This is a genomic window from Sorangium sp. So ce693 (assembly GCF_051521375.1).
Taxonomy (GTDB): Bacteria; Myxococcota_A; Polyangia; order Polyangiales; family Polyangiaceae; genus Sorangium; species Sorangium atrum.
In genome coordinates this window covers 230,220-345,562 of sequence record NZ_CP150347.1, presented here as the reverse complement: position 1 = coordinate 345,562, position 115,343 = coordinate 230,220, and the positions used below count along the sequence as shown (strand labels likewise).

Genomic DNA, 115,343 nt, shown 5'->3' with positions numbered 1-115,343 from the left:
ACGTCGGGGACACCGTGCTCGTGGCCGTCGACCTGGGACGCGGCAAGAATCGCCTGGGCCTCTCGGCGTTCGCCACCGTCAGCGAGCAAGTGGGCGACAGCGTGCCGGACGTCGACTCGCCGGCCGATCTGCGCGCCTTCTTCGAGACCGTACAGAGCCTGCGGCAGCGGGGGCTGGTGCTCGCCTACCACGATCGCTCGGACGGCGGCCTGTTCGTCACCTGGGCCGAGATGAGCTTCGCCGGCCGCGTCGGCGCGGAGCTGTCGCTCGATGCGCTGGCGGCGAACAGCTCGCTTCCGGCCGCTCAGGCTGCAGCCTTGTTCTCGGAAGAGCTGGGCGCGCTCCTGCAGGTGCGTGCCCAGGACGCGCCCGAGGTCATCTCGGCCTTCGCCCGCGCCGGTCTCGAGGGAGCGGCGCACGTCGTCGGCAAGCTCCGCAGCGACGATCGACTGGTGGTGACCGCGGGCGGCCAGGCCGTGCTCGACGAGCCGCGCGTGGACTTGCGCCGCGCCTGGTCCGAGACCAGCTACCGCATGCGAGCGCTGCGCGACAATCCCGAGAAGGCCCGCGAGGAGTTCGACGCGCTGCTCGACGCCGGGGATCCGGGCATCTCGCCGCACCTGCCCTTCGACGTCGAACGCTCGCTGGCTCGCCCGCTGATCGAAGCCGCCAGCGAACGGCCCAAGGTGGCCATTTTGCGCGAGCAGGGCGTCAACGGTCAGATCGAGATGGCCGCCGCCTTCCACCGCGCCGGCTTCGCCGCCCACGACGTGCACATGAGCGATCTGATGAGCGGCGCCGTGTCGCTCGAGAGCTTCCGCGGCCTGGCCGCCTGCGGCGGTTTTTCCTACGGCGACGTGCTCGGCGCCGGCATGGGTTGGGCCCGCTCGGCGCTCTTTCACAGCAAGACGCGCGAGGCGCTGTCGGCCTTCTTCACGCGACCGAACACCTTCGCCCTCGGCATCTGCAACGGCTGCCAGATGATGGCCGGCCTCAAGGACATCATCCCCGGTGCCCAGCGCTGGCCGCGCTTCGTCAAGAACCGTTCCGAACAGTTCGAGGCCCGCCTCGCCCAGGTCGAAATCCTGGAGAGCCCCTCGGTGCTGCTGCGCGGCCTGGTGGGCGCGCGCCTGCCCGTGGCCGTGGCCCACGGCGAGGGCTATGCCCACTTCGCCAGCGACGCCGATCGCCGCGCGGCGCGTGTGGCGGCCCGCTGGGTGGACGGCCGCGGTCAGGTCGCCACGCGCTACCCCGCCAACCCCAACGGCTCGCCCGACGGCATCACCGGCCTCACCACCGACGACGGCCGTGTGACGATCCTCATGCCGCACCCCGAGCGCATCTTCCGCGCCGTGCAGCACAGCTGGGCTCCCCCCGAGTGGTCGGAACGCGGCCCCTGGCTGCGCCTCTTCGAGAGCGCGCGGGCGTTCGTGGGCTGAGGGTCTCTCCTGGAGTTTCGCCCCGACCGACCAGGAGGGCAGGAAATCGTCACGCCGCCCGAGGGCGGCGCGCGCCTCGAAAGCTTCTCCCACAACGCCGCGCGAAAATCGTTGTAGTCGTTCCGGCACCTGCGATGGCAGAGCTCCGGCCGAGAGACCCGAAAGGTCAGCGCGAGGGGTTCACGACGGGCGCGTGCGCGGCCGCCGCGGCCAAGGCGGCGGCGCGCGTGCTCGCGCGCGGCGCGGCGGTCGACGCCATCGAGACCACCCTGCCGAACGGACAGAAGGTCACCTTCCCGCTGAAGCGCTGCGATCGCGACGGGCCGCGCGCCACGTGCAGCGTCATCAAGGACGCCGGCGACGATCCCGACTGCACCCACGGCGCCGAGCTCGTCGCCGAGGTCGAGCTCCGCCGCGAGCCGGGCGTCGAGATCCGCGGCGGCGCCGGGGTCGCCGTCGTCACCAAGCCGGGGCTCGGGCTGCCCGTCGGCGCGCCGGCCGTGAACCCCGTGCCGCGCCGGAACATCACCGAGATGGTCCTCGAGGAGCTCGAGGGCTCGGGCTTCGCCGGGGCCACGGTCACCCTCAGCGTCCCCCAGGGCGAGGAGATGGCGAAGCAGACCATCAACGCGCGGCTCGGGCTCATCGGCGGCATCTCCATCCTCGGGACGAGCGGGATCGTGAAGCCGTACTCGACCGCCGCCTTCCGCGCGAGCGTCGTGCAGGCGATCGACGTCGCCGCCGAGCGCGGCATCGCGACGCTGGCGCTGACGACCGGCGGCAAATCCGAGGCGTACGCGATGAAGCTCTACCCGGAGCTCCCGGAGGAGGCGTTCATCCAGGTGGGCGACTTCATCGGCACGGGCGTCCGCCACGCCGCGCGGCGGCGGATCACCCGCGCGATCATCGTCGGCATGATCGGCAAGCTCTCGAAGATGGCCGACGGCAAGATGATGACGCACGCCGCCGGCTCGGAGGTGAGCATGGAGCTGCTCGCGCAGATCGCCGAGGAGCTCGGCGCGCGGCCCGAGATCGCCGCCGAGATCCGGCAGGCGAACACCGCGCGGCACGTGCTCGAGCTGTGCCAGCGCGAGGGGCTCACCGGCGTGGCCGGGGGGATCTGCCGGCGCGTCGTCGAGCACACCTCGCGTCACGCGGGCGGCGCCCTCGAGGTGCACGCCTGCCTCGTCGATTTCAACGGGGCGCTGCTCGGCCGATATCCGGCCGGCGACGCCGGTGCCAGCGGTGCGGAGAGAGCGGAGGAGCCATGAGTGGTGATGAGGTGCGCGCGGTGAACGACATGCGGCAGATGACCGCGCTCGGGCGGCGCATCGAGGACAAGAGCTTCGCGATCATCGACGAGGAGGTCGGCGCGCACGGCTTCCCGGAGGCCGAGTGGCAGGTCGTCCGCCGCGTGATCCACGCGACGGCGGACTTCGAGTTCTCGTCGCTCATGCGGCTCCACCCCGAGGCGATCGTGCGGGGCATCGCGGCGCTCCGGGGCGGCGCGCCGGTCCTCGTCGACGTGAAGATGATCGGCGTCGGTCTGAACGAGCAGCGGCTCGCGTCGTACGGGTGCGCGATCCACTGCTTCATCTCGGACGACGACGTGATCCAGGCGGCCTCCGCGGCCGGCTCGACCCGCGCGATCGAGTCGATGCGCAAGGCGCACCGGCTCGGGCTCCTCGACGGCGCGATCGTCGCCATCGGCAACGCGCCGACGGCGCTGCTCGAGGTCGTGCGCCTCGCCCGCGAAGAGGGAGCGCGGCCGGCGCTCGTGATCGGCGTGCCGGTCGGCTTCGTGTCAGCGGCGGAGTCCAAGGAGGCCCTGATCGAGTCCGGGCTTCCCTCCATCGTGGCGCGCGGCCGCAAGGGCGGCAGCCCCATCGCCGTCGCGATCGTCCACGCGCTGCTGCTCCTGTCGGCGGACTCGCCGGAACCGACAGGCTCGGCCGGCTCGGCCGAGCCGGCCAAGGTGGCGCGATGAGCGCGCGCCGCGCCGTCACCGTCGTCGGCATCGGCGATGACGGGTGCGCCAGCCTGTCGAGCCGCGCCGCGTCCGCGGTCGCCCGCGCCGAGGTGCTCGTGGGGGGCGAGCGGCACCTCGAGTTCTTCCCGCAGTTCCGCGGCGAGAAAATCGCCCTCAAGGGCGGCCTGTCCGCGGCGCTCGACCGCGTGGACGCCCTGTCCGCCGAGCAGAACGTGTGCATCCTCGCCTCGGGCGACCCGCTGTTCTTCGGCGTCGGCGCGCTCGTCGTCCGGAAGCTCGGCGGCGAGCACGTCGAGATCATCCCGAGCCTGAGCTCGGTCCAGTGGGCGTTCGCGCGCACCGGGATCGCCTGGGACGACGCCGCGTTCGTCTCGGTCCACGGGCGCTCCCCCGAGGGGTTCGCGACGCGCCTCCGCCGGCTCTCGAAGGTGGCGGTGCTGACCGACGGGGAGAACAGCCCGGCCCGCCTCGCGGCGCGGCTCCTCGAGCACGGCGACGCCGGCTGGAACGCGTGGGTCTGCGAGAGCCTCGCGGGCGCCGGCGAGCGCGTGCGCGCGTTCGACCTCGCCGCGCTCGCCGCCTGCGAGGACATCGGCCCGCTGAACGTGCTCCTGCTCCTGCGGAGCGACCCCGCGTGGCGCCCGCCGCCGGCCGTCCCCTACCTGCACGAGGACGCGTTCGCGAAGCGCATGCCGAAGAACGGCCTCATCACGAAGCGCGAGGTGCGCATGCTTTCGATCGCGTCGATGGCGATCCGCCCCGACGCGGTCGTCTGGGACGTCGGCGCCGGCTCGGGGTCGGTCTCGATCGAGGCGGCGATGCTCTGCCCCCTCGGCCGGGTCTATGCGATCGAGGTCGACCCGGAGGGCGTGGAGATCTGCCGCGACAACGTCCGCACGCACGGGGTCGACAACGTGCGCGTCGTCGCGGGCCGCGCGCCCGAGGCGCTGGCGGCGCTCGAGGACCCGGACGCTGTGTTCGTCGGAGGGAGCAAGGGGAGCATGGAGGAGATCGTCACGGTGGCGCTCGATCGGCTGCGGCCGGGTGGCCGGCTCGTTGTCAACGCCATCACGATGGAGAACGTCGCCGAGACGTACCGCGCGCTGCGGGCGCGGGGGCTCGACCCCGAGGTCACGCTGCTCTCGGTCTCGCGCGGCGTCCCGCTCGCGCGCTACGTGCGGTACGAGGCGCTGAACCCGATCCACATCTTCGCCGCGACGAAGCCGGCGAAGGCGCAGGAAGCTGCGGAGGGCGCGGAGCCGGCCCGGCCCGCGGCCGCCGGCGCGCAGCGGTCCACCTCGGAGGCGTCATGAGCGGGCTCGGCAAGCTCTACGGCGTGGGCGTCGGCCCCGGCGCGCCGGACCTGCTCACGCTGCGCGCCGTGCGCGTGCTGCAGGAGGCCGACGTGCTCGCGCTCCCCCGCAGCTCGGATTTCGGCGCCTCGATGGCCTACCGGATCCTCGAGCCCGTCGTCGGCAAGCAGCGGGACAAGGAGCGGCTGCTCCTCACCTTCCCCATGAGCAAGGACCCGGATCGCGTCCGCCCCTACGTCGACGCGGCCGTCGAGACGATCGGCGACCGGCTCTCGCGCGGCCTCACCGTGGCGTTCGCGACCGAGGGGGATCCGTCGCTCTTCAGCACCTTCGTCTATGTGCGCCGCGAGGCGCTCCGCCGCTTCCCTGGGCTCGAGGTCGAGGTCGTCCCCGGCGTCACCTCGGTCACGGCGGTCCCTGCCGTGAGCGGGCTCGCGCTCGCCGACGGGCAGGAGCGCATCGCCATCCTGCCCGCCACGTACGGCGTGGACGACCTGACCGACGTCCTCCAGCGCTTCGACACCGTGGTCCTGATGAAGATCGGCTCGGAGATGCCGAAGGTGACCGAGGCGCTCACGCGCGCTGGCCTCCTCGATCGGGCCGTGTTCGTGTCCAAGGCGACGATGCCCGAGCAGCGGATCGTCCGCGATCTCCGGGCCGCGCAGGGCGAGCGGGGCGACTGCTTCGCCATGGTCGTGGTCACGCGCGGGGAGCGGAGCGGGCTGCTCGTCGGGGAGGCCCCGGCCTCGCCGCCGGGCGGCTTCGACAAGGCTGTTACCGAACCGGAGGCCCCATGACCGCCGAGCGCAAGCCCTACGCCATCTACGCCATCACGCGGCACGGGATCTCCATCGCGCGCAAGCTCATCGAGGGGCTGCCGGGCGCGGATCTCTACGTGTCGCAGAAGCTGTTCGATGGGGCGCCGGCGGGGGCGAAGCCGCTGCCGCTGCCGATGGGGCCGCTCCTGACGGAGGCGTTCACGGCCTACGACTGCCACGTCTTCGTCATCAGCGTCGGCGCGGTCGTGCGCATGATCGCGCCGCTGCTCAAGAACAAGAAGGTCGATCCTGCGGTCGTGTGCGTCGACGACACGGCGCGCTTCTCGATCTGCGTGCTCTCCGGCCACGTCGGGCGGGGCAACGCGTTCACCGAGAAGGTGGCCGCGCTGCTCGGCGCGCAGCCGGTGGTGACCACGGCCTCCGACGCGCTCGGGACGCTGACGGTCGACATCCTCGGCCGTGACCTCGGGTGGACCCTTGACGATCCCGACCGCAACGTGACGCGCGGCTGCGCCGCCGTCGTGAACGCCGCGCCGGTGCTGTTCGTCCAGGAGACCGGCGAGCCCTCGTTCTGGCCCGAGGCGACGCCGCTGCCGCCGGGCGTGCGCTACGCGACGTCGCTCGACGGCGTGGACCCCGGCGCGTGGGAGATCCTGCTCGTCGCGAGCGACCGCGATCTCGCCCGCTCGCACCCCGCGATCGTCGAGCGCGCCGTCGTCTACCGGCCGAAGAGCCTCGTCCTGGGCATCGGCTGCGATCGCGGCGCGCCGCTCGACATGGTGGAGCGCGGGGTCGACCGGCTGCTCGAGGAGCACGGGCTGTCGGCGAGATCGGTGAAGGCGCTGGCGACGATCGACAAGAAGGCCGACGAGGAGGCGCTGCTCGCGCTGTCGGCGCGGCGGGGGTGGCCGCTCGTCACGTTCACGCCCGAGGAGCTCGACGCGACCGAGGGCATCGAGAACCCGTCGGAGACGGTGAAGAAGCACGTCGGCGCCCGGGGCGTCGCCGAGCCGGCCGCGCTGCGGGCGGCGGGGGCCGCGAAGCTGCTCGTGCCGAAGCGGGCGTACACCGAGGAGGGCGTGGGGCGGTCCATGACGCTCGCGGTGGCGCGCGTCCCGTTCGCGAAGCGCAACGTGGAGGAGAGCCATGGGTGACAGCAAAGGAGTCCTGTCGATCGTCGGGATCGGCCCTGGCGCCGAGGAGCATGCGTCCCGCGCGGCCCTCGAGGCGATCGCGGCCTCGGACCTCATCGTCGGGTACACGACGTACATCCGGCTGGTGAAGCACCTGATCGAGGGCAAGGAGGTCATCAAGACCGGCATGACCGAGGAGATCGGCCGGGCCCGCGCCGCGGTGGAGCGGGCGCGGGACGGGGCGCGCGTGGCGATCATCTCGTCGGGCGACGCGGGCGTTTACGGCATGGCCGGGCTCGTCTTCCAGGTGCTGGAGGAGATCGGCTGGAAGCGCGGCGAGTCGCCGGAGCTCCGCCTCGTGCCCGGGATGACGGCGCTCAACGCGTGCGCGTCGCTCGTCGGCGCGCCGCTCGGCCACGACTTCTGCGCCATCTCGCTCTCCGACCTCCTGACCCCGTGGCCCGTGATCGAGCGGCGGCTCGAGGCCGCCGCGGCGGCCGACTTCGTCATCGGCCTTTACAATCCGGCGAGCGGTCGGCGCACGCGCCAGATCGTGCGGGCCCAGGAGATCATCCGCCAGCACCGCGCGGGCACGACGCCGGTCGCGCTGGTGAAGAGCGCTTACCGCAAGCTGGAGAGCGCCGTGCTCACCGATCTCGACCATTTCCTCGAGTACGAGATCGGGATGCTGACGACGGTGCTCGTCGGGTCGACCAACACCTTCATGTTCGAGGGGTACATGGTCACTCCGCGCGGGTATACCAACAAGTACACATGGGATGGAGCCGCGCTCCCCGGCCAGACGCCGGGGCGTTCGCTCGTGCTCTCGGACGAGAGCGGCACTGCGGAGGAGGTCTAGATGGCACGCGTAGGGAGGCTGGGCGGCGCGATCCTCGCCGAGACCCAGGGGGCGTATTACCTCATCGGCAACACCAAGGCGCCGTGCGACTTCCGCGCGGCGGGGTTCGAGCCGCCGGACGAGGCCAGTCTCGTGAAGGGGTCCTATGTCCGGCTCGAGCCGCTGCGCGACGCGAGCGAGATCGAGGTGGCTCCGCCGGTGCTGCTGCTCGACGTCGAGGGCGAGGAGCTCGCGAAGAAGCTCGTCCACCGCTTCGTGATCGACCGGAATGGCTCGGTGAGCGAGCGGCTGTGGCGGCTCGTCTACAGCCATGACGACCCGCTCGACGACGCCGAGGGGCCCGTCGAGCGCGACGCGCGCTGGCTGGGCGGGATCCCGGAGCCGATCTGGCAGCTCGTGCGCGACAACGTGCTGCGCTGCCTTTAGTCCGATCTGGCACGGCGAGCGCGCTCAGGCAGCTCGCGCGGACGTCCGGGTGCCGGGTGTTCGAGGGGACCCGCACGTTGGCCGCGCAACGACACCCGGGAAGGGGTGCCACGCCCGGGCTCCTGCGGCATCAAGGACGCTGCTGCTCCTTGTTGCACCATGGCCACAACGGCGGGATGCCGCTGCTCCTTGGTGCAACAAGGCGATGACGGCGCTACGCTTCGCGACGTGCAAGCGCTGAAAGCCCGCGTCCAGAACGGTCGCATCGTCGTCGACGAGCCCACGGATCTGCCGGAGGGCATGGTGCTCGATCTCGTCATCGCTGATCCGGGCGACGAGCTCGACGAGAAAGAGCGCGCAGAGTTGCACGCGGCCCTCGAGGAGGGGCTCGCTGAGATGCGAACAGGGGCAGGCATCGAGGCCGACGTGCTGCTCGCCGAACTGCGGGCACGCGGGTGAAAGTCCGATTCCTGGGGAGATCGGCCGAGCAGGCGCGCGCGGTGGATGCCTGGTGGCGCGAGAACCGTCACGCGGCGCCGTCGCTGTTCGCCGACGAGCTCGCCGCAGCGCTCCGCATGCTCCGGCGTACGCCGGAGATGGGAGCCCCCTACGGCCCCAAGGCGAAGGATGGAGTGCGTCGTGTCTTGCTGTCGCGAACGCAGTACTATGTATATTACGCGGTTGAACCGGAGGCGCGCCTCATCGGAGTGCTCGCTGTCTGGAAGCTGCCTGCGCGGCAAGCCGCCCAGCTTGGGTCACGTGAAGGATGTGAAGAAGAACCGCTGAGGCGGAGAGCTCTCCCTCCAGCGAGCTCGGCTCGTGATCAACATCATTGCGACGCTGCTCGCCCTGAGCGAGGCGCGACGCGCCGAGCCTCCTTCCTTGGCAAACGCTGGGCGATTCCGAGACAGACGGTGCCGTCATGGCTCTCTGTCGAGCCGCACAGGCTATCCCGGAGGATCGTTCGCGGCGCTTCATCGCCGGGCGCGACGCGCTGGGCCATCATGTCATCTCGCCTGCGCAACTCCTCGGCAGCTAGACGAACAGAGGGACCGGGTTGAGCTCGCCCTCGGCGAGCGGGCCGGCGAGCCACCCGAGCGCGCACGGCACCTCATAGAGCCTCCCCGGGCCGAATCGAGGCCAGAAATGGCGTAGCCCCGGGACGATTACCTGGACCACGGCCAAGCCGATGTCGGGGCGGGTCTTGTCGACCGCGACGAGCTCCAGTCCCGCCTCGTCGAGGCGACCCAGGCATTGCTCGATGTCGGCGCGCAGATCGGCGCCGCCGATCCGGGGAAGGTGCTCGGCCGCGACCCGCGGGAGATCGGGGCCGGGGAAGAGATACGCGCGGTCAGGCAGCCGCTCGAGGTCCCACGGCGCCGGGCGCGCCGCGCCGGGATCGAAGAGCTGGTTCAGCTCGGTGAGCGATCGCTGCACGGCCAGGCGCGGGTCGAGGTGGCAGCCGAACCCGATGGTGAATCGATCCTCCCGGGCCTCGTGGGCGAGCGCAACGCAGGTTGGGATACCGAGATCGTGCGTCAGATCGAGCACCCAGACGGCCCAGCCGAGGCGGGCGTAGTCTGCCTCGAGGGCTTCGAAGTACGGGTCCCCGAAGCTGTCGAGCGCGATGGCCGGGCGAGCGACCCGGTTGTACCACCAGACCGCGGCGGCATCGCGCTCCACGAGCTCGAGCAGGCCCTGCAGCACGGCCTCTTCGACGCAAGTGCCGGCCGCCACGCCGTTGCTGCAGGGGCCGCAGAACGCGGTACCGCTCTCGGCCGGGGCCTCGGAGTAGCAGTGGGCCAGCGGGACGTAGCGCCGCTCGCGCTTGCTCAGCGACCAGGCCGGGGTCCAGTCGATCGGGGTGCTCGCATCGAGCGGCTCGGGTACCCACTGGCGGCGATCCGCTGCCCGCGCGTTGAGGTGAGCGCGCTCGCGGTACTGCGCCTCGCTGAAGTTCAGCAGATCGCCGAGCGAGAGCGCGGCCGGGCCGAGCTCGTCCTTGCTGCCGCGGATGCGCGCCTCGTCCCCCTGGTAGACGCCGCTGTATCGCTCGAGCGCCTCGCAGAGCGCGCTCACCCTGGCCTGGTCCGCGCTGCGCCCCTTGCCGGCGCAGCCCTTGTCGAAGACGTTGGTGCGCGGGACGCCCTCCCGAGGGCAGGCCAGGTAGCCGGACGCATACACGGCGCGGAGCTCGGTGTCCCGCCCCGGCATCGGCACGAGGTACGTCACGGCTCCGGTGATCGGGCTGACGAGGTGCTGATAGCGCTCATAGGTCCGCCGCGGGGTCTGCCGGCGATATCCACCGTCCTCGTAATGGGCCTTCTCCACCGGCTGCAGTTCGATCGGGCGCTCGCCGACGGCCGCCATCCGCGCCGGATCGCCGCACACCGGGCACTGCGGCCTCCGGACGACCGCGTGCGCGGTGATCTCGAACGTGGCCAGGTCGAGGGCGAGCACCCGGGAACCGAGCGCCTGGGGAGAGCTTGTCTCCTCCCTGGCGAGCGCGCGGGCGATGGCCGAGGCGCCGAGCCCGCAAGCGGTCCGTACGCTCGCCTCGGTGGCTGCCCTGGGGGGAGGGACGTGGCCCTCGTGCCCCCGGCGCCGGCGAACGAGCTCCTCGACCGGGCGGTTCTGGCGGATCCAGAACGCCAGGCAGCCCCAGCAGGGGCCGGCGCCGGGCTCGAAGACGGGCCCGATGAGCGGCTGGACGCCGGCAGGCTTGATCAGGAACCAGCGCGTTCCTTCACGCAGCGCGCGGCGGTTGATCGAGGCAATTTCGGGCTGCACATAGTCGTCGGCCACGACCACCTGCACCGCCGCCTCGCCGTCGACCCGCACGCCTGCCTGTTCGAGCGCCTCGGTCATCCACACGGCGGGAGCGGCTTTGCCGACGGCCAGGACCGACACCGGGGTCCGGCTCAGGGCCTCGGCGGCCGCCTTGCCGTCGAGACCCACCCCGCGCCAGAACGCCGCGTGCTCGGAGGGGAGCTCCGGCGTTGCGGGGACCAGGTAGCCACGCGCCGCGAGCCGGCTCAGGGCATACAGGGTCTCGGGCTCGGAGAACCGATCGCGCGCGGCGCGCAGGATCTCGTCGACCGTGCGCCGGCCGTCGACGAGCGCGGCCACCTCGGCGGCGCAGGCGCCGGAGACGACGAAGCGCTCGCGCTCGCCGATCAGGAAGACCACGCCCGCATCCATGCGCTCGACGCGCAGGGTGGGCTTGAACGCCAGCACCTGGCTCAGCTCCAGAGGATCCATCATCGTTCCTGGTTTCACCCGCCGATGAGCAAGTGCAAGTGGCGCGCTCGAGGAGAGCGACCGCTGGATGGCCGGGGATCGCCTCGCCCGCGAGACCCGTCAGAATCCGAGCGGAGCGGCGTCGCACGCCAGCGTTCCACTACATCCCCATGAGGCCGCAAGGGCTCTCCCAGAGGATCGCCCGCAGCGCTTCATCGCCGAGCGCACCCCGCAGCGCCATCACCTCGTCGACCATCCCGGGCCCGTGGTCGAGGTGGGGGAAATCGGTCCCGAACGTCATCCGCGTCGCGCCGATCTCCCTCACCACCCGGTCGAGCATCGCCTCGCCGGGCTCGAGCGCGATCCAGCACTGCCGCTGGAAGTACTCCGAGGGAGGCCGGCGCACCCGGCCGCGCACCTCGCCGCGCATCTGCGCGTATTCGACGTGGTCGAGCCGCCAGAGCCAGTAAGGCAGAAAGCCGCACCCCGCCTCGAGCAGGCCCACCCGCAGCGTCGGGTGGGCCTCGAGCACGCCGCCCTCGATCAGCGAGAGCAGCGCCATCATCGCCTCCATCGGGTGAGAGCACGCGTGCTGGCCGAACCGCGTCTCGAAGCGATCGGCCCCCGCCGTGGCGACGCGCGCGTGCGTGCCCTCGTGGAGGAGCACGGTGACACCGTGGTGCGCGCACGCCGCCCAGAACCGCGCGTGGGCCGGAGCGCTCAGCGTGCGGCCCTGCACCGGGTTCGGCCGGAGCACCACGGCGCGCGCGCCGTCGCGCGCCGCCTGCTCCAGATCGCCCGCCATGGCCTCCGGATCGTGGCGCGAGAGCAGCGCGGGGCCGAGGAGCCTGTCCGGCGCGCTCGCGCAGAAGTCGCCCAGCCATCGATTGTAGGCGCTGGCGTAGGCGCGCGAGCGCTCGGCGTCGATGCCGTCGTCGTGGACGAGATAGGACGCGTACGTCGGAAGCAGGACGGCGACGTCGACCCCGGTAGCGTCCATCTCGGCGAGGTGCCCGTCAGGCCTCTCCGAGGCGGCGAGGAGCTCGCGGCGGCGCTCGGCGGCGAGCCCGAGCTCGATGTAGGCCGCCTCGGAGATACGCAGGATCGGCTCGCCGTTCACGCAGAGGATGGGGGGCGTGGGCAGGAGCGCGTGCTCGCCCAGGCGGCTCATCCGCCTGGCCAGCGACTCGGGCGGCCTGAAGGGCGCGAGCCGAGGAGCATACGCCCGCATCGCTGCCGGCAGGTACTCCGCCCATAACGCGACGGGCTCGGAGACGTGACGATCCACATCCAGGATCCGGAAGCCATCTCTCATGCGCAGCTCCTCGGGCGGCTCTCAGCACCTGGCCCGGCTCCAGAGGATCCATCCTCGGTCCTGGTCTCGTCCCCCGATCAGCAGCAGCAAGTGAACGGGTACGCTGCTCCCGTCGCGTTGTATGCGGCGAGCGCGATGGGCTCGGAGTCCACGTTGCTCGGCTTCGTGGGCAAGTAGAGCTTGAGCGTATGAGGCTGGAGCGAATCCCAGTACGACTGATGGTCCTTGTCGAGTGGAGATCCCGGCGGATGCCACCGGGCTGCGCCGTCCTCCTCGACGCGCAGGCTCATCGTCCAAGGTAGCCTGTAACCTCGGATGGTTCGCAGCGCCGATGCGAGGTCGTTCTTGAGCGCCCGTCTAAATTCCTCGTCGCTCCAGGCTTTGGCCACCGCCGCGAGCAGCACGACGTTGAGCTCGGCGAACGAGCTGTCGTCGGGAACGAAGCCCCCCGCAGGAGGGCCGCTGTGGAGGCCGACGCGCTCTTGGCCCGCCTGTTCGCCCTCATGACAGCACCCCCCGGGCTCCCGCCCTCGTTCGGGGCGACCGACGTGCTGCACCCCGTGGTCCGCCCGGATGTTGAGCCCGCCCCCTTTGTCCTGAGGGCGTGCATGAACCCCGTGCTGATCGTGCTCCCGGATCCATTGATCGCTGAACAGCGACGGGCGCTGCTTGTAATAATCCCCGAGCGCCCTCGAGTAGTCCTCCGGACGGAGGTCTTCCAGCAGACCATCGTACCCTGGACGAGCTGCCGAACGCTTGGGCGCGAGCGGCAGGCGCAGCGTCAAGCAGTCGAGCAGGTCGCTGGGCCAGACCCACTCATCGTGGATCCACCTGAAGTCCTCGTCGGCTCGTGCAATCTGAAGCTCGCACGTCCTTGGCCATGGCCAGATATAGCCAAATCGATCCTTGAGCACGGAAGTGGGGTTGTCCCCGGTCAACTCCTTGCCAAAACCGTTCGGATCGGCCCATGCCTCTGCGATCGCGCGCAGGTACGTCGAGCGAAACTCCATCAATTGGTTCGTGCTCATGGGCTCCTCTTTGCTTGACCGTTGTTCGCAATGAAGTGTGCGCGGGTCGGCCTCGCGCCCATTCCCGCACCGCGCGGGCGCGCTGCTTCCGACAGCCCCATGAGCCGCGCAGGGTTGTCCCACAAGGCTGCCCGGAGCACGTCGTCGGCGAGCGACCCGACCCCGTCGAACAGCCTGGCGACGATCGTGGGATCGTGGTCGACGTGGGGGAAATCCGTGCCGAAGACGACGCGATCCTCGCCGATGACGTCGACGCAGTGCGCGAGCATCGCCTCGCCCGGCTCGAACGCGATCCAGCACTGGCGGCGGAAGTAGCTTGAGGGGCGCCGGTTCACGCGACCGCTGACTTCGTTGCTCAGCTGCGTATACTCGATCTCGTCGAGGCGCCAGAGCCAGTAGGGCAGCCACCCGCAGCCCGACTCGAGGAAGCCGACGCGAAGGCCCGGATGGCGCTCGAGGACGCCTCCTTCGAGCAGGGCGAGGAACGCCATCATCGCCTCGAGCGGGTGGGAGCAGGCATGCTGAGCGAAGTGCGTTCGGAAGCGCGAAGCGCCGGCCGTCTGCACGCGCGTGTGCGTCCCCTCGTGCAGCAGCAGCGGGATGTCGTTCGCCTCGCAGGCCGCGAAGAAGGGTTCCAGCTCCGGCGCGCCGAGGGTCCTCCCGCGGACCGGGTTCGGCCGGACCACGGCGGCGCTGAGGCCGTCCGCGAGGCCGGCGTCGAGATCCGCGACCATCTGCGCGGGATCGTGGCGCGAGATGATCGCGGCCCCCTTGAGCCGGGTCGGGTCTCGCCGGCACTGGTCCGCGAGCCAGCGATTGTAGGCTCCCGCGTAGGCGCGGGAGCGGTCCGCGTCGATCTCCTCGTCGTACACCAGGAACCCCGCGTAGGTCGGGTGCAGCACGGCGACGTCGACCCCCGCCTCGTCCATCGTTGCGAGCTGGCCGGCCGCCGTCTCCGCGGCGATCAGCTCGCGGCGGTGCTCCTCCGCATGGAGCCCGACCTCGATGTAGCCCACCTCGGTCATTCCGCGACAGATGGGCTTTCCTGCGACCGTGACCACCGGCGGGGTCGGCAAGAGGGCATGATCTCCCAGCCGGTCCAGACGAGCCCGGAGGGGCTCGTCATGCTGCGAGAGAGGGCGGACGTCCGGCGCGACGTCGCGGTACTTCGCCGGCAGGTACTCCGGCCAGAGCCCCATGGGCTCCATGACGTGGCGGTCGATGTCGATGATGGCAATCCCGTTGCGCACGCTACCCTCTTCCTACGAGCAGAGCTCCGGAGTTCCATGCGGTGCGGAGGACGCGCTGCAATTCGTCCGGCGGCATGGGATCACGCGAGCGCCTCCTTCGCTCCCGGTCCAGCTAGCGATTGCAGCGTCAAGCGCAGGTGAAGGGGTACTGGGGACCCGTGTCGTTGTACGCGGCGAGAGCGATCGGCCAGATGGCATCGTCCGGAGGAGCCTGAGGGATGTTGACGGTGATCGTCACCCGAGCGGGGATCCGGCTCGCAGATTGGCCGTGAGCTTTGCCCTGATAAGGAATGTTGTGCCAGAACTTTTCCCAATCGAGGGAGGAGAACTTCAGCTTGAAGTTCCAGTGAACAATCATGCCCATCGATGCTTGCACGAGGCGCCGAGCATCCTTCGAGGCGAAGAGCTGCTCTTTGAATTTCTCATCGTACCACGTCATCGCGAGGAGGCGGGACGTGATCACTCCGAACTCGCCGAAATCATCGGGCGGCTGACTTGTCCCGTCCGTCGGCGGACCAAGCATCGACGGGAACCATTGGCAATAGAGAGCAATGGCGTCCGCGGGCGGCGTGCCCTCCGTCGGAGGGCCTGGCAACGTGATATCGATCTCGTCACCGTCGGCGAGCCAGCCGAGCATCTCATTCGGCCGCCACTGCGGCCTGGGCTCGTCGGAGATGGCGAATTTCACGCTGAAAGGGAACTTGAAGCCATATTCCTTCTCGAGGAGGGGAAGGACGCCATAATGCTCCTTCTTGGACGCACTGACCAGCTGCTTCAGGAAGTCCCGATCGCGCCAGGCACGCGCGATGGCTCGCAGGTAGGCGGTGCGCAGGCGGGGAAAGGGGGCGGCGCTGCCTGTTCCGCCGGTTTCCCATGCTTCAGAGGGCTCGGTTGTCATGGATCACTCCTCGGTGAAAGTAACTTCAGATCAGGAAACGAGTCATGGAGCTGCATCAATCGGTCCACGAGCGCGGTGTCGTCCCCGAAGACACGCCGGTGCTCCTCGATCGCCGCTGCCTCGAAGCGGTACATGCCTCGCTCGCCGGCCAGCAGCCGAGCCCGGGCGAGCAACTCCCGGATGGCGCCCCGATCGGGCTTCGGCAGGTGCATTTCGTAGCGCGCGCGGCGCCGCAAGAGCTCCACCTCGAAAAAGTGCTCGCCGAGCTCGGTGCACATCGAAAGGCAGGTCTCCACGTGGGCGATCGCCTGGTGCAGACGGCCGTCGTCTGCTTCGATGTCTGCCAGAAAAGATCGGTAGTAGGTGAGCGCCAAGTTGCAGTGGAGGGACTCGAGGGTCCGGATGATCACCTCGACCCCCTGCAGATCCCCCGCGGCCCACGACGCGAGGGCCGCACCGTAGCCCTCGAAGGCAGGCAGCCCGTATGCCTTGGAGGTCGCGAGCAGCTCGCCCGTCGTCTTCTGCACCGCAGGCTTGTCCTCGTTCATGTGCTGGATCTGGCCGAGGTAGAGCAACGCGATCCCGAGGGACGGGACGTGCTTGATCTCCCGCGCCCAGGCGATTGCGTCGTTCGCGAGCTGGAACGCCCGCATCGTCCGCCCCATACCCCATTGCACCCATGCGAGCTGTCCCGTGGCCCAGACGCGGCAGTCCATGCCGAACGCCGAGCCCTGCTGCCCGTCGCGCGCCGGGTCGTACAGATGGATCGCCTGATCGAACCATGTCTCAGCGTCCAAGAACCGCCCCTCGGCGTGGAAGCCAACGCCTTTGGCTGTCGCGGCCACGCACTGGAGCGACGGGTCTTCGATCCGGTCGGCGAACGCCACGAGCTCGTCGGCCACCCGCCGGCACGCCGCGCGCTCGCTCGCCACGTGGTAGTGCATGTACAGGCCGAAGAGGGTGGAGACGGTGTGCTCGGTCGTCTTGCTCGCGGGGAGCAGCGCGCGGGACTTCTCGGCCAGCGCACGCACGTCGGGGGAAGCCCAGCCCTGCATCGACATCAGGGCCTGCAACCGGATGCTGTTGGCGGCGAGCTCGGCTTCCACCCGTTCGCCGGTCGGCAGCGCCCCGATCCAATCGATGACATGGGTGGCGTGCGCGCCCGCCTCGGCGTAGGCCGAGCGCCCGAGCGCCTGATGTGCCGCCGTCCGTGCGTACCCGATGGCCTCCCGCTTCTGCTCCGCCGCCGCGTGATGGTGCGCGAGCAGCTCCGGCCGCGTCCGGACCACCTCCGGAAACCCCTCCTCCAGCGTCTTCGCGACGCGCGCGTGGCTCCGCTGCCGCGCGCCGGTGGACAGCGACTCGTACGCCGCGTCCCGCACCAGCGCGTGCTTGAAGCTCCCCACCGCCTCCTTGCCCCGCCGCCTGCGCAGCACGATCCCCGCGCTCGTCAAGCGCTCCAGATCCTCTGCCACCGCCGCCGGGCCGAGCGGGCTCGCGGCCGAGAGCACCTCGACGCTGAACTCCCGGCCCATCGCCGCCGCGAGCTGGGCCGTCTGCTTGGCGCGCGAAAGCCGATCCAGCCGCGCCGTGAGCAGCGCCCGCAGCGTCCCCGGGATCGCCGCGCCCGAGAGCGGCCGGGTCAGCTCGTAACGATCCTCCCGCTCCACCAGGAGCTGCGCATCGACCATCATCCGGAGCAGCTCCTCCGCGAAGAGCGGCACCCCGTCCGCGCGGTCCGCCACCTGCTCGATCACGGCGGGAGGCAGCGCCTTGTGGCCCGAGAGCCCGGTGAGCATCTCCTCCATGTGCGGGCGCTCCAGGCGGCTCAGCGGGAGCAGCAGCATGTCGGCCGTCGAGAACGACGGTGAGAACTCCGGGCGAGCCGTCATGATGACGCACATGGGGACCGCGGGCGCCTCGCGAACGAGCTGCTCGAGGAACTCCATCGTGGTGGGGTCGGCCCAATGCAAATCTTCCGCCACCAGGAGGACGGGCCGCTCGTCGGCGATCGCGAGGAGCAGCGACGCCACGGCCTGGAGCGTCAGCGCCTTGTGCCGCTGCGCCGAGACGTCGAGCGGGGCGTACGGTTCGCCGAGAGGCAGGGAGAAGAGCGGCACGAAGAGCGGCATGGCCTCGGCCGGCGTGAAGCCGTGGCCGACGAGCTCCCGCTCGATCCGCGCGATCTTGGCGCCCGCGTCGGGCTCCTGATCGAGCCCGAGCGTGCGCTCGAGCAGGTCGACCACCGGACGGAGGGGGCTGGTTTGCGTGTCGGGCGAGCACCGCGCCTCGAGAAAGGTGTGGGCCTCGCGCGCCAGCCCGTCGCGCAGCGCGCGCGCCAGCCGGCTCTTGCCGATGCCGGGCTCGCCCGTGATGAGGATCGACTGGCCCGCCCCGTCGCGCGCGCGGCGCCACCGCTCCACGAGGAGCCCGAGCTCCGGAGCCCGGCCAGAGAGCGGCGCCCTCGAGCCGTCGGGGGTCGGCCAGCTCGCCGCGGCGCCGTGCTCCTGCCGGAGGCGGTAGGTCTCCACCGGCGCCGCGATTCCCTCGATGGCGCGGCCCCCTTCGCTCTCGAGGTCGAAGGAGGCGCGCAGCAACGCTTGCGACGCGGCGCTGACCGCCACGGATCCCGGCGGCGCCAGCGCGGCGAGCCGCGCGGCGAGCCGCGGGGTGGCGCCGGTGACGAGGCACGCGCCTTCGAGGTCCCCGAGATTCCCGTCGACGACGAGGCCGGTGTGGAGGCCGACGCTCACGTCGATTTGCGCGCCCGGCGCGGCGCTGCGCGGGTCCTCGGCGTCCTCGGCTCGCGCGGCGCCGGCCATCGCCAGCGCCGCGCGGGCAGCGCGCCTGGCGTCGTCCTCCGCCGCGCTGGGGTAGCCGAAGTAGACGAGCAGATCGTCGCCGAACGCCGCGGCCACATACCCCCCATGGCGGCGTCCGATGTCCGCGCACAGGGCGAGCGCCGCGCGCAGGGGGTCGTCCAGCCGCTCGACGTCGACGACGTCGAGCGCCTGCGCGACGGCCGCGCGTGCCCTCAGGTGACAGCAGAGCGCCGTCAGCTGCCTGCGCTCGCCATCGAGCGCAGGCGGAGCGGGCCCCCTCCGCCGGTCGAGCTGCGTGGCGACCATCGCGATCGAGGACAGAGACCGCGTGTCCCCGCCGGCCGGGCCGCCGGCGCCGAGCATCGCCTCGCGCGAGAGCCCGCGCAGGTTGCAGGCCTCGAGCGCCTCGAAGAGCCCACGGGCGGTCACCTCGCGCGCGCCTTCGTCCTTGCGGAGAGCACGGGCGAGCAGATCGCCCAGGGGGTGGCGCTCGAGCGCCGCGGGGATCGGGACGGGATCGGGGCCGAGCAGCCGGTAGAAGATCTCGGCCTCCGTGCCGCCGTACGCCGGCTTGCCCGTGAGGCACTCGAGGAACACGAGGCCCCACGAGAACAGATCCGCGCGCGGCGAAGCCTCGGCGCCGCGCCACTGCTCCGGCGCCCCGTAGCCGGGCGTGCCCAGCGCGTCGTGGCTGCCGGTCAGGCGCGTGGATCGCCCGTCGTCGAGCGCGGCGCCGATCCCGAAGTCGAGCACCAGCGCGTTGCGGCGGGCGCCCGTGGGGATGACCATGATGTTGCTGGGCTTGAGGTCGCGGTGGACGACGCTCGCTGCGTGGGCGCAGGCGAGGGCGTCGAGCACCTGGAGCATCAGGTGCCGCGCCTCGGGCGGCGCGAGCGCGCCCTCTCGCTCGAGCAGGGCGGCGAGGTCGTCGCCAGGCGCGAAGGCGAACGCGGCGTAGAGGGTCCCATCTTCTGCCTGCCCCGCGTCGACGAGCTGGACGATGTTCGGGTGGTGGAGCTGGGCGCAGAGCCGCGTCTCGCGCAGGAAGCGCGAGATCCGCCTGCCTTCCTGCGCGGCGCCTCCCTGCTCGGCGAGGCGCAGGATCTTCAGGGCGATCGGCTGCCCGGTGGTGAGCTGGCGGGCCTTGTGCACAACGCCGAAGCCGCCCTGGCCGAGCTTCGCCAGGATCTCGTAACGCCCGTCGAACGTGGCGCCTGGTGCGAGCGCGGCACCGTCTGCGACATAGCACTGCATGCTCGATCCCGTGGTCGCTGGAGGCGCTCGGAGAGCGCCTCCAGCGCTCCCTCACGGCTCCTTGTCGGCGTCGAGCACCGCGAGGAGATCCGGATCGACCTCACCTCCAAGCAGGTCCAGGATCTCGCGCACCCGCGAGAGCTCGCGCAGCAGCGTCCGATGGTGGTTGCGGTTCTTGAGCAGCATCTCCTGGCCGAGCAGCGTGAAGGCGTGGTCACGGTTGCCCGTCCGCTGCACCGCCGCGCCGAGGACCATGCCGCGAAATGCGTCGGTCAGGTCGAGCGGGAGCGGGGCGCTGCCGCCCCGGCGTCGCTCGGCCTCGTTCACGAAGCTGAGCGCCGCCCGCCAGAGCAGCTTGGTCAGCGCGCTCGGCTCGGCGTCGCTGTCGAAGGTGAGCGCGCGCTCGACGTGGCGCCGCTGGATCACCAGATCGCCGCCGAGGCCGCTCTGCCCCGCGAGCTGGAGCGCGTAAGCGCGCCGGACGATGTTGTCGAGCTGCCGCAGGTTGCCCGGCCAGGGCGCGGACACGAGGAGCTTCATGGCCTCGGGCTCGAAGCGCGCCGTCCCCTTGCCGTCGGCCTCCTGATGGCGCCGGTTCAGCATGAAGTCGGCCCAGCGCGGGAGCTCGTCGAGCCGCTCGGCGAGCGGGAGTAGCCGCACCGGCAGGACGTTGATGCGGTAGTACAGGTCCTCGCGGAAGCGGCCGGCGCGCACGGCGGCGCGCAGATCGGCGTTGGTGCCGACGAGGAGGCGCGCGTCGGCGCGGCGCTCTCCCGCCCCGTCGTCGCCCAGCATCCGGTAAGCGCGCTCCTCGATGAAGCGCAGGAGGCCAGCCTGGGCCTTGAGCGAGAGCTTGTCGATCTCGTCGAGGAAGAGCGTGCCCTTCGCGGCGCGGGCCACAGCGCCTGGGTTGTCCTTGACCGCTCCGGTGAAGGCGCCCCGCTTCCAGCCGAACAGCTCGGCCATCTGCAGGTCCTCGGGCACGCCGAGGAGGTCCAGCGATTCGAAGGGCTGGCCCCGGCGCTGCGAGTGCTCGTGGCACCAGCGCGCAAGCCTGGATTTCCCGGCGCCGGTCGGGCCGGTGATCAGGATGGTGTCGTCCCGTGGGGCGAAGGCGCGGAGCAGCTCGACGAGGTGCGCGGTGCTCTGACCGACGACAGGCAGGAACTCGTCCGGGCTCGCCGGCTCGTCGGAGCGAAGCGGCAGCGCGCGGGCGGCGATGAAGGCCCCGGCGATGCTGGCGAGGATCGCCAGCTCCTCGTGGCACTCCGCCCAGGGGAGCTCGAGCCCGACGGCCCCCCTGCAGCTCACCTCGATCGTGATCATGCCGTCGACGCTGCCGCCCGGCGCGCGCAGCGGGACGACATGGACGTGGGTCGCGTCGCGACCGAGCATCCGCTCGCGCGTCGCGTCGCCGGGCATGCCGGCCGCCTCTGGCGCGTGGCGGAGCGCCATGGCCCCGTCCGGCATCCAGGAGCGGAGCGAGGCGCGCTGGACGTCGATCGAGACCGAACAGCGGTGCTTCTCGATCCAGCTCCAGACGCTGCCGGAGGTGAGATAGCCGGTGCCTTCGATGCGCGCGCCGCTCGGGCGGTCGATGCCGAAGAGGCGCTGGTAGCTGTCCTCGGGACGAAGGTGGACGACGCCGCGCAGGATCCGAGCGCGGCTGGCGAACGGGCTGCCGGCGAGCGCCTCTTCGACGCAGGTGAACATGGCCTGGAGGACCGCCGTGGCAGCTTCGTCAAAGTACGTGGCCGACACGAGGCGGGGGACGAGCGAGATGAAGCTCTCGTCACGGGATGCGGTCACGGTGGGCAGCAGGAAAGCAGGAGAACCGGGGCGGGTCCAGGTGGAACGAACAAGCTCGCGTCTCCCGCGGACGCCGTGCGTCCGGGCGGGACGCGAGCCCCCTCTTGACTCGGAGGCCGTGGCAGCGCCGGCGTCCTGCCGGAGGGACCACGGGAGCCGCCGCGGGTCCGAAAGGCGGACGCGCCATAAGGCGGCCGAATGCCATGCGTGGATGCCGTCCAATGCGGCCGGCGCGCTGCAAATAGAAGCGTCGGCGCAGGAGCCAGATGACGCCAGCTCCTGCAGGCGTCACCTCGTCTTCATCGAGCGGGCGGGAGAAGGACGGCGGCGCCCTGCGAGACCGCCGTCGCCAGCCGGCTCGTCCACCGCGGTGCGCCGGAGGTGATCTGGTAACGTTTCGAGCATGCGGATTACGGCGTGGATCGGTTGCGCCTGGTGGACGCTCGGGTGCGTGGCGTGCGGCGGCTCGTCGAGCGACGGCGGCCCCCCGGGCGCTGGCGGCGGAGCAGCCACGGGCACCGCGACCACCGGGACCGGCGGCGCCGCCGCGACCTCCGGGGTCGGTGGCTCTGCGGGCGGCGCGGGCGGCGCGGGCGGCGCGAACGGCGCGGGCGGCGCGAACGGCGCGGGCGGCGCGGGCGGCGCGGGCGGCGCGCCGCGCGAGTTGCACGTGGACACGAGCTCACCCGAGCTCAGCGAGATCCGGTTTAAGCCCAGCGAGATCGATCCAGAGGTCTCCGACCGCGACCTGGAGCAGGTGGCCCTCCTCGACACTCGGGTCGCGCGGTTCGCGGGCAAGCTCGTCGTCACGCTGTCGGGGAGCAGCCAGCCTCCTGGCCCGCTCGACCTCACCCGCTTCGTCGCCGCGCGCGGCTTTCACGCGTTCGCGGTCGCCTACAAGAACGACTACGACATCGTTCAAAATGATCCGGACACGTTCGGCGACGCGCGGCTCGAGGCGTTCGACGGTCAGGACCACACCGCGCTCATCGAGGTGACGAGGGCCGACAGCATCGAAACGCGGCTGGCGAAGGCGCTCGCGCACCTGAAAGAGGTCCACCCGCGAGGCGACTGGGGCTACTTCCTCGAAGACGACGGGAGCCCGCGCTGGTCGGTCATCATCTTCAGCGGCCACTCGCACGGCGCGAGCTCGGCCGCCCGCATCGGCAAGGTCGTCCGGCTCGACCGGGTGGTGTCGCTGGCCGGGCCGCGCGACACGAACCCGGTGAGCGCCACCTGGCTCTCGGAGCCGTCCGCGACGCCCGTGGATCGCATGTTCGGATTGACCGGCGAGCGCGATGAGCAGCACCGGGATCACCTCAAAGCATTCGACCTCATCGGCCTCCCCGGCGAGCTCGTCGAGGTCGACGTCCCGGGCGCGGCGCCGCCGTACGGCGGGTCGCACCGGCTCGCGCTCAAGGACGGCGACCACGGAGCCGCCGGTAATTGCGGCGCGCACGTCGCCGTCTGCGAGGCGATGTTCGGCTTGCCGCTGCCGTGATGTCGGGCAGCGGCGCCGTCGAGTCGGAGTGCCCAGATCGAGCAGATGCGTGGCGAACGTGCGCCGCAGGACGTGGGGCGTGACGGACGACAGCTGCCGCGACCCACCTGGCAGCGCGTGCGCGACAACGTCCTGCGCTGCTTGTAGTCTCGACCGGATCGCTTTTCCCGCGGCGACCGCGGGCGTGACGATCGGAGGTCGAACGTGAAACGGTCTTTCCTCGCCTTCGCGGCGGCGTTGCTCGCGGTGGGTTGCTCGGCGAAGTCGAGGACGTTCTCCGGCGAAGAGCCCCAGGGCGGGGGCGGGAACGGCGGCGGCAGCAGAAACGACGGCGGCGGCGATGCGGGCACCGGCGGCAGAAACGACGGCGGCGGCGATGCGGGCACCGGCGGCGGGCCGCTGTGCGCCGGCGTGGACTGCAGCCACCTCGACGGCCGCTGCATGCGCGGCGTGTGCATCGAGGGCGAATGCTTCGCCGAGCCGCGGCGAGCGGGGACCGAGTGCGCGGCCGCGGCCGGCGAGTGCGACGCGGCCGACACGTGCGACGGCGCGGGCGAGTGCGTCGCGAACCAGGCGCCGGAGGGCGCGGCGTGCACGGGGTGCCCGAGCGGGGCGTGCGGCGGCTGCGCGATGGGGGTGTGCACCGATGGGCCTGCGGTCGTCTCCTGCGGCCTCCGCTTCACCGATGTGACCGCGGCCTCGGGCCTGCCGGCGACGACGGGCAGCTCGGTCGTCGCGTGGCTCGACGTCGAGAACGACGGCGATCCCGACGTGTTCCTGCGCGGCAGCGGCCTGTACATCAACGACGGCGCGGGCGTGTTCACGGAGGGGGCCGCCGCGCGCGGCATCAGGGATGTCGGCACCACCTCCGAGCAGTACCCGGTGATCGCCGCCGACTTCGACAACGACGGTGACATGGACATCTTCGTCGCCAACGACACCCGCTACGGCACGATCCCGAACCGGCTCTATCGCAACGACGGCACCGGCACGTTCATGAACGTCGCGCTCTCGGCCAACCTCGAGTTCGCGACGACGACGCCCGGCCCGGCGGTGTGGATCGATCACGATCGCGACAACGACCTCGATCTGTTCTTCGGCTCGGAGTTCGGCACGTCCGGCATGTTCCGGAACGACGGAGCCCTCCCGTTCGCCGATGACAGCGCGCGGTTCAGCACCTTCCTCCAGGGCGACAGCGCGGCGTGGGCCGATCCAGACGCCGACGGCGACCTCGACCTCTACGTGGCCACCGGCTCGACGGGAAACGGTAACCGCTTCTTCCGCTTCACGTCGCCGAGCTGGACCGACGTCGCGACGTCGGCCGGGCTCGAGGACACGCGGACGGCCAGCTCCCGCTGGGGCGGCGCGACCTGGATCGATATCGACGCCGACGGCGACCTCGATCTCCTCTCGGTGCGCGACGGGGACGCGGACGATCTGCTCTATTACAACGCCGGCGCGGGCGCGCCGTTCTCCGCCGCCGCGGCGGCGAGCGTCGGGCTCGGAGACGGATCGTTCCTGAGCGCGAGCGTGTGGGCCGACTGGGACCAGGACGGCGACCTCGACGCGTACGTGGGCGACACGCTCTACCGCAACGACGCGGGCACGTTCGCGGTCGCCGGCGCCTCGCTCGGGATCGCCGCGCAGCAGGTCGGCTCGTTCGCGGACATCGACGGCGACGGCGACCTCGACCTCCTCACCACGAGCTTCGGGGGAACGGCGCTCTACCGCCGCGACGTGACCGGCATGCCGTGCCGCGCGCCGGGCTACGCGGTCGTCCGCGTGCTCACCGATCGGGACGGCAATGCGACCGACGCGAACGTGAGGGAAGATCGCGACGCGATCGGCGCGCGCGTCGACGTGGATCTCGACGGAGACGGGGACTTTCGCGCGGGCGGCTATACCGGGGCGGATCGCGTGGCGACCTACCTCGTGGGCGCCGGCCAGTGGGGCAATCGGCAGCAGAGCCAGCTCCCGCTGATCATCGGGATGGGGGCCGCGGCGTCGGTCGATATCCGCGTGACGTTCCCCGACGGCTCGGTGGTGACACGCAACGACGTCCCCTCGGGCGCGCGCATCACGATCAACGATGTCTGACGAAGATGGTGAGCGAGATCGGCGCGATCTGGCGTGGCGGGTGGACCCGTGCAGGCCGGTCTGCGCGGTGCTTACGTGGTAGCGGTCTCCGGTGGGGCGGTCAGGCGGCCATGTACACGATCGATCTGGAGAAGCCGATCTGGCATCGCAACGACAAGAACCGCGTCTGGGCAGACGCGTTCCTGAGCGCGTTCGGCGAGTTCGTTGAGGAGGCCATCGATCATGAGGCGGCAGCTCAGGACGTCGCCGGCGACGAGGGCGTGAGCGTGGCCGACTACCTGGCACGCGGGATCGGAATCACGGTGGAGCGCCCAGGCTGCGCCCTCTGGATCACCGTCTCCTTCTGGAAGAACGTCGTCACGATCGCAGTCCCGAACCATCCACCGGGCGATGTCGACGCTGCAATCGACGAGCTCGAGCCGTACATCGCCTTCTTTGTCCAACGCGGGTTCAAGGCGCTCGACCCCGATACGGGTCATCCGCTCGATCAGGGAGCGATGCGAGAGAAGCTCGCTGCCGGGTACCGGCGGAGGCAGGGAATGCTCGACACCGTTGCGGCGCTCGTCGGCGGCGAGGTCCCCGGCAAGCTGGCGCCCTGACGAGCGCGAGCTCTGGACATGACCGTGGACGGCGAATTCCGCGCGTCACGAAGCCCACCAGGGATCCGCATCGCGCGCGGAGAGAGAATTCAACGCAAAGCCGCCAAGAGCGCAAAGGCGCAACGGTATACAAATCTATTCTTTTTTGCGCCTTTGCGCCTTCGCGTTAAATTCTCTTTCAGCTCCCTGGCGGGCGGAACTAACGCCGCGCCCGCAGCCCGGCGAGCCGCGCTCGCGCCTGCTCCGCGGAGATGGATCGCGGGCGCGCCTTGCCCCAGCGCTCGAGGACAGCCTCGTACGCCGCCGCGGCGCCGCGCAGATCGCCTGTCGCCTCCAGGGCCATGCCCAGATAAAGCCGCGCCTCCGTGGTCGAGAACGGGTCGGCCAGGGCCGCGCAGGAGCGCGCAACGCGCGTCAGCGGCCCGATCGCCTCCTGCCCCTTCCCCGCGAGCGCGTAGACCTTGCCGATCCGCAGATCGAGCAGGAGCCAGCGGCCGCTCTCCGACGGGAGCGGCTGGTCGAGCGGCATCGTCTCGAACGCCGCCGCCGCGTCGGCCGCGGTCTCCACGCCGGCCGCGTACGCCTCGGTCCAGAGCAGCCAGCGGTGCTCCGGCTTGATCTCCTGCGCCGCGGCGCGCCACTTCGACTGGACCCGCTCCACCCACGCCGAGCGCGCCGCGTCGTACGCCTCCTGCGTCATCGACGCTGCACGGAGGCTGTACGGCAAGAACGCGATGGTCCAGTCGGCCGTGGTCGCCGGCTCGGACCAGGCGCTCATCCGGCGGAGGAAATCGTCCGCCACCCGCCCGGCCTCCCGCGGCAACCCCATCTCACGGTAGAGCTCCGCCAGCTTGAGGGCCGGGCTCGCGTGCGCGTCCTGATCGTTCCTGCCGGCGACCTCGCGCTGCCACGCGCGGGCGTGCTCCACCGCCAGCTCGAAATCGCCGTCCAGGACCGCGAGCGAGATCCGATCGAGCAGCTCCTTCGCCCTCCGCTCGCCCTCGGGGACCGCCGCCCACCCCTGCTCCAGCGCCACGAGCACGCTCTCGCGCGGCGCGCCCCGCGCGTGGAGCGCCAGCGCCAGGTGCCGGTGCGCCGGCGCCGCCTTCGGATCGATCGAGAGCCACCGGCGCGCGTGCTCCTCCACTTGCTGGCAATCGCCCTGGCGATGGAGGAGGCGGACCCGGTTCGCGAGGCAGAGCGTCGCGCCGGGAGCCGTCTCGGCACAGGCCTGGTAAGCGGCGAGCTCCGCCGCGACATCCCCCTTCATCCCGAGCGACTCTCCCTTGAGCCCCCACGCGAGCACGTGGCCCCGGTCCAGGGCGAGCGCCCGATCGTAGGCCTCGACGGCGGCGTCGAACCGGAGCTGCGCGAACCTCGCCGCGCCCAGGTACACGAGGAGCTCCGGATCGGCCGGGAACCTCGCGACCGCGGCCTCGATCCGCCGCTCCCACGACACGGCGTCGGAGGGCTGGCGCACGTACGGCTCGGCCGCGTCGAGCAGCGCCATGTCGCGCTCGCCGAGGGCGGCCCTGTGCAGGAGCGCGAGCTGGAAGTGCTCGCGCGCCACGGCCGGCCTCTGTCGAAACGTCCAGATCGCCACGCGCAGATGGCCGGCGCCGAGGCCACGATCCAGCGCCACGGCGCGCTCCATCGTGCGCGCGGCCACGTCCGGCGCGCCGTCACGGTAGGCCTGCAGCGCCTCCTGGTAGAGCGCAGCGGCCTCCGGGTTGGTCGAGGCGGGGCGTGGCGGCTCCGGGGCGGCGATCGGCGCGCGACTCGGCTGGGGCGGCGGCTCCGGGGGGCGCCGGAGCACCGCGACCGCGGCGCCGGCCACCGCCGAGGCCGCGAGCGCGAGCGCGACGAGCCCGCGCCGACCCGGGCGCGCGCGCTCGTTGGGTGCATTCCGCACCACGACGGCCTCGCCCGACGCAGCCCCGTGGTCCGGTCGCGGCGCAGGCTCCGCCTCGGCGGCCGCGGGCGGCGCGCCACCAGGGCGCTGCGACGCCGGGTCGGTCCGGTGCGGCACGGTCGGCTCGAAGCCGATCCCCGCAGGTGTACCCGCGTGCTCGGCGCCTGGCGCAGGGCTGCGTCGTGCGTTGGCACCCTCGACCTGGGTCTCGGCCTCTCGCGCCGCGGGCGGCGAGCGCGGCGGGAGGCTGGGCAGCTCGCCCTCGAGCCCCTCGGCGGCGATCAGCGCGCGCCAGAACGCGCCGGCGTCCGGGTACCGGTCGCGCGGAGAGACGCTGAGCGCCCGCGAGAGCACGCGCTCGATCGCGTCCGGCGCCGAGACGCCGCGCGCCCGCAGCGTGGGGCGCAGCGCAGGATCGACGACCACCGAATAGAGCTCGACGATCCCCTCCCCCTCCAGCGCCCGAGCGCCCGTCACGAGCTCCACGAAGACGAGCGCGAGCGCGAAGACATCGGTCCATGGCCCGGTCGCGCCCCGCTGCTTGTCGAACTGCTCCGGCGCGCCGTAGCGGGGCGTGAACACCGACGGCCCCTCCGCGGTGCTCGCGAGGGCCGCGGTGCGCGAGCGCTGATCGCCGATGATCTTGGCGATGCCGAAATCGAGGACCTTGAGCGTCCTCGCGCCCCCCGCCTCGGCGAGGAAGAGGTTCTCCGGCTTGACGTCGCGGTGCGCGATGTTCTGCTCGTGCGCCACCGCGAGGGCGCGCGCCGCGGGGTCGAGCAGGAGAATCGCCTCGCGGCGGGACAGGGCGCCGCCGCCCCCGGCGCGCAGGCGCTCGAGGTGGCCGGCGAGCGTCTCGCCGTCCAGCCACTCGAGCACGAGATAGGGAACGCGACCGCCCTCCTGGGTCGTGAAGGCGCCGATGTCGAGCGCCTGCACGATGCCGGGCGAGAGGCGCGAGAGCTGCAGCAGGAGCCGCCCCTCGTCGCGCAGCCGTCGAACGAAATCCTGCTGCGCCTCGGGCGAGAGCTCGTCGGGCAGCTTGAGGCACTTGATGGCGACGGGCGCGTCGAACCCCTCGTGCACGCCGCGATAGACGACGCCGAACCCGCCGGCGCCGACGGCGGACAGGACACGGTATTTGCCGTCGATCGTGGTCCCGCAGAGCCGAAATACGTCGCGCTGGGCGCCGGACATCGGCGGAAGTATACGCCATCTCCGGAGGACAGACTCAGGGCGACTCGGGCTTCGCCATGGCGGCCCTTAGCCGGCCGCAGGCGTCCACGAACCCGGTCGAGAGGATCTGGTCGAGGTGCCAGAAGTTCCTCTGCCGCTCGTGCTCGTAGAACCGGGCGATCGTCACCAGAAGCAGGTCCACGCACAGCGCCGGGTCGCGCCAGGCGAGCTCCGTCCGCGGCCCGCTCCGCGACCCGCTCCGCGGCCCGCCCGCGCACGACGCGGCGAGCGTCTGCTCGAGCACCGCGGCGACCAGCGTGAGCTGCAGGACCATGCGGCGGCATGCGCTCGCGCGGATCCCTCCGCCCTTGGCAGCCACCGGCCGCAGCGTGTCGTCGAACGCCGTCGCGAACTCGCGCCATAGCAGCGCGCCCGCCTGATCCACCGCCTCCTTGAGCCCCGCAGCCGGAACGCGCGGCGAGAGCGCGTCGACGAGGCGGGCGCGCGCCCCCTCGTCCTCGGCCAGCGCGCGGTACGGCTTCGCCCAGCGGGCGACCTGGCGGCGAACGTCGCCCACCGTCAGATCGAGCTTGAGCCCCGTGATGGGGAGGAGCGACGCATCCGGCAGCTTCAGTGAGGGCCTGTGCCACGCGTACTTGCTCTCCATGAAATCGGCGAGCATCTCGGCGATGCCGTTGCTCGCAGCCACCTGGAGTCGCGCCCTGATGTCGGCTTCGGCGAACCGGAGCAGCGCCGCCTCGTCGAGCTCGGTGCGGCCCCCGCGCTCGATGAAGGCCGAGGCGATGCCGGGGCCGACAGCGCCGGGAAAGACCGTGTCGAGCGCGAGGGGCTCCTCGAGCCGCGGCAGCACCGCGTACTCCCACTCGAACTCGGCCAGCGCCTCCTGCCACGCGTGGCCCCAGGCGTCATGAACCACGTAGTCTTCGACCTCCGGCGTCCGGAGGACCATCACCATGGTCGCGAGCGTCTGCGTGACGACCTCCGTCGGGACCGAGGCCGCGTCCGCAAGGGAGCGCGCGAGCGCCGGATCGATGGCCGCGCTGTCGAAGTAGCCGAACGCAGGAAATCGCGCCGTCGCCGCGGTGTTCGTGTCGTCGCACCGGGCGATGAAGGCGGAGATGGCGCGCCGCTCCTCCTCCGGGCGCTCGTCCCAGCCGGGCACCTCGAGCCGCGGCGCCTCGGCGGAGCCCGCCGCTCCGGGCGAGCCGGTCGCCGGCGCCGACGCGCGGATGCAGAAGAAGATCGCGGTCGACGTCATGAGCAGATCCACGTCGCCCGGACGCCACGGCAACGGGCCGTAGATCGCGCTCATGAGCTCGGTGCACGCGGCGGGCGACGCGCCCCCCTTCGCGGCGAGCTGCGAGGCGATCGCCTTCGTGATCGCGTGCTTCACCGCGAGGTTGGAGGTCATATGATCCATCGCGGCCTCGACCTGCGCGAGCTCCGCCTCCTCCCACCCGAGCGCCTCTCGCAGCGCCCGCCGGACGAGCGGGATCCCCTCGCTGCCCTGCGGCAGATCGAGCGGGAAATCGAGGAGCGGGCGCGACGCGACAGTGTCGATGAGCGGCGCGGAGCTGCTGCCGGCGAACCGGAGCCAGAGCAGCACCGCCTCGGTGAACCAGGCCCGGAAGGACGCGCTCGCCGCGTGGAACTCGTCCGGGGTCGGCTCGCTCAGGGCGTCGATGCCGCGCATCAGCCGATCGTGAAGATCGCGCCCCCTCGCCTCCCGCTCCTCGCGGCTTCCCTTCGTCGCGTCCTGCAGCTCTTCGATGTCCGCGAGCAGATCGAGCGTGGGACCCCACGCGGCCGGGAGCGTCGGCTCGAAGAGGGCTGCCGCGCACAGGATGGGCGCCGAGGGCTGAGACCCGGTGTTCTTGTGGTCCATGGCCTTTCCTTGAAGAGGGGTGCGACCTCCCATCGCATCACAGGCGCATGCCCTGAGCAAGGCCCCGGACCAGCGGGTCCCAGGGAGAAGACGGAGCCTTCCGGCACACACCGCAGGGTCGTGTCCTCGGGCCTGCGATGTGTCTCTCGGGCCTCCGCGCCGAGCGCACGGGCTCCACCATGAACGCTGGCGTCCGCTTCGGGACCGCTCTAATCGCCCGCAGCTCACCGTGGCGTACCGGTCGTCGGGCTCGACCGCGACGTATCGCGCAGATCACCATCGATCGCGCGCGAACGATGGTGCCTGTCCAGAAACGGCAGCGACCTGTCCACGAACGGCAAGACAAGCGCGCGGCCGGGCTCGTCGCTGTTGCATCCTCGCCTGAACCTATGGTGGAAGCTCGCTCCGCCATCGAACTCGGCAGGGTCGCCGCGGTCGGTCACGGCGGTGCGTCGTGGTCTCCGCAGGTGAGGCACTCAGGCAGCAGCAGGCGGCGCGCGACTGGACTTCGGTGACGGGAACCGGCGGCGCGCACACACCGAATGCCATGCAGGGACCTGCGTCAACATCCCCTCCGAAAGCGCCGATTCGACACTGGCATCTAACTTGAATAGGCCGCCCGACCCTTCTCCAGCCAGCGCAAGCACAACCTTGAAAGGATGACCACCCATGCGGTCTCTTACAGGCTCACTTCTCCACTCTCTGACGATCCCGGCTCTCTCCACCCTGCTGCTCGCGGGCTGTACCAGCGCCGGCCCCTCCACGGCCGACGGCGACGAAAGCGGGGAAGCCACAGACCCCTGCGCCTCGGCCCTCTGCCAGAACGGCGGCGCCTGCGCCGCGGCCGAGAGCGGTTACACCTGCGCGTGCGCGCCCGGCTGGACGGGGACGAGCTGCGAGACCAACATCGACGAATGCGCGCCGAGCCCCTGCGTCCACGGCACGTGCAACGATCAGGTCGACGGGTACACCTGCGCGTGCGCGCCCGGCTGGACGGGGACGAGCTGCGAGACCAACATCGATGAATGCGCGCCGAGCCCCTGCGTCCACGGCACGTGCAACGATCAGGTCAACGGGTACACCTGCACGTGCGCGCCCGGCTGGACGGGGGTGAACTGCGAGACGCCCGTCTGCGTCCCCACCACCTGCGCGGCTCAGGGAGCGACCTGCGGCTCGATCGCCGATGGCTGCGGCGAGATGCTCGACTGCAGCTCGTGCGGGTCGGGCTTCACCTGCGAGAGCGGCACCTGCCAGCCCACGGCGCCGGCGTGCCCGTGTGATGGCATGCCCGGGTGGGGTCCCCCGACCCCCCCCGTCCAGTGCATCAACTACTCGGGTTCCATGGGCCCCGGCAGCATCTACTACTATCTGAAGAGTAAAGACAATGGCCACGAGGGCCCCTTCGTCGAGTTCGCTGTCAACGGCCAGTTCGGCCCGGAGCCCGACCAGTGCGGATACGTGTCGGTGGCCAACACCGTCACCTCGATGCCGCTCACCAGCCAAGATCAGGCGGACGCCTGCATACAGAGCTTCCTGAGCTTCGCCGGCGACTGCCCCTGAGCTGGGCGACGGCCCGGGGCGGCGTCTGCAGAGGCTCGCCGTTGCCCCGTGACGGCTCCGGCGAGACGGTGAATAAAGGAGAAACCAGGGGCTAGGTCTACAGCCGCAGATGGGCCGCAAGCGCGGCTGTAGTACTAGCCTTCCTTAAGGTCGCAAAGGGCCCGGACGACCGGCGGTCGAGCCTCGCCCACCAGCGCCAGGGCGTCGAGCATCGCGTCCGCCTTACCCGAGGTCGCCCCACCCCCTGGCGTCCGCTGCGCGATCGCTCTAGCGTCGCGCCGCGCGCCCGCGGTCCCTTCCGGGATCGCCGGCGCACGAAGCAAGGAAAGAACCCTCATGCGCGTCTACATCATCGGCGCCGGCCCGGGCGATCCCGGGCTCATCACGGTCCGCGGCGCCGAGCTCGTCGCCCGCTGCCCGGTCGTCATGTACACGGGCTCGCTCGTCCCCAAGGAGATCGTGGCCTCCGCGCGGCCGGACGCCCGGGTCATCGACTCCTCCGGCATGACCCTCGACCAGATCGTGGAGGTCTTCGTCGAGGCCAGGGACGCAGGGCACGACGTGGCGCGCGTCCACACGGGCGATCCCGTCCTCTTCGGGTCGACGGCGGAGCAAATGCGCCGCATGGATGCGCTCGGGATACCGTACGAGATCATCCCCGGCGTCTCGTCCTTCACCGCGGCGGCCGCGGCGCTCGGGCGCGAGCTCACGCTGCCCGAGCTCTCGCAGACCGTGATCCTGACGCGCGCCGAGGGGCGCACGCCAGTGCCGCCGGCCGAGCGGCTCGAGGAGCTCGCCCGCCACCAGGCGACGCTCTGCCTGTTCTTGAGCATCACCCTGCTCAAGGACGTGACCGCGGCGCTCATCCCGGCCTACGGCGCCGATTGCCCGGTCGCGGTGGTGCACAAGGCGAGCTGCCCCGATCAGAAGATCGTGAGAGGCACGCTCGCCGACATCCGGGAGAAGGTCCGGGCCGAGGGCATCAAGACCCAGTCGATGATCCTGGTCGGCCGGGTGCTCACCTCCACGGATTTCGCCGACTCGCGGCTCTATGATGCGGAGTTCAGCCACCGCTTCCGCAAGGCCGAGAAGAAGCTCCTCGTCCCTGGCACGACCGAGGAGGACTCGTGAGCGCGGAGGAGAGCGCCGGCACGGGCGCGGCGGGCGCCGCGGCGACCGCCGGTCGAAAGGGGCTCGTCATCGTCTATACGGGCCACGGCAAGGGCAAGACGACGGCCGCGCTCGGGATGGTGTTCCGCGCGCTCGGCCGGGGCATGCGCGTCGCGGTCGTGCAGTTCATCAAGGGGAAGTGGAAGACGGGAGAGCGGCTGTTCGCCGAGACGCTCCCCAACCTGACGTTCCTCGTCATGGGGCGCGGCTTCACGTGGGAGAGCGACGACCTCTCGCGCGACAAGGCGGCGGCGCGCGCGGCCTTCCAGGAGGCCGCGGCGCTCATCGCGGGCGGCGAGCAGGACATCGTTGTGCTCGACGAGATCACGTATGCGCTCCATTACGGCTTCATCGCCGAGGACGAGCTGCTCGCGGCGCTGCGCGCGAGGCCCACGCACGTGCACGTCGTGATCACCGGCAGGAACGCGCCCGACGCGCTCCTCGCGCTCGCCGACCTGGTGACGGAGATGAGATCGGTGAAGCACCCGTTCGAGCAGGGGCAAAAGGCCCAGATCGGAGTCGATTTCTGATGTCCCGGGCCATCCCCCGGCTCGTCGTCGCCGGCACGGCGAGCGGCGTCGGCAAGACGACCGCCACGGTGGCGATCGCGCGCGCGCTCCGCGCCCGCGGCATGCGGGTCGCGCTGTTCAAGTGCGGCCCCGACTACCTGGATCCGACGTACCACGCCCGCGCCGTGGCCGGGACATCGCACAACCTCGACGGCTGGATGATGGGCCGGGACGCGGTCCTGTCGACGTTCGCGGCGGAGGCCGCCGGCGCCGACGTCGCGCTGATCGAGGGGGTGATGGGGCTGTTCGACGGGGCGAGCCCGACCGGGGAGGAGGGCTCGACCGCCGAGATCGCGAAGTGGCTCGAGGCGCCTGTCGCGCTCGTCGTCGACGCGTCCGGGATGGCCCGCAGCGTCGCGGCGCTCGTCCAGGGCTTCGCTGGCTTCGATCCCGCGCTGCGCGTCGCCGCTGTCGTGTGCAACCAGGTCGGCAGCCGCGGCCACCTCGACATCCTCCGACAGGCGCAGGCGCAGGTGAACCGGTCGCTGCCGGTCCTCGGCGGCCTGCCGCGGGACGAGGCGCAGCGCTTCCCCGAGCGCCACCTCGGCCTGCGCACGGCCGACGAGGCCGCGCTCCCCGAGGAGCGCCTCGACCACTGGGGCGCGCAGGCCGAGGCGTGGATCGGGCTCGACGCGCTGCTCGAGATCGCGCGCGCGGCGCCGCCCTTGCCGGCGGCCGACGCGGCCGCGACGCCCGACGCCTCCGCCGCCGGCGCGCAGCGCGGCCGGGCGCGCATCGGCGTGGCGTTCGACGAGGCCTTCCACTTCTACTACGCGGACAACCTGCGCCGCCTCGAGGCCGCCGGGGCCGAGCTCGTGCGGTTCTCGCCGATCCGCGACGCGCGCTTGCCCGACGTCGACGCGCTCTACCTCGGGGGCGGCTACCCCGAGGTGCACGCGGAGCGCCTGGCCGACAACGCGGCCCTGCGCGACGAGATCCGCGCGTTCGCCGGCCGCGGGGGCCCGATCTACGCCGAGTGCGGCGGGCTCATGTACCTGACCGAGGCGATCCGCACGCTGGACGGGCGCGCGCACGCGATGGTCGGGCTCGTCCCCGCGGAGGCCGTGATGTGCGAGAAGCTGCAGGCGCTCGGGTACGTGGAGGTCGAGACGCAGGCGCGCACGATCCTTGGCGGCGCGGGGCTCCGGTTCCGCGGGCACCAGTTCCGCTACTCCGAGCTCCGCCCGTCGCCGCGCGCGACGACGGCGCCTGCCGAGCCGCCGCCCGCGCAGGCGCCGACGCCGCCCGAGCACGCGCCCTTGCCGATCGAGCACGCCTACTCCGTGCGGCGCCGGCGCGGCGGCCAGGTCACGCGCGAGGGGTACCGGGCAGGGAGCGTCCTCGCCTCGTACGTGCACGCCCACTGGGCCTCGAACCCGATCGTCCCCGAGGGCCTCGTCGCGAGCGCGGCCGCGCACAAGGAGCGCGCGCGATGAGCGGGAGCGGCCAGGGCACGCCGCGGCGCCGGGTCGCGCTCATCGGCGGCGGCGTGCGCTCCGGCAAGAGCGCGTTCGCGCTCTCCCTCGCGCGCTCGCTCGGCGAGCGCCGCGCCTTCATCGCGACGGCCGAGCCGTTCGACGACGAGATGAGGGCGCGCATCGACGCGCACGTCCGCGAGCGAGGCGGCGCGTTCCTCACCGTGGAGGAGCCGATCGCGCTCCCCGAGCGCATCGCCTCGCTCTCCGGCGTCGACGTCATCGTCGTCGACTGCCTCACGCTCTGGCTGTCGAACCTGCTGCTCCGCGACGAGACCGAGGGCCGCGCGCTCGGGCCCATCGAGGAGCGCATCGAGGCGCTCGCCGCCGCCGTCGAGTCGGCGGCGCCGCACGTCGTCCTCGTCTCGAACGAGGTCGGCATGGGCGTGGTCCCGGAGAGCCGGCTCGGCCGGGCGTTCCGCGACCTCGCGGGGCGCGCGCACCAGCGGCTCGGCCGCTCGGCCAGCGAGCTCTACGTGGCCGTGATGGGCGCGATCCTGCGCCTGCGCCCCGGCCCTGTCGCGCTCGTCGGCGGCGACGGCGAGGACGCGCGATGACGGCCGCCGCCGCGCTGCTCGCCGCGGTCGCGCTCGACCTCGCCTGCGGCGAGCCCCCCGCCGCCATCCACCCCGTCGTGTGGATGGGCTCCGCGATCCAGGCCCTGAAGCGCGCCGCGCCCACGGGCGGCCGCGCCGGCGAGCTCCTCTGGGGCGCGCTCATGGCCCTCGCCGTCCCCTGCCTCTTCGCGGCGCTGGGCGCCGGCGTCGCGGCGCTGCTCGCCCCGCACCCCGTCCTCGCGCTCGCTTTGTCAGGTCTCCTGCTGAAGCCCACCTTCGCGCTCCGCGCGCTCCGCGACGCGGCCTTCGGCGTGCGCGACGCCCTCGAAGCGGGCGATCTCCCCGCGGCCCGCGGCGCGCTGCGCAGCCTCTGCAGCCGCGACCCGTCGGAGCTCGACGAGCCCGCGCTCGTCGCCGCGTCGGTCGAGTCGGTCGCGGAGAACGCGTCGGACAGCTTCGTCGCGCCGCTCTTCTATTTCGCCCTCTTCGGGCTCCCGGGCGCGCTCTTCTACCGCGCGGTGAACACGCTCGACGCGATGGTCGGCTATCACGGCCGCTACGAGTACCTCGGCAAGGCGTCGGCGCGGCTCGACGACGCGCTGAACTTCGTGCCGGCGCGGCTCACCGCGCTCCTCCTGCTCGCCGCCGGGTGGCTCCGCGGCGCCGACGCGCGCCGCGGCCTCGCCGTGCTCCTGCGCGACGGCGGCCTCACCGAGAGCCCGAACGCCGGCCGGCCCATGGCGGCGATGGCCGGGCTGCTCCGGGTCGAGCTCGAGAAGCGCGGCCACTACCGCCTCGGCGACCCCGTGGAGCCGCTCCGGCGGGGGCTCATCGACGAGGCCTGCCGTATCGTGCTGCTCGCGGCGCTGCTCTTCGCCGGGCTCGCGGCGGCCCTGCTGGCGGCGGCATCCTTTGGACAGGAGCTCTTCCGATGACGGCGCTCACGGTGATGGTTCAGGGCACGGCGTCCTCGGTCGGCAAGAGCCTCCTCTGCACGGCGCTCTGCCGCATCTTCCAGCGGCGGGGCCTCCGGGTCGCGCCGTTCAAGTCGCAGAACATGGCGCTGAACTCGTTCGCGACCCTGGACGGCGGCGAGATCGGAAGGGCGCAGGCGGTGCAGGCCGAGGCGGCGCGCGTCGCGCCGACGGTCGACATGAACCCGGTGCTGCTCAAGCCCGAGGGCGACTCCCGCTCTCAGGTGGTCGTGCTCGGCAAGCCGATCGGCAGCCTGCACGCGCGCGACTACTTCGCGTACCGGGGAGAGCTCAAGGACATCATCGCCCGCTCGCTCGGGCGGCTGCGCGAGGCGCACGACGTCGTGGTGATCGAGGGGGCGGGCAGCCCCGCGGAGATCAACCTGAAGGACCGCGACATCGTGAACATGCACGTCGCGCGCGTCGCCGACGCGCCGGTGCTGCTCGCCGGCGACATCGACCGAGGCGGCGTGTTCGCGGCGCTGGTCGGCACGATGGCGCTGCTCGAGCCCGACGAGCGCGCGCGCGTGGCCGCGTTCGTGATCAACAAGTTCCGCGGCGACCTCAAGCTGCTGGAGCCGGGGCTCGACATGCTGACGGCGCGGACGGGCGTCCCGGTGCTCGGCGTGGTGCCTTATCTGAAGCAGCTGCGCATCGCGGACGAGGACTCGGTGTCGCTGGAGGGCCGGCGGCGGCGGGGGCCAGCGGGCCCGGGGCAGCTCGATATCGCGGTGGTCCGGCTGCCGCGGATATCGAATTACGACGACGTGGAGCCGCTGGAGCACGAGCCCGGCGTGGTGGTGCGGTTCATCGAGCGGCCGGACGAGATCGGCGATGCGGACCTCGTGCTGCTCCCCGGGACGAAGAGCACGATGGCCGATCTCGCGTGGCTGCGCGCGAGCGGCCTCGCGGAGGCGGTCGCGGCGCGCGCCCGGCAGGGCGGCTGGACGCTCGGGATCTGCGGCGGCTGCCAGATGCTCGGCGGGGCGATCGAGGATCCTGAAGGCGTCGAGTCGGCCGAGCCGGCGGCGCGTGGGCTGGGGCTGCTCGATGTGTGGACGCGGTTCGAGCGGACCAAGACGGTGGCGCAGGTGCGGGCGCGGCTCGCGGGCGGCTCGTTCCTCGGGACGGCGGGCGCGGCGAGCGTTGGAGAGGCCGAGAGCGAGGGCGCGGCAGAGCTGACCGGCTACGAGATCCACATGGGCCGCGTGGAGCGGGTGGGCAGCGCGGCCGCGGCGTTCGCGATCGGGTCGAGAGGCGGCAAGGCCGAGGCGGCGCTCGACGGGGCCGTGTCGGCGGACGGCGCCGTGGTCGGCACGATGATCCACGGGATCTTCGACAACGACCGGCTCAGGCGGTCGCTCCTCGCGGCCCTGCGCGAGCGGAGGGGGCTCCCCAGGGCCGCGGGCGAGCCGGCGATACCGAGCCGGCACGAAGAGTACGACCGGCTCGCCACGGCGGTCGAGGCGAGCCTCGACCGGGCGCTGCTCGACCGCATCGTGGGGCTCGACCGGCGCTGAGCGGCGCCCGAAGAGGCACACTCCGCTGACGTGAAGGGTTCTTCCTTCTCGCCGCCGTCGTTTCGCCCCATCGTGCTCGGCGAGCATGGAGACGACACGGGCGACCCACGGCCGCCGGGCGCGGCGTTCTTCCCTCGCGATCGCGGCGCTCCCGGCGCTGCTCGCCGCCCTCGCGGGCTGCGGGGACCGGCGGCGGGAGCCAGGCGGGCCGCCCGGCGACGGCGGACCCACCGCCGCGGCGCCGCCAGCCGACGCGGCGACGTCCTCACCCGCGCCGGCGCCGACCGCCTCGTCGTTCGCCGCCGCCTCCGCGCACCCGGCCGTCCCGACCGCCGTGCCCAGCGCGTCGAGCGATGTGGTCGCGGGCGCGTCGCAGCGGTACGAGGCCGGCCCCTCGGTGATCACGTCGGACAGCATCGACGGCGCCGCCCTCAGGAAGCGGCACGTCGAGCGCATCAAGGCCGACGACTCGGCTGTCACCGTGCTCCGCGGCCAGGGTCCCCTGGAGCTCGGCAAGCGCATCTGCGAGGCGGTGGTGCCGAGGCGCCCCGCGGCGACTCCCGTGCTCCTCAAGCCGAACATGTGCGGGTTCGACAGCGTGAAGGACCCGGCGAAGTCCAAGGGCGACGACGGCGTGACGGGCCGGATCACCCAGCCGGAGTTCGTGCGAGGCGTCGTCCAGTGCCTCAAGGCGCGCGGGCACACGAAGATCACGATCGCCGAGGGATGCGGCCACTCGCACAAGTTCTGGAAGGACCTCGCGCAGCGCACCGGCTATGAGGCGATGGCCGCGGAGGAGGGCGCCGCGCTCGTCGCGATGGACGACGACGGGGTCTACGACGTCGCAGGGGACAGGCCCGGAAAGCCCCTCGCCATCCGCGGCATCCAGGCGACCCACGTCCCGACGCTGCTCATGCCGAAGGTGCTGGCAGAGCACCTCGACCACGGGCTCTTCCTGTCGCTCCCCCGGCTCAAGATGCACAGGTACGCGGTCATCTCCGTCGGCATCAAGGGCATGCAGGGCACGGTCATGCTGTCGGACAGCGCGCCTGCCTACAAGCAGAAGTGGAGGATGCACAGGGAGCTCAAGGAGTACCTGGACACGAAGGCCGCTGGCCAGGAAGACAGGGCTCTTTACCTGTCGTCGCTCCGCGTCTTCGCCGAGCGGATGGTCGACGTGCTCGAGATATCGGCGCCAGACGCGGTGCTCGGCGACGGCGCCCCGGCGATGGGCGGAGACGGCTTCCAGGTCCTGCAGCCCACGGCGGAGATGGTGGCGATCGGCGGCACGAACCCGGTGCGGGTCGATCGCGTGGCGGCGGAGCTCCTCGGCGTGTGGAACAGCCCCGCGCTCGCGCGCGAGCTCGGCGGCCACCGGACCTCGCCGCTCATCGACGCCGCGGCGAAGCGCTTCGGGCTGGATCTCAAGGCGACCGCGATCACGGGAGACGGGGCAGACCTCCTGAAGAGCCCGAGGCCCGTCCACTACAAGGCGATGGCGCCCTTCCGGCTCGACTGGGAGCCCGGGCAGGCGCCCTTGCCCGGCGGGCCCGCGAAGGGGCTCGTTCCCGCGCCGCCGGCCTCGCAGAAGGCGCCCGGCGGTGAGCAGGGCGGCGGGTCGGACGGAGGCCCCGCGAAGCCGGAGGCGCACGCGTCGCCGCTGCCACCGGGAGAGAAGATCGTGATCGACGGGAAGGCCGACGACGCCGCATGGAGCCGCGCGAAGGCCGTGCAGTGGGACACCGACTATGCCGGCAAGCGCACCGGGTTCACGACGCGGGCGCGCTTCCTCTGGTCGAAACAGGGGCTCCACGCGCTCTTCGAGCTCTCGAACACGGGGCTCAACACGGATCGCTCGAAGCCGATCGGCGAGGAGAGGAAGGGACTTTACAAAGAGGACTGCATCGAGCTCTTCCTGACGCCGGCCCCTGGCTCGCCAAGACGGTATTTCGAGGTGGAGATAGGGCCGTTCGGCCATTTCTTCGATATCGCGATCGACCGCGACGCGCGCCAGGAAGACGCGGCGTGGTCGAGCGGCGCGACGATCGCGACGAGCCAGGACGCGCAGGCGCGCACGGCCGTCATCGAGGCGCTGCTGGCGGCGCCGGGGATCGTGGGCGCGCTCGCCCCGAACGCGCGGCTGCCCATGAACCTGTACCGGATGGAGGGCAAGGATCCGCGGCAGTACCTCGCGTGGAGCCCGCCCCGCACGAGCAAGCCGAACTTCCATGTCCCCGAGGCGTTTGGAACGCTCGTGATCGATCCCTGAGCCGGACAGGCGCTAGAGCGACAAACGGGTTGAAGCTGCACGCAGACGGCGAGAAGTTGAGCCGCCAAGACGCCAAAAGACGCCAAAATTTTATTGTTTTCTTGGCGTCTTTTGGCGTCTTGGCGGCTCATTTCTCTGGTTTCCAAGCTGCTCGGTGTTCTGGAGCAGTCGCTGTTCACGGGAGAAGCTCCGCGGATTTGACCCGGCGGAGCGTCCTCGGTTACGAGCGCGGGATGCCGATCGATCTCGCCGCCCTGCTCCGCTCGGTCGAGCTGCGCCGCGAGGACGAGACCACGGATCCCGGGCCGCTCTCGGCCACGTGGGAGGACCCCGCTGCGTTCCGGCGCGCCCTCTTCGCCTTCGCCGCGGAGCGGACTGGCACGCTCAAGAGCCGCGCTGGAACAGCCTATGACGTCTACGCCGACGCCGTGCTGCGACACGCCGCCTCGGACAGGATCGCCTTCGTCGAGGTGCCGGGTCGAGGGGCGCCGGGGCGGCTCCGCTTCTCCGAGCTCCACGCGCGGGCCTCCGCGCTCGCCGCGGCGTGGACGCCCCTCGGCGTCAAGCCAGGCGCCGCGATCGCGATCGTCCTCCCGCCCGGCGTGGCCGGCGTCGTGGCGCTCGCCGCCGCGCTGTACGCCGGTGCGTGCGTCTCCTGGATAACGCCGAAGGGCGATCTCGCGCTCGCGGCAGCCATGGATGCGCTCGCGCCGGCCCACGTCGTGCTCGATCCGAAGGCGCCCGCGAAGGTGGGCGAGAAGCTCGCGAAGAAGGCGCTCCCGATCGCGGCCCCTCCGCGCGCACCCGCCGTGGGCCCGCACGCCTATGCCCCGAAGGAGCCGTGCCTCGGCGCGCTCTCGCCGCTCCGCGCGCCCTTCGGGACAGCCACCCTCGTCCCCGCGGAGACCGTGGTTTCGAGCGCCCTCTCGGACGCGATGCTTGTCCATCGCCTCGCGCCCGGAGAGCGGCTGTCCGCGCCGGGATTCCACCACGAACAGGCCTTCTTGCCCATGGTGCTCTCGGCGTGGCTCGCGGGCGCGGCGTACGTCTCCGTCCCCCTCGCCACCTTCCGGTCGACCCCCGCCGTCCTCGACGCGGAGGGCGTCAACGTGCTCGGCCTCTCCGCGTCCGCGACGGCGGCGCTGCGCGCCTCGCCCCGCGCGTGGCCGGGCTCGCTCAAGGCGCTGTTCCGCGACGTGGGGGAGCCGCTCGACTGGATGGAGACGCGCGCCGCGGTCGCTGGAAACAACCTCGGCAAGCTGCCCCTCTCCAACCTGCTGATCGACACGGCCGCGGGAGGCACCGTGCTGTTCTCGGCGCGGCGCCCCCAGGGGATCAACGCCAAGGCGCTGCCTTCTCCCGGGGTGCCGTGGGACCTCTTCGATCCCGCCACGAAGAAGCCCACGACCGGCGACGCCGGCCTGTTCGTGCGGCGCGGCGACAAACCGGACAAGGACGGCTATTTCCTGCTCGCCCGCGTCGCGTCGGAGTACCTGTGGGGCAGCACGCTCACCCCTCGAAGGTCAGCGCGGGTATTTCCGGGAGAGGCCCTGTCGCTCGCGGTGAGCGAGCTGCCTTTCTGCGAGGGCGCGGCCGTTGTGCCCTTGCCGGGCGCGGCCGCGCGCGGTGACACGCGGTTCGCGCTGTGCGTGTTCATCGGCGCACGGCAGAGCGAGCCGAGCTTCACCGACGCGATCGACAAGCTCGTCCGCGAGCGCTTCGGGTCAGACTACACCCCGGACGCGGTGGAGCTCTTCCCGCTGTACGGACGCGGAAAAGGCAAGAAGGTCGACCCGGAGTGGTGCGCCTCCAACTACCGCGCCGGCCGCCTCCACGCGCGCGCCGCGAACCCGGGCGTCGCCGCGCTCGTGGAGCTGCGGCGGCGGCTGACCTCACCGCCCCCTCGTGGGGAGACCGGCGGATGAGCCTCGGGCCGCGGCCTTTCCTCTGCTCCCGAAAACTTCACTCCTCCGCTGGCCTCGGGCATGCTCGCGCTCCTGCGAGAGGAGCGCCTTCCATGTCCGGTCCCCAGGTCGTCGCCGGCGCGACCATGATGTGCAGCTTCGGGCTCGCCCCCTCGACGCTGGCCGTGCTCCCCGTGAAGGGCGTGCTCGCGAGCGCGCCCTCCGCCAACATCGCCGACATGGCGGCGATAGCGACCATTCCCCCGTTCGGCGCCTGCACCTCGCTCGCCAATCCCACCGTCGCCTCGGCCACCTCGGCCGCGCTGGGCGTGCTCACGCCCATGCCGTGCGTGCCGGTCCCGGCCGGGACGTGGCTGCCGGGCAACACCAAGGTGATGATCAAAGGGCCGCCGGCCACGGACGTCTCCTGCAAGCTCATGTGCTCCTGGGGCGGGGTCATCCAGGTGCTCAATCCAGGGCAATTCAAGGTGATGGACGTCTGACGCATGCTCGACCCCGCGCTCCTCGAAAAGGCGCTCTCGGGCGGCGGGAGGGACGCCGAGGACGGCCGTCTGCCCGCGCTCGAGAGCGCCATGGCGAACGACCCGATCACCGGCGCGGATGTGGCCAGGAGCGCCCTCGAAAAAGGGGTGACCGACGTGCGCGTGATCACCGCGTATGCGCTCGGCCTGTTCGCGGAGCAGGGGCCCCAGGCGCTCGCGCCGATCTTCACCTCCCTCCGGAAGGCCGTCGCCGAGCGGTGGAGCGCGCTGCGCCCCGTGGAGCGCAAGGAGCGGACGGTCGATGGGGCGTATTCGACGCTCTTCCGGACGATCGTCCAGCACATCGACGTCCATGAGAAGATGAAGGACGCGACCTTCAAGCAGTGGAGCCGCGCCGACCACGACGCCGTCGGCGGGCCCGCGCTCCTCGCCTCGGCCGCGCTGCGCGAGGCCATCACCGCGGCGCTCCCGGCGCCGCGCTCGACGGACTCGCTCTCCGAGCTGGAGGCGCGCGTGAGGACACACTTCGATCGGGTCGCCGCGCCCGCCAGGCCGGCCCCGCGGCCCGAGCCCCCGCCCGAGCCGATGGCCGACGTCGCGCCGGAGGCCCCGGAGGCTTTCGAGGACGACCCGGCGCCCACCTCGGAGACAGTGCCCGCCCGCTCCTCTTTCCCGCGGGCGCCGGACACCTCTGCTCCTTCGGGCACGCTGCGCATCTCTCCGGCGTTCGCGCACCTCCTCCGGAAGCTCGAGGCCTTCAGCATGCTGGTCGAGAGCGGGCAATATCCGAAGGCGGCCGTCATCGCGGACGACCTCCGCCGCACCCTCAAGAGCTTCGATCCCAAGGTGTTCTTCCCCGACGTCTTCGTGCCCTATTTCCAGGCGCTCTCCTCGCACATCGACGAGATCGCGCCCTGCTGGGAAGAGATGGGCAGTCCGCGGTGGGAGGCGCTGGAGCAGCTCTACCAGGTGGACCTGGACGCCTTCGTGGACGGGTGACCGGCGGTGGCCGCGCCCGGATTGCCCGCCTCCTCCGACCCGCCGGGCGCGCCCCCCGCGGGAGAGCTGGAGTCGGCGCTCGCGAAGCACGCGCGGCGATTCGAGCCCTGGGCGCTCTACCGCCTCGTCCAGCGCCTCTTTCCAGGCCGCCCCATCCACCTCCGGGGCCGCTCGTCCGCCGCGCCGCAGCCCTCGGCCGTGGACTCCATCGGATTCGGCCCCGCCGGAGTGACCATCACGCTGAACCTGGGTCTCCGGTCGGCCACGTCGGCGCTCCCGTCGTATTTCCGGGAGCTGGAGGCCGATCCGCTGCTCGGGCCGCCCCTCTTCACGCTGATCGAGCACATCGACGCGGCGCTCCTCCGCGACAGGCTCGAAGCCCTGGACCCCGGCTCGAGCGGCTGGCTCGCTCCGGCGGGGCCGTACCTCGGCGAGAGGCTGCGGCAGATCTCGCGGCTCGCGACACCCTCGGGGCTGCATTGGCTCTTTTCGCGGGCATTCCCCGAATTCCAGGTCTCCGTCCGGAGAGGGATGTTCACCGAGAGGCTCGCCGCGATGGCGGCCGAGCTCGGGCGAGCGGCGCTCGGCTCGGCCATGCTCGGCGGCACCGTGCGCTCCCCGACGTGGGGGTTCGACGTCGTGCTCCTCAAGACGTCGAACGACACGTGGACCGAAAATGACTGGCCCGTCGAGGTGATGCGCCGGCTGGAAAACACGGTATGGCGCGGGCTCGACCCCACCGAGGCGCTCCTCCGCGTCTGGCTCGTCGATCCGGACGGGCGCGCGGCGCTCCGGCTCGGCGACGGCAGGGTGGGAGTGGAGCCCCTCGTCGTCGCCTCGCGGCCCGAAGTCCGCCTGATCTTCGAGGGGCGCGCGCCGCGCTCGCGCGGCGATTGAAGCGAGGCGAACCGGGGCTGCACCGCGCTTCTTTGGCCCTGGCCGCTGGACCGTGAAATGCTGGCCATATCGCGCTGGAAGGCGGTCAGGCTCGTGATGCCTGCTCCGCGGTGTGAGAGCCCGCGCCCAGGAGAAGATCGTGAGCAATCAATTTCCCTATCCTTTCCCAGAACGGTTCCGCTCCCGGCTGATGCTCCGCTACCGGACGCGCATCAGCGGGACGGAGGCGCAGAAGAAGCTGCCCTTCCGGCTGCTCGTGCTCGGCAACTTCACCGGGGACCACGCTCACGCCGAAGGTGAGTACGCAAACCGGGTCTCCCACCTCCCCTCCCTCTATGACAGGCCCATTCGCTCGTACGTCTTCGGCGTGCTGGGCGCCAGGGTGGACAAGTTCATGGGGGAGCTGCTCCCCTATGTGAAGCTCGAGCCGTGGCTCGCCACCGACCTGCCCGGGACCATCACGAACCTCCAGCTCACCGGCGCTCTCCCCGCCAGCAAGGCGTCCGAGGGAACGCCCGAGAGCGTGCAAGTGAAGCTCTCCGGCTCGGCGAGCTTCGCGAGCACCGAGGACCAGAACGGCCTCTGCAAGGTGGCCGGCAAGCTCTCCTTCGGCGCCCAGGTCGAGCTCGTCGCCGACAGCCTGCCCACGATGATCGACGCGGGCCTCGGCGGCGGCGGCAAGGTGCGCGGCCTGTTCACGATCCCGGCGCGGGACGAGCCGGTCGGCGTCGTCGCGGGCGTGGTCGAGACGGTCGGCAAGGGCGAGAGGGCCTTTAGAACGAGACTTTACGTCCAGAAATCCGAGCAGGACGACACCAAGGTCGTGGCCACGCCGATCACGATGGATCAGTGGGCAGGCCTGGTCCCGGACGAGCAGAAGGGCTTCGCCGTGGACGCGGCGGCGGCCGTCGATCGAGCGACTCAGCAGGTCACGGACGCGGGCGCGCAGAAGACCGCCACCGACGCCCTCAGCATCGATGCGCTGCCGGACGCGGTGAAGACCGCGCTCGGCGCCACGACGCTGCAAGACGCGAAGGACGCCGCCGACGCCTCGGTGAAGGCCGCGGCCGCGGCCAAGGGCGCCGCGGACACCGCGAAGACCGCCACAGATGCCTCGGCGACCAAGGTCACCGCGCTCGACGGCAAGAGCGGCGCGGATCTGGACAAGGCCGCTGCCGACGCGGAGGCCGCGCTGCAGAAGGCCCGCGATCTTATCGATTTCGCGAAGTCGGCGGGCGGGGCCGCCAAGGACGCCGCCAGCGCCGCGAAGGCGGCCCACGACGCGCTCGCCGCCCTGATCGCCAAGGGGCAGAGCGCCACGGCCGCGGACGCCACCGACGCCAGGACCCAGGTCCGGAAGGACGTCGCCACAAGGGCCCAGGCCAGCGCCGAGGGCGTGAAGACGTCGTCGGACGCGCTGAACGCCGCCCCCCTCTCGCCGATCCCGCCGGTCGTGCCGAACGGCAAGATCCCCTTGAACGCCGAGCGCGTCCTGCCGTTCGACTCCATCGCGGCGTTCAACCCCGACACCATCGCGTCGAACATCCCGGAGCTGAACCGCCTCGGGATCATCAGCGAGCTGCTCGGATCGCTCAAGAGCGAGCTGCGCAACGTGCCCGCGCTCCGCGACACGATGCGCGCCGCCCTGGAGAACGACACATCAGGCCTCCTCGCCCTGCAGGCCGCTCTGCAGCCCGGCTACCAGCAGCTCGCCATCGTGAAGCCCGCGGCGCCCGCCGCCGCGTCGGCCGGCGGCTCGTCGGGCGCCCCGCCGGAGCTCCAGAGGGCGGTGCTCAGCGCGGTCGGCTCGTCCGTGGGAGAGACGGTCGACAAGAACGGGGCGCTGGCGCTCGTCAAGCTGCAGGGCCCGGCCCCCCAGAACGGCGCGCCCGTGCGCTATTCGAAGGTCGAGTTCCGCGATCACGACGTCACCGTGAGCGACGGCGCGAGGCTCATGAACGAGCTCGCCGCGCTCCTCCTCAACGTGGATATCGTGACGACCAAGCCGACCGGCCCTCTGGCGCCCGGCTCGAAGCTCAAGCTGTATTCCGGCAAGGGCGCCAACCTGAGCGAGCTCCTCGACGTCTGCTCGAAGCTCAGCGCCCAGGTGGATCGACAGCTCAGCGAATACCTGGACGATATCTACCACGCTCCCGGGTTCCAGGAGCTGGAGCGGAACTGGAAGGGGCTCGAAGATCTCTGCCAGTACGTCCAGCAGGAGAACATCGTGATCGATTTCCTCGACGTCACGCGCGAGGAGCTGCGCAACGACTTCCTGGATCACGACTCCGACATCTTCTCCAGCGCGCTCTTCCGCAAGGTCTACATCGAGGAGTACGACCGGTACGGCGGAGAGCCGTTCGCGACCATGCTCGGCCTCTACGAGTTCGAGGACGTGCGGGGCGACGGCGCCGACATCAGGTGGCTGCGCACCATGTCGAAGATCGCGGCGTCCGCGCACTGCCCGTTCCTCGCCTCGGCGAACAGCAAGTTCATCGGCAAGGACTCGATGCAGGACGTGGCCGATCTGGCCGATCTCGACGCCGTCCTGTCCAACCCGAAGTACGGCAAATGGGACGCCTTCCGCGACGAGGACTACGCCGCCTACATCGGCCTGATCCTGCCGCGGTACCTCGTCCGGACGCCGTGGGGCTCGACGGGAGAGCCCGAGCTCGGCAACGAGATCGCCTACGAAGAGACGGTGCACCCCGAGCGGCCGGGCGACGAGAACAACTTCCTCTGGGGCAACCCCGTGGTGCTGTTCGGCAAGAACCTCATCCGCTCGTACGCGACGAGCGAGTGGGCGCAGCACATCCGCGGCCCGAAGGGCGGCGGCAGGGTGGACGGCCTCACCGTCTTCTCGTACACGCGCAAGGACGACGAGATCGTCTACGGCAAGAAGGCCATCGGGGTCGACGGCAAGGACGAGTTCCTCCCGCCCGTCGAGATCGTGATCCCCGATTACCGAGAGTACCAGTTCGCGAGGAACGGGCTCATCGCGCTCGTGCACAAGAAGGGCGAGGCGGTCGCCACGTTCTTCAGCGCCCAGTCCGTGAAGAAGGGCAGGAACTTCCTCGAGGACGTCGCGACGAAGAACTCCTTCCTCGTCACGAACCTCGCGTACACCTACTCGATCACGATCATCGCGCACTACGTCAAGGCGATGGTGCGCGACTACATCGGGTCGACCGCGGACGGCGACTACATCCAGAAGTCGCTGGCCGAGTGGCTCTCCGGCTACGTCACCACCGTGACCAACCCGGACGATCTCACGCTCCGCTACTACCCCTTCAAGGCCACCTCGGTGACCGTCGAGCCGAAGCCCGGGCCGTTCGGCTGGTACAAGTCGGTCATCTCGGTCCTCCCGCACGTGCAGTTCGAGGGCATGGACGTCGAGCTGCGCCTCGAAGCCAGCCTGGGCGGCAAGTGATCCTGAAGCGATCCGAGGAAAGGACGAGCTGCCATGCCTGAATACAGAAGAAGCCTCGATATCTACCAGGGATACAACTACAAGAAGGACAAGCAGACCCCTGTCGGCTACCTGACCAAGATCAAGGTCGCCGGCACGGATCTCACGGTCGATCAGACCTGCAAGGACCCGACGAACCCCACCACGGATCTCAAGTGCGTGGCGGTGCTGAGCGGCGCCCTGTGGGAGACGGGCGTCACCGACGCGGTGTACCTCTCCGGCCAGGTCTCGGCGCCGAACCGGCAGACCCTCGCGAGCCTGATCATCAACAGCCTGACGAGCGTCGAGGTCGTGTACCAGTTCGCTGTGTACGACTACGACCCCGTCGCGAAGAAGTACTACCTCGCGTTCCACGCGAACCAGACCGACATGAACGGCCTGCTCGAGAAGCGCGGGGAGGACCTCAACGTCTCGGTCGCCGACGACGCCTCCACCGAGGTGCAGTCTCCGATCAACTACTCGTTCCAGATCGGGATCAAGCCGCAGCCCAGCGCGCAGACCCTCCACATCGCGACCGCCGATCAGAAGAACGTCGTCAAGTCCTGGGGCCTGGCCCTCGGCTGACGGGAGACGAGATGGAGAGCCTCGGCCGCGTCGACTGGCACCTCGGACAGATCCTCCGCCCGGAAGACTTCGAGTCTCTGGAGGAGTCCCTGTCCGAGGAATCCCGCGCGCGGGCCGAGGCTCCCGGGCTCCCGGCGTACGGCTGGATCGAGCTGGAATGGGATCCCGGCGACCTCTCGCGCGGGATCCTGCGCCTCGAGAGGGCGACGGCCGCCATGCCCGGCGGGCCGATCGTCCGCTCCTCCGACAACCTCTCTCTCCCGGAGCCCGCGAAGCTCAAGGCCGCGGGCACGCCCGAGGTCGACGTGTACTTCCACGTGCTCCCCGCGGAGCCCGCCGAGGGCCAGCGGGCGGGCGCCGTGGGGACCCCCCGCATCACCCTCCGATCCGAGCTGTCGTTCAAGGAGGCGTCCGCGCGCGGCCGATCGCTGCACGTGGGGCGCTTCGAGACCCGCGACGGAAAGGCGTTTTACGTCGCTCCGGCCGTCGTCCCACCCCTCCTCCGGCTCCGATCGACTCCCCATCTCCACGCGCGCCTCGTCGGGCTGCGAGACCGGCTCACCCGGTATTCCGACGAGCTGCGCAAGCACGTGGCCCAGGCCCGAAGGTCGGCCGGCCCCACGCAGGCCTTCCTGCGCGGGCGCGCCGAGGTGATGAAGGCCGTCGCGCTCCTCGACGACGCGCTCCTCGACGCTCCCCAGGGCGCCGAGAGCCGCTCGCACGCGCGCCTGCACCCGCATACAGTGCTCGCGGCGCTGCGGTCGCTCCTCGTGGAGCTCCACCTCGTGGAGGGCACGCTGCCCGACAGCCTCCTTCCGAGGTACGATCACGACAACCTCGGCGGCCTGTTCGGCGACCTGATCTACGCGATCGAGGCCCGGATCGACGGGCTGCCCCTCACGACGCCGACCATCCAGCTCGTCGAGTCGGAGGGCCGCTTCGTGGCGCAGGACATCCCCGAGGACGTGCTCGACGCGCCGGAGATCTACCTCGTGATCGAGCGCCCGACGCCGTACGGCGAGATGCCCCTCGAGCGGTACAACGTGCGCCTCGGCGAGCCGAGCCGGCTGCCATGGATCAACCAGCACTCCACGCGCGGTATCCGCCCCGCCCGGACGAGCGCCTCCCCCGCCGACTTCGGCGCTCGGTTCGACGTCTATGCGCTCCCGAAGCCCGACGGCAAGCAGCGGCAGCGCCTGGAGGGGCACCGCGTGGACACGCAGCGCATGGAGCCGCACCGCACGGACACGCAGCGCATGGAGCCGCACCGCGAGGGCGCCCAGCGCGTCGCCACGCCCGAAGAAGAGTGGAAGTACGTGCGTGCCAGCCGCTCCATCGGCTTCCTGCGCCCGAAGGAGCTGGAGGGCATCCGCGCCGCGCTCTACTGGACCTATCCGGCGAGCACGGCGCGCTGAGGGCGGACGATGGGCCTCCTGGGACGTCTGGCCGGTGAGCGCATGGAGCCCGCCCTGAAGTCGGTCGCGCGGAACCTCGCGACCGTGCTGAACGCGAAGAAGGGATATGCCGAGGCGGCGGAGGTCTTCGGCCTCGGCGACTACGAGGAGCACCTCGCGACGAACCCGCTCATCGAGGCCCTGGGCCGCGAGATGCTGAGGCTCATCGAGGACTACGAGCCGCGCGCCGAGAGGCCGGTGCTCACCTTCCTCGGCGCGGACAGCACCCTGTACGCGGCCTTCCAGCTCCAGTGCGAGGTCGAGGGGAGCCCCGCGGCCTTCTGGATCCGGATGCACACGATCCTGCGCTACGTGACCGTCGAGCCCATGGCCCCGGGGCCGGACGGAGGAAGGGCGCCCGCGTGAACGACCGCCTCGCCGCCACCCTGACGCTCACCTGCGGCGGCACGGCCCACACGATCCAGGGCGGCAACGTGCGCGCCTTCTCGCTCCGGCTCACGCCGTGGGGCGCCGAAGGAACGGTGGAGTTCGTCCTCCAGGACGACCAGACACGGGGCGGCCAGTACACGGATGGCGTGCTCGCCGACTTCCAGAAGCCCGATCTCGCCGAGGTGAGCCTCTCCGTCAGCGCGGTGCGCTCGGACGCGCAGAAGGACCCTACCGTTCCGGCGATCGCGACGCGCGGCCTCGTCGTCGAGCGGAGCGTGACCGAGAAGATCCACGACAAGGGCTTCACGGAGCGGCCGGTGCTCTACCGCAGGTATCGGGTCCGCTTCGTGGACGCGGCGCGCGCCCTCTGGAGGCAGCACCACCCGACGCTTCTCTACGTGGACCAGTCGTTCCAGGACGTCCTCGACGCCAACAAGGGCGAGAAGATCACGCTCTCCTACGACTGGGACACGCTGTCCGTCGCGGTGCCGATGGTGTTCTTCCACCTCCACAGGGCCGCGGGCGCGAGCTTCTACGATCTCGTGACCTGGTACGTGAGCCACAACGCGGGCGTCCTGACGTTCGATCACACGGCCGGGACCTACAAGCTCTCGAAGACCAAGGACGCCTCGGGGACGGCGGCGGTCCTGCCGCGCGAGGACGTGCTCGACCTGACCTGGGAGATCGCCGAGCCCGCGCGGTACGCCCCGCGGGTCCTGAACGTCTCGGCGGCGTCCCCGAAGCTCTCGGCGATCACGAACCAGGACGCCGCGACTGGCATCTACGAGGACGTGGTGATCTGCTCCGACGTCGCGCAGGAGGGCGACGATCGGGTGACCGCCGAGACAGCTCGCGCGCGCGCGCCCGCGACCCGGCTCACCCTCTCGTTCGCGCGGTTCCCCGCCGTGCCTGTCTCCCCGGGCAGCCTTGTCACCGTGTCGACGAGCGGCGGGTTCCCGAGCTCCATCCGCACGCCCCCGGGCGACCTGCGCGTGCTCGATCTCTCGATGTCGGCGCGCGCGCTCGATCAGGGCCCCGAGGCGGACTACGGCGACACCGCGACGGGGTTCGAGATCGAGCTCGGCCTCCTGCTCGAGGACCAGGACGACCCCTTCGTGTCCCTCCCGCCGTTCGCACCCCCGAAGTTCCCGGGCTACCTCGAAGGAAAGTGCGTGAGCGCGGTGGGCGAGGACACCGACGTCACCTACGAGATCACCGCGAACGAGACAACGTCCGTGGACGAGTACAAGGTCGAGATCCCGTCCTTCGAGAGCAAGCAGATCAAGGCGCCGTACATGTCGGCGCAGGCGACGGGCACCTTCTACCTGCCCGTTTACAAGAACGAGCGGGTGCGGCTCGCGTGCTTCTTCGATCGCGCGGAGATCGTCCGCGTCCTCGATCACCGGCCCGGCGCGCGGGTGCCGCAGGACGGCCAGGGGCAACACCTGCTCTTCGGAAAATCCGACAAGAGCAACACCTCGATGCTCCACGACTACCAGAGCGACAAACCCGTCCTCCGCGTGCTCCGCACGAACGAGAGCGACACGGTGCTCCTGCGCCTCGAAGAGGGCAAGATGACCCTCAAGGTCGAGGAGACGGAAGGGGGAGGGTCGTAGTCGTGGGCAAGCTGGTCTGCACCGTGGAGCTCGACAAGGTGGCGGGGATCACCGTCACGATCGAGAACAAGGACGATCAGATCACGCAGACCGTCGCCATGAACGGGACCTCGATCACGCTCACCGTGAAGGGCTCCGACGCGACGAGCACCATCACGCAGACCTCGGCGAAGGTCAGCGTCTCGTGCAAGGAGTTCGAGGTGACGGCCTCCGAGACGATCACCATGAAGTCGACCAAGGCGTCCACCTACCAGAGCGACGACACGATGACCGTGAAGAGCGCGAAGGACATGACCCTCTCGTCGGACAAGGACATCTCGGCGACCGGCACCAACGTGAGCGTCACCGGCAACACGAAGATCGCCCTCTCCGGAGGCGGTCAGAGCACGGTGGACCTGACGTCCTCCGCGGCCAAGGTCGCGTCGATGGAGGTCGACGCCGCCGGGCAGACCAAGGTGAGCGTGTCCGGGGCGATGGTCCAGATCAAGGCCGACGCGACGCTCAACGCGGAGTCGACGGGCACGGCCACCTTCAAGGGCAGCCTCACCAACGTGCAAGGCCAGCTCGTGAACGTGGGCTGAGGGAGCGGCGACATGGACGAAGGACCCCAGTTTCGCGCCCTGTTCCACGAGGAGCTCGCGGCGCTCGATCACACCATCGAGAGCGGCGTCCGCAGGGGCGAGCTCGCGGCCGGGACGGACGATCCCGACGTGCGGAGGCTCATCGAGGCCATGGCGTTCTTCTCGGCGCGCACGCGCGCGTCCGCGAGCGCCGCGATGCGGGCGTCGATCATCCGCCTGGCCGGCGGCCTGCTCGACGATCTGTTCGCCCCGATGCCCGCGGCGGCGCTCCTCCAGGCGGACGGGTGGGGCCTCCTGGACGCGCCGATCGAGCTGCCCGAGGGCACGCAGATGCGGGTCGAGACCTATGACGGGCGGGCGTCGATCTTCTCGACGCGAGGCCCCCTGCCCGTGCGGCCGATAAGGATCCAGAAGGCCGAGATCGCGAGGAGCGCGCGCGGCGCGGAGCTGCGCGTCCACCTCGCGGCCAGGGTGCCGCAAAAGGGCCAGATCGAGCTCCCGTTCTTCGTCCGGCGGCACGGCGACTACAACGCCGGCGCCGAGCTGCACGAGGAGCTGCGCCGCCACTTCCTGCGCGCGGTCGCGACCAAGGACGACGGGATCGACCGCGCCTGCGACATGTCGTTCGAGGCGCCCGCGCCCGCGAGGCCGTGGGACAGCGGCGAGGGCGGCTCGCCGATCGACCGTATCCGCTCCTTCTTTCACGCCCCCGAGCAGGCCTTGCTCTTCCGCGTCTCCGTGCCGGCCGAAGGGCCCGCCCCCGAGCGGATGACGCTGACCATCTCGCTCGGCGCGAGCTTCCCGGAGCAGCTCTCGGTCACGGCCGACACGTTCGCGCTCTTCGTGGTGCCGATGCAGAACGCATGGAGCGATCTGGCCGAGCCGATCTCCGTGGACGGCACGAGCGACGCCCGGCAGGTCCGGCTGCTCCACTCGGCGCTCGAGGGGGTCGAGCCGGTGACGGTGCGCGGTATCTACAGGCCTGTCCAGAAGGTGCTGACGCCTGTCCCGCCGCGCTCGCTCTCGGGCGAGGAAGGGGACTCGTACGAGGTGCTCTTCCCCGAGGACGGCAGCGTGATGGTGCGCGTCTCCTCGCCCGACGCGGTGACCGCGCCGTGGATCGCGCAGGTGGACGCCGCCTGGTCGCAGCCCTCGCTCTGGCAGAACGCGCGCGGCCCGCTGACCGTGCGGCCGCAGCGCAAGAAGGCCCTCGACGGCCTTTCGCTCCGCGTGCTCGGCAACGTGCGGCCGCCCCTGCCGAGCCCCCTCGCCCTCTCGCCCGAGAAGGGGCTCGACGTGCTCGCGCTCAAGCAGAAACCCACGCTCGAAGCGCGCGACCTCCGGGCGCTCCTCACGCTCTTCGGCGCCTCCGGCGCGAGCCCGTTCGCCCGGTTTCCCGGCCGGATCGCCGGCCTCACCGCGTCCTTCGCGCCGGATCCGATCGGCGCGCGGGGCCCGCGAAAGAGGGTGTATCGCGTGGAGATGCAGCGGCCCGCGGCAGGGGAGGAGGCGCTCGCGCCCTGGTTCCACCGGCAGGTCTCGGCGCTGCTCGACGCGTGGAGCCCCGAGCCCGCGGACGTCGAGACGACCTCCCCGCGCGCGGGAGATCAGGAGATCTCGCCGTGACGCAGATGGGCAGTCCATCCAGCCCGGCCGCGGCGCCCCGGGAGGACGGGGTGCTCCACCTCTTGCGCGAGGTGACGGTCGCGCACGCGAAGCTCGAGAGGATCATCGAGGACGCGTTCGACGCCGGCCCGGGCCTGCCCGATCTCGTCGTGCTCTCGACCGACATCTCCGACGAGCTGGACCACCTGCGAGGGCGGGTGTCCCGGAAGACGCGCGCGGCGCCCGAGAACGTGCTGCTGCCGCTCGTGTGCCTGTACGACGAGCGCGTGCTGCTCCGCGTCGCCCCGCTCGGCGGGAGCGAGGAGTGGCTGCGCGTGCAGCGGCGCGACTACGCGCCTCGCGAGGACGGAGGAGACCTGTTCTTCGAGGAGCTCGCGCCCCTCGTTCCGCGCGCCGAGCAGCTCGCGAATCAGCCCCCTTCGGACGAGCGCGATCGGGTCCTGTTGCTCCTGACCCTGTATCGATTCTGCCTCTCGGAGGGCTTCACCGGCGGCTACGCCGGCGCCCCCGATCTGCTCCGCGAGCGCGCGGAGGAGGTGCAGAGCGCGCTGCGGCTCCTCGTGCCCCCGGCGCCCCGCGCCGCGCCCCTGGCGATTCCCCAACCCCCGGAATCCTGGCTCGCGAGGCTGCGAAAGGCGCTCTCGCTCTGAGCGCGGATCGGGCGGGTGAGCGCAGAGACAGCGCAGACGCCTTTTTTTTGTGGCCGCGCGCCGCCCGTGGTCAGATCCCCCCATGGAGCGCCTTGGCCCGGGGTCCGACGATGCCGCACCGGCGCCGCGCCCGTCCGCGCCGCCGGCGAAGGGCGGAGTCTCGCCCGAGCAGGCGCTCCTCGCCAGCGTCGAGGCCCGCCTCTCCGCCTCGCTCTCGAAGACGGCCGTCGCCGCCGTGCTCGCGCCGCTCCACGAAGTCGTGGCCCCGGGGGCGAAGGTCGACCCAGCGAAGCTCGTGGCCACCTTCGAGACCATCGAGGACCTGCTGGAAGCAGTGGGCTGAGCTGGGATGGATGTCGCGGGCGGCTCCGGCGTGGACGGGTGGTTCATCCTTGGGATCCTCGCGCTCGTCGTCGGCATCCTCTGCTTCGTCCTGCTCGCCGTGGGGTGGGTCCGGAAGCGCCGCGCCGCCCAGGGGAAGAAGGCGGAGGACCTGGACCTCGCGGGCGCATGGCGCAAGGCCGTCGCCGCGATGCCCCAGCGCGAGCGCGACGGCCCCGTGCTCGTCGTGCTCGGAGAGCGGCTGTCGGGGAAGACGACCCTCATCCGCGGAGCCCTGAAGCAGGGCGATCGGTACACGCCAGACGGCCGCGATCTGGACGTGTATTCAGGCAATGGACAGCGCGTCCAGGAGATCGCCTCGGACCTCCTGTTCGACCCGCGGCCCGAGGCCGAGGACGCGCTCCGCAAGCTCTGGAAGGGCGTGGCGCTCGATGCGCTCCGCGTGATCGTGGTGGTCAATGCGAGCTCGCTCTCGTGGAACGAGGCCGGGCTGCGCGATCTCGGCCGCGTGGCGCGGCGCAAGCTCGATATCCTCACCGATCTGCGCGGCTCGCCGGTGAACGTGCGCGTCGCGGTCACGCACTGCGACGCTCGCTCCGCCGGGTTCTCACCGCTCTGCGACATCCTCGAGGAGACCAACGCCCGCGGCCCGATCGCGCCGAGGGAGTCCGACGAGCTCCCCCCCGAGTGGCGCCGCGTGACGCCGCTCGGCGCCCGGACCACGAGGTTCCCCGAGCTCGTGGGCTTCGTCTCGTCGGAGGGCCCGGAGACGGTGCGGGCCCTCGCGCCGTTCTTCGAGTCGCTCCTCGCCTCGACGAAGGACGCGCCGATCGTCAACGGCGTGTTCCTCTCGGCCGCGACCGAGCTGGAGCCCTTCCGATCCACCGGCGACGCGCTGGCCGAGGATCCCGAGCTCGCGAGCAGCGACCGTCGAGCCCGGGAGCGCCGCTTCATCACGCGCGTGGGGCTCGCGCTGGCCGCGGCGCTGGCGCTCGGGGCGATCGTGTTCACGGCGCAGCGCGGCTCGGTCGAGCGCACCGCGAGCGCCGTCACGATCATGGCGGACGCGGTGAGCCACGGCGACAGGGTGTCGAGGACCGTCGAGGAGAGGGCCGCGGCCGAGGTGCTCCGGATGGACCGCTCTGCCTGGCTGTTCGAGTCGCGGCGCGCCGAGATCGAGGAGCAGTATCGGACCGCCGTCGAGGCGGGCATGCTGAATCCCAAGCTCCAGAGCACCGACCGCGCCGCGCGGATCCGCGCGCTCTCCGTGCTCGACGCGGGCAAGGAGGGCGACCCGCTGCGCGCGATCATCCAGAAAGACGAGGCCGCGTGGGCCGCCGCGCTCGGCATGTCGCCCCGGACCCTGAAGAGCTATCTGACCGTGAGCGACGGCGCGGGTCCGACCGAGAGGGAGCTCTCGAATCTGCCCGAGATCACGGCGTTGCCGCAGGGCTCTTCGCGCGCGGACTGGGCCTCTTTCTTCCGCCGCCTGTCGGACGTGCTGCACGGGCAGCGCCTGCGGACCGAGCCTTTGAAGGAGCTCCAGGACAGCGCGGGGGATCTCGATCAGGCGGTCCGCGACGCCGCGGAGCAGACGGAGCTCGACGAGGCGGCGCGGATCCTCCAGGCGCGTCATCCGCACCAGAAGAACCTGTTCGGAAAGGGCACCACGAGCGACGCGGGCCCGTGGATGCAGGAGAACGCGGGCACGCTCCAGCACCTGCTCGCGGCCGTCCGGGGAGCCTCGCTCGACGGGCCGTCGGGCGCGGGCAAAGGCCTGCGACAGGCCGTCCTGGACCTCCAGGTGATCGCCGTGCCGCCCGAGATCGTGGAGCCGAAAACGAGCGAGGCCACGGCCGAGACGCAGGCTGACAATCTGCTCGATCGATTGAAGCAGCTCGTCGGGAGGGCCGCCCCTCCGGCGGCCGGCGTCGGCTCCGCCGCCGCTTCGGCTGCCGGGGTCGGCTCCGCCGCCCCCAGGTCGAGCGCCGCGCCGGCGGCCCCCACCGCGCCCCCTTCGGCCTCGGCGAGCGCGTCCTCGACCGCGGCGGCCAGCGCCGAGCCGGAGGCGAAGAAGCCGCCTGTCTACACCGTGGTCCTCGACGCCCAGTCGTGGAGCTTCGACATGGGCCAGTGGGCCCAGGCCATCGTCGCCGGCCGCGCGCTCGTCTACCTCGACGCCCTGTTCGCGGACTCGTCCAGGCGATCGGTGCTGTTCCCCAGGGACGCGGCGTATCCCCCCGTGCTCCCGCAGCCCGGGCGCGGCGCGTCCACGTACATCGATGGCCTGGTCTCGCACGAGGCGTTCACGGCGGAGGTCGAGCCCGGCCTCGCGGGCTTCGAGGCCGCGCTCGCGAGCACGGGCCTCGACGTCTCGGAGCGCGAGATCTACCTGCGGCCCACGCGCTCGGCGGCGTCGAGCTACGGCGCGGGGCTGCGCGACGCGACGGACGCGTATTACAAGAGCTTCCAGCTCTCGCGAGGGGGCGCCTCCGCGCTCGCGGCGGACGTGGCCGACATGGTGTCTCCGTCCTCGTTCTTCACCACCTTCCAGAAGCGCGTCGCGGATCAGGCGAGCGTCCCGGGATCGCCGGGGACGCTGCTCCGGCTCGTGGGTGACCCGGTCGCGGACTTCGGCCCGATCGCGCGGCTCCTGACCGGAGAGAACGGCAAATATCCCGCGCTGGAGCCCTATTACAAGCTCCTCATCACGCTCGTCCCCTCGCTCTCGGACAGGGCCCCTCCGGCGCCGAAGAGGGACGCGCCGCTCGACGATCGCCTGGCCCCCATCGGCGCGCTCGCGCTCTCGGCCCTGCGCACCCCGGCGAAATCCCCCGACGCCGAGGTCGAGGCGTGGCTGAACGACGCGTCCATGACCGAGTCCCTCCGCCGGCCGTTCCGCCTCGCGGTGCAGCGGGCGCTCGCGCTCGGGAAGGCCGATCTCGACCGCGCGACGGCCGACGCGTACACGGCGGAGCTCCGCCCGTCCGTGACCCCGATCCTTGGGCGCTTCCCGTTCGACACGCGCTCGACGGTGGACGCGCAGGCGGCCGACGTGGAGGCGACGTTCGGGCCCAAGGGCACCTTCTTCGCGTCGTTCGCGTCGCTGATCGGTCCGGTGTGCCGCGAGGGCCCGGCGGGCATCTACACGCCCCTGGAGGTCCCCTCGGCCGGCGCGGTCGAGGTCCCGGCGGGGGCGCTCCGGCTCGCGTCGTGGGCGCAGGGCCTCCAGAAGATGCTCTTCGGGCCCGACGGCAAGCCGCAGCCCATCGCGTTCCGCGTCAAGGCCCCTCCCCTCTCGCCGGTCGAGCCCGAGCGCACGATCACCCTGGCGCTCCTGCAGTCGGGGACAGCCACCTTCTATGCGTTCAATCAGGCCCCTTCGTGGCAGCCTTTCCCGGTCCCGTGGTCGCCCGCAGGCGGCCAGGCCAACACATCGAGCGTGGGGATCCAGACCACGCCGACGGGCGGCGGCGAGCCCCGGATCCAGACCATCGACGTCGCGGCGGCGGACTTCTCGTTCTTCCACCTGATCCAGCGCGCCGAGGTCACGGGCTCGAAGGTCACCTGGAAGGCCTCGCCCGAGTCCCCCGGGGACCCGCGGAGGTACGCTGCGTTCCTGTTCGAGCCCAATCCCGCGGGGCTGCTCCGGGCGCCGTCCCTCGATTGAGCGCGGATCGCCGGGGAACCGCGGAGGACGGCGAGGAGGGGGAGGGCGTCGCGGTCACTCGCCGGCAAAGTGGATTCCTTCGCGCCGTCACGGGATAATCGCCGCGTGCGACTGCCCTGCCTGCCCCTCCCCTTGCTCGCGGCCGCCCTCGCGGCGCCGGCGGTGCTCGGGTGCAAGTCGCAGGTGCAGTTCCACGTGCGCCCGGACGACGCGCTGAACGAGAACCGGCCCTGCTACCTCGTGGTCCGCAACGTCGACTCGAAGACGTACCTCGAAGAGACGTACCAGGCGGCCTCTCTCCAGGTGACGGCGCCGGACGACTCGGTGCTGGAGACAGCCGTGGTGTTCCCCGGCACGAAGAAGGAGATCTCGGTGTCGCCGCCCGCGAAGGGGATGGTGGCGCTCTACGTCTTCTTCTACCACCCGACGGGCGACTGGAAGGCGATCTTCCCCTCCTCCGAGGCGACGTACGACGTCGTGCTGGAGGGGAGTCGGCTGCGCGTCGAGAAGAGGTGATCCCGGGGCGGTGGCCAGCGGAGAGCGCGCTCGTGAACGGCGAGCGGGCGCCGTGGCCCTCAATCGTACGTCTTGCTGCCGCCCGTCGACGTGGAGCCCGTCTTCGTCGACCCCGTCCCGAAGGGCTCGTAGAGCGTGTCAATCTTGCTGGAGTCCGTCAGCCATTCGAGCTTCGTGTTCGGGTACTCGTTGGCGAGGACCTGTGTCATCAGCGGAGAGATGTCCGCCCGCCTCTTCAAGACCGCCTCTTTGTAGTTGTCCATTCCCCAGATGAACGAGTCGAGCACGCCGAAGTTGGGCTGTGCCTTCGGCTTCGAGGGAGCGAGCTTCAGAGACAAGCTGCTCAGCGGGGCGACCTCGGTCTTCAGCTTGGCGACCAGGACGCAGTCGAAGATCAGCGCGGAGTGGCTGCCCGCAGCGCTCGCGTAATCCTTGTGCCGGAACGTCCTCGTGGCGAGCTGACCCTTCAGCGGCTTGTAGTACGCCGCGTTGTAGGCGAAGAAAGGATACGTGCTGTGCGGCGCTTCCGGCCCGATGCGCAGGCGCGCCGGGGCCCCCACCTTGCCGCCGTCGATCGTGGCCAGCCCATCCCCGAACGTGGTGAGGCGGTTTATGTCGAAAGAGTTCTTCTCCAGGACCGCACGATCGGTGCCGGGCACCCACAGGACCTGGATCATCATCAGGTATCCGAGCTTCTTGGGATAGGAGGCGATGTACTCGATCGACATGGTTGGCTTGTCGACCCCGAGAGGCCGCCGGCCCCCCGCGTCCCACCACCACTGGTCGAGCTTCTCGGGCTCGGTCTGGTCCACTGCCAGCGCCCTCGTCGTCGGCATGTAGCCCACCACGACCCTGACATCGATGGTGTCGTTCAGCAGCTTGTAGACGAGCCGTTGCCCGGGCATGGCGTCCTGTCTCCTCGCGAGCAGGAAACGCCAGCGCGCCCCGGCGTGTCAAATTCCGTGTCGACGGCTCCGCCGGGCAGACGCGATCGTTCAGGTGAGACGAGCCAGCAGGCGCCCTGCCGCGGCCGGGAGCAGGCGGGGTGAACAGGAGCTTGCGGCCCGCGCGGGGTGCGCCATCGTCCCTCGAGCATGCCGATCATCACGGGAATCGCCCCCTCGCCTGACAAGCCCGGCCACGTCGTCATCCTGGTGGATGGGGTCCCCTTCGCCACGGTGCCCGAGCAGGCCGCCGCCGGCCTGGCCCCCGGCCAGAGCAGCCCCGGGGCCGCGGCGGAGCCGCCCCGGAAGACCGCCGCGGGCGAGCAGAAGACCTACGAGCGGGCGCTGCGGCTCCTGTCGTTCCGTGCGCGATCGGCCAAGGAGCTGGAGAAGCGCCTGATCGAGAAGGGTGAGCCCAGGGAGCACGTGACGACCGCCATCGAGCGCCTCACCGCGAGCGGGCTGCTCGACGACGCGCGCTTCGCGGAGGCCAAGGCCCGCTCCGGCATCGTGGGCAAGCCCCGTTCGCGCCGCAGGATCGAGCAGGACCTCGCCCGCAAAGGCGTCTCGCGCGACGTGGCGGATGCGGCCATACGGCAGGTGATGGCCGACGAAGGAACGGACGAGTCCGCCGTGGCCGAGCGAGCGGCGCGCAAGAAGCTCCGCTCGCTCTCGGGGCTCGCTCCGGCGGAGCAGCGGCAGAAGCTCTACGCTTTCCTCGCGCGCCAGGGCTATTCGCCCGACGTGGCGCGCCGGGCGCTGCGCGCGGTGCTCGACGCGCCGCCGTGAACGGCCCCGCCGCGCCGGCCCCTCCGCGTGCAGTGGATCACCCGGGCAGCCAAAACCCATCGTTTTTCTGCCCTTCTCCCGCCACCCACCTCACGCTACAAGGAGCCCTATGTCGCACGAGCTGGATGGCTCGCCGCCGGATCGCGCGGACGCTGGCGCGGTCCTGGCCGGGGGAGGAGAGATGGGCGCGCGCATGCGCGCGATCGACTGGTCGAAGACGCCGCTCGGCCCGGTCTCATCGTGGCCCCAGAGCCTCAAGACGTGCGTGCGCATCGTCCTGACGTCGCGCCAGCCGATGTTCGTCTGGTGGGGCGACTCGCTCATCAACCTCTACAACGACGCCTACAAGTCGATCGTCGGCGGCAAGCACCCCGAGGCGCTCGGGCAGCCCGCGTCCGTCGTGTGGCGCGAGATCTGGGGCCAGGTCGGGCCGCGCGCCGCGTCCGCGATGCGCCGCGACGAGGGCACCTACGACGAGGCGCTCCTCCTCATCATGGAGCGGAACGGCTACCAGGAGGAGACGTATTACACGTTCTCCTACAGCCCTGTGCCGAACGATCAGGGCGGCACGGGCGGGATCCTCTGCGCCAATACCGACGACACGCGGCGAATCATCGGAGAGCGGCAGCTCTCCCTCCTCCGCGACCTCGCGGCGCGGACCGCGCACGGGCGCTCGTGGGAAGACGTGTGCGCGCGCAGCGCGAGCTCGCTCGCGACCAACGCGAAGGATCTCCCGTTCGCGCTCCTCTACGTCGTCGACCCGGACCGGCGGCGCGTGCAGCTCGCGGGCAGCACGGGGTTCGAGCAGGGGCACGCCGCGGCCCCGGAGACGCTCGCTCTCACGGACGAGTCGCCGTGGCCGCTCGCCACGGCGCTGCGGGAGCACGAGGCCTGCCGCGTCGTCGAGTTGCCGCCACACCTCCGGGATCTCCCGACCGGCGCGTGGAAAAAGCCGCCGACGCGGGCGGCCGTGCTCTCGATCTCCCCTTCGGGGGAGACGGGCCGCGCCGGGGTCCTGATCGTCGGGCTGAATCCATTCCGCCTCTTCGACGACGATTACCGAGGCTTCCTCCACCTCGTCGCCGGCCAGATCTCGGCCAGCATCGCGAACGCGCAGGCGTACGAGGAGGAGAAGCGGCGAGCGGAGGCCCTCGCCGAGCTCGATCGCGCGAAGACCACGTTTTTCAGCAACGTGAGCCACGAGTTCCGCACGCCCCTCACCCTGATGCTCGGGCCGCTCGAGGACGCCCTCGCGTCGGCGGAGCGGAGCCTGTCGGGCGCGGATCTCGAGACCGCGCACCGCAACGCGGGCCGGCTCCTCAAGCTGGTCAACGCGCTGCTCGACTTCTCGCGCATCGAGGCGGGCCGGATCCAGGCGTCCTACGCGCCGACCGATCTCTCCGCGCTGACCGCGGACCTCGCGAGCGCCTTCCGCTCGGCGATGGAGCGCGCGGGGCTCGCGTTCGAGGTGGACTGCCCGCCGATGCCCGAGCCCATCTATGTCGATCACGACATGTGGGAGAAGATCGTGCTCAATCTCCTCTCGAACGCGCTCAAGTTCACGTTCGAGGGGACGGTCTCGATCTCGCTCCGCGCGCACGGCGATCGCGCCGAGCTCACCGTGCGGGACACCGGGACGGGCATCCCGGATCGGGAGCTCTCGCACCTGTTCAAGCGGTTCCATCGCGTCCAGGGCGCGCGCTCCCGCACCCACGAGGGGTCCGGGATCGGGCTCGCGCTCGTCCACGACCTCGTCCGCCTCCACGGCGGGGCCATCCACGTCACGAGCGAGGTCGCCGTGGGGACGTCGTTCACGGTCTCCCTGCCTCGCGGGACCGCGCACCTGCCGAAGGACCGCGTGAACGCCGCGCGGACGCTGCCGTCGACGACGACGGGCGCAGCGCCTTATGTGCAGGAGGCGCTCCGCTGGCTGCCCGGCGCGGAGGGCGGCTCGCCTCCCGGCGCGGAGGGCGGCTCGCCCCACGGCGCAGAGCGCGATCACGGCGTCGAGGGCCTCGCCCCGGCGGCGCGGACGCCGTCCGACGACGCCGCGCTCGCGGTCGGCCCGGCGGCGCGCGTCCTCCTCGCGGACGACAACGCCGATATGCGCGAGTACGTCGCGCGCGTGCTGCGCGAGCGCTGGACGGTCGAGGCCGTCGCCGATGGTGCCGAGGCGCTCGCGTCGGCTCGCCGCGACCCGCCGGATCTCGTGCTCACCGACGTCATGATGCCGAACCTCGACGGATTCGGCCTGCTCCGCGCGCTGCGCGACGACGAGCGCACGAGGGGTGTCCCGGTCGTCATGCTCTCCGCGCGCGCCGGGGAGGAGTCGCGCGTCGAGGGGCTCGAGGCGGGCGCGGACGACTACCTCCCCAAGCCGTTCTCCGCGCGCGAGCTCGTCGCTCGCGTCGCCACGCACCTCCAGCTCGCCCGCCTGCGGACAGCGGCCGAGCGCGAGCGCGAGCGGCTGTACGACCTCTTCATGCAGGCGCCGGTCCCCATCGCGGTGTTCGCCGGCCCCGAGCACCGCTACGAGGTCGCGAACCCGCCGTACTGCGAGATGGTCGGCCGGCAGGACCTCGTCGGGAAGAGCCTGCGCGAGGTGTTCCCGGAGCTCGGCGAGCACGAGGCGATCGCCATGCTGGACCGCGCGCTCACGGCCGGCCAGCCGCAGCGCATGGCCGAGCTGACCATCCCCGTCCGGCGCGGCGGCGCGGTGAGCGAGGCTGTCTTCAACTACGTCGCTCAGCCCATCCGCGACCCCTCCGGCGCCGTCACGGGCGTCATGGTGGTCGCCTTCGAGATCACCGATCAGGTGCTCGCGCGGCGCCGGATCGAGCAGCTGAGCCAGCACCGAGAGGAGCTCATCGCCGCGCTCGCGAAGACGAACCAGGAGCTCGACCAGTTCGCCTACGTCGCCTCGCACGACCTCAAGGCGCCCCTCCGGGGGATCGCGAACCTGTCCGAGTGGATCGAGGAGTCGCTGGCGGGGAAGCTGGACGGCGAGACGCAGGAGCACATCCACCTCCTGCGCGGGCGCGTGCGCCGCCTCGAGGCGCTCATCGACGGGATCCTTCATTACTCGCGGGCGGGGCGCCTGCGCGGCGACGTGGTCGACGTCGACACCGGCCATCTGCTCGCGGAGGTCGTCGAGCTGCTCTCGCCGCCCCAGGGCGCCCGGGTCGACATCGCGCCCGGGATGCCGACGATCGCCGCGGAGCGCGTCCCGATGCAGCAGGTGTTCCAGAACCTCATCAGCAACGCCCTGAAGCACGCGCGCCGCAGCGACGCGCGCGTCGAGGTGACGTGTGAGGACACCGGCGCTTACCTCGAGTTCGCCGTGAGCGACAACGGACCCGGCATCGCGCCCGAGTACCACGAGCGCATCTGGGATCTCTTTCATACGCTCGAGTCGCGCGACAAGGTGGAAGGCACCGGGATAGGGCTCTCCGTCGTGAAGAAGATCGTGCAGAGCCGCGGAGGGAGCGTGTCCGTCTCGTCGCGTCCCGGCGCAGGAGCCACCTTCGTCGTGCGCTGGCCCAAGCGGGTGAAGGACGAGGCCTGAGCGCCCCGGGTTGACGCAGGCCACGCGACGGTCGAAGGTGCGGGCATGCATGCGCGCCGAGAGTCGTTGGAGCCGTGGCTTCGGAGCTTCGTCGCCGACAACGGGGGTATCGCTGGCACGGTGCACCTCGTCGAGGGCGATGCGCTCGCGCTGGCCGCCGCCGTGAACATCCCCGAGAAGGTGCAGGAGATCACGCGCCGCGTCCCGCGGGGCAAGGGGATGGCCGGGCTCGCCTGGGAGCGCGACCAGCCCGTGCAGACGTGCAATCTGCAGACGGACACGTCCGGCGACGTGCGGCCCGGGGCCAGGGCGGTCGCGGCGCAGGCGGCGGTGGCGCTGCCCGTGCGCGACGCCTCGGCGAGCGTGCGCGCCGTCGTGGGGATCGCGTTCGCCGGCGAGCGCGAGCTCGGTCAGGACGAGCTCGATCGGCTCGCGCAGGGCGCCGGCGCGCTGCCGGCCTGACAAGAGCGCTCCCGCGCCGGGCCACCTCGCTGCCCGCCGCAGCGCCGCATTCTCACCCCGGCGCTGCCCGCCGCAGCGCCGCTGCATCGCCGCGCCACCGCACCACAAGGCCCTTGTTTTTCGCGGCTGCGATGCTAGCGATGCCCGCTCTCCCATGGAGACGAACGGACGCAGCGCCCCGAAAGCCGCGATCGACGCTTCGCTCGACGCGCGCGATCCGGACGCCCGCCCGCACGTCCGCGTGGAGGACCTCGTGCGCGGCGCCGCGAACGAGCGCGCCGCGGCCGGGCCAGGCGAGGGCGGCGCCACGGGCGAGCCCCTCACGGCGAAGCTCGCCCGCCGCACCGTGCCCGGCGCGCTCTACGAGCCCGGTCCCGAGGAGGGATATCTCCGGTGCACCGCGTGCGCGCACCGCTGCGTCCTCGCGCCGGGGCGCGCGGGCGCGTGCGGGATCCGCTTCGAGAAGGACGGCGAGCTCCGCGTCCCGTTCGGCTACGTCGCGCGCCATTACGTGCGTTCGGTCGAGACGAACACGATCTTCCATGTGCGCCCCGGCGCGAGGTCCCTCACCTTCGGGATGTTCGGGTGCGACCTGCGCTGTCCTTATTGCCAGAACTGGAAGGTCTCCCAGGCCCTCCGCGAGCCGGAGGGCGACGGCGAGCCCATCGACATCAGCGCCGCGGATCTCGTCGAGGTGGCCGTCGCGGCGGGCTGCGGGGTCCTCGCGAGCGCCTACAACGAGCCGATGATCACCGCCGAGTGGGCGCGCGCCGTCTTCGGCGAGGCGCAGCGGCGGGGGCTCGTCACGGCGCTCATCTCGGATGGCAACACGACGCCCGAGGCGCTCGCGTACATGCGCCCGGTCGCCGACGTGTTCCGCGTCGACCTGAAGGGGTGGAGCGCGGATCAATACCGGACGCTCGGCGGCCGCGTCGAGCCGGTGCTCGCGGCGATCGGCGAGGCCCGGCGCCTCGGCTACTGGGTCGAGGTCGTGACGCTCGTCGTCCCCGGCTTCAACGACAAGGCGGCCGGACTCCGCGCCCTCGGCGCCGAGATCGCCGGCGTCGACCCCGACATCCCCTGGCACCTCAACGCCTTCTATCCGCGTTACAAGATGCGCGATCGCATGACGACCGACCCGGCGTTCCTCGTGGACGTGGCGGGCGTCGCCTATGCGCGGGGGATGAAGTACGTTTACGTCAGCAACGTGGCCGACCGCGTCCGTGAGCTCTCGCATACACGCTGCCCCGCCTGCCACGAGGTCGTCGTGCGGCGGTTCAACTACGAGACGCAGGAGGTCCTCCTCTCCGGCGGCGCGTGCCCATCCTGCGGGACGCGCGTGCCCGGGCTGTGGGGACCGGCAGCGCCGTAGCGCCGCGCAGGCGGGCGCTCCGCTCCTGCCGAACCCGCGCGCGTCGCCGGCCGTGAGCCGACTGGGCCTGTCGCCGCGAGGTTTCTGTCTCATTTCACCAGACGCCCTGTCCGGTGCTCCTCGCATCCCGGAAGAGCCAACTTGCGTCCCGACCGAACTCCCCCGATCGCAGGAGCATCGCTGATACGCACCGCTGGGACGCACATGGGCTCACCACCCGTCGCTCGGGTGCGCGCGCCGGTGAGATGCGCGCGTCGCCATTCACTACTTGCCTCATGACGCGCCGCACCCCTGAAAAGGGTCATGATCGTGGGGCGGTGTACGATGCGCGCCGCGCGCATTTCAACATTGAAACATAAATACTCTTTCCTGGATCCCCAAAGAGCGTGTGCGTGTTAGTTGTTCAATGACCACCTGATCCCGGATCGCTGCCGAAGTCGCTTTCTCGAGGAGGTCCCATGAAGTCACCGTTCGCCCTGCGAAGGGTCGCTGGCGGTCTTTTGTCCGCCGCGGCGTCCTCTCTTGTCCTCGCGGCCAGCGCCCCCGCCCTGGCCGGGTCGTCTTATACGCTCTTCGAGAGCGGGCAGGTGCGCCCGCTCGCGCTCTCTCCCAGCGGAAACCTGCTCTTCGCGCTCAACACGCCGGATGGCCGCCTCGAGGTCTTCCGCGTCCATCACGGCGCGCTGGTCCACCGGAGCTCGATACCGGTCGGGCTGGATCCGGTCGCCGTGGCGGCGCGGAGCGACACCGAGGTGTGGGTCGTGAACCACCTGTCCGACAGCGTCAGCGTCGTCGAGCTGTCCCCTGGCGGATACGGCGGCCGCGTCGAGCGCACGCTGCTCGTCGGTGATGAGCCGAGAGACATCGTGTTTGCCGGCCCCGGGCGGCGCCGCGCCTTCATCACGGCGGCGCACCGCGGCCAGAACAACCCGAACGATCCGCAGCTCACCACGCCGGGCGTGGGCCGGGCCGACGTCTGGGTGTTCGACGCGAACCACCTGGGCCCGTCGCTCGGCGGCGAGCCGCTCGCGATCCTCACCCTCTTCGCCGACACGCCGCGCGCGCTCGCCGCCACGCCCGACGGCGCGCGCGTCTACGCCGCCGGCTTCCACTCGGGCAACCGGAGCACCGTCGTCACCGAGCTGCTCGTGCCCGACGGCGGCGCGGCGAACGGCGGCTCGCCGGGCCCGATGACCAACGCGTTCGGCGACCCGGCGCCCGAGGTCAGCCTCATCGTGAAGTTCGACGGCGCGCACTGGGTCGACGAGCTCGGCCGCACCTGGGACGAGAAGGTGCGGCTCTCGCTGCCCGACAAGGACGTGTTCGCCATCAACGCGATAACGAACCCCCCGAGGCCGATCGCCGGGCCCTCGGGCCATTTCGCCGGCGTCGGGACGATCCTCTTCAACATGGTCGTCAACCCGGTGAACGGGAAGGTCTACGTCTCCAACACCGACGCGCGGAACGAGCAGCGGTTCGAGGGCCCCGGCGCCTTTGCCGGGCAGAGCCTGCGGGGCCACCTCCACGAGAGCCGGATCACCGTGCTCCGCCCCGGCAATGCCCCCCCGCGCGTCGCGCCGCGGCACCTCAACAAGCACATCGATTACTCGGTCTGCTGCGCCCCGACGCCGAACGCCGAGAGCGAGGCGAGCCTGGCCCAGCCGGTCGACATGGCCGTCACGAGCGACGGCGCGACGCTCTACGTGGCCGCGCTCGGCTCGAGCAAGGTCGGCGTGCTCGGCACGGCCGCGCTCGAGGGCGACACGTTCGTGCCCGACGCGGCCGACCACATCGAGGTGAGCGGCGGCGGCCCGTCGGGGCTCGCGCTCGACGAGGCGCGAGGCCAGCTGTTCGTGCTGACCCGCTTCGACAACTCCATCTCGATCGTCGACACCGCGACCCGGGCCGAGACGGCGCACGTCGCGATGTACAGCCCCGAGCCGCCGGGCGTCACGCTCGGGCGGCGCTTCCTCTACGACGCGCGATCGAGCTCGGCGCACGGCGACTCCTCGTGCGCGAGCTGCCATATCTTCGGCGACTTCGACAGCCTCGGGTGGGATCTCGGCAATCCCGACGAGCCGGTCACGACCAACCCGGGCCCCTTCGTCGGACCGCTGCTCAATCTCTTCACGCAGCAGCCGATGCCCCGGCAGTTCCACCCGATGAAGGGCCCGACAACGACCCAGAGCCTGCGCGGCATGGCCAACCACGGCCCCATGCACTGGCGCGGCGATCGCACGGGCGGCAACGACGCGCCCACCGCGCAGCCGGACAGCGGTTCGTTCGACGAGCGCGCCGCGTTCATGAAGTTCCAGGCCGGCTTCACCGACCTCCTCGGCCGGAGCGGCCCGATCCCGGCCGCCTCCATGGAGGCGTTCGCGGACTTCATCCTGCAGGTGACCTATCCGCCCAACCCGATCCGCCGTCTCGACGACTCGCTCACGCCGGATCAGCAGGCCGGGCGCGACACCTTCGTGAGCAGCAACCTGGACGGCACCGCCATCTGCAATGGCTGTCACGTCCTCGACCCGGAGGGCAATCCCGGCGTCGACAAGCCAGGCTTCTTTGGAACGAACGGCAACATGACGTTCGACTTCCAGCCGCAGCTCATCAAGACGCCGCACCTGCGCAACATGTACCAGAAGGTCGGGATGTTCGGGATGGCCGCCCCGCTGTTCGGCATCCTGCCCGGCGACAACGACCCCAAGGGAGACCAGGTGCGGGGGTTCGGCTTCCTGCACGACGGGAGCTTCGACACGCTGTTCCGGTTCTTCCGCGGAATGGGCTTCTCGCCGTTCATCGGCTTCACCAACCAGTTCGGCACCTTCCCTGACAACCCGAACGGGCTGCCGGACTCGCCGGCGGGCGACGCGGTCCGCCGACAGCTCGAGTCGTTCCTGCTCGCCTTCGACTCGAACGTCGCGCCGATCGTCGGCCAGCAGGTCACGCTCACGCCCGGCAACCAGGCCGCCGCCGCTCCGCGGATCGATCTCCTGATCGCCAGGGCGGACGCCGGCGAGTGTGATCTCGTGGCGAAGAGCCACCTGACCTCGCAGGAGATCGGCTTTCTTCACACCGGAGCAGGGCAGTTCGTCGCCGATCGGATGGCGCTGCCGCCGATCCCGGACGCGGTGCTCCGCCAGATCGCCCTCGCGACGGGGCGACCCCTGACCTACACGTGTACGCCGCCGGGCTCGGGCTACCGCATCGGCGTCGATCGCGACGAGGACGGCTCCCTCGACGGCGACGAGCGCAGCGCCGGCAGCGACCCGGCGGACCCGGCCGACACGCCCTGAGCTCCGCCTCGCAGGGCGGCGCGCTGCCGGCGCCCGCTGGCCTTCACCTGTCCCGTCATCGCACCTGCACGCCGGCGCGGAGCGCGCAGTCCGGGTCGGGCGGGGACACGCAGGCGAGGGCGCACACCCCATCTGCGCCGCAGTGGAGATCGGCGCAATCGGGGTCGACGATCTCGGGGCCGACATCACACGCCGCCTCGCAGAGGCCGTCCGCGCGGCACGGGTTGTCCGCTTCGAACTCGTCGATCGTCGGCTGGATGAAGCGAGCTATCTGGTCGAGATCGGTGCGCGCCTGCACCCCGTCCAGCGTGCAGGGGTCGTCGCCGAACGAGGTCACGCCGGCGTGGCGCTCGACGCCCCCGCGCAGGAGGAACGCCGGACCTCCGGAGTCGCCGGCGCACGTGTTCATGTCGGGAACCTGGTAATAGAACTGGGTCGCGTCGATCGTCCCCGGCGTCCCGCCGACCTGGGCCGGGCCGACCGCCAGGATGGGGAACGTCACGGCGCGGCGCATGCCGAACCCCGTCCCCGCGACGCCGTCGGAAACACCGTAACCGACAAAGGTGTAGTCCGGCCCGACGTACCAGGTGGTATTTTCCATCGATTCGCGAAGGAGCGGCGCGGGCTGCACGGGCGCGTCGCTCTCCAGCTGGATGAGGGTGAGGTCGTTCTCGAGGGTTGCGGGATTGAAGGCGGGGTGCCTCCTCGACGCCTGGATCCGCGCGCTCTCCGACCGCCGGCCGAGGGTCGGGCCGAAGAAGACGCGCGTGAGCGCGCCGTGGCAGTGTCCCGCCGTGATCACGGTGCGCCGCGAGATCACGGTCCCGCTGCAGTACGCCCGGTTCCGATTGCCCACGCCCACGACATAGGCGTGCGTCGTGTCCACAGCGCCTCCAATGATGCGCTGTCGGGACGTGAGCAATGGCTGCTCGCCGTCGCCCCCGGGAGGTGCGTCCGCGCAGCCGAGCCCGCCGAGGCACAGGATCGCGATCGGGATGGCATTCTTCATACTGCAACCTTTCCGTCCAGAAATGGTGTCTAGAGCGGCGATTGCGGAGGCGCCCGCGGTTCGGCGCCGCTCGGACCCGCGGGCGCGCGGGGGGCATAACAAGCGCAGTGCCAGCGCCATGCTCCGCGAGCGCGCGAGTCGGCCGCGGGGCGTGGCGGGGAGTCCTGGAATGGCGCGCGAGCGGGGGAATCTCGTCGGGGCGATCACCGCTGGAGGGACGGCGCGGACGTTCGCTCCGTTCCGGGGAGGGCATGGCGCCGCGGTCGCGGCCCTCGCGCGCTCTCCCAGGGAGACCCGCCGGCCCGGCGGCGTCTCAGGACGCCGGCGTCACCCGGGCCGGCAGGGCGAAGCGCTCTGCGGTGCTGGCGATGTAAGCGCGGTTGAGCTCGCGGCAGGCGGGCTCGTGGCATGGCGGTCCAGCAACGGGCGGGGAGGCTGCCCGGCCGCGGCATCGCACATCATCACACGGCCAGTATAGCGGATGACCGCGGGCGTGGCAGCGGCCGTCGGGGAGCTCGCCCGCCGGTCGATCCGCGGCCGCCGCGCCGCCTTCGTCACGCGCCGGCTCGCCCAGGGGCGCCTCGCCGCCGCGCTCGCGAGCCGGCTGCCTCGCCGCCGCGCTCGCGATGCCGGCGCGTGACGAAGACGGCGCGGCGGCGAGCGCCCACGCCCACGTCAGGACGAGCTACGTTGTACCCCGATCCGCGGCGGCGCCAGCGCTGGGCGCTTTCGCTCTCTCGAAAGGAGACCATGGAGACCGCCAGAGCAGAAGCCGCCCCCGCAGCGGGCGTGAGCGATCTATCGACGCTGCCAGGGCCGCGGAGGCTGCCGCTCCTCGGCAACCTTCTCGAGATCCGGCCGACCCAGTTCCACCTCACGCTCGAGGGCTGGAACCGTAAGTACGGTGATCTCTACACCTTCCGGCTCGGCCGCACGCCGGTCGTCGTCGTCGGCAGCGCCGAGCTCGTCCAGCGCATCCTGCGCGAGCGGCCGAAGGAGTTCCGTCGCTGGAGCCCGCTGCAGGAGCTCATCGACGAGATGGGCTTCGGCGGCGTCTTCTCGGCCGAGGGCGACCAGTGGACGCGGCAACGGCGGCTCGTGATGAGCGCGTTCACCCCCGGGCAGCTGCGCGAGAGCCACGGCACGCTCTCCACGATCACCCGCCGGCTCCGGGAACGATGGCGCGCGTCGGCCGCGCGGGGCGCGCCGGTCGACGCGCGGCGAGACCTCGCCCGCTACACGGTGGATGTCACCACCGCCGTGGCGTTCGGCCTCGACATGAACCTCATCGAGCGCGGCACCGACCCCCTGTCGCACCAGCTCGAGACGGTCTTCGCGTCGCTCAACCGCCGCATCTTCGCGCCATTTCCGTACTGGCGGCACGTCAAGCTGCCCGCGGATCGGGCGCTCGATCAGGCGCTCTCGGAGGTGCGCACGCGGATGCTGGACATCCTCCGGACGGCGCGCGCGGAGCTCGACAGGGATCCGGCGCGGGCCGCGGCGCCTCGCTCGCTGCTCGAGGCGCTTCTCGTGGCGCGCGACGCCGACGACCCGAAGGCGCGGCTGTCGGAGCAGGAGGTGCTCGGCAACGTGCTCACGCTGCTGCTCGCCGGCGAGGACACGACGGCCGACACGATGGCCTGGATGCTCCACTTCATGGCCCTGCGCCCCGACGTACAGGCGCGGATGCGGGCCGAGGTCGACGCCGAGCTGGGTGACGTGGACCTGCCCGAGAGCCCGGAGCACGCGCAGCGGCTGCGCACGATCGGCGCGGTCGTGCAGGAGACCCTGCGCCTGAAGTCCGCCGCGCCGATCCTGTTCATCGAGGCCTGTGCGGACACGGTCGTCGGCCCGCTGCGGCTCGCGGCGGGAGCGCGGATGATCCTGCTGACGCGGCAGATCGGCCTGAAGGAGGAGCACTTCCACGACGCGGCCTCGTTCGTCCCGGAGCGCTGGCTGACCCCGCGGCCGGCGGGCGCCGGCAAGCACGATCCGCGCGCCGCCCTGGCCTTCGGCAGCGGCCCGCGGGTCTGCCCCGGGCGCGCGCTCTCGATGGTCGAGAGCGCGATGGTGGGCGCCATGGTCGCGCGCGACTTCGATGTATCGCTGGTCGACCCGGCGCGGCCCGTGAAGGAGCTCCTCGGGTTCACGATGAAGCCGGAAGGGCTGTTCGTCCGTTTCACCCCCCGCCGCCGCTGACGTTCCATCGAGCCTCGTTCCGGGGCAATGCTGGGGTGGATCCCACTGGCCGAGGCGCCCTGAGCCGATCCGGACAAGACGTGCATACCTCCTTCCAATCCGCAAGACTGCGCTACCTCCTGGTCCTCGGCGTCGCCGTCGTTTCCTTTGCGCTCGGATGGTTCCTTAAGCCATCCGTCCGCGTCGCTGGCTTTCCGGAGATAGGGGAGCTGCAGCCGTTCACGAAGAGAGGCTGCACCAAGGTGGGAGCGCCATTGACGGAGCTCGGGGCGTTCTCGGAGGCCTCGCTCCGCTACTCGCCCGGCGACAGCGCGCGGCTCCAGGTGGTGGCCTTCCGCCGCGCAGGCCCGGATGCGGAGCTGCTGCAGCTCGACGCAGGCGAATACGATGACGAGTTCGACGCCAGCGGGGAGGTGTTCAAGCTGCGCTGGGATGCCGCGAAGGGCTGGCAGGTCGGCGACTGTCACGTGGTCGTGAGGTACTGGCCTGGAAGGCCCTGAGCCGGGCGTCGCGCTCATCCCGCCGAGTCGAGCGGAAGTCTCACGCGACCGACAACGATTTGCACACGACTGGCTCTCCTTGCCGGTAAGCGCATGCCTCTCCTGCTGCATTACGTGCACCGCTCTACTTTCGCAGCGCAAATCGTCGCCCTCCGATTCGCCCCTTCGCGCCGAACAAAGCTGGACATGCCGCGATGATGAATTAGAGTCGCGCGCCAATGCACAACCGCTCCGACCAGTTCACCAAGAGCTTGCTGCGGGACGGGCTGAGCCTCGTCTCGGCGGCCGAGACCGAGGTCGAGGTGCTGGCGGCGACACAGAAGATCGATGTCTACAGCGTGCCTGATCCCGCGCGGGCGTCCGAGCGCGCCGCCATGGGCCTGCTCGGCGAGCTCTCGGCGGAACCGAGCCTGTTCGAGCCGTTCCACGGCACGCCGAGCCTTCGTCAGGTCCGGCAATGCCTGCGCAAGCAGCTCACGTGGCACCACGAGCTCGAGCGCCGCGCCCGCTCTGCAGCGCGCTCCGTCGCGCCGGACGAGGACACGGACACGCCGCCGCAGCCGGCGGTCGCCTTCCCTGCGCTGGTCGTCATCGGCCCCGGGCGTCCTGAGACGGTGCTCGACGCCTACCGGTGCGAGCCGGTGCAGGCTGGCGTCTACCAGGCCGTACCGGGCCTGGCGATGCGCATGGTGGTGCTCGCGGAGCTGCCCCGGACGCGCGCAACCCTGCTGCTACGGCTGCTCGGCTCGGGCCGCCGCTTTCGCGAGGCGGTGGCGGATCTGGCGGCGTTGCCCCGCGATGCCTTGGAGAAGAGCGTCGCCGTGCCGCTGCTGTTACACTTCGGGCTCGTTCAACAGGAGCCGACGACCGACGAGGAGGACGATGTGAGCGCAGCGATCCGGGCTTGGTTCGAGGAGTACACGCAGCAGCTCCGCGACGAGGGGCGGAACGAGGGGCGCGCCGAGGAGGCGGCGCGTGCCGTGCTGACCGCCCTCCGGGTTCGCGGCATCGCTGTGCCGGACATCCTGCGCAAGCGCATCCTGATCGAGAAGGATCCTGAGCTCCTGGAGCGGTGGCTTGAACGGGCGATCGTCGCTGCATCGATCGAAGATGTGCTCCCGGACCTGAGCTGAGCGATGGCAGCCAACGGCAGACTACCGAGCTCGTAAGCGTCGCGCATCACCTCCCCGCGGCCTCCGCCGCCTCTCGAGCCACCCGTGCCCCACGCCGTCATCACCTCCCCCAGCGCCGCCGCCCGCCTCGATCGGGCCGTGGGCTGGCTGCGCCGCCGGCGCCCCGCCGAGCGCGTTCTCCTCGTCGGCGCCTCGGTCGAGGCCGTGAGCGAGCTCGCCCGCGCGTCGATCCGCGGTCGCCGCGCCACCTTCGGCTGGCACCGGCTCACCCTGGGACGCCTCGCCGCCGCGCTCGCGATGCCGGCGCTCGCGGAGCGCGGCCTCGTCCCGGCCAGCGCGCTCGCCATCGAGGCCCTCTGCGCGCGCACCATCGACGGGCTCGCGCAGGACGGGTTGCTCGGCCGCTTCGCCCGCGTCGCGGATCGACCCGGGCTCCCGCGCGCCGTCGCGCGGACGCTCGAGGAGGTGCGGCTCTCCGGCGTCGCGGCGGACGCGCTCGCGCCGGCCGATCTCGACCGCATCGCCCACGCGTTCGACGCCGCCCTGGACGACGCGGGGCTCGCCGATCGCGCCATCGTCCTGCGCCTCGCGGCCGAGCGCGCCCGTGCCGCGGACGACGGCGACGCCCGCTCGCGCCACCCGCTGCTCGGGCTGCCGATGCTCCTGCTCGACCTGCCCGTGCGGTTCGCGCTGGAGCGCGAGCTCCTCGAGGCCGTCGCCGCGCGCTCGCCGGACGCGCTCGCCACCGTTCCGGCCGGCGACGCCGCGTCGCTGCGCCACCTGCAGGCGGCGCTCCGATCGCCGCCGCGGCGGGTCTCGCTGACCGCGGTCTCGGCCGCGCACGACGGCGCCGGCGCGGGCAATGGCGTGGACGACGGCGCCGACGACGGCGCGGGCGACGAGCTGCCGCCGGTGGCGCCCAGCACCTCGCTCGCGCGCCTGCAGGAGCACCTGTTCGATCCGCTGAACGACGAGGCCCCCGGGCTCGGTGACGAGGTCGAGATCCTCTCCGCGCCCGGCGAGAGCCGGGAGTGCGTGGAGCTCGCGCGCATCGCGCTGCGCGAGGCCGCCCGCGGCGTGCCGTTCGAGCGGATGGCGATCCTCCTGCGCGCGCCCGAGCAGTACCGCGCGCACCTCGTCGAGGCGCTGCGCCGGGCCGGGATCCCCGCGCACTTCGCGCAGGGCTCGGTGCAACCCGACCCGGCGGGCCGCGCATTGCTCGCGCTGCTCGCGTGCGCCGCCGAGCACCTGTCGGCGTCGCGCTTCGCCGAGTACCTCTCGCTCGGGCAGGTCCCCGACGCGACGCCCGCGGGCGAGCCGCCGCCCGCCGCGCCCGAGGCCGACCGCTGGGTGCCGCCGGACGACGACCTCTTCCCCGAGCTCCTGCGCGGCAGCCTCGACGAGGCGCCTCCGGACGACGACATGGCGGGGGAAGATCTCGGGTTCGATCCGCCAGGGAAAAGCTTCAATCCGACGACCCTCAACCCCGGTCCGGCGACCCTCAACCCCGGTCCGACGGCCCCCAACCCCGGTCCGACGACCCTCAACCCCGGTCCGACGGCCCTCAACCCCGGTCCGACGACCCTCAACCCCGGTCCGACGGCCCACAGCGCCGATCCGACAGCCCATCCCCCCGATCCGACAGCCACAACCCCCGATCCGACAGCCCACCTCCCCGATCTGACAGCCCAGGGCCCCGACGCCCCCGTGCACGACGGCACCCTGCGCGCCCCGCGGCGCTGGGAGCGCATCCTCGTCGACGCGGCGGTGATCGGCGGGCTCGATCGGTGGGAGGCGCGGCTCTCCGGCTTCGAGCGGGAGCTCCGGCTGGAGCTCGCACGCGCCCCCGAGGATCGCGACGCCGCGCGCATCGCGCGGACGCTCGCGGACCTCTCGGCCCTGCGCGCCTTCGCGCTGCCGCTGCTCGCGGCGCTGCCCAGCCCGGGCGAGCGCGCGACCTTCGGCGAGTGGCAGCGCCGCCTCTCGGCCCTCGCGACGCGCGCGCTCCGGCGGCCCGAGCGCGTGCTCGCGGTGCTCGCCGAGCTCGCGCCGATGGCCCACGTCGGCCCGGTGGACCTCGGCGAGATCCGCCTCTGCCTCTCGCGCCGCCTCACCGACCTCGTGCTGCCACCGGCCGCCCGCCGCGACGGGCGCCTCTTCGTCTCGCCCATCGAGGGCGCCCGCGGGCGCTCGTTCGATGTGGTCTTCGTCCCCGGGCTCGCCGAGCGGATCTTCCCGCAGAAGGTCGTCGAGGACCCGATCCTCCGCGACGCCCTCCGACGGGCGATCGCCGGGGGCGACTCGGGCCTCGACACGAGCGACGACCGCGTGGCGCGCGAGCGCCTCGCGCTCCGGCTCGCGGTCGGCGCGGCCCGCCAGCGGCTCGTCGTGTCGTACCCGCGCGTGGACATGGATCAGTCCCGCCCTCGAGTGCCTTCGTTCTACGGCCTCGAGCTCCTGCGCGCGGCCGAGGGCAGGCTGCCCGGCTTCGGCGAGCTCGAGCGCCGCGCCGAGCAGGGCGGCGCCGCGCGCATCGGCTGGCCCGCGCCCGCGCGGCCCGAGGACGCCATCGACGCGGCCGAGCACGATCTCGCGCTGCTCGAGACGCTCTTCAGCCTGCCGGAGGCGCAGACGGTCGGCACCGCGCGCTACCTGCTCAACGCCAACCCCCACCTCGCGCGGGCGCTCCGGTTCCGCGCGCGGCGCTGGATCCCTGGCTGGACGACCGCCGACGGGCTGTTCAAGCCGATCGCGGAGGCGCGCGAGGCGCTCGCGAAGCACGCGTTCGAGCGCAGGTCGTTCTCGCCGACCGCCCTCCAGCACTTCGCCGCGTGCCCTTACCGCTTCTTCCTCTACGCCGTGCACAAGCTCGCCCCGCGCCCGGCGCCCGAGGCGATCGAGGAGCTCGACCCGCTCCAGCGCGGCCGGCTCGTGCACGACGTGCTCTACGAGGTGCTGGTCGCCCTGCGCGACGCGGGCAAGCTGCCGCTCGGCCTGCCCTCGCTCGACGAGGCGCGGGCCGAGCTCGATCGGGCGCTCGACCGCGTCGCCGCGCGCTACGCGGACGAGCTCGCGCCGGCGATCCGACGCGTCTGGGATGACGGCATCGCGTCGGTGCGAGCCGACCTCCGGGAGTGGCTGCGGCGCGCCGCGGAGGACCGCGACTGGGAGCCGATCCATTTCGAGCTGTCGTTCGGGCTGCCGCGCCGCCTCGCCATCCGCGATCCGGGGAGCTCGGACGCGCCCGTGGAGCTCGACTGCGGCGTCCGGCTCCGTGGCTCGATCGACCTTGTCGAGCGGAGCGTGTGGGGCGCGATGCGGGCCACCGACTACAAGACAGGCAAGGCGCGGGCGCCGCGCGACGCGGTCGTGAGCGGCGGCGGCACGCTCCAGCCGGTCCTCTACGCGCTCGCGCTGGAGAAGCTCATGCCCCCGGGCACGCAGGTCGAGTCCGGGCGGCTCTATTACTGCACCTCCGCCGGCGGGTTCACGGAGGTGCCGATCTACCTGGACGCGCGGGCGCGCGACGCGGCCGCCCAGGTGGCAGGGATCATCGGGGACGCGATCGACAAGGCGGCCCTCCTGCCGATGCCGGCGGAGGGGGCATGCGCGCAGTGCGATTACCGGCCGGTGTGCGGGCCCTACGAGGAGCTCAGGACCGGGAAGATCAAGCGGCGCGACATCGAGCCGCGGCGGCGTCTGGAGCAGCTCCGCCGGCTCGCGTGAACGCGCGTGTCGCACGGAAGCGTCGCCTCCAGGCGGCGGCCCCCGATCGCCGCGGGCGTCGCCGGGGATGTATACACTCCACCATGCACAGCAAGATCGCTTTGCCCTGCGCCCTGCTCGCGCTCGCGGCGGCGGGCACCGGTTGCAATCTCATTTTCGGCATCGAGCCTGGCACGGAGGGCGCGTCCTCCGCTTCCTCGACGACGACGAGCACCGGATCCGGGGACGGTGGCTCTGCCCAGACGACGTCGGGCGCCGGCGGTGACGGAGGTGATGGCACCGGCGGTGACGGCGGCGACGGCGACGGCGCCGGCGGCAGCGCCGGGGGCACGCCCTCGTGTCCCCCGTCGAGCTGCGCCGCGGGGGAGTGCCCCGTGACGCGAATGCCAGGAGAGCTCGGCTCCAACGTGAAGGGGATGGCGGTCACGCGGGATCTCGTGCTCCTGGCCAACAACCAGGCCATCGTCGCCATCCCGAAGGACGGCGGGGCCGCGCGCACGCTCCCGGGCACCTACGGGTTCGGCGATACCGCCTGGGTCACCTACTCGGGCGGGCAGCTCTCGTGGATCAACTGGAGCAACGGAGACGTGCTGGGGATCTCCATCGAGCCGCCGAGCTCCAGCCCGATCCAGATCGCGCAGGTCCCCCTGCAGGAAGGCGAACCGGCGGCCACGGCCTTCGGCCGGATCGCCTCCTTCGGCGACAGCGTCTACTGGGCGACGCAGTCGCCCGCGGCCGTCTGGCGAGCCAAGGCCGACGGCAGCCAGGCTATCGCCGAGCTGGTCGCCTCCAGCGACCGCCCGATCGGCGTCGCCGTCGACGCGACGCACGTCTACTGGTCGGACTACTTGGCGCGCCAGATCCTGCGCAAGACGAAGGACCCGCTTGGCGCCGCCGCCGAGGTCTTCGCGGAGACGAATGGCAACCCGACCGAGCTGGTCCTCGCCAACGGCGTCGTGCACTGGGTGACCGACAACGCCGGCGCGATCCAGTCGAAGGCGACGGACGCGGCGCCGAGCGCCCCGCCCTTCACCACGACGGTCGACACGCAGGCCGTCGCCAAGTCGCTCACGGTGGATGACGAGTTCGTCTACTGGACCGTTTACATGAACAGCAAGGGGCAAGGCGAGGTGCGGAGGGCACACCTCGGCAAGGGCGACACGGTCACCCTCGCGACCGGGCAGCCGTACTTCTTCGAGATCGCCGTCGACTGCGGATCCATCTACTGGAACGTCAACGACCTAGAGGCCGAAGAGGAAGGCGTGGTGTTCCAGATGCCGAAGCCCTCGAACTGAGCACCTCGTCCCCCGCGTCTGCGAAGGATTGCACGCTTCCGAGCCGCCTGGCAGGCGCGGTGGCTACGCGGTGCCCTCCGCCTCTTCTTTTCTGGGCCACGTGAACCGGAACGTCGCGCCGCTCTTGCCGTCCGACTCCACCGACGCCCGACCGCCGCGGCTCTCCACGATCTTTCGCACGATGGCGAGGCCGATCCCCGTGCTCTCCACCTTGTCCCTCGCCTGCAGCGTCTGGAACATCCCCCACACCTTCTCCTGGAACGCAGGCGCGATACCAGGCCCGTTGTCGGTCACGGAGACCTCGACCCTGTCGCCCTGCTCCCGGGCGGACACGGAGACCGCCGCGTCCTCGCGGCCCGCGTGCTTGAGGCCGTTGGTGATCAGGTTCATGAGCACCTGTTGCAAGGGCACCCTGTAGGTCCGCAGGGTCGCCGGCGGCACGTCGAGCGTCACCCGCGCGGGCGGCCTCGGGGCGATGAGCTCGACCACCTCCCTCGCCAGCCTCTCGAGGTCGACGCTCTCCGGCTTCTCGCGGAACCTCGTGGCGCGGGAGTAGGCCAGGATCCCCTCGATCAAGGCCTCCATGCGCCGCACGCGCCCGCGCAGGAGCTCCATCTGATGGCGCGTGTCCTCGGTGAGCTTGTCGGAGAGGTCCTCCTCGATCCACTGGGCGAGGCTCGCGATGCCCCGGAGCGGCGCCTTCAGATCGTGGCTCGTCACGTACGCGAACTGGTCGAGCTCGGCGTTGGTCCGCTCCAGCGCGCGGATGAGCGATTGCGCCTCCTGGAACCGCCTCGCGTTGTCGATCAGCAGGGCGACCCGGTTGGCGAGCTCCTCGGCGAGCGCGACGTCCGCCTCGCTGAAGCGACGTCCCGACTCCGCGTGGACCAGCGTCAGCGCGCCGATGGTCCGGTCGCGCCCCCGGAGCGGGACGACGACATACGACCTCAGCCCGAGCGACCGGATCAGGCGCAGGTGCTCGGGGCTCTGCGCCGCGGACTCGATGGCGGCGTCGGGGATGTCGGCCATCCACTCGGAGCGGCCGGCGCGGATCACCGCCGGCACGCCCGCCGGGGCGTCGGGCCGGGGCGGGTCCATCGCCCGGAGGCGCTCGGCGAGCTCGATCTTCGCGGGATCGCAGTGATGGACGGCCACGCGCTCGATGGAATCGCCGTTCAGCATGTCGACCGCGCACCAGTCGGCCAGGGTGGGGACCGCCAGGTGGGTCAGCTGCGTGAGCCGCGACGCGACGTCGAGCGAGCCGGAGAGCGCGGCGCCCGCCTCGCTCAGGAGGCGGAGCGTCGCCTGCTGCCGCTCGAGCTCCGCCGCGAGCATCTCCGCGCGCGCCCGGGCCTCGCGCTCCCGCTCGAGGAGGCGCGCCCTGTCCAGCGCCGACGCGCACTGCGCCGCCACGCTGAGCAGGAACTCGCGCTCTTCGGGGCTCCACGCCCGCTCGTTCGCGAACGTGAACGCGAGCCCGCCCAGCAGCGCCGCGTGGGCGACGATCGGCAGGACGGCGAGCGCCTTCACGTCGTCGCGGACAGGCCGCAGGGCCGCGAGCTCGGGGTACGCGGCGTGCAGGCTTTGCGTCGTGTCCACCCAGATGGGGCGGCGCTCCCGGAGCGCCTCCGAGAGCGGCAGTCGGGCGTCGAGGTGCACCCGCGCGTAAGGGCTCGTGCGCTGCTCCTCGAGCCCCGCGTGGCCGACGAGCGTCGCGACGCCTGCCGCCTCGTCCGCCGTGTACACCATCGACGTCGAGGCGCCGAGCACCCGGTGGATGTCGCTCACGACGGCGGCGGACACCTGCTCGACCGTCACGACGCCGCTCAGCGCGGTGCTGACCGCGAGCAGCGCCTGGGTGAGCCGGGCGCGGCGATCGAGCTCCTCGACCCGCCTCGTGAGCTGCGCCGCGAGCTCGCCGCGCTCGGCCTCGACCTGCTTGAGGCGCGAGATGTCGGCGAATACCGAGATCCCGCCCTCGAGCTCGCCGTCAGGCCCGATGATGGGCGCGGCGCTCCCGAGGACCATGCCATACGTGCCGTCGAAGCGCTGAATCCGGGTCTCCTCGCTCTCGATGACCTGCCGTGCGGACATCGCGCGGGCCATGGCCCAGTCCTTTGCCTCGTACGGGCGGCCGTCCTCGTGGAAGGCGCGATAAAGCGTCCAGTCGTTGATCGATTCGGTCGAGGCGCTGCCGGCCCAGATGCGCTCCGCCGCCCGGTTGTGCAGGACGAGCTTCCCGGAGGCGTCGCAGAGGATGACGCCGTGCGGGCTGTGCTCGAGCACGGCGTCGAGCCACCCGCGATCCCGGGACCCCACGGCGCGGAGCCGCTCGAGCTCACGCTTGAGGGCCTCGAGGTCCGTCGTATCGACGCGGGCGGCGGGCGCGGGGGACGGGCCGGTGTGCGCGGAGGTTCTCATAAGATGATGGCCACCGGCGCCTCGCGGAAGGCCGAGGCGCCGGGCGGGCGGACGTCGCTTGGAGCTTACGCGCATCGATGGCGCGGCGGAAGGCGGCGCGACCCGGCCGAGCGGGTTCCTCAGCGCGCGGCGCGCGTGCGGCTCGGCGCACGCGTCGGCGCACGAGATGTCCGGCTTCCTGGCGGCGTATCCGGGCGCCTTGTCCGGTGCAGCACAGGCGCGGGCGGACGGCGGCCGACTGCGTCACGCCCTCGCGCGGGCGAGTGCCCGAGCGGGTCCTTGGGATCCTGGTCGATCGCCGGGCCGGCCGCTGCGCATCGGCCGGGGTCGACGCCGAGCGGGACTGCGACTCTCGCGGCGATCCCGCAAGGGGCGCAGGAGCTCTCGGGGAAATGACGATGCAGGCTTAGGGCTCCACCTCGCTCACCATCCTCGCTTCCCGAACCCAGATGTTCGGGGCCGATAACCGGCAGGTGAGCGCGACAGCGCGCCGGTGTCGGGCCAAGGAGCAAGCAATGATAGGCAATCGTTCAGGTCGCCTCATGGCGATCATGTTCGCTGGAAGCTTTGTGCTCGCGGGGGCCGGCGGCTGCATCGGCAGCAGCGATGACGCCGAGGCGGATCGCGATGGAACGGCTGGGCACGAGAGGGCCGGCACGGGCCCCGACGGCAGGAGCCACGGACAGACGGGCCGAGACGGCGCGCGAGGCGCCGGCGGGAGGGGCGGTCGAGCGCAGGCCGGCGGCAGGCAGGGAGGCCGCGAGCAGCCCGGCCATCAAGGCGGCAGGCAGGGCGGCGAACGGGCCGGCGGCCAGCGCGCCGGCGACAGGCAGATGTGCGGCGAGCAGGCCGGCTATCAAGGCGGCAGGCAAGGAGGCCGCGGACAGAGCGGCAGTCAGGGCGGCAGGGAGGGAGGCCGCGGACAGAGCGGCGCGACGCAGCAGCCGTCGGACGCGGAGCTCACGATGCTGATCTCGTTCATCCACCAGAAGGAGGTGGATCTGTCGCAGATCGCCTTGGACAAGGCCGAGTCGCCGGATGTGAAGCGCTACGCCGAGCAGCTCATCGAGGAGCAGTCCCAGTCCGAGCAGATCGGCGCGGGCTCGAGGGGTTCAAGGTTCAAGATGGAGTCGTGCCCGCGCTGCCGAGAGCTCGACAAGAGCTCGACCGAGGTGAGCGGAGCGCTGGAAGAGGAGGAAGGCGCCGAGTTCGACAGGGCCTTCATCTGGTCTCAGATCTCCTTCCATCGCCGCGCCCTCGAGCTCCTCGACACGCCGCGCGTCGCGAACGCGGAGAACGCCGAGATACGATCGCGCGTGGAGGCGATGCGAGCGGACGTCGAGCAGCGCCTGACAGAGGCCGAGCAACTGTTCTGCTTGCTGCTCAACGAACAGCGGACAGGCGACCAGCAGCAACGCACTCAGCAGGAAAGCAGCGAGCCCGGCCAGCAGCAACGCGGCCAGTTCGGCGGGGCGCAAACCGGGCAGCAGCAGGGCATCCAGCCTGGCCAGCAGCAGGGCACCCAGCGCGGCCAGCAGCAGCAACGCGGCCAGGTCAGCCAGATGCAGCCTGGCCAGCAGCAGGGCGCCCAGCTCGGCCAGCAGCAGCAACGCGGCCAGCAGCAACGCGGCCAGGTGAGCCAGGTGCAGCCCGGACAGCGGCAGGGCACCCAGCTTGGCCAGCAGCAACGCGGCCAGGTGAGCCAAGCGCAGCCCGGCCAGCAGCAAGGCAGCCAGCTGCAAGGCCCCCAGGCCTACGCGCAGCGGCAAGGGGAATCGCAGAAGTCCCAGTAACAGGGCTTCATGTCCCGCAGGGCGGCGGCGACGGCGCCTGCTCGCGGCCTCCGCGAGCGCCAAGCTCCCCGAGCGCGACCCCGCCTACCCGATCCAATAACGGCGTCCATGGTCTCGTGACCGCGATGGCGGGCGAGTAGGCCCCTGCCCGCGGTCGCTCAGGCGAGCCGCGCGCGTCAGGGGTCGATCCACGTCCACGGGAAGTCGACCTCCACAAGCGTGTCGGCGCCGTCGAGCACGTCGACGCTCTCGACGCGCACGATATCGCTCATCGGATCTCCGTCGAAATCCACGAGCCAGACGTCGACGTCATAGTACCCCTCGGAGAGGCCGTCGATGGTGAGGCCGAGATCATCGCAGTCCCCCACCGCGTCGACGACGAGGAAGCCCGCCTCGTCCTCGACGCTGACCGCGACCCCGCTCACGTCGTGATCGAAGCACTCCCACGGGTCGTGGCTGCCGTCGATGGTCAGGGCGACGGTGAGCGAGCCGCGCGTGAGGTGATCGTGGTCATCGTCATGATCGACGACGATGCACCCCGTGAGCGAGGCAGTGGCGAGGACGCAGCCAGCGAGACCGGTGAGCACCTTCGAAAGTTTCATGGGGGTCGTCTTCCTTTATCCAAGTCTGGCGCTGTCGCGCCGATGCGCGGCACGGCAGCAAGCGCTATACCAGCGAGCGGCGCGCTGCGATGCGCCGGCGGCGCTCCGCCTTCGCCGGGTGGCACCGCAGTTGCTCCTGTGAACCCCCCATGGAGATGAACGTGCCAGTCCTCGATATTTCCTCCCCCAGAGCTGCGGCGCGCGCTCAGCAGCGCAGCAGCAGGCTCGCCGTGCTGGCCGCGCTCGTTGCGCTCGCGCTCCTCGGCGCGACCGGGTGCGTGGCAGAAGTCCACACAAGGGCCGCAGCGCCGGCGCATGCGACCGTCACGTACCAGGAGTTCGCGGTGTACGAGGAGCCGGTCGTTCACATCGCAGCGGCGCCGGTCCACGTCGAGGCCTACCCGCGCGTGTACTACCGCGGGACCTACGTCTACTATGTGGACGGCCGCTGGTACTACCCGTCGCACCACGGCTGGGTCTACTACCGCGACGAGCCGCGCGCCCTGGTCCGCTACCGCGTCGACTTCGAGCGACACGGCCATCATCACCATCACCACGTGCACCGCCCAACCACGGTCAGGCCGGCAGCGACGGTCCGGGCGGCGGCCACGGTCCGAACGGGGGCCTCGGTCAGGCCGGCAACCTCGGTCAGGCCGGCAACCTCGGTCAGGGCGGGGGCGACGGTGACCGCAGGAGCCACGGTCAGGCCGGCGACTCCGGCGAAGCCAGCGAAGAAGCATCGCGTGGAGCGTCGACGGCACCACGTGGAGGAGAGGCACCCCGAGCGCTGACGGCCGTCTCATCGTTGGCACAAACGTTGCGCATGTACCAGCGACGCGGGGCGTCGCATGACCGCGCTCCCCTCGGGGGCGCCTCGGCCCGCGCGCGGGTCCTGCCTCCCCGATCCCCTAGCCCGCCCTCCCGCTACCCACCCTTCGCGGCGTCGGCAAAGGCCTTCCAGGTCGCCTCGGCCGCGCCCACGCAGGCGCGCGTCCCGTCGCGCACAATGGGCGTGCGGAGCAGGAGCGGATCGTCGACGAGGAGCTCCGCGATCCGCGCCTCGCTCGGGCCGAGGTGCTGGAGGCCCCGCTCCTTCACCCGCGCGCTCTCTGCGTCGTAAAGCGCGCGCACGCCGCCCACCGCGCGCGCCACGCTCGCGAGCTCCCCCTTGGAGAGGCCCTTCTCGCGCAGATCGACGAGCTGCACCTTGATGCCCCGGTCGGCGAAGAACCGCTGCGCCGCCCGCGTCGCCTTGCACTTGGCCGTGCCGAAGATCTGGATCATGCGCGTCGCTCCTCGGTGAAATGGCTACCTCTCCGCTCCGGAGGGCAGCGCGGGCGCGGAGCATAGCAACCGTTGCCCGGACGGCGCAGGGCCAGCGGCGCGCAGGACGCTCCGCGTCGTTCCCGAGACGCTTCATCCCGAAGCGCCCTCGAAACGCTTCGCCCCGAAGCGCAGCTCAGCAGCGCCGCCGCGCGCGCGGGTCGATTCTTCCGACCTGCGGTGCCGTCCGCTGCCGTCTTGGATCCATCCGCCCCGTCGCGGCCGCTCCACCAGGTGGCGACCTCGCTTCGCCCTACGAGGCCGCCCGCTCCGGTCTCGCCCCCCTCCCCCCGCCGGACGGTCCCGGCATGCCGCGACCTCGCCGTGTCCCCCTCCGAGGCCGCCCGTGTCGGTTCGAGGGCGACCCCCTCGCGAGGCCCTCCGCCATTTCGTCACGTCGCGCCCTCCGGCCCCCCTCCCCCGCGCGGTCGAGCGTGACGCGGCCGCTCGCCCGGCAATGTATGCTCGTCCGGCAACGCCCACGCGCGCGCCGCCATCCCAGGACAACGAGAACGCGCCGCGCCGAGCGGGGCAACAACACCGAAAAACGTCGGTAAAATGCGCCATGTCGACGGTCGATTCGTTTTCCTATTTACGTCCTCGGCGGTTAGGATATCGAGGCGCATCGATGATCGTGCCCCCTCACACCCTTCGCGGTCGGGTACGACGCAGCGGCAACACTGGAGCGCATTGAATGAGGTTCCGTCCCTCGCTCTCGACGAGCGAGTCCGAATCGAGTCATCCCGTTTCCATCGCTTCCGCGGGCGGACGCGCGGGCGAGCGCGCGCCGGCTCGGCGTGCGAAGGCCGCCAGCGCGCAAGCCACGCTCGGAGCGACCGAGCTCTACTTCCGGTCGCTCGCCGGCAGCCAGCCGCTGACGCGCGAAGGCGAGGTCGCGATAGGCCGTCGTATCGAGGCGGGCACGCTCGCCTGCTTCGAGGCGTGGGTCCGGTCGCCCGTCGCCCTGCGCGAGCTCGCCTCGACGGCGGAGGACGTCCAGGTCGGGGCGCTGAGCCTCCGCGATCTGCTGTGCGAGGCCGACGCGGGTGATCCCGAGGCGGACGCCTCCGCGAAGCGGCTCGCGGAGCTGCTCGGGCTCGCCCGCTCGCTCCTCGGCCGGCAGATCGCCGAAGACGGCGTGGAGACCGCCCTCGCGGGCCTCGCCGCAGGCCTCGCCGAGCTGCGCCTCGATCCGACCTTCGAGGAGCGCATCGAGCGGAGCCTTCGTGCAGCAGCGGCCGAGGCCGACAAGGCCGAGCGCGCCACGATCGAGGCCACGCTCGCGGCGATCGCCCGGGGGCGCCGCGCCGTCGCCCAGGCGAAGTCCGAGCTCGTCCAGGCGAACCTCCGGCTTGCGGTCGCCATCGCGCGGGAGCACCAGCGCTTCGGCGTCCCGTTGCTCGACCTCGTGCAGGAGGGGAACCTCGGCCTGATCCGCGCCGCCGACAAGTTCGAGTACCGCCGCGGCCACCGCTTCGGCACCTACGCCGCGTGGTGGATCAAGCAGGCCATCAAGCGGACGATCCTCAACCAGGGAAAGCCCGTTCGGATGCCGGTCCACCTCACCGCGATCCGGAGCCAGGTGGTGCGCGCCCGGCGAGATCTGGTGCAGGAGCGGGGGCGCGAGCCTTCCGTCGAGGAGATCGCGGAGCGCAGCGGCCTCACCGTGGAGAAGGTGCGGGTGATCAGCGAGCTCGCGCTCGAGCCGCTCAGCCTCGACGCCCCCGTCGGCGAAGAGGGGGATACCCGGTACGGCGATCTGCTGGCCAACGACGAGCCCACGCCCGCGGACATGCTGGCCCGGCGCCGCCTGATCGAGCAGACGCGCGAGCTGCTCGACTCGCTGCAGCCGCGCGAGCGCGAGCTCCTGCGGCGCCGCTTCGGCCTCGACGGCAACGAAGACGAGACGCTCGAGGAGATCGGGCAGTCGTTCTCGCTGACGCGGGAGCGCATCCGTCAGATCGAGGCGAAGCTGCTCGAGAAGCTCCGGACGCGCTCGCGGCAACGAGAGCTCGGCTCTTATCTCGAGGGGTGAGGGCGCGGGTAGCGCCGGCGCGCTTCAGCAGCTGTACCCGACCGCCCCGCCCAGCCCGTGAGACGAGCCGTTCTCGTACGCGACCTCGACGTGGTTGGGCACAAGGGCGACCTCGAAGATTATGCGCCACTGCACGGGCAGGCCGGGGCCGAGGGCCACGCGCGCGCCGAACGCGCCGCCGGCCTCGGGGAGCCCGTCGCTCAACGTCCCGGCGAAGAAGTAGACCGGCGTGACGGGGGACCGAGCGTGTAGCGCGCGACGCGCACCTCGCCGTCGAAGCCACGACGATCGTCAACGTCGGTCGAGCCGGCGCTCGCCGAGAGCCCGCGGAGAGGTACGGAACCCACGACGCGCTGTCGGGCCGGTAGACCCGCACCAGCCGAGGAGCAGCCTGCTCTCGAGGACCCGCACGCCGCTGCCCGCGCGCGCACCGAAGGCGAGATCCATCTGAAAACGCCGCATCGGATAGGCGAGGGCAGCGCCCGGGGCGAGGGCGCCGGCCATCCCTGACACGGCCGCGAGCTTCCACGCGGCGCGCGTCCCTGTCGCCCGGTCCCGATCTGACCTTGGCCGTCGCTGCCCCAGCAGAACACCCCGCCCTCCTCGTCCAGCGCGCAGGTGTGCTCCCGCCCGGCGGCGAGAGGGGACCGCGCGCATGTCGAGCGCCGCCCGCACCGGCACGGAGACCAGGTTGGTTTTCCTAGGAGCCGAGCTGGCCGCTCTGGTTGGAGCCCCAGCACACGACGCTGCCGTCGTCGAGCAGCGCGCAGCTGTGGCGCCTGCCGGCGACGACGGCCCTCGCACCGGCAACGCTCTCGACGAGGGTGACGCCGACGACCTCGACGACCTCGTCGGCGCTGTCGAAGATGGGCCCGCCGCCGCTCTGGCCGTTGAGGTCCCAACCCCAGCACGCCACCTGTCCCGTGCCGAGCGCAGCGCAGCTGTGGCGTCCGCCCGCCGCCCGCCGCCCCCGCCGCAACGTCGGTCGCGCCGCGCACACCGTCCTTGCGGGCGGCTCCGTCTCCCCGGCACCACACCGTGCCTAGGTGCATCTTACCGTGTTCCCGCGGCTTCTATCGCACGCTCTGGCTCGGCCACGCCAGCCGACGATCCGGCCCGGTGCACGACAACCGGGTAAAAACGCCCGTTCCAACAGCACCTGACACGGATTGAGCAGGCAAACGACCCTACCCAAACGACCCGGGTTGCGTCGGCCCCAAAACGCCCCAAAACGACTGACCTAGGTTGCATCGCGACCAGGTTGCCGCGGCCGGGAGTGCGGCCGCGGCTACCCGGAATGACTATCCCATGGGTTCGCCTTCCGATAGGAATCATCCCGCTCGGCCAACCATAGCGTACAGTTCGCTGCCTCTGACGCCGCTTCCTACGCGTTCGGCACCGCCTGCAGCCGTACGAAAGGGTATACCGCAGCACGCCGCTTCGGCCGTCCACACCGCCGGCCCCAGACGGACGCGCCCCACGACAAGGCGCGGATGCCCTTGCCCGTCCTGCCCGCCTCCCTGCCGCGCCGCTGCTAAGGCTCTACACCGTGAGCACGACGTCGGCCACGCTGGCGCCGTGAAACGTGCGCATCCACCACGTCCCCGCGGGGAATACAGCGCTGCGCACGCCGGCACACCATCGTTCGAGTGCCGCACGGTACGACGCGCGAAACGCACGCACAGCGGCACCTGCGATTCGCCACGCGTCCCCCTGATTGCGACCAACCGCAAACGTCGGATTGCCGTAGCGCAGCGGCTCGAAGCTCGTCACGCGCTCGTAAGGGGACACCCTGCTGGCCCTCTCGGCGCCCAAGAAGCGAAGTCCTCGTCGCTGCACCTCCGCGCGGGCCCGCGCTTCCTGTCGCTCGAGCTCGGCAGAGACATCCTGGCGAAAGCTCTCCGCGCTGTCCTGCCCGATGGCTGGCGGAAGCGCGAGCGAGACGGTCACCTCCTCGGGCCACTGGGGGTTTTCCGGGTCGAGATACACCGAAGGCCGTGCCGCGCGCAGGACGCCGCGACCGAGCTCGTCCACATTTACCTTGGCGCCCGGCCACTCGCGAGCATGCTGCACCAGGCCAGCGGCGACGGGATTCGCCATGACGTAAGCAATCTTCTCCACCACCGCCGCGCGCGTCAGCAGCCGCACCACGCTCGTGGCCTTGTGGTCCCACACGGGGCCTTCCCACCCGCGAAGCACCTTCGTGCCGAGCGCGACGATGCGATGGAAGAATTGCAAGAACCGCGGCAGGACGCCCCTCGTGTCTGTCACGACCAGGTGCAGATGCGTTGACATGGCGCAGAGCGCATGGACCTCGATGCCGTAACGGCGGGTCGACACCGCGAGGACGTAGACGAGGAGCCGGGTGATTGCCGCGTCCGGGCGGAAGAGCAGGTGCCGGCGCAGGACGCGACGGGTGATGAGGTAGGTGGCTCCGGCAGCGATCTCGCGGGGCTGGCTCATGACAGGTGCACCGTGACAAGCTTTGTGCCACGGGTTTTCGTCAATCATTTCGCTGCTCGACCACGCTTCGTGGGTGGCGGCCGCCTGGCGGTCCGCCACCTGAGCTGGAGCCGTTGCCTACTCCCCAGCCTGACCTGGGTTGCTGTTAGTCCGACCCAGGTCGGAACGCCAACCTGGTCTGCGAACCTGGCCCACCGCCAACCTGGGTCGGACCCGATGCAAACCTTCGGTCCGCTGGGTCCGCCGCGCCAACCTGGGTGGGGTCCGAACCTGGGAACCGCAACGCTCACACTGTAACTCACATTTTCTCTTGCGCATCTACGGCGCCCAGCCGTATGGCATCGACGGGCCGCGAAGACGCTTCTGAACGGGGGAGGATGAAAGCCAGCTGGAACCTCGCCGCGCAAACGCCGGGGGGGCTTCCTGCATAGCGTGAATCATGAGGTGCGCCTCTGCGCACGCCGCGAGGAAGCGCCGCCGTCGGCACGATGGTTCACCGGAATTCCCCTGTCCGGGTGGGATTGGCCATCACGGAGCCAGAGCCCGCGCACTTGTGCGGCGCAACCGAGATATGCCACCTCTGCAGGCCTGGGTGCGCCCGGCGGCGTTCGACCCCTACAGCGACGATGGGAGATTGCCGTCAGTATACAAATCGCCCACGCACTTCGAGAGGTACGGGAGCGCTTGACCTTCGCCACAAGGGAGCGACGCCGCCCAGTAGCCGCCTCCCAGCGCGCTGGCCGTTGCGTATTTCCTCGCCCGGGTCCTCCTCGGCCGGCGCGGGCGCCGCAGAGCCGCCGCCGGCCTGCACCGGCCCGGGCTGTGGACGGCCCCGTGAACCACGGTTGCGGCGCGACGACGAAGGCTCCGCGCGAAGGCTCCGCGTGAACCAGGTTGCGGCGCGGAGGCTCGTGATAGTCTCGCTTCGCGCTCACCAGCATCCGGGTAGAAGGCGCAAGGGGCGGATTGAACAGCGACGACAGAGGGCGCGGTGCCGAACGGGGTGGACCGTCCAGGGAACGACGCCGCGGGGATCCGTCGGCGCCGGACGACACGCTGGCACGCGCCGTGGCCGACGCGTCGATGGCCCTCTCGCGCGCCGGCGATGACAGTCCGCAGCAAGCGATCGTGGTGGCGGCGGCGCGCGTCCTCCACGCCGACATCGCCTGCCTCTACGATGTCGCGCAGGCGCCGCACCCGCTCGGGCTCGTCGCCTGCGCAGGCGGCAGCGCGGACTCGCTGGACCCCCTGCGGCGCCTGCCGCTCGACGCCCCGAGCCTCGCCGGCGCCGCCGCCCGCACGGGCATCGTGCAGGTCGCGCCCGAGGACGAGAGCGCCGACGCGCTCCTGGACGCCGGCCATCTGCGCCGACGCTGCGGCTGTACCCACGCGTTCGCGATCCCCATCGCCTTCGCCGGCACCCTGCGCGCGGTGCTGCTCTGCGCCACGGCGCAGCCCGCCCTCCCGGAGGCCGAGCTGCTCGAGATCGCGGGCGCCTTGTCGAGCCTCTTCGGGATGGCGCTCACCGCCGCCGAGCTGCACGCCCAGCGCGCACGGATCGAGCAGCTGGAGCGGGAGAACCACGAGCTCGAGCGCTCGCGCGAGCAGCTCCACGCGACGATCGCGGAAGCCAGGCAGACGGAGGCAGCGCTCCGGCTGAGCGAGGACAGCCTCGCCCGCGCGCAGAGGTTGGCGAAGCTGGGCAACTGGGACTGGCACATTCCAAGCAATGAGCTGCTCTGGTCCGAGGAGTGTTATCGAATGCTGGGCCTGTCCCGCGACGCCGGCACGATCACCTACGAGCGGTTCATCGACCGCATCCACCCGGAGGACCGAGAGGGTGTGATACGCTCCGTCGACCTCGCGCTCCAGGGCACCCTGCCCTATTGTGTCGATTACCGGATCGTCCGCCCGAACGGCGAAGAGCGCTTCCTCCACACCGAGGCGGACGTGCTCCGCGCCGAGGACGGCTCTCCGCTGCGGATGATCGGCACGGCCCTCGACGTCACCGAGCAGCGGCGCGCCGATCGAGCCTTGCGGCTGAGCGAGGAGCGCCTCCGGATGATCGCGGAGCACGCGAGCGACGTCATCTTCCATATACGGCTCGGCCCGGAAGGGGGCTACGAGTACATCAACCCCGCCGTCCTCGATCACACCGGCTATCCGCCCGAGGCCTGGTACGAGGACCCTGAGCTGTTCGTCACCCTGATCCATCCCGAGGACGTCGGGCGCTATCATGCGTTCGTCGAGCACATGGCCGCGGCCGGCGGCCGGCTCACCTTCCGGATCATCGACAGGAGCCGCCGGACCCGCTGGGTCTCGACCCACATCACGATCCAGCGCGACGAGCACGGAAAGCCGATCGCCGGGATCGGCATCTCGCGCGACGTCACCTCGGAGAAGCTCGCCGACGAGGAGCGCGAGCAGCTCCTCGGACAGCTCGCGGCCGAGCGGCGCTGGCTCCACGCGGTCATCGAGCGCTCGCCGGTCGGCATCCTCCTCCTCGACCGGGCCGGCGCGCAGATCGCCCGGAATCGCCGCGCCCAGGAGCTCGCCGGGACAGACTCGCCGCCCGGGCTGCCGGGCGCATGGTGGCTGTGCCTGCCCGACGGACAGCCCCTCACGGACGAGGAGCAGCCGTCGGCGGGCGCGCTGCGTGGCGAGGTCACGAGCTCGAGGGAGCTGTCGCTCCGACGCGCCGACGGCACCATGCTGGCGGTGCTCGCGAGCGCGGGCCCCATCGTCGACGGGAACGGCAAGCTGCTCGGCGCGGTCGTCGTGTTCGACGACATCACCCGGCTCAAGGAGCTCGAGCGGCTCAAGGAAGAGTGGACGTCGGTCGTCGCGCACGACCTGAAGCAGCCCGTGACGACGATCATCGGCTATGCGACCCAGCTCGAACGGAAGCCCCAGGTCGCGACCGCGGTGAAGACGAGGGCGGGACACATCCTGGCGAGCGCCAAGCGGCTCGGGCGGATGGTCTCCGATCTCACGGACATCTCCCAGATCGAGTCGCGTCGCCTCGCGATCGAGCGCGCTCCCATCGACCTGCGCGCGCTCGTGGAGGCGGTCGTCGAGCGGATGGGGAGCGAGACCGAGGGGCGCGCTGTCGACGTCGAGAGCCGCGGCGAGATCCCGATCGTGCACGCGGACGCCGGGCGCGTCGAGCAGGTGCTCAGCAACCTCATCTCCAACGCCGTGAAATACGGTGATTTAGAGACCCCGATACAGGTGGCGCTGGAGCGGCGCGACGACGCGGTGCAGATCTCCATCCGCAACAGCGGCCGTGGGATCCCGGCCGAGGATCTCCCGCTCCTGTTCGAGCGCTTCTTCCGGGGAAAGGCGAAGGAGGAGCGCGTGGTCGGCCTCGGCCTCGGCCTGTACATCGCGAAGCGGCTCGTCGAGGCCCACGACGGCAGGATCTGGGTCGAGAGCCCCGAGGGGGGTCACACGACGTTCCATTTCACGCTTCCGGTGGCGGCGGCGCCGCGCCGGGATGCGATGTGATCACGAGCCGCCCTGGCCTGCTGTGCGCGGTCAGCGCGCGCCCGCGACCGAAGCGGGGATCCACAGCGGTGGCTCGGGCACGCCCCTCCCCGCTCCGGCCGGCACAGCATGGCTTCGTCCGGTGATGCGCTCGAACTCCACGACGTCATGAGAGCACACGAGCCTTACCTCGTGGCCGCGCTCCTCGCGCAGCGCGCGCAGCCGTCGCTGGTTCTCGAGCCGCGCGCCGCGGTCCTTCTCCATCATGAACTGATAGAGACGCAGACCCGGCGTGCACGCCGGCCGAACCGGGTCCATCTCTCGGTGATAGAAGTAGGCGTCGCCGGCGAGGAGCAGCCAGCCGCCGTCGCTCCGGACAGCCACGCCAGCGTGGCCCAGCGTGTGACCGATGAGCGGGACGAAGAGCACCTCGTCCTTCAAACCACCCACCGGCCGCGCGCCCTCGAAGCCAAACCAGCGCTCGCCGCCGCCCGAGGGGTAGGCGATCCAGTTCGGCTGCGTCGACCACTGAGCCGGCCGGTAGCGCATCCGGTCGAGGAGCGTCCGCCGAGCGACCGCGGCGTCACGCTCGTCGGCGAGCAGATGGACCTGCGCTCCAGGAAAATCGTCGAGGCCGCCGGCATGGTCGAAATCGAGGTGGGTGAGCACGATATGGCGGACCTCCTCGGGTCGAAGGCCCAGACGCTCGATCTGCCGGCGCGCGGTCATCTCGGCGCGGAACTCCGGTCGCACGAGGAAGAGGAAGAACCGGCTGAGCCGCTTCCTCGCCATCGAGACGTCCAGCAGCCCAAGCCCGGTGTCCACGAGGACCAGGCCGCTCTCCGTTTCGAGGAGCAAGCAATGGCACGTCAGCCTCCCGCGGAGCCCCAGGGTCCGCCCGTCCATCAGCGCGCCGCCGACCGGGCAAGTCGAGATGCAGTTCAGATGATGGATTCGCACGGACGCATCTCCCCCCTTCGCGGCTACCCTGCTCCCGCGACGACCGCTCGACGAGCCGGCGCCGACGCGGACCCACGGCTCGGTGTGCGCTCGAACTGCTCATCGCGACCCGCTCGCCGGAGATCCCACGACCAGAGCCTGGGCTCACCGGAGCGCATGAGGCACCGTGATTGCACGGGGTATGCCGAGCGCCTCGAGGAGGTCGATCGCGCCGCGCGCCCGGGCCCACGCCACGAGATCCCTGCTCCGGGGCGCGGCGCGAGAGCACCGCGGTTCAGGCCGCCCTGAACGGGAGGCGTCCTGGATGGGCGGCCTTGACTTTCGTACCCCGCCTGGACACTTCCTGACCCCGAGCGGCCCATGTCCTTCGCCCGCGCCACCGCGCGCCACCCCGAGTTTCGCCGCGGCGCGCGCGAGATGCTGCACGTGTCGCCCGGCGTCGCCGCCTGGGGCCTTGTGACCGGCGTCGCGATGGTCAAGAGCGGGCTCACGGCGCCGCTCGCGGTGCTCATGTCGCTCGTGGTCTTCGCCGGCAGCGCGCAGCTCGCCACGATGCCGCTGCTCGCGTCCGGCGCGCCGCTCTGGGTCGTCTGGGCCACCGCCGCCTGCGTGAACCTGCGCTTCGTGATCTTCAGCGCGATGTGGCGGCCCTACTTCGCGCGGCTCCCCAGGTGGCGACGGTGCCTGTGCGGCTATTTCAGCGGCGACCTGAACTACGTGATCTTCAGGGAGCGCTTCCCCGCGATCGAGCCGGCGCCCGAGCAGGAGCCCTACTTCTGGGGCGGCGTTGCGATGAACTGGTCTGCATGGCAAGGCGCATCGCTGAGCGGCATCGCGCTGGCCAACGTGATCCCGGTCGAATGGGGCCTGGGCTTCGCCGGCGTGCTCGCGCTGCTGGGCATCACCTGCTCGCTGCTCCAGGACAGGGCCACCTGGCTGGCCGCCGGCACCGCCGCCAGCGCCGCGGTGGCCGCCTACGCGCTGCCGCTGAAGCTCAACATCCTCGTCGCGATCGCCGCCGCGGTCGCGGTGGGCCTGGGCCTCGAGGCGGCCGAGGAGGCGCAACGACGCGCGCGCAAGGTGAGCGAAGAGGCCGGACGATGAGCGCCTGGGAGACCCTCGTGGCCATCCTCGGCCTCTCGCTGATCACCGCGTTCACCCGCGCCTTCTTCCTGTACCCCGACCGGGATCTGCCGATGCCAGGTTGGCTCAGGCGCGGACTGCGCTACGCGCCGCTGGCAGCCCTGGCGGCCGTGATCGTGCCCGAGGTGGTGATGACCCAGGGACACCTCATCGCGACCTTCCAGGACGCGCGGCTGCCCGCGAGCATCGCGGCCGGCGCCTACTACTTCTCCCGCCGCGGCATCCTCGGAACCATCGTGATCGGGATGGCTGTGTTCTTGCCGCTGCGCATCGGGCTGGGCTGGTAGTGCGCGGGCGCGCAGGTTCTCCTGAGGCGCCAAGGCTGGTACGCTGGGCGACATGTCGGATGAGAGTGCCCACCGTCCGCACCAGCCCACGAAGGCATCCGCTCGCGGGAGCGACTCGACCGGGGCCAGGGGCGTTGGCCCGGGGGATGTCGTCGGCCAGCACTTTCGGATCGACGAGCTCCTGAAGAAGGGAGGCATGGGCCGGGTCTACCGGGCAACCGATCTTCGCCTCGGCGAGCCGGTCGCGCTCAAGCTGATGGATCCGGCGATCGTCGGCACGGAGAGGGCGCGCGCCCGCTTCTTCCGCGAGGCGCAGACAGCGGCGAGGCTGCGGAGCAAGAACGTCGTGCAGCTCCTCGACTTCAACGTCGATGCAGCCACGCAGGTGCCCTACATCGCCATGGAGCTCCTTCGCGGCGAGGACCTGGCCCAGCGGATCGCCCGCGGGCCGCTCTCCTATGAAGGGACGACGGCGATCCTCGGCGATGTCTGCAGCGCCATCGCCAAGGCCCACCGCATGGAGATCATCCATCGCGACATCAAGCCGGCCAACGTCTTCCTCGTCGAGGACGACGATGGCCCTCTCTGCAAGGTCCTCGACTTCGGGATCGTCAAGCTGGGTGACCTCGGGCTCGACCCCCAAGGATCCCCGCAGACGGACGCCGGCGCCACCCTGGGCACGGTGAGCTACATGAGCCCGGAGCAGATCGCCGACGCCCGTGGGGTCGACCTCCGCGCGGACCTGTGGTCGATCGGCGTGATCGCCTACGAGTGCATGACCGGGCAACGGCCCTTCCGCGGCGAGTCGCTCTTCGAGCTCGTCCACAAGATCTGCTTCGATGTCCCGGTCCCGCCGTCGCGGCTGGCGGACGTCCCGAGCGGCTTTGACGCCTGGTTCGCCCGCGCGACCCACCGCGACCTCGACCGCCGGTTCACCTCCGCCCGCGAGCTCCTCGAGGCGCTCCGGGCGCTCGCCGGGCGCCCGCCGGATCCGCCCCCGCCCCGGCCCTCCGGCGGGCCGCCCGAGCCCCCCGTCAACCAGAGCTGGGCCTCGGACGCCAACCAGATCGACATCGGCGCCCTCAAGGACCTGACCTTCAAGAACGCCGTGGTCCGCGAGTTCCTCGACAGCGCCAACAAGCACTTTGTCTCGGGGAGCAAGGGGCTCGGCAAGACCCTCCTCCTCACGTACAAGCGCTCGGTCCTCAGCGAGATCTACCTGGCGGCGACCGGCCGCGAGCGCCGCCACGCCGCCGTGCAGTTCATCCCGGAGGGGCGGCCGTACCTCGATCTGATGGGCGATCTGCCCAGCGTCGATCAGACCCGGACCGACCTCATGTCGGGTCTCCACGAGTGCAAGCGGCTCTGGAGCTTCAGCTTCCGCATGTCGATCGTCTCCTACCAGTCCGCGGCCGCCGGCGCCGCCGATCCCGTGGATCTGGCGCCGCTCCCCCGGAGCCTGCGCGGGCTCCTGGAGGGCCGGCCGGTCGAGCCGACCATCGTGCTGAAGGAGCTGCTCTCGCTGACCGTTCGCCAGATCAACCAGGTGGTCGACGCGATGGAGCGCCCGCTCGAGCGGCGGCTCCGCTCGCTCCACAGCGGCGTCTACATCTTCATCGACAAGCTCGATCAGGCGCTCCGGCGGCTCCCGCGGGCCGCGTGGATCCACATGCAAGCGGGGATGATCGAGGCCGCGTGGGATCTGATGAACGCCAACAGGCACGTGAAGATCTTCGCCACCATCCGCGAGGAGGCGTTCTCCGCCTACGAGTCCGACATCAAGACCAACCTCTACGGCGCGACGTCGACGCTCCGCTACGCCAAGCACGAGCTCTTCGAGCTGCTCGAGAAGCTCACGTACTATTACGAGCGGCTGCCGCTCCGCGAGTTCATCCACCTCGACGTGGTGAGCGCGGGGCGCTCGGCCCGCGGCGAGTCGACCTTCGACTTCCTCCACCGCCACACCCTCGGGCGGCCGCGCGACCTCGTGATCCTCGCCTCGGAGATCTCGCGCAACCGAACGGCCCTCGACGAGCGGACCTTCACGCAGATCGTGCAGAGCACCAGCGCCGGTCTGCTCGTGGCCAACATCTTCGACGAGATGCGGGTCTTCCTCGAGGTGCTCTGTCACCGCGACAAGCGGGCTCGCTTCCTCGGCCTCCTGCCCTGCGACGTCCTCACCCACGACGAGGTGGTCGAGGTCTGGTGCAAGTTTCATGAGGTCGATCGCGCGTACTACGACGCCCACGGCCGGGACGCCGACGACGTCTACCACCCGTTCCGCGAGCTCTTCGAGTGCGGCCTCCTCGGGGTGCTCGGCGCCGATCCGAGGACCGAGCGCCAGGTCCAGCGCTTTCGCCAGCCGCACGACGCCGTGGTCGGCTCGCGCCACGAGCTGCCGCGCTCGCGGTATTACCTGATCCACCCTTCCCTGCGCGCGTTGATCGAGCCGCTCCCCGGCGGCGGCCCGTTCCACGCGATCCGCCACGTGGTCATCGGCCACGGGGAGCCCTGGCCGCGCCACTGGGACCTCGTTGTCGACGTCCAGCGCGAGCTCTTCCGGCGCCCGGACGCCGACGAGGAGATCGCCGGGGAGGTGTTCTCCCTCCTCGACCGCCTCTCGACGGAGGTCGCCGACGGCGAGGGCCCTGAGGCCGCGCGGCGGGCGATCGCCGCCTCCCCCACCTTCGCCCGCCTCAGCGCGCACCTCGAGCGGATCCACTGGGACGATCTCCACCTCACGCTCCTCGAGCTCTTCCCCGACGAGCGGCGGGAGGAAACGGAGCCGACCGACCGGGTGGAGGTGGCGATGCTGCTCATCGACATCGTCCGGTCGACCCACATGATCCGCAGCATCGGCGACACTGGCTTCGTCGACCACCTTCACCGGCTCCGCGGCTCCCTCCGAGGGGCGACGAATCCGCGCCTGCTGAAGGGGACCGGCGATGGGTACCTCGCGGTCTATCCCACGGTGGCCCGCGCCGTCGACGCGGCCCGCATGCTCCGTCGCACCATCGACGACCCTGCCCAGCTGCGCCTCGTCGTCCACTGGGGCTGGGTGCGAATGAGCGATCACGACGTCATCGGCAGGGAGGTCCACCGGCTCTTCCGGATCGAGGCGGTCACCGAGGAAGATCGCATGGACGAGCCGGGCTCCGGGCTCGGCCTGCCGCGCCCCGGCCGCGTGACGCTCTCGCGCTCCGCGGCCGCCGCGCTCCCCGACCCGTCGCGCGCGGACTTCCGCCGAGCGGGCGCGTTCCGGCTCAAGGGGTTCGACGATCCCGAGTCGATCTGGGTGGAGATCGACGAGGTCGACGAGGTCGACGCCTGCCCGGGAGATCGCGCGCGGTGAGCCCGAGGGCCGACCGGCGCGCCGCGTCCTCCGCCCGCAAGCGCTCGGCCGGAGGCGCGCGCCAGTGTGGTAGTCTGCCGGCGACATGACCGAGCTACTTGGCCTCGTTTTCTCGCCGTGGACCGAGAAGGCCCGCTGGGCCCTCGACGTCCGGCGCGTCCCCTACACCTTCCGGCACTACCTGCCGCTCGTCGGTGAGCCGGCGCTCCGGGTGAAGCTCCGGCGGCTCACAGGCCGTGTCTCGGTGCCTGTGCTCACCACCGACGACGGGCGCGTGCTCGGGGACTCGGCCGACATCGCGCGCTGGGCGGACGGGCGCGGCGCGGGACCGACCCTGTTCCCCGTCGAGCACGAGGCCGACATCGCGCGGCTCATCGATCTATCGGAGCGCGGCCTCGCCGCCGGGCGCGCCCGTGCGCTGAGGCGCATGCTGGCCGACGACGAGGCGCTCGCCGAGATGGCGCCGAGGCCGATCCGCCGCGCGCTCCGCCCCCTCGCCTCGCGGCTGGGAGCGCTGGGCGTCGCCCGCACCCTCCGCAAGTACGAAGGCGACAAAGCCGACGGCGAGGCGCACCGGCAAACGCAGGTCGCCGTGCTGGAGGAGATCCGCGAGACGCTCGCGCGGGCGGCGCCGTCCGGAGACGCGCCGCCGACGCTCCTCGGCCGCTTCACATTTGCGGATATCGCCGTGAGCCAGGTCCTCGTGAACGTGGCGCCGCCCGCCCAGCTGAAGCTCGGCGCCGCCAGCCGGCGGTGCTTCTCCGACCCCGACCTGCGCGATCGCTACGACGACCTGATCGCGTGGCGCGACCAGCTCTACAGCGCCTTCCGCGCGAGCTGACCGGCCGCGTCGGGCGAGCGCGGCATCTCGAGCGACGTGAAGCCCGGGGAAGCCAGCATGGCAATGTGTTTCATCAAGGGGCTCTCTCCTTCAGGCGTCGAGTGAGGCTGACCGGGAGCGCGGTCGCCCAGCGCGCACCCCTCGACCGTTGGCAGGCTCGTCCGCAGCGCTGGGCCTCGCGTCGCGCCATAGGCTCGATCGTGGACGCCGGATCTGATAGCGATGGAATTTACCATGAAACAAGCGTGGCAAACGGACGAGCTGGGCCGCTTCTTCGAGATGTCCGTGGATCTGATCGGCACCGCCGGTTTTGACGGGCATTTCAAGCGGGTTGGCCAGGCGTGGGAGCGCACGCTCGGGTTCTCGCGCGAAGAGCTCTTGTCGACGCCGTTCATCGACTTCGTGCACCCCGACGATCGAGAGCGCACGCTGGCCGAGTCGGCGCAGGTGTTCGGCGGCAGCGGCAGCGTGACGTTCACGAACCGCTACCGGTGTCGCGACGGCTCTTACCGATGGATCGAGTGGAACTCGTCGGTTCACCCGGAGGAGGAGCTCGTCTATTTCGTCGCTCGTGATATCACCGATCGCAAGCGCGCGGAGGAGTCGCTGATCGAGGCCGAGTCCCGGTTCCGGGCGGCGGTCGAAGGGAGCCTGGACGCCTTCTTCGTGCTCCGGAGCGCGCTCGACGAGGCCGGGACACTCGTGGATTTCGTGATCACCGACGCCAACCAGAGGGCCCTCGCGGGGATGTCGATGCCCCGCGAGGAGATCGTCGGCAAGCGGCTCAGCGAGCTTTCGCCCGCCGCGCGCCAGCAGCTGGACAAGTACGCGCGCGTCGCTCGGACCGGCGAGCGGCTCCTCGAGGAGGAGCTGAGCGACAGTCCATTGCACAAGGATCGGTGGTTCCAGCATCAGGTCATCCCGCTGAGCGACGGTGTCGCGATCACGATCAGGGACATCACGCCCTTCAAGCAGCTGGAGGCCGAGCTCAGGGAGGCGCTCCAGCGCCGGGCCATCCACGCGGAGGAGCTCGAGGAGAAGAACCGCCTTCTCGCGGCGGAGAACGCCGAGCGCGAGCGCGCCGAGGCGCTGATGCGGCAGCAGCAGGAGACGATGCGCGCCATGTCCACGCCCATCATCCAGGCGTGGGAGGGGGTCCTCGTGCTGCCGATCATCGGGACCGTGGAGACCGGGCGGGCGAATGACATCATGGAGCGGCTGCTCACCGAGATCGTGCGGACGAGCGCGCGCTTCGCCATCCTCGACCTGACCGGCGTGAGCGCGGTGGACGCCGCGACGGTGGCTCACCTCCTCGCCGTGGTGCGCGCGGCGAACCTCCTCGGCAGCAGCTGCCTCGTCTCGGGGATCTCGCCCGAGATCGCGCGGACGATGACGGAGCTCGGCGCGGCGGATGGCGGGTTCAAGACCTTCGGCGTGCTCCAGAGCGCCTTGCGTTACGCGCTCTCCCGCTGCAGCGCCGAGGGCCAGCGGTGAGCCGCCCGGGCGCGCGCATCGACGCGCGCTCGAGCTGACGTGAGGCGGCGGGGAGCGCCTCTGCGCCGCTCGACGGCTGTCGCGCCGCTCACCCGCGGCTGCGCGCCCGCTTGCCGTCCGCGGGCGCGAGCCATCGATCGAGCTCGTCCGAGACGAGGTGGAAGTCGAACGCTTCGGAGTCGATCCCGAGCTGGGTCATGGCGCCGATGATGAACGACGTGACCACGCGGGCCGCGGCGCGAGGATCCAGATCGGAGCGCAGCTGTCCGCCGCGCACGCCTTGCCGCACGAGGTGCTCGACAGCGAGGTTCCACTCCTTGTGGACGGCGCGGAGCGCCGCCTGCGCCGCCGGGTCGCGCTGCGCGCGCACGGAGAGCTCTTGCAGCACGGCCGCGAGGTGCGGATTGTCCTGGAAGGTGCGCCATGCGCTCTCGAGGTGCGCTCTCAGGATCGCGCGCGCGTCCGCCGGGCCCGCGGCGCCCTGGCCTGCCGGGCGTCGCTGCGCCTCCACGAACTTGTCTGTCACGTGCGTGACGATGGCCGCGAGGAGCTCGTCCTTCGTCCCGAAATAGTAGTGCAGCGTCGAGATATTGACCCCTGCGCGCGCCGCGATGTCGCGCGTCCGCAGCCCCTCGAGGCCCTTCTCGGCGATGAGCGTATACGCCGCCTCGAGCAGGTCGCGCCGCCGCGCTGCACCGAGCTCCGTGGACGAGGTCTTGCCGCCCGCGGCGGCGCTTCTCATCTTCGCCAAGCCCGCGCAAAGCTACAGGTTTCCTCCGGTCCCAGCAAGCGCCCGCGGCGCGCGCCTTGACCGTCCGGCCGCCGTCGCGTATTGTCAATCAACTGATTGATTGACTCCCATCGCATGGAGGAAATGCATGATGTCCTTGGAGCTCACCACCGCGCCGCTCGCCGCCCGGGTCCAGCGAAAGGCGATAGGCGTGGGGATGCGTCTGTTCTTCGCCTGGTCGCACCTTGCGTATCGCCTGCTTCCGCCGTGGGGCGGCAAGCTGCGCGCTGTCGATCACCTCACCGTGCCGTGCTCGGATCTCCGGGTGGCGGAGCGGTTCTATGTCGGGCTGCTCGGCGCGCGCCTGATGATGCGCGTCGACGTCCCGTTCCTCGAGCGGATGGGGCGGCCTGCGGACGAGATCGCGCGGGGGGTCCACCTCTCGGTCGTGTTCGCCGGGGGGCCGCGGCTCGACCTCTTCGAGTCGCCGATCGGGCAGCCGCCCCGCAAAGCGGATCATCCGCACTGCGCGCTCTGGGTCGCGCCCGGGAAGCTGCTTGCGTGGAAGGAGCGCTTGAACGCGGCCTCGGTGCCGACGTACGGCCCCACGCGGCTCGGACCGCCGGGCCAGGCGTCGCTCTATTTCAACGATCCATTCGGCAACCGCCTCGAGCTCGTCACGCTCGGCTTCACCGGGGAGATACCGGTCGGGGCGCCCGACCTCTCCGCGCTGGACTACACCTGGGCTGGTCCGTGAGCCGCCAGCGGACTGCAAGCGGACTGCGAGCCGATTACAAGCGGATGACGCCGCGCGGTCGATGCCTGGCGTGATTTCCGGGTGGCGTCTCCTCCCGCGGTTGCCCGGGAGGAAAGTGGGCACTATGGGAGCGTACCCGAACGGCGCTGCCCGGTCGGGCCGTGCCCGGCGGGGGCGAGCTGCCCGTGACCGAGCCCATCGCCACGAAAGGAATGCTCCAATGCCTGTTGACGTGAAGTACACGACGCAAGCCACGGCCCATGGCGGCCGCGATGGCCACGCTGCCACTGCCGACGGTGCTCTCAAGGTCAAGCTCTCGACGCCGAAGGAGCTCGGCGGCGCTGGCGGCGAGGGGAACAACCCGGAGCAGCTGTTCGCAGCGGGTTACGCGGCTTGCTTCCTGGGCGCCCTCAAGTTCGTGGCCGCGCAGGAGAAGGCCCGGATCCCGGCCGAGGCCACCGTGACGGCGAGCGTCGGCATCGGCCCGCGCTCCGAGGGCGGGTTTGGCCTCGACATCGGCCTTCGGATCGCGCTGCCGGGCCTGGAGCGGTCGCAAGCCGAGCAGCTGGTCGAGAAGGCGCACCAGGTTTGCCCCTACTCGAACGCCACGCGCAACAACGTCCCCGTCCGCCTAGAGGTCGCCTGACCGTCTGACGCCGCGCGCCCCCTCCACGGGCGCCGGCCCCTCGTGGACGAGCTCCCGGTGGAGCGCCGCAAACGCGCCTCCCCGCGCGAGCAGCTCGGCGTGTGTCCCCTGCTCGACGACCCGCCCGTGGTCGAGCACGACGACGCGATCGGCGTGCCGGATCGTGCTCAGCCGGTGGGCCACCACGAAGCTCGTCCGCCCCCGCAAGAGCCTCCCGAGCGCCGCCTGCAGCCGGGCCTCGGTGAGCGCGTCCACGGCGCTCGTCGCCTCGTCGAGCAGCACGATGCGCGGGTTGGCGACCATGGCGCGCAGGAAGCACACGATCTGCCGCTGCCCGAGCGACAGCGCCGTCCCGCGCTCGCCGACCTCGGTGCGCAGGCCGTCCGGCAGCGCGTCGAGCATGTCGAGCACGTCGAGGCCCCGCGCCGCGTCGCGGATCTCGGCGTCCGTCGCGGCGGGGTTGCCGAGGCGCACGTTGTCGAGCACCGTCCCGCTGAAGAGGAAGTTGCTCTGCAGCACCAGCCCGAGCTGCGCCCGCAGCGAGGCGGACGAGGTCGCCGCGAGATCGTGCCCGTCGACGGTGATCGACCCCGCCGTCGGCAGGTAGAGCTTCGCGAGCAGGTTCAGGATCGACGTCTTGCCGCTGCCCGTGTGCCCGACCAGCGCGATCATCTGCCCCGGCTCGGCAACGAGATCGACGCCGTGGAGCACCGGCTTGCCCGGATCGTAGGCGAAGTGGACCCCCTCGAACACGATCCGGCCGCGCACGGGGGGCAGCGCCGGGAGGCCGCGCTCGTCGGGCCAGTCGGGCGCCGTGTCGAGCACGCGGAAGAGCCGTTCGGCCCCCGCCATCGCCGTGAGGGCCTGGTTGTACTGGTTGCCCAGGACGGGGATCGGGTTGAACAGGAGGTTCGCGAGGAAGAAGAACTCCACGAGCACGCGCAGCTCGATCGCGCCGTGGAGGGCCTGATAGCCGCCGACGACCACGAGGACGGCCAGGAACAGCTGCCCGTTGAACTCGAGGAGCGGAAGGAACGCCGCCGAGTGGCGCGCCGCATCCATGTTGTAGCGGGAGTGGTCGAAGATCAGCGCGCGGAACAGCCCGCCGTTGATGTCCTGCCGCACGAAGCCCTGCGTCACGCGCACCCCCGTGACCGACTCGGCGAGCGTCGCGGTCACGCGGGTGAAGCTCTCCTGCGCGCGCTGGTGGGCTGCCCCGAGGCGCTTGTGGAAATAGACGATCAGCCCCCAGAAGACGGGGACCATCGCGACCACCACGAGGAAGAGCTGCCAGTGCGCGTGGGCCATCAGCGCCATCGCGACGGCCATGGTGCCGAGGTTCACCGTGCTCACGAACACGACGTCCTGCACCGCCACCCGGATCGCGTCGATGTCGGACGTCATGCGGCCGATGAGGCGCCCCACCTTCGTCTTCACGAAGAAGCGCATCGGCATGCGCAGGAGGTGCGCCTCCAGCCGATCGCGCATGTCGAACACCACCGCCTCGCCGAGCTCGAGCGCGAGCCGCGCGCGGTAGTGGAAGACGATCTCGGTGAAGAGGACGAGCGCCGCGAAGCCGAGGACGGCGAGCAGCGTCGCGCGCGCGTCGCGCCGGGCCACGGGGCCGCTGATGATGGCGCCGACCGCCCAGGTCAGGATCGGGAGCTGGATCGATCTCACCACCACGAGGGCGAAGAGCGCGTTCCGCTTGCGCGCGTACGGGCGGGTGAAGGCGAACACCCGCCGCACGAGCCCGAGATCGAGCGTGCGGTGGTGCTGGTCCCGCTCGTCGTCGAGCGCCACGCGCGCGAGGCCGAGGCGCACGTCGATCGGCGCCGCCTCGGCCGCGGAGCGGGCCGTTCCCGATGTCGTCGCGGGGCGGCTCGGCGCGTCGACTCCGCGGCTCACGCCGGGTCCTCGGCAGGGCGCGCGCCCGCGGCGGCGCGGCGCGAGGGGGTGTCGTCCGCCCGCGCCCCGGAGGCGTGGGCGTCGTGCAGCGCGAGGGCGCTCGCGTAGTGGCCGCGCCGCCGGAGCAGCTCCTCGTGGGTCCCCCGCTCGGCGATGCGGCCCCGATCGAGCACGATCACCTGGTGCGCGCGGCGGAGCAGGTGCGCCCTGTGCGTCGCCATGATCGTCGTCCGCCCCCGCGTCGCGCTGAGGATCGCGTCGAGGATCTCGCGCTCGGTGCTCGCGTCCACCGCCGCGGTCGGGTCGTCGAGCAGGAGCAGCGGCGGGTCGAGCAGCACCGCGCGCGCAATGGCCAGCCGCTGCCGCTGGCCGCCCGAGAGGTTGGCCGCCGCCTCGCCGAGCTCGGTGTCGTAGCCCTCGGGCAGCTCCCGGATGAACTCGTCGGCGCAGGCGACGGCCGCGGCGCGCTCGATCTGCTCGCGCGTCGCGTGCGGGGCGCCGAACGCGATGTTCGCCGCCACCGTGTTGCTGAAGAGGAAGTTGTCCTGAAAGACGACCCCCATGCGCCGACGGATGTGGTCGAGGTCGTGGCGCCGGAGGTCGACGCCGTCGAGGAGGACGCGCCCCGACGTCGGATCGTAGAAGCGCGGGATCAGGCTGAGCAGCGTGCTCTTGCCCGCGCCGGTCGGGCCGATCACGGCGACGAACTGCCCCGGCGCGACGTCGAGGTGGACGTCGTGGAGGACGGGCCGCTCCGGATCGTACCCGAACGTGACGCGCTCGAACACGAGGCGCCCCTCCACCCGGGCAGGGCGCGCCGGCGCCTCGGGGCTCGTGATCTCGACGGGGGTGTCGAGCACCTCGAAGACGCGCTTCGCCCCGATGAGGCTCTGCTGCGCGGTGTTGACGATCGTCGCCATGCTCGCGATCTGCCCCGAGAACTGCTGCAGGATGCCGGCGAACACCACGAGCTGCCCGAGCGTCATCCGGTCGCGCGTGACGAGCAGCCCGCCCATGCCGAGCAGGATGACGAGGTTGATCTGCCCGAGCAGATCGATGGTCGGGCTGAGCACGCTGACCGTCCGGAAGGTCTCCTGCTGCTGCTCGCGCACCTCGCGGCTGCGCTCGTCGAAGCGGCGATGGGCCTCGCGCTCTCGCCCGAGCCCCTTGATGACCTGGATGCCCTGCAGCCCCTCCGTGAAGCTCAGGACCATGCGGTCCACGAGCTCCCGGTTGCGCAGGTAGGCGGGCTGCGCCCACCGGGCGAAGAGCGTGCTCGTGATCCAGAGGAGCGGCGTCGGGGCGAGGCACGCGAGCGTGAGGAGGGCGTGCGCGCGGAGCATGTACGCGACGTACACGCCGAGCGACAGGACCATGATGACGCTCGGGAGCAGCACCCCGTCCACGAAGGAGCGCACGAGCTGCACGTCGCCGGTGACGCGGTTGATGAGCGAGCCGCTCTTGTTGGCGTCGAAGAACCGGAAGCTCAGCCGCTGGAGCTTGTCGTACACCCGCGCCCGGAGATCCGGGACGATCTCCATGTGGACGAGGTGGCCCACCGAGAGCGCGTAGCCGTAGTTGATCACCGCGCGCGCGGCCGCCATCGCGAGGATGGCGGCGCCGATCGAGAGGACCGCGCGCATGGGCTCACGCTCGGCGTCGACCAGCCGGCCGAGGCCGGCCGGCAGCTCGGGGAGGCGGTTCGACGGATCGAGCCGATGGCGGAGGATGTCGATGGCGAGGCCGGTCAGGCCGAGCCCAGCGAGCCCCAGCGAGAGCAGGACGATCTGGTAGCCGAGGACACGGAGGACGCGCCCGCGGTACGCCCAGCTCAGCCCGAGGAGCCGCAGCAGGAGAGAGCCGCCCCCGCGGGAGCGCCCTGTTTCAGGCGAAGCGAGAGAACCGACATCAGGACGTGAACCGGACAACATCAGCGCAGGGCACCTGGCATACCGGCCATGCCGGGGCCCGTAAGCTACCGATTTGTGCGGCGTTCGCCAGCCGCGGGGACACGAACCCGGGGCGCCGCCCGCGTGTCGCCTGGACCGCTGGGTCAGCGCCCTGACAGGGCTCCTGGCGCTCCGCTAGTACATCAGGTTGCCCTTGCCGAGCTGGAAGTTGATGTTCGATCCGAACTGATCGCGCGCGTTCTGGACGCGCGAGATCGCGTTCGAGATCCGGCCCTGGCGCTGCGACCAGGTCGCCGCCGAGAGGCCCGCCGCGATCTCGGTCTTCGCCAGCTGGAGGCGATCCGTGGAGACGGGGTGCAGCGGCGTGCCGCCGGCGTCGAGGACCTCCAGCGCGTCGTCGATCTCGGCCTCGGCCAGCTCCATCAGGCGCCTCTGGATGTCGGCGCGCGTGTCGTGGAACTGCTGGACGAGCACCTGGGCGGCGTTCAGGCGCTGCTTCGCGATGTCGAGGTTGAACGCCGCGTTCAGCACGCGGAGGAACCGCCCGATCTTGGTGATGTCGGTGTCGGGGAACTGGATGGGGCTGCCGAACCGCGCCTCGAGCTCCAGGCCGGCCGGCGAGTCCTTGAAGAAGTTCGACAGGTAGAACGCCACCGCGCCCTCGATCTGGTTCCCGAAGGCGTTCGTGTGGAAGAACGGCGGCGTGTCCACGGCCTCGATGAGGGGCGGGGTGCTGAACGTGCCGTCGCCGAACCCGTTGAGAAAGCCGATGTCCAGGACATCGATGTTGGGCGAGGCCAGCCCGCTGCCGCCGAAGCCGCCGTCGAACGCGCCGATGGTGCCGGTCGCGGGGGCCTTCCGGGTGCCCGTGTCCAGGTTGCGGTTGCGCCCCGTGTCCAGGTGGTTCGCGCCCGCGTTCGCGTGGCACACGTTGCAGCGGCCCCGCGCCGGGTCGAGGAACGCCTGCCGCCCCTCGTTCGCCTCGGGATCGGCGAGGTTCACCTGCGTGAGGTTGAGCTCGTTCGTCCGGCCCAGGCTCATCTGGAAGGCGAGCGTCAGATCGAGCTCCTGCGCCGTCGGGAGCCGGAAGGCCACCCCCGGCACGCGGCCGAGATCCGTCGGGTAGTGCTGCGTGATCGCCCCGGTGAGGAACTCGCGCAGCGAGCCGGTGCCCGGGGCGCCGTCGCCCGACCAGCCCGTGCGATGGACCGGCGGGCTCGCTATCCCGTCCACCGGATCCGGCGTGATGCTCGTCGCCAGCGAGAGCGTGTGGGGGACGGCGCGCATCGAGAACTTGTTGTCGAGATCGTCGAAGCCATCGATGTTCTCGCGGATCAGGCCGAGCGTCTTCAGCTCGGGCGTCTCGAGATCGGTCAGATCCGGGTCCTGCTCGAAGACGAACAGCGGGTCGAGGGGGTTGTCCTCGAGCAGAGCGTCGATGAAGGGGATGTCAATCGTGAAGTTGTTTCCGACAGGATGGCACGTCCCGCAGGAGCGGCCGTTGCCCTCGAAGGTCTCGCGAAAGAAGATATCGGCGCCCGCGCAGATCTCCCTCGTGACGAGCCCGGCGATCACGCGAGGATCCTGGTCGCAAGCCGCGAGCCGCTGCTGAGCCGTGAGCGCGCTCGACGCGGCGCCGAGGGGCTCTACCTCGCCCTCGCCCTCCGGCGCGGAAGGGGCGCACGAGGCGAGGAGGGAAACAGAGACGATGGGAGCGAGGATCAAGGAACTCAATCTCGGACTTGGCATGACGCGCTCTCTTCCTGTTACTGTTGTTCGACACCGATTCCGAACCACGGTGTTCATGGATGCGGCGCGCCGTCCGGCGGCAGCGCCGAGGAAACACAGGTGAAACCGACCTGGCGCTACGATGACGGCCGGCGGCCGACGCGGCGCCGGCGCCGCGGGCGAGATGGCCGATCCAGGCCATCCGCGCGGCGTTGGAGGCACGCCGGAGGCTCGAGGCCCGGTCCTCGCGCGCTCCATGCGACAAGCGCGCTCGGGCCGCTCCGCCTCGATACGACCCCCTACGGGGATCGCGCCACAGGCGATCTCAGGCGGCGATTACTTAGCGGACCGGACCAGACATGGCAACGTTCACAAACGTTCGCAGCACAAATCTGACTTCCTAACGAACCTTTACAAGCAGGATCACGAGACGACATTCTCCGGCTGATCGGCCTGCGGCATCGCCGGGTATCGCCATGACGGCGGGCGGAGCGGGCGCGAGGAGGAGCCGTGTGCCCGGCTCCGCGGGCGTGCTCGGGAGATCGAAGCGGGACATGGGTGCGAAGACCGGCGGCATCCCCTCACCTCTCGCGGTGAGATCAGTGACCGTGCCGGTTCAATGGCCAACGTTTAGGTCGGCCGATGGCGCGCTTCCAACTCATTAGTAGCATGGGCCCCATGCATCCCGTGCATCTCGCTTCCATCGACTTGAACCTGCTCGTCGTCCTCGACGCCCTGCTGGCGGAGGGGAGCGTCACGCGCGCGGCGGCGCGCGTCGGGCTGAGCCAGTCGGCGATGAGCCACGCCCTCGGGCGCCTCCGCGTGTTGATCGACGATCCCGTCCTGGTGCGCACGCCGCGGGGGATGATCCCGACGCCGCGCGCGCAGGAGCTCATCGGCCCCATCCGCGAGGCCCTCGCCAAGATCGAGGCGACGGTCGCGCGCAGCCCTCGCTTCGAGCCCGCGACGGCGCGCCGCTCGTTCACCGTCGCCACGGTCGATTACGTGGAGCTCATCCTGCTGCCGCGGCTCGTGCAGAAGCTCGTCTCCGAGGCGCCCTTCATCGACCTCGTCGCGCGCCCCTACGACAGCGAGATGTGGAGCTCCATGGAGACCGGCAAGGTCGATCTCGCGATCGGCCTGCTCCCCACCTTGCCCGCGGGGTTTTACCGGCAAAGGCTCATCGAGGAGCGCTACATGTGCGTCGTGCGAAGGAACCACCCCGCGGTGCGGGGCAAGCTCACGCTCAAGACGTACACGAGCTTGCCGCACGCGCTCATCAGCCCGCGCGGCGAGGGGGGAGGCCGGGTCGACGAGGTCCTCGCCGAACGAGGGCTCTCACGCCGCGTGGCGCTGCAGATCCCGCACTTCCTGGTGGCGGCCCACATCGTGGCCCAGACCGACCTCGTCCTGACCGTGCCGGCGCGCATCGCGCGCGTGTTCGCGGAGATGGAGGAGCTGCACGTCATGAAGCCGCCCGTGGAGCTCGGCGGGTTCTCCGTGGATCAGGTGTGGCACGAGCGGCACACGAAGGACCCGGCGCACATCTGGCTGCGCGGCGTCTTCGCGGAGATCGCCCGCGACAGCTGACGCGCTCTCCCGCGCGGCGACCAGGTCTCGCGGGAGCGGTGGCGAGCCGACGTGCCGAGTGCCGAAAGTGTGAACCGGTTAATCCGCGCCTTCGTTCAACCCGGGCCGCCGGGCGCCGCGATGAACGGGGTGCCCTCGGTCTCGGCGAGCTGCCGGTGGAGCGAGGTCAGGCGGGCCGTGACGGGGCCGCGCTCGCCGCGGCCGATCGTGCGCCCGTCGAGGCTCCGGATGGCGATCACGCCGGCGCCGGTGCCCGTCAGGAACGCCTCGTCGGCGGCGAAGACGTCGAGCCGCCCGATCGAGCGCTCCACGACCGTGAGCCCGATGTCGCGCGCGAGCTCCATGACGGCCGCGCGGTTGATGCCCTCGAGGCAGCCGTCGGTGGCCGGCGGCGTCGCGAGCACGTCGCCGCGGAGCGCGAACACGTTGGCCACGGAGGCCTCGGCGATGTGGCCCCGCGCGTTCAGGAGCAGCGCGTCGTCGGCGCCGCGCTGCCTCGCCTCGAGCTTCGCGAGCGCGGAGCCGAGGTAGTTCAGGCTCTTGATCCGCATGTCGAGCGCGTCCGCGTTGGGCCTCCTGTGGCTCGACGTGATGAGCTCGAGGCCGCGCCGCCGCTGCTCGTCGTCGAAGAGGCGGATGGCCCCCACGATGCAGAAAAGCCCCGGCCGCTCGCAGGTCGTCGGGTCGACGCCGAGCGGGCCCACGCCGCGCGTCACAACGAGGCGCACGTAGGCCTCGGGCTGGCCGTGCGCGCGCGCGGTCTCCTCGACGATGGCGCGGAGCCCGTCGAGCGAGCGCGGGAGCGCGATGCCGAGCGCCCTCGCGCCGATCTCGAGCCGCGCGAGGTGGCGCTCGATCCGGAAGACGCGCCCCGCAGCGACGCGCATGCCCTCGAACACGCCGTCGCCGTAGAGCAACCCGTGGTCGGTCACGTTCACGGTCGCGTCCGCGGCGTCGACGATCCGCCCATCAATCCATGTCTTCATGCCGTTCACCTCCTGCCCTCGCCCTGGAGGGCGCGCGCGACCCGCTCGGCGGCGTCGCGTGTGTGACTCACCGCGGCGTCACGACGATCGCCGCGCAGGCTCTGGGCGGCCGCGGCGCAGGCGACGCAGCCGTGCAGGCCGCCTCGCGCGAGCACCGGGGCCGCGATGACGGTCAGCCCGTCGATCCACTCCCCCTCGTTGACGTCGTGGCCGCGCTTCGCCGCGCGCCGCGCGGCGCGGAGCGTGGCGGGGTCCGCGCCCGAGGCGCCCACGAGCTCCGGCGCGTGCGCGAGGTAGAGCCGGCCGCTCGCGGTGACGTCGACCGGAACCTCGGCCCCGACGGTGGGGGTCGCGCGAAGGAGCCCCGTGCCCTCCGCCTTGTCGAGCACGACGAGCCTGCCGGCGCGCGCGGCGACGAGGAAGAACGTCTCGCCGAAGGCGCGCGCCGCCCGCTCCAGCTCGGGCCTCGCGACGCGCGCGACCGCGTCGAGCCCCTGCGCCCCGAGACCGAGCCGGATGAGGCCGACGCCGAGCCGGTAGCGCCCCTCCCCGTCCTGCTCCACCAGCGCGTGCGCGGCGAGCGACGCGAGCAGCCGGTGCAGGGTCGCCTTCGGCATGCGGAGCCGCTCCGCGAGCTCCGAGAGCGAAGCGCTGCCACCCCCCTCGCGCAGCGCCTCGAGGGCGCGCACCGCCTTGTCGACCGTCCCGGATCGCTCCATGCCAGTTCCACTATTCGGAATTACGTTCCGATTAATGGTATACCTCCATCCCGCGCCGCGGTCGAGGGCGCGCCTCGGGTGCGGCGCGGCGCCGCGGGATTCCCGCGGCATGGCGGGCGGAGGCGCGCGGGGCCGGAGGAGGCGCTGGGGCAGCGGGCTCAGCGCTGGGGGCGACGCGCGCTGGTGTCGCTCGAGGGGGTCGGATAGCGTCCTTCCGTCCCGCCGTGAGCTGCGGAGGAGGAGCACATGCGGAAGATCTCATCGGTCGTACTCGTCCACGGCGCCTGGCACGGCCCGTCCTGCTGGTCCCAGGTCGCGTGTCGGCTGCTCGCCTGCGGGCTCGACGTCCGGGTGCCAGAGCTGCCGAGCGTCGGGCCCGCCGCCGGCGAGCCGGGGAGCCTCGCGGCGGACGCGGAGGCGGTGCGGGCGGCGCTGGCCGAGGCGCCAGGCGAGGCCGTCGTGGTCGCGCACTCCTATGGGGGATTGCCGGTCACGGAGGTGGCGGCCCGCGCGGGCAACGTCGCCCACCTCGTCTACCTGTGCGCGTTCATGCTCGGCCCGGGGGAATCCCTGCTCTCGGCGATCGGAGGCCAGGAGCCGCCGTGGTGGATCACCTCCACGGATGGCCGGACGATGATGCCCGACCGCGCGCGCGACATCTTCTACAACGACTGTAGCGACGAGGTCGCAGCCGCCGCGGCAACGGCGCTGCGGCCCCAGTCCAAGGCGTCCTTCACGGAGCCGCTGGGGGCCGCGGCCTGGCAGGAGCTGCCCTCCACGTACGTGATCTGCGAGCGCGACAACGCCATCCCGCTGTTCGCGCAGGAGGCGATGTCGCAGCGCGCGAGGGACGTGCGGCGCCTCGACGCAGGCCACTCACCGTTCCTGTCGCAGCCGGACGAGCTGGCCGCGCTCGTGCGCGACATCGTCGCGGCCGCAGGCGGCTGAGCCGACATCGGCGCGCGGCGCGGCGACGTCGGGGCGGCATCGCCCGCGCCTGGTTCCCGGAACCCCATCGACATTTCTGCTCGGCCAGCGAAACGGCGGCGGAGGGCTGCCGTATCCAGCGAGCAGGGCGGCCTGTCGCGACGACCTGTCGCGATGGGCAGACCCGCGCCCGACGCTGCCGTGGAGGATCAACCCATGACTGTCCTGAACATCGCCTCGATCGAGAAGCTCAGCCTGCCCGGGCTCGCCCACCAGACCCTCGCCGGCCCTCGCGACGGCCTCCGGACGCTCGAGGTGTGGATGCAGACCGTTGCGCCGGGCGCGCAAACGCCGCGTCACCGGCACGCATGTGAGGAGGTGATCGTCGTCCTCCGCGGCTCCGGGACATGCGAGATCGATGGAGTGGCCCTCACGTTCGGCCCGGGCTCGACGCTCATCGTACCGGCGAGTGTCCCGCACCAGATCGTGAACACGGGTGAGGAAGAGATGCACGTCGTCGCCGCGCTCGGCGCAGCGCCGGTCACCGTGGAGACGCCTGCCGGCGAACGCATCGAGCTGCCGTGGGATCAGCACCGCTTCGCTGGCAAAAAGTGCGAGGTCTGACATCGATGCCTGTAGGCTGAGCCAGGCCGCCTGTCGCTTTCTGGCGAGGTTGCCTTCGCCGAGCAGCCGGGCGGGCGTGCAGCCTTGTTCTGCCCGGCCGCAGGACGCTGCCTGCACCGGAGCCACGTGAGGCGCCCTGGCTCGTGGCACACGGGTTGCCGTCTGGTGCTGGCATGAAACCGAACACGCTCTTCAAGGTCCTTGTGCTGGTCGCTAGCTTCCCGTTCGCCGCCGGCTGCGCTCTCGGCTCCGAGGAGGAGTCGGCACCGGGGCAACAGTCGCTCGGCGCTTCGTCCGACGCCGAGGG

General features: G+C 71.4%; 86 protein-coding genes and 1 pseudogene (2 of these 87 cut by a window edge). 61 read left to right on the top strand and 26 right to left on the bottom strand.

Annotation, left to right across the window (positions count from 1 at the left end; all coding sequences use genetic code 11):
• From purL to WMF14_RS01280, 9 genes and pseudogenes are all read left to right on the top strand, one after another.
• Nucleotides 1-1,439 carry the 3' end of a phosphoribosylformylglycinamidine synthase gene (purL, locus tag WMF14_RS01320; protein ID WP_437798391.1) on the top strand. The gene continues 2,491 nt to the left of window position 1, outside the view, so 1,439 of the gene's 3,930 nt are visible here — the last part of the coding sequence; the start codon falls outside the window, past its left edge; it ends in the stop codon at nt 1,437-1,439.
• A gap of 134 nt (nt 1,440-1,573) precedes the next feature.
• Nucleotides 1,574-2,710 carry a cobalt-precorrin-5B (C(1))-methyltransferase gene (locus WMF14_RS01315; protein WP_437798390.1) on the top strand — a complete coding sequence of 379 codons (1,137 nt, stop codon included), beginning with the start codon at nt 1,574-1,576 and terminating at the stop codon, nt 2,708-2,710.
• Entirely contained in the window at nt 2,707-3,426 is a 720-nt protein-coding gene (locus tag WMF14_RS01310; RefSeq protein WP_437798389.1) for a precorrin-8X methylmutase, read from the top strand. The genes WMF14_RS01315 and WMF14_RS01310 overlap by 4 nt, the downstream gene beginning before the upstream one ends.
• Nucleotides 3,423-4,742 (top strand): precorrin-6y C5,15-methyltransferase (decarboxylating) subunit CbiE, encoded by a 1,320-nt coding sequence (cbiE, locus tag WMF14_RS01305; protein ID WP_437798388.1) that lies wholly within the window; start codon nt 3,423-3,425, stop codon nt 4,740-4,742. The genes WMF14_RS01310 and cbiE overlap by 4 nt, the downstream gene beginning before the upstream one ends.
• Nucleotides 4,739-5,539: a precorrin-2 C(20)-methyltransferase gene (gene cobI / locus WMF14_RS01300; protein ID WP_272097318.1), complete on the top strand. Its 801-nt coding sequence runs from the start codon at nt 4,739-4,741 to the stop codon at nt 5,537-5,539. The genes cbiE and cobI overlap by 4 nt, the downstream gene beginning before the upstream one ends.
• Nucleotides 5,536-6,675 carry a cobalt-precorrin 5A hydrolase gene (locus WMF14_RS01295; protein WP_437798387.1) on the top strand — a complete coding sequence of 380 codons (1,140 nt, stop codon included), beginning with the start codon at nt 5,536-5,538 and terminating at the stop codon, nt 6,673-6,675. The genes cobI and WMF14_RS01295 overlap by 4 nt, the downstream gene beginning before the upstream one ends.
• Nucleotides 6,668-7,939, top strand: a pseudogene (gene cobJ / locus WMF14_RS01290) (precorrin-3B C(17)-methyltransferase). The gene WMF14_RS01295 and the pseudogene cobJ overlap by 8 nt, the downstream one beginning before the upstream one ends.
• Before the next feature lie 189 nt (nt 7,940-8,128).
• Entirely contained in the window at nt 8,129-8,398 is a 270-nt protein-coding gene (locus WMF14_RS01285; RefSeq protein WP_437798386.1) for a hypothetical protein, read from the top strand.
• Nucleotides 8,395-9,000 (top strand): type II toxin-antitoxin system RelE/ParE family toxin, encoded by a 606-nt coding sequence (locus WMF14_RS01280; RefSeq protein WP_437798385.1) that lies wholly within the window; start codon nt 8,395-8,397, stop codon nt 8,998-9,000. Before WMF14_RS01285 ends, WMF14_RS01280 begins: the two co-directional genes overlap by 4 nt.
• On the opposite strand, the gene WMF14_RS01275 is transcribed toward WMF14_RS01280, so the two are convergent.
• The 7 genes from WMF14_RS01275 to WMF14_RS01245 form a co-directional block, all read right to left on the bottom strand.
• A complete protein-coding gene (locus WMF14_RS01275) occupies nt 8,975-11,203 on the bottom strand; it encodes a TOMM precursor leader peptide-binding protein (protein ID WP_437798384.1) in 2,229 nt (742 codons plus the stop codon). The two genes, WMF14_RS01280 and WMF14_RS01275, sit on opposite strands and share 26 nt — an antisense overlap.
• A gap of 136 nt (nt 11,204-11,339) precedes the next feature.
• Nucleotides 11,340-12,494 carry an amidohydrolase family protein gene (locus WMF14_RS01270; RefSeq protein ID WP_437798383.1) on the bottom strand — a complete coding sequence of 385 codons (1,155 nt, stop codon included), beginning with the start codon at nt 12,492-12,494 and terminating at the stop codon, nt 11,340-11,342.
• Between the two features lie 77 nt (nt 12,495-12,571).
• Entirely contained in the window at nt 12,572-13,522 is a 951-nt protein-coding gene (locus WMF14_RS01265; protein ID WP_437798382.1) for a BMA_0021/BMA_0022 family TOMM bacteriocin, read from the bottom strand.
• The gene (locus WMF14_RS01260) at nt 13,519-14,772 is read right to left on the bottom strand and encodes an amidohydrolase family protein (protein ID WP_437798381.1); all 1,254 of its coding nucleotides are present in this window, start codon (nt 14,770-14,772) and stop codon (nt 13,519-13,521) included. Before WMF14_RS01260 ends, WMF14_RS01265 begins: the two co-directional genes overlap by 4 nt.
• 127 nt (nt 14,773-14,899) lie before the next feature.
• Nucleotides 14,900-15,670: a BMA_0021/BMA_0022 family TOMM bacteriocin gene (locus tag WMF14_RS01255; protein WP_437798380.1), complete on the bottom strand. Its 771-nt coding sequence runs from the start codon at nt 15,668-15,670 to the stop codon at nt 14,900-14,902.
• Nucleotides 15,667-19,746: a TOMM system kinase/cyclase fusion protein gene (locus WMF14_RS01250; RefSeq protein ID WP_437798379.1), complete on the bottom strand. Its 4,080-nt coding sequence runs from the start codon at nt 19,744-19,746 to the stop codon at nt 15,667-15,669. Before WMF14_RS01250 ends, WMF14_RS01255 begins: the two co-directional genes overlap by 4 nt.
• 51 nt (nt 19,747-19,797) lie before the next feature.
• Nucleotides 19,798-21,555 carry a sigma 54-interacting transcriptional regulator gene (locus WMF14_RS01245; protein WP_437798378.1) on the bottom strand — a complete coding sequence of 586 codons (1,758 nt, stop codon included), beginning with the start codon at nt 21,553-21,555 and terminating at the stop codon, nt 19,798-19,800.
• 403 nt (nt 21,556-21,958) lie between these two features.
• Between WMF14_RS01245 and WMF14_RS01240 the strand changes: the two genes are divergently transcribed.
• From WMF14_RS01240 to WMF14_RS01230, 3 genes are all read left to right on the top strand, one after another.
• A complete protein-coding gene (locus WMF14_RS01240) occupies nt 21,959-23,056 on the top strand; it encodes a BPSS1187 family protein (RefSeq protein ID WP_437798377.1) in 1,098 nt (365 codons plus the stop codon).
• A gap of 204 nt (nt 23,057-23,260) precedes the next feature.
• On the top strand, nt 23,261-25,153 hold the full coding sequence (locus tag WMF14_RS01235; protein WP_437798376.1) for an FG-GAP repeat domain-containing protein: 1,893 nt from the start codon (nt 23,261-23,263) through the stop codon (nt 25,151-25,153).
• 5 nt (nt 25,154-25,158) lie between these two features.
• On the top strand, nt 25,159-25,752 hold the full coding sequence (locus WMF14_RS01230) for a hypothetical protein (protein WP_437798375.1): 594 nt from the start codon (nt 25,159-25,161) through the stop codon (nt 25,750-25,752).
• Nucleotides 25,753-25,951: 199 nt separating this feature from the next.
• On the opposite strand, the gene WMF14_RS01225 is transcribed toward WMF14_RS01230, so the two are convergent.
• Nucleotides 25,952-28,861 carry a protein kinase domain-containing protein gene (locus WMF14_RS01225; RefSeq protein WP_437798374.1) on the bottom strand — a complete coding sequence of 970 codons (2,910 nt, stop codon included), beginning with the start codon at nt 28,859-28,861 and terminating at the stop codon, nt 25,952-25,954.
• Between the two features lie 34 nt (nt 28,862-28,895).
• A complete protein-coding gene (locus WMF14_RS01220; RefSeq protein ID WP_437798373.1) occupies nt 28,896-30,746 on the bottom strand; it encodes a hypothetical protein in 1,851 nt (616 codons plus the stop codon).
• 669 nt (nt 30,747-31,415) lie between these two features.
• On the opposite strand from WMF14_RS01220, the gene WMF14_RS01215 reads away from it, so the two are divergent.
• The 23 genes from WMF14_RS01215 to WMF14_RS01105 all read left to right on the top strand — a co-directional run bounded on the left by WMF14_RS01215 (nt 31,416) and on the right by WMF14_RS01105 (nt 60,021).
• On the top strand, nt 31,416-32,306 hold the full coding sequence (locus tag WMF14_RS01215) for a calcium-binding EGF-like domain-containing protein (protein ID WP_437798372.1): 891 nt from the start codon (nt 31,416-31,418) through the stop codon (nt 32,304-32,306).
• Between the two features lie 336 nt (nt 32,307-32,642).
• A complete protein-coding gene (cobM, locus tag WMF14_RS01210) occupies nt 32,643-33,437 on the top strand; it encodes a precorrin-4 C(11)-methyltransferase (protein ID WP_272097294.1) in 795 nt (264 codons plus the stop codon).
• On the top strand, nt 33,434-34,006 hold the full coding sequence (cobO, locus tag WMF14_RS01205; protein WP_272097293.1) for a cob(I)yrinic acid a,c-diamide adenosyltransferase: 573 nt from the start codon (nt 33,434-33,436) through the stop codon (nt 34,004-34,006). The genes cobM and cobO overlap by 4 nt, the downstream gene beginning before the upstream one ends.
• Entirely contained in the window at nt 34,006-35,481 is a 1,476-nt protein-coding gene (locus WMF14_RS01200; RefSeq protein WP_437798371.1) for a cobyrinate a,c-diamide synthase, read from the top strand. The genes cobO and WMF14_RS01200 overlap by 1 nt, the downstream gene beginning before the upstream one ends.
• On the top strand, nt 35,478-36,077 hold the full coding sequence (gene cobU / locus WMF14_RS01195; RefSeq protein WP_437798370.1) for a bifunctional adenosylcobinamide kinase/adenosylcobinamide-phosphate guanylyltransferase: 600 nt from the start codon (nt 35,478-35,480) through the stop codon (nt 36,075-36,077). The genes WMF14_RS01200 and cobU overlap by 4 nt, the downstream gene beginning before the upstream one ends.
• Complete coding sequence (gene cbiB / locus WMF14_RS01190) at nt 36,074-37,012, top strand: adenosylcobinamide-phosphate synthase CbiB (RefSeq protein ID WP_437798369.1); 939 nt, start codon at nt 36,074-36,076, stop codon at nt 37,010-37,012. Before cobU ends, cbiB begins: the two co-directional genes overlap by 4 nt.
• Entirely contained in the window at nt 37,009-38,571 is a 1,563-nt protein-coding gene (locus tag WMF14_RS01185) for a cobyric acid synthase (RefSeq protein WP_437798368.1), read from the top strand. Before cbiB ends, WMF14_RS01185 begins: the two co-directional genes overlap by 4 nt.
• Nucleotides 38,572-38,656: 85 nt before the next feature.
• Nucleotides 38,657-40,840 carry a DUF362 domain-containing protein gene (locus WMF14_RS01180; protein WP_437798367.1) on the top strand — a complete coding sequence of 728 codons (2,184 nt, stop codon included), beginning with the start codon at nt 38,657-38,659 and terminating at the stop codon, nt 40,838-40,840.
• Between the two features lie 233 nt (nt 40,841-41,073).
• Nucleotides 41,074-42,765, top strand: a complete 1,692-nt coding sequence (locus WMF14_RS01175; RefSeq protein WP_437798366.1) for an AMP-binding protein — start codon at nt 41,074-41,076, stop codon at nt 42,763-42,765.
• Between the two features lie 92 nt (nt 42,766-42,857).
• Nucleotides 42,858-43,247, top strand: a complete 390-nt coding sequence (locus WMF14_RS01170) for a DUF4280 domain-containing protein (RefSeq protein ID WP_272097284.1) — start codon at nt 42,858-42,860, stop codon at nt 43,245-43,247.
• A 3-nt stretch (nt 43,248-43,250) separates the two neighbouring features.
• Nucleotides 43,251-44,246, top strand: coding sequence for a type VI secretion system protein IglI family protein (locus tag WMF14_RS01165; RefSeq protein ID WP_437798365.1), 996 nt, complete (start codon nt 43,251-43,253; stop codon nt 44,244-44,246).
• A 21-nt stretch (nt 44,247-44,267) separates the two neighbouring features.
• On the top strand, nt 44,268-45,143 hold the full coding sequence (locus tag WMF14_RS01160) for a hypothetical protein (protein WP_437798364.1): 876 nt from the start codon (nt 44,268-44,270) through the stop codon (nt 45,141-45,143).
• Between the two features lie 139 nt (nt 45,144-45,282).
• Entirely contained in the window at nt 45,283-48,573 is a 3,291-nt protein-coding gene (tssC, locus tag WMF14_RS01155; RefSeq protein WP_437798363.1) for a type VI secretion system contractile sheath large subunit, read from the top strand.
• 33 nt (nt 48,574-48,606) lie between these two features.
• Nucleotides 48,607-49,176: a hypothetical protein gene (locus WMF14_RS01150; protein WP_272097280.1), complete on the top strand. Its 570-nt coding sequence runs from the start codon at nt 48,607-48,609 to the stop codon at nt 49,174-49,176.
• A gap of 11 nt (nt 49,177-49,187) precedes the next feature.
• On the top strand, nt 49,188-50,591 hold the full coding sequence (tssK, locus tag WMF14_RS01145) for a type VI secretion system baseplate subunit TssK (RefSeq protein ID WP_437798362.1): 1,404 nt from the start codon (nt 49,188-49,190) through the stop codon (nt 50,589-50,591).
• 42 nt (nt 50,592-50,633) lie between these two features.
• Nucleotides 50,634-50,996 (top strand): GPW/gp25 family protein, encoded by a 363-nt coding sequence (locus WMF14_RS01140; protein WP_272097278.1) that lies wholly within the window; start codon nt 50,634-50,636, stop codon nt 50,994-50,996.
• Nucleotides 50,993-52,636: a hypothetical protein gene (locus WMF14_RS01135; RefSeq protein WP_437798361.1), complete on the top strand. Its 1,644-nt coding sequence runs from the start codon at nt 50,993-50,995 to the stop codon at nt 52,634-52,636. Before WMF14_RS01140 ends, WMF14_RS01135 begins: the two co-directional genes overlap by 4 nt.
• A gap of 2 nt (nt 52,637-52,638) precedes the next feature.
• On the top strand, nt 52,639-53,217 hold the full coding sequence (locus tag WMF14_RS01130; RefSeq protein ID WP_437590296.1) for a hypothetical protein: 579 nt from the start codon (nt 52,639-52,641) through the stop codon (nt 53,215-53,217).
• 12 nt (nt 53,218-53,229) lie between these two features.
• Entirely contained in the window at nt 53,230-54,843 is a 1,614-nt protein-coding gene (locus tag WMF14_RS01125) for a type VI secretion system baseplate subunit TssF (RefSeq protein WP_437798360.1), read from the top strand.
• Nucleotides 54,840-55,493 (top strand): hypothetical protein, encoded by a 654-nt coding sequence (locus WMF14_RS01120; RefSeq protein WP_437798359.1) that lies wholly within the window; start codon nt 54,840-54,842, stop codon nt 55,491-55,493. Before WMF14_RS01125 ends, WMF14_RS01120 begins: the two co-directional genes overlap by 4 nt.
• Before the next feature lie 82 nt (nt 55,494-55,575).
• Nucleotides 55,576-55,836, top strand: coding sequence for a hypothetical protein (locus WMF14_RS01115; RefSeq protein ID WP_437798358.1), 261 nt, complete (start codon nt 55,576-55,578; stop codon nt 55,834-55,836).
• A 6-nt stretch (nt 55,837-55,842) separates the two neighbouring features.
• On the top strand, nt 55,843-59,505 hold the full coding sequence (locus WMF14_RS01110; protein WP_437798357.1) for a hypothetical protein: 3,663 nt from the start codon (nt 55,843-55,845) through the stop codon (nt 59,503-59,505).
• A 105-nt stretch (nt 59,506-59,610) separates the two neighbouring features.
• A complete protein-coding gene (locus WMF14_RS01105; RefSeq protein WP_437762123.1) occupies nt 59,611-60,021 on the top strand; it encodes a hypothetical protein in 411 nt (136 codons plus the stop codon).
• A 59-nt stretch (nt 60,022-60,080) separates the two neighbouring features.
• Here WMF14_RS01105 and WMF14_RS01100 read toward each other — a convergent pair whose 3' ends face one another.
• Nucleotides 60,081-60,926, bottom strand: a complete 846-nt coding sequence (locus WMF14_RS01100) for a hypothetical protein (protein WP_437798356.1) — start codon at nt 60,924-60,926, stop codon at nt 60,081-60,083.
• A 189-nt stretch (nt 60,927-61,115) separates the two neighbouring features.
• Here WMF14_RS01100 and WMF14_RS01095 point away from each other — a divergent pair, with 189 nt between their 5' ends.
• The 5 genes from WMF14_RS01095 to WMF14_RS01075 all read left to right on the top strand — a co-directional run bounded on the left by WMF14_RS01095 (nt 61,116) and on the right by WMF14_RS01075 (nt 70,449).
• A complete protein-coding gene (locus WMF14_RS01095) occupies nt 61,116-61,754 on the top strand; it encodes a regulatory protein RecX (RefSeq protein WP_437798355.1) in 639 nt (212 codons plus the stop codon).
• Between the two features lie 109 nt (nt 61,755-61,863).
• The gene (locus WMF14_RS01090) at nt 61,864-65,319 is read left to right on the top strand and encodes an ATP-binding protein (protein WP_437798354.1); all 3,456 of its coding nucleotides are present in this window, start codon (nt 61,864-61,866) and stop codon (nt 65,317-65,319) included.
• Between the two features lie 45 nt (nt 65,320-65,364).
• Nucleotides 65,365-65,781 carry a GAF domain-containing protein gene (locus WMF14_RS01085; RefSeq protein ID WP_272097267.1) on the top strand — a complete coding sequence of 139 codons (417 nt, stop codon included), beginning with the start codon at nt 65,365-65,367 and terminating at the stop codon, nt 65,779-65,781.
• 154 nt (nt 65,782-65,935) lie between these two features.
• Nucleotides 65,936-67,153 carry a radical SAM protein gene (locus tag WMF14_RS01080; RefSeq protein ID WP_437798353.1) on the top strand — a complete coding sequence of 406 codons (1,218 nt, stop codon included), beginning with the start codon at nt 65,936-65,938 and terminating at the stop codon, nt 67,151-67,153.
• 458 nt (nt 67,154-67,611) lie between these two features.
• Complete coding sequence (locus tag WMF14_RS01075; RefSeq protein ID WP_437798352.1) at nt 67,612-70,449, top strand: hypothetical protein; 2,838 nt, start codon at nt 67,612-67,614, stop codon at nt 70,447-70,449.
• A gap of 55 nt (nt 70,450-70,504) precedes the next feature.
• Here WMF14_RS01075 and WMF14_RS01070 read toward each other — a convergent pair whose 3' ends face one another.
• Complete coding sequence (locus WMF14_RS01070; protein ID WP_437798351.1) at nt 70,505-71,458, bottom strand: S1 family peptidase; 954 nt, start codon at nt 71,456-71,458, stop codon at nt 70,505-70,507.
• 493 nt (nt 71,459-71,951) lie between these two features.
• Between WMF14_RS01070 and WMF14_RS01065 the strand changes: the two genes are divergently transcribed.
• The 6 genes from WMF14_RS01065 (at nt 71,952) to WMF14_RS01040 (ending at nt 80,311) form a co-directional block, all read left to right on the top strand.
• Complete coding sequence (locus WMF14_RS01065) at nt 71,952-72,098, top strand: hypothetical protein (RefSeq protein WP_437798350.1); 147 nt, start codon at nt 71,952-71,954, stop codon at nt 72,096-72,098.
• Nucleotides 72,099-72,208: 110 nt separating this feature from the next.
• Nucleotides 72,209-73,657: a cytochrome P450 gene (locus tag WMF14_RS01060; protein ID WP_272097263.1), complete on the top strand. Its 1,449-nt coding sequence runs from the start codon at nt 72,209-72,211 to the stop codon at nt 73,655-73,657.
• 254 nt (nt 73,658-73,911) lie between these two features.
• Nucleotides 73,912-74,157: a hypothetical protein gene (locus WMF14_RS01055; protein WP_272097262.1), complete on the top strand. Its 246-nt coding sequence runs from the start codon at nt 73,912-73,914 to the stop codon at nt 74,155-74,157.
• A gap of 218 nt (nt 74,158-74,375) precedes the next feature.
• Nucleotides 74,376-75,290, top strand: coding sequence for a hypothetical protein (locus tag WMF14_RS01050; protein ID WP_437798349.1), 915 nt, complete (start codon nt 74,376-74,378; stop codon nt 75,288-75,290).
• A gap of 84 nt (nt 75,291-75,374) precedes the next feature.
• Nucleotides 75,375-79,016 (top strand): PD-(D/E)XK nuclease family protein, encoded by a 3,642-nt coding sequence (locus WMF14_RS01045; protein WP_437798348.1) that lies wholly within the window; start codon nt 75,375-75,377, stop codon nt 79,014-79,016.
• A gap of 83 nt (nt 79,017-79,099) precedes the next feature.
• Nucleotides 79,100-80,311, top strand: a complete 1,212-nt coding sequence (locus WMF14_RS01040; RefSeq protein WP_437798347.1) for an ABC transporter permease — start codon at nt 79,100-79,102, stop codon at nt 80,309-80,311.
• Nucleotides 80,312-80,374: 63 nt separating this feature from the next.
• Here the strand turns inward: WMF14_RS01040 and WMF14_RS01035 are convergent, their stop codons facing one another.
• Together WMF14_RS01035 and WMF14_RS01030 are read right to left on the bottom strand one after the other, a co-directional pair.
• Complete coding sequence (locus WMF14_RS01035; RefSeq protein WP_437798346.1) at nt 80,375-82,732, bottom strand: GAF domain-containing protein; 2,358 nt, start codon at nt 82,730-82,732, stop codon at nt 80,375-80,377.
• Nucleotides 82,733-83,262: 530 nt separating this feature from the next.
• The gene (locus WMF14_RS01030; RefSeq protein ID WP_272097962.1) at nt 83,263-83,592 is read right to left on the bottom strand and encodes a hypothetical protein; all 330 of its coding nucleotides are present in this window, start codon (nt 83,590-83,592) and stop codon (nt 83,263-83,265) included.
• Here WMF14_RS01030 and WMF14_RS01025 point away from each other — a divergent pair.
• Nucleotides 83,566-84,525: a DUF4142 domain-containing protein gene (locus tag WMF14_RS01025; protein WP_437804448.1), complete on the top strand. Its 960-nt coding sequence runs from the start codon at nt 83,566-83,568 to the stop codon at nt 84,523-84,525. The genes WMF14_RS01030 and WMF14_RS01025 overlap by 27 nt on opposite strands.
• Nucleotides 84,526-84,701: 176 nt before the next feature.
• Here the strand turns inward: WMF14_RS01025 and WMF14_RS01020 are convergent, their stop codons facing one another.
• On the bottom strand, nt 84,702-85,127 hold the full coding sequence (locus WMF14_RS01020) for a hypothetical protein (protein WP_272097257.1): 426 nt from the start codon (nt 85,125-85,127) through the stop codon (nt 84,702-84,704).
• A gap of 149 nt (nt 85,128-85,276) precedes the next feature.
• On the opposite strand from WMF14_RS01020, the gene WMF14_RS01015 reads away from it, so the two are divergent.
• Nucleotides 85,277-85,918: a hypothetical protein gene (locus WMF14_RS01015; protein WP_437798345.1), complete on the top strand. Its 642-nt coding sequence runs from the start codon at nt 85,277-85,279 to the stop codon at nt 85,916-85,918.
• Between the two features lie 133 nt (nt 85,919-86,051).
• Here WMF14_RS01015 and WMF14_RS01010 read toward each other — a convergent pair whose 3' ends face one another.
• Nucleotides 86,052-86,411 carry an arsenate reductase family protein gene (locus WMF14_RS01010; RefSeq protein ID WP_272097255.1) on the bottom strand — a complete coding sequence of 120 codons (360 nt, stop codon included), beginning with the start codon at nt 86,409-86,411 and terminating at the stop codon, nt 86,052-86,054.
• A gap of 733 nt (nt 86,412-87,144) precedes the next feature.
• Between WMF14_RS01010 and WMF14_RS01005 the strand changes: the two genes are divergently transcribed.
• A complete protein-coding gene (locus WMF14_RS01005) occupies nt 87,145-88,485 on the top strand; it encodes a sigma-70 family RNA polymerase sigma factor (RefSeq protein WP_437327037.1) in 1,341 nt (446 codons plus the stop codon).
• A gap of 24 nt (nt 88,486-88,509) precedes the next feature.
• Here the strand turns inward: WMF14_RS01005 and WMF14_RS01000 are convergent, their stop codons facing one another.
• The 4 genes from WMF14_RS01000 to WMF14_RS00985 all read right to left on the bottom strand — a co-directional run bounded on the left by WMF14_RS01000 (nt 88,510) and on the right by WMF14_RS00985 (nt 90,948).
• A complete protein-coding gene (locus tag WMF14_RS01000; protein WP_437798344.1) occupies nt 88,510-88,689 on the bottom strand; it encodes a hypothetical protein in 180 nt (59 codons plus the stop codon).
• The gene (locus WMF14_RS00995; RefSeq protein ID WP_437798343.1) at nt 88,686-89,225 is read right to left on the bottom strand and encodes a hypothetical protein; all 540 of its coding nucleotides are present in this window, start codon (nt 89,223-89,225) and stop codon (nt 88,686-88,688) included. The genes WMF14_RS01000 and WMF14_RS00995 overlap by 4 nt, the downstream gene beginning before the upstream one ends.
• Nucleotides 89,186-89,485 (bottom strand): hypothetical protein, encoded by a 300-nt coding sequence (locus tag WMF14_RS00990; RefSeq protein ID WP_437798342.1) that lies wholly within the window; start codon nt 89,483-89,485, stop codon nt 89,186-89,188. Before WMF14_RS00990 ends, WMF14_RS00995 begins: the two co-directional genes overlap by 40 nt.
• Nucleotides 89,486-90,027: 542 nt before the next feature.
• Nucleotides 90,028-90,948, bottom strand: coding sequence for a transposase (locus WMF14_RS00985; RefSeq protein WP_437804447.1), 921 nt, complete (start codon nt 90,946-90,948; stop codon nt 90,028-90,030).
• A gap of 1,068 nt (nt 90,949-92,016) precedes the next feature.
• Here WMF14_RS00985 and WMF14_RS00980 point away from each other — a divergent pair.
• Nucleotides 92,017-94,455 (top strand): PAS domain-containing protein, encoded by a 2,439-nt coding sequence (locus tag WMF14_RS00980; protein WP_437798341.1) that lies wholly within the window; start codon nt 92,017-92,019, stop codon nt 94,453-94,455.
• A 30-nt stretch (nt 94,456-94,485) separates the two neighbouring features.
• Here the strand turns inward: WMF14_RS00980 and WMF14_RS00975 are convergent, their stop codons facing one another.
• On the bottom strand, nt 94,486-95,394 hold the full coding sequence (locus tag WMF14_RS00975) for an MBL fold metallo-hydrolase (protein WP_437798340.1): 909 nt from the start codon (nt 95,392-95,394) through the stop codon (nt 94,486-94,488).
• Between the two features lie 360 nt (nt 95,395-95,754).
• Here WMF14_RS00975 and WMF14_RS00970 point away from each other — a divergent pair, with 360 nt between their 5' ends.
• The 5 genes from WMF14_RS00970 (at nt 95,755) to WMF14_RS00950 (ending at nt 102,511) form a co-directional block, all read left to right on the top strand.
• Nucleotides 95,755-96,498 carry an AzlC family ABC transporter permease gene (locus tag WMF14_RS00970; RefSeq protein ID WP_437798339.1) on the top strand — a complete coding sequence of 248 codons (744 nt, stop codon included), beginning with the start codon at nt 95,755-95,757 and terminating at the stop codon, nt 96,496-96,498.
• Nucleotides 96,495-96,824: an AzlD domain-containing protein gene (locus WMF14_RS00965; protein WP_437798338.1), complete on the top strand. Its 330-nt coding sequence runs from the start codon at nt 96,495-96,497 to the stop codon at nt 96,822-96,824. The genes WMF14_RS00970 and WMF14_RS00965 overlap by 4 nt, the downstream gene beginning before the upstream one ends.
• A gap of 52 nt (nt 96,825-96,876) precedes the next feature.
• Nucleotides 96,877-100,176, top strand: a complete 3,300-nt coding sequence (locus WMF14_RS00960) for a P-loop ATPase, Sll1717 family (protein WP_437798337.1) — start codon at nt 96,877-96,879, stop codon at nt 100,174-100,176.
• An 85-nt stretch (nt 100,177-100,261) separates the two neighbouring features.
• Nucleotides 100,262-101,017: a glutathione S-transferase N-terminal domain-containing protein gene (locus tag WMF14_RS00955; RefSeq protein WP_437798336.1), complete on the top strand. Its 756-nt coding sequence runs from the start codon at nt 100,262-100,264 to the stop codon at nt 101,015-101,017.
• Between the two features lie 234 nt (nt 101,018-101,251).
• A complete protein-coding gene (locus WMF14_RS00950; RefSeq protein ID WP_437798335.1) occupies nt 101,252-102,511 on the top strand; it encodes a PAS domain S-box protein in 1,260 nt (419 codons plus the stop codon).
• A gap of 88 nt (nt 102,512-102,599) precedes the next feature.
• Here the strand turns inward: WMF14_RS00950 and WMF14_RS00945 are convergent, their stop codons facing one another.
• Entirely contained in the window at nt 102,600-103,253 is a 654-nt protein-coding gene (locus WMF14_RS00945) for a TetR/AcrR family transcriptional regulator (protein WP_437804445.1), read from the bottom strand.
• A 136-nt stretch (nt 103,254-103,389) separates the two neighbouring features.
• Here WMF14_RS00945 and WMF14_RS00940 point away from each other — a divergent pair, with 136 nt between their 5' ends.
• Together WMF14_RS00940 and WMF14_RS00935 are read left to right on the top strand one after the other, a co-directional pair.
• Nucleotides 103,390-103,998 (top strand): VOC family protein, encoded by a 609-nt coding sequence (locus WMF14_RS00940; RefSeq protein ID WP_272097243.1) that lies wholly within the window; start codon nt 103,390-103,392, stop codon nt 103,996-103,998.
• A gap of 220 nt (nt 103,999-104,218) precedes the next feature.
• On the top strand, nt 104,219-104,644 hold the full coding sequence (locus WMF14_RS00935) for an organic hydroperoxide resistance protein (RefSeq protein ID WP_272097241.1): 426 nt from the start codon (nt 104,219-104,221) through the stop codon (nt 104,642-104,644).
• Here the strand turns inward: WMF14_RS00935 and WMF14_RS00930 are convergent.
• The 3 genes from WMF14_RS00930 to WMF14_RS00920 all read right to left on the bottom strand — a co-directional run bounded on the left by WMF14_RS00930 (nt 104,630) and on the right by WMF14_RS00920 (nt 110,187).
• On the bottom strand, nt 104,630-106,552 hold the full coding sequence (locus tag WMF14_RS00930; protein WP_437798334.1) for an ABC transporter ATP-binding protein: 1,923 nt from the start codon (nt 106,550-106,552) through the stop codon (nt 104,630-104,632). The two genes, WMF14_RS00935 and WMF14_RS00930, sit on opposite strands and share 15 nt — an antisense overlap.
• Entirely contained in the window at nt 106,549-108,483 is a 1,935-nt protein-coding gene (locus tag WMF14_RS00925; RefSeq protein WP_437798333.1) for an ABC transporter ATP-binding protein, read from the bottom strand. The genes WMF14_RS00930 and WMF14_RS00925 overlap by 4 nt, the downstream gene beginning before the upstream one ends.
• A gap of 153 nt (nt 108,484-108,636) precedes the next feature.
• Nucleotides 108,637-110,187, bottom strand: coding sequence for a hypothetical protein (locus WMF14_RS00920; protein WP_437798332.1), 1,551 nt, complete (start codon nt 110,185-110,187; stop codon nt 108,637-108,639).
• Between the two features lie 681 nt (nt 110,188-110,868).
• On the opposite strand from WMF14_RS00920, the gene WMF14_RS00915 reads away from it, so the two are divergent.
• Nucleotides 110,869-111,780, top strand: a complete 912-nt coding sequence (locus WMF14_RS00915; protein ID WP_437798331.1) for a LysR family transcriptional regulator — start codon at nt 110,869-110,871, stop codon at nt 111,778-111,780.
• 95 nt (nt 111,781-111,875) lie between these two features.
• Here the strand turns inward: WMF14_RS00915 and ilvE are convergent, their stop codons facing one another.
• A complete protein-coding gene (gene ilvE / locus WMF14_RS00910) occupies nt 111,876-112,766 on the bottom strand; it encodes a branched-chain-amino-acid transaminase (RefSeq protein WP_437798330.1) in 891 nt (296 codons plus the stop codon).
• A gap of 5 nt (nt 112,767-112,771) precedes the next feature.
• Nucleotides 112,772-113,485, bottom strand: coding sequence for an IclR family transcriptional regulator (locus tag WMF14_RS00905; RefSeq protein ID WP_272097235.1), 714 nt, complete (start codon nt 113,483-113,485; stop codon nt 112,772-112,774).
• 246 nt (nt 113,486-113,731) lie between these two features.
• Here WMF14_RS00905 and WMF14_RS00900 point away from each other — a divergent pair, with 246 nt between their 5' ends.
• From WMF14_RS00900 to WMF14_RS00890, 3 genes are all read left to right on the top strand, one after another.
• Nucleotides 113,732-114,433 carry an alpha/beta hydrolase gene (locus tag WMF14_RS00900; RefSeq protein WP_437798329.1) on the top strand — a complete coding sequence of 234 codons (702 nt, stop codon included), beginning with the start codon at nt 113,732-113,734 and terminating at the stop codon, nt 114,431-114,433.
• 153 nt (nt 114,434-114,586) lie between these two features.
• A complete protein-coding gene (locus WMF14_RS00895; protein ID WP_437798328.1) occupies nt 114,587-115,036 on the top strand; it encodes a cupin domain-containing protein in 450 nt (149 codons plus the stop codon).
• Nucleotides 115,037-115,209: 173 nt separating this feature from the next.
• On the top strand, nt 115,210-115,343 hold the start of the coding sequence (locus WMF14_RS00890) for a hypothetical protein (protein ID WP_437798327.1). It continues 415 nt past the right edge of the window; the window shows 134 of its 549 coding nt (coding positions 1-134); its start codon is at nt 115,210-115,212; its stop codon lies beyond the right edge, outside the window.

Excerpts from the sequence above, each read along its gene's own strand:
- WMF14_RS01315 (WP_437798390.1), top strand. The coding sequence starts at position 1,574 with ATGGCAGAGCTCCGGCCGAGAGACCCGAAAGGTCAGCGCGAGGGGTTC.
- WMF14_RS01310 (WP_437798389.1), top strand. The coding sequence starts at position 2,707 with ATGAGTGGTGATGAGGTGCGCGCGGTGAACGACATGCGGCAGATGACC.
- cbiE (WP_437798388.1), top strand. The coding sequence starts at position 3,423 with ATGAGCGCGCGCCGCGCCGTCACCGTCGTCGGCATCGGCGATGACGGG.
- cobI (WP_272097318.1), top strand. The coding sequence starts at position 4,739 with ATGAGCGGGCTCGGCAAGCTCTACGGCGTGGGCGTCGGCCCCGGCGCG.
- WMF14_RS01295 (WP_437798387.1), top strand. The coding sequence starts at position 5,536 with ATGACCGCCGAGCGCAAGCCCTACGCCATCTACGCCATCACGCGGCAC.
- WMF14_RS01275 (WP_437798384.1), bottom strand. The coding sequence starts at position 11,203 with ATGATGGATCCTCTGGAGCTGAGCCAGGTGCTGGCGTTCAAGCCCACC.
- WMF14_RS01270 (WP_437798383.1), bottom strand. The coding sequence starts at position 12,494 with ATGAGAGATGGCTTCCGGATCCTGGATGTGGATCGTCACGTCTCCGAG.
- WMF14_RS01265 (WP_437798382.1), bottom strand. The coding sequence starts at position 13,522 with ATGAGCACGAACCAATTGATGGAGTTTCGCTCGACGTACCTGCGCGCG.
- WMF14_RS01255 (WP_437798380.1), bottom strand. The coding sequence starts at position 15,670 with ATGACAACCGAGCCCTCTGAAGCATGGGAAACCGGCGGAACAGGCAGC.
- WMF14_RS01250 (WP_437798379.1), bottom strand. The coding sequence starts at position 19,746 with ATGCAGTGCTATGTCGCAGACGGTGCCGCGCTCGCACCAGGCGCCACG.
- WMF14_RS01240 (WP_437798377.1), top strand. The coding sequence starts at position 21,959 with ATGCGGATTACGGCGTGGATCGGTTGCGCCTGGTGGACGCTCGGGTGC.
- WMF14_RS01230 (WP_437798375.1), top strand. The coding sequence starts at position 25,159 with ATGGTGAGCGAGATCGGCGCGATCTGGCGTGGCGGGTGGACCCGTGCA.
- WMF14_RS01225 (WP_437798374.1), bottom strand. The coding sequence starts at position 28,861 with ATGTCCGGCGCCCAGCGCGACGTATTTCGGCTCTGCGGGACCACGATC.
- WMF14_RS01220 (WP_437798373.1), bottom strand. The coding sequence starts at position 30,746 with ATGGACCACAAGAACACCGGGTCTCAGCCCTCGGCGCCCATCCTGTGC.
- WMF14_RS01215 (WP_437798372.1), top strand. The coding sequence starts at position 31,416 with ATGCGGTCTCTTACAGGCTCACTTCTCCACTCTCTGACGATCCCGGCT.
- cobM (WP_272097294.1), top strand. The coding sequence starts at position 32,643 with ATGCGCGTCTACATCATCGGCGCCGGCCCGGGCGATCCCGGGCTCATC.
- WMF14_RS01200 (WP_437798371.1), top strand. The coding sequence starts at position 34,006 with ATGTCCCGGGCCATCCCCCGGCTCGTCGTCGCCGGCACGGCGAGCGGC.
- cobU (WP_437798370.1), top strand. The coding sequence starts at position 35,478 with ATGAGCGGGAGCGGCCAGGGCACGCCGCGGCGCCGGGTCGCGCTCATC.
- cbiB (WP_437798369.1), top strand. The coding sequence starts at position 36,074 with ATGACGGCCGCCGCCGCGCTGCTCGCCGCGGTCGCGCTCGACCTCGCC.
- WMF14_RS01185 (WP_437798368.1), top strand. The coding sequence starts at position 37,009 with ATGACGGCGCTCACGGTGATGGTTCAGGGCACGGCGTCCTCGGTCGGC.
- WMF14_RS01180 (WP_437798367.1), top strand. The coding sequence starts at position 38,657 with ATGGAGACGACACGGGCGACCCACGGCCGCCGGGCGCGGCGTTCTTCC.
- WMF14_RS01175 (WP_437798366.1), top strand. The coding sequence starts at position 41,074 with ATGCCGATCGATCTCGCCGCCCTGCTCCGCTCGGTCGAGCTGCGCCGC.
- WMF14_RS01170 (WP_272097284.1), top strand. The coding sequence starts at position 42,858 with ATGTCCGGTCCCCAGGTCGTCGCCGGCGCGACCATGATGTGCAGCTTC.
- WMF14_RS01165 (WP_437798365.1), top strand. The coding sequence starts at position 43,251 with ATGCTCGACCCCGCGCTCCTCGAAAAGGCGCTCTCGGGCGGCGGGAGG.
- WMF14_RS01150 (WP_272097280.1), top strand. The coding sequence starts at position 48,607 with ATGCCTGAATACAGAAGAAGCCTCGATATCTACCAGGGATACAACTAC.
- tssK (WP_437798362.1), top strand. The coding sequence starts at position 49,188 with ATGGAGAGCCTCGGCCGCGTCGACTGGCACCTCGGACAGATCCTCCGC.
- WMF14_RS01140 (WP_272097278.1), top strand. The coding sequence starts at position 50,634 with ATGGAGCCCGCCCTGAAGTCGGTCGCGCGGAACCTCGCGACCGTGCTG.
- WMF14_RS01125 (WP_437798360.1), top strand. The coding sequence starts at position 53,230 with ATGGACGAAGGACCCCAGTTTCGCGCCCTGTTCCACGAGGAGCTCGCG.
- WMF14_RS01115 (WP_437798358.1), top strand. The coding sequence starts at position 55,576 with ATGGAGCGCCTTGGCCCGGGGTCCGACGATGCCGCACCGGCGCCGCGC.
- WMF14_RS01110 (WP_437798357.1), top strand. The coding sequence starts at position 55,843 with ATGGATGTCGCGGGCGGCTCCGGCGTGGACGGGTGGTTCATCCTTGGG.
- WMF14_RS01100 (WP_437798356.1), bottom strand. The coding sequence starts at position 60,926 with ATGCCCGGGCAACGGCTCGTCTACAAGCTGCTGAACGACACCATCGAT.
- WMF14_RS01095 (WP_437798355.1), top strand. The coding sequence starts at position 61,116 with ATGCCGATCATCACGGGAATCGCCCCCTCGCCTGACAAGCCCGGCCAC.
- WMF14_RS01090 (WP_437798354.1), top strand. The coding sequence starts at position 61,864 with ATGTCGCACGAGCTGGATGGCTCGCCGCCGGATCGCGCGGACGCTGGC.
- WMF14_RS01085 (WP_272097267.1), top strand. The coding sequence starts at position 65,365 with ATGCATGCGCGCCGAGAGTCGTTGGAGCCGTGGCTTCGGAGCTTCGTC.
- WMF14_RS01080 (WP_437798353.1), top strand. The coding sequence starts at position 65,936 with ATGGAGACGAACGGACGCAGCGCCCCGAAAGCCGCGATCGACGCTTCG.
- WMF14_RS01075 (WP_437798352.1), top strand. The coding sequence starts at position 67,612 with ATGAAGTCACCGTTCGCCCTGCGAAGGGTCGCTGGCGGTCTTTTGTCC.
- WMF14_RS01070 (WP_437798351.1), bottom strand. The coding sequence starts at position 71,458 with ATGAAGAATGCCATCCCGATCGCGATCCTGTGCCTCGGCGGGCTCGGC.
- WMF14_RS01060 (WP_272097263.1), top strand. The coding sequence starts at position 72,209 with ATGGAGACCGCCAGAGCAGAAGCCGCCCCCGCAGCGGGCGTGAGCGAT.
- WMF14_RS01050 (WP_437798349.1), top strand. The coding sequence starts at position 74,376 with ATGCACAACCGCTCCGACCAGTTCACCAAGAGCTTGCTGCGGGACGGG.
- WMF14_RS01040 (WP_437798347.1), top strand. The coding sequence starts at position 79,100 with ATGCACAGCAAGATCGCTTTGCCCTGCGCCCTGCTCGCGCTCGCGGCG.
- WMF14_RS01035 (WP_437798346.1), bottom strand. The coding sequence starts at position 82,732 with ATGAGAACCTCCGCGCACACCGGCCCGTCCCCCGCGCCCGCCGCCCGC.
- WMF14_RS01025 (WP_437804448.1), top strand. The coding sequence starts at position 83,566 with ATGTGCGGCGAGCAGGCCGGCTATCAAGGCGGCAGGCAAGGAGGCCGC.
- WMF14_RS01020 (WP_272097257.1), bottom strand. The coding sequence starts at position 85,127 with ATGAAACTTTCGAAGGTGCTCACCGGTCTCGCTGGCTGCGTCCTCGCC.
- WMF14_RS01015 (WP_437798345.1), top strand. The coding sequence starts at position 85,277 with ATGGAGATGAACGTGCCAGTCCTCGATATTTCCTCCCCCAGAGCTGCG.
- WMF14_RS01010 (WP_272097255.1), bottom strand. The coding sequence starts at position 86,411 with ATGATCCAGATCTTCGGCACGGCCAAGTGCAAGGCGACGCGGGCGGCG.
- WMF14_RS01005 (WP_437327037.1), top strand. The coding sequence starts at position 87,145 with ATGAGGTTCCGTCCCTCGCTCTCGACGAGCGAGTCCGAATCGAGTCAT.
- WMF14_RS00985 (WP_437804447.1), bottom strand. The coding sequence starts at position 90,948 with ATGAGCCAGCCCCGCGAGATCGCTGCCGGAGCCACCTACCTCATCACC.
- WMF14_RS00970 (WP_437798339.1), top strand. The coding sequence starts at position 95,755 with ATGTCCTTCGCCCGCGCCACCGCGCGCCACCCCGAGTTTCGCCGCGGC.
- WMF14_RS00965 (WP_437798338.1), top strand. The coding sequence starts at position 96,495 with ATGAGCGCCTGGGAGACCCTCGTGGCCATCCTCGGCCTCTCGCTGATC.
- WMF14_RS00960 (WP_437798337.1), top strand. The coding sequence starts at position 96,877 with ATGTCGGATGAGAGTGCCCACCGTCCGCACCAGCCCACGAAGGCATCC.
- WMF14_RS00955 (WP_437798336.1), top strand. The coding sequence starts at position 100,262 with ATGACCGAGCTACTTGGCCTCGTTTTCTCGCCGTGGACCGAGAAGGCC.
- WMF14_RS00950 (WP_437798335.1), top strand. The coding sequence starts at position 101,252 with ATGAAACAAGCGTGGCAAACGGACGAGCTGGGCCGCTTCTTCGAGATG.
- WMF14_RS00945 (WP_437804445.1), bottom strand. The coding sequence starts at position 103,253 with ATGAGAAGCGCCGCCGCGGGCGGCAAGACCTCGTCCACGGAGCTCGGT.
- WMF14_RS00940 (WP_272097243.1), top strand. The coding sequence starts at position 103,390 with ATGATGTCCTTGGAGCTCACCACCGCGCCGCTCGCCGCCCGGGTCCAG.
- WMF14_RS00935 (WP_272097241.1), top strand. The coding sequence starts at position 104,219 with ATGCCTGTTGACGTGAAGTACACGACGCAAGCCACGGCCCATGGCGGC.
- WMF14_RS00925 (WP_437798333.1), bottom strand. The coding sequence starts at position 108,483 with ATGTTGTCCGGTTCACGTCCTGATGTCGGTTCTCTCGCTTCGCCTGAA.
- WMF14_RS00915 (WP_437798331.1), top strand. The coding sequence starts at position 110,869 with ATGCATCCCGTGCATCTCGCTTCCATCGACTTGAACCTGCTCGTCGTC.
- ilvE (WP_437798330.1), bottom strand. The coding sequence starts at position 112,766 with ATGAAGACATGGATTGATGGGCGGATCGTCGACGCCGCGGACGCGACC.
- WMF14_RS00905 (WP_272097235.1), bottom strand. The coding sequence starts at position 113,485 with ATGGAGCGATCCGGGACGGTCGACAAGGCGGTGCGCGCCCTCGAGGCG.
- WMF14_RS00900 (WP_437798329.1), top strand. The coding sequence starts at position 113,732 with ATGCGGAAGATCTCATCGGTCGTACTCGTCCACGGCGCCTGGCACGGC.
- WMF14_RS00895 (WP_437798328.1), top strand. The coding sequence starts at position 114,587 with ATGGGCAGACCCGCGCCCGACGCTGCCGTGGAGGATCAACCCATGACT.